This window comes from Dyadobacter sp. CY312 (assembly GCF_021390535.1).
In the GTDB taxonomy this organism is placed as follows: Bacteria; Bacteroidota; Bacteroidia; order Cytophagales; family Spirosomataceae; genus Dyadobacter.
Genome location: NZ_JAJUXG010000021.1, coordinates 1 through 107,940, shown reverse-complemented (window position 1 = coordinate 107,940; position 107,940 = coordinate 1). Strand labels below are relative to the sequence as shown.

At 42.9% G+C, this 107,940-nt stretch carries 79 protein-coding genes; 46 read left to right on the top strand and 33 right to left on the bottom strand.

What is annotated here, in order from left to right; all coding sequences use genetic code 11:
- The 27 genes from LZG71_RS26185 to LZG71_RS26055 all read left to right on the top strand — a co-directional run.
- On the top strand, nt 1–450 hold a 450-nt coding region (locus LZG71_RS26185), incomplete at its 5' end, for an SDR family oxidoreductase (protein ID WP_233825554.1).
- Nucleotides 451–605: 155 nt separating this feature from the next.
- The gene (locus LZG71_RS26180; protein ID WP_233825552.1) at nt 606–1,850 is read left to right on the top strand and encodes an MFS transporter; all 1,245 of its coding nucleotides are present in this window, start codon (nt 606–608) and stop codon (nt 1,848–1,850) included.
- 218 nt (nt 1,851–2,068) lie between these two features.
- Nucleotides 2,069–2,452, top strand: a complete 384-nt coding sequence (locus LZG71_RS26175; protein ID WP_233825550.1) for a hypothetical protein — start codon at nt 2,069–2,071, stop codon at nt 2,450–2,452.
- Between the two features lie 205 nt (nt 2,453–2,657).
- Nucleotides 2,658–3,005: a type II toxin-antitoxin system HigB family toxin gene (locus tag LZG71_RS26170; RefSeq protein WP_233825548.1), complete on the top strand. Its 348-nt coding sequence runs from the start codon at nt 2,658–2,660 to the stop codon at nt 3,003–3,005.
- Nucleotides 2,986–3,567, top strand: coding sequence for a helix-turn-helix transcriptional regulator (locus LZG71_RS26165; RefSeq protein WP_233825546.1), 582 nt, complete (start codon nt 2,986–2,988; stop codon nt 3,565–3,567). Before LZG71_RS26170 ends, LZG71_RS26165 begins: the two co-directional genes overlap by 20 nt.
- Before the next feature lie 217 nt (nt 3,568–3,784).
- Nucleotides 3,785–4,159, top strand: coding sequence for a DUF3244 domain-containing protein (locus LZG71_RS26160; RefSeq protein ID WP_233825544.1), 375 nt, complete (start codon nt 3,785–3,787; stop codon nt 4,157–4,159).
- Nucleotides 4,160–4,344: 185 nt separating this feature from the next.
- Nucleotides 4,345–5,448 (top strand): Gfo/Idh/MocA family protein, encoded by a 1,104-nt coding sequence (locus tag LZG71_RS26155; RefSeq protein WP_233825542.1) that lies wholly within the window; start codon nt 4,345–4,347, stop codon nt 5,446–5,448.
- Nucleotides 5,449–5,495: 47 nt separating this feature from the next.
- Complete coding sequence (locus tag LZG71_RS26150; RefSeq protein ID WP_233825540.1) at nt 5,496–6,179, top strand: DUF6624 domain-containing protein; 684 nt, start codon at nt 5,496–5,498, stop codon at nt 6,177–6,179.
- Between the two features lie 120 nt (nt 6,180–6,299).
- Nucleotides 6,300–6,983, top strand: a complete 684-nt coding sequence (locus LZG71_RS26145; protein ID WP_233825538.1) for a DUF4369 domain-containing protein — start codon at nt 6,300–6,302, stop codon at nt 6,981–6,983.
- A 346-nt stretch (nt 6,984–7,329) separates the two neighbouring features.
- Nucleotides 7,330–7,728 carry an inner membrane protein YiaA gene (yiaA, locus tag LZG71_RS26140; protein WP_233825536.1) on the top strand — a complete coding sequence of 133 codons (399 nt, stop codon included), beginning with the start codon at nt 7,330–7,332 and terminating at the stop codon, nt 7,726–7,728.
- Nucleotides 7,729–8,072: 344 nt separating this feature from the next.
- Nucleotides 8,073–8,660 (top strand): dihydrofolate reductase family protein, encoded by a 588-nt coding sequence (locus tag LZG71_RS26135; protein ID WP_233825535.1) that lies wholly within the window; start codon nt 8,073–8,075, stop codon nt 8,658–8,660.
- 231 nt (nt 8,661–8,891) lie between these two features.
- A complete protein-coding gene (locus LZG71_RS26130) occupies nt 8,892–9,398 on the top strand; it encodes a DinB family protein (protein ID WP_233825533.1) in 507 nt (168 codons plus the stop codon).
- A gap of 11 nt (nt 9,399–9,409) precedes the next feature.
- Nucleotides 9,410–10,042 (top strand): ankyrin repeat domain-containing protein, encoded by a 633-nt coding sequence (locus LZG71_RS26125; protein WP_233825531.1) that lies wholly within the window; start codon nt 9,410–9,412, stop codon nt 10,040–10,042.
- Between the two features lie 55 nt (nt 10,043–10,097).
- Nucleotides 10,098–10,757 (top strand): NAD(P)-dependent oxidoreductase, encoded by a 660-nt coding sequence (locus LZG71_RS26120; protein WP_233825529.1) that lies wholly within the window; start codon nt 10,098–10,100, stop codon nt 10,755–10,757.
- Nucleotides 10,757–11,119: a DUF4180 domain-containing protein gene (locus LZG71_RS26115; RefSeq protein WP_310587789.1), complete on the top strand. Its 363-nt coding sequence runs from the start codon at nt 10,757–10,759 to the stop codon at nt 11,117–11,119. The genes LZG71_RS26120 and LZG71_RS26115 overlap by 1 nt, the downstream gene beginning before the upstream one ends.
- A 39-nt stretch (nt 11,120–11,158) precedes the next feature.
- Entirely contained in the window at nt 11,159–11,536 is a 378-nt protein-coding gene (locus LZG71_RS26110) for an iron chaperone (protein ID WP_233825527.1), read from the top strand.
- Nucleotides 11,537–11,600: 64 nt separating this feature from the next.
- The gene (locus LZG71_RS26105; RefSeq protein ID WP_233825525.1) at nt 11,601–12,020 is read left to right on the top strand and encodes a DUF1801 domain-containing protein; all 420 of its coding nucleotides are present in this window, start codon (nt 11,601–11,603) and stop codon (nt 12,018–12,020) included.
- A gap of 9 nt (nt 12,021–12,029) precedes the next feature.
- A complete protein-coding gene (locus LZG71_RS26100) occupies nt 12,030–12,608 on the top strand; it encodes a GTP cyclohydrolase (protein WP_233825523.1) in 579 nt (192 codons plus the stop codon).
- 89 nt (nt 12,609–12,697) lie between these two features.
- Nucleotides 12,698–12,904: a hypothetical protein gene (locus tag LZG71_RS26095; protein WP_233825521.1), complete on the top strand. Its 207-nt coding sequence runs from the start codon at nt 12,698–12,700 to the stop codon at nt 12,902–12,904.
- Nucleotides 12,901–13,350: a PIN domain-containing protein gene (locus LZG71_RS26090; RefSeq protein ID WP_233825520.1), complete on the top strand. Its 450-nt coding sequence runs from the start codon at nt 12,901–12,903 to the stop codon at nt 13,348–13,350. Before LZG71_RS26095 ends, LZG71_RS26090 begins: the two co-directional genes overlap by 4 nt.
- Before the next feature lie 150 nt (nt 13,351–13,500).
- Nucleotides 13,501–14,340, top strand: coding sequence for an SMP-30/gluconolactonase/LRE family protein (locus tag LZG71_RS26085; protein WP_233825518.1), 840 nt, complete (start codon nt 13,501–13,503; stop codon nt 14,338–14,340).
- 64 nt (nt 14,341–14,404) lie between these two features.
- The gene (locus tag LZG71_RS26080; protein ID WP_233825516.1) at nt 14,405–16,459 is read left to right on the top strand and encodes a M3 family metallopeptidase; all 2,055 of its coding nucleotides are present in this window, start codon (nt 14,405–14,407) and stop codon (nt 16,457–16,459) included.
- 180 nt (nt 16,460–16,639) lie between these two features.
- The gene (locus tag LZG71_RS26075; protein ID WP_409013677.1) at nt 16,640–19,012 is read left to right on the top strand and encodes a TonB-dependent receptor; all 2,373 of its coding nucleotides are present in this window, start codon (nt 16,640–16,642) and stop codon (nt 19,010–19,012) included.
- A 10-nt stretch (nt 19,013–19,022) separates the two neighbouring features.
- Nucleotides 19,023–19,976, top strand: a complete 954-nt coding sequence (locus LZG71_RS26070; protein ID WP_233825514.1) for a DUF4249 domain-containing protein — start codon at nt 19,023–19,025, stop codon at nt 19,974–19,976.
- 404 nt (nt 19,977–20,380) lie between these two features.
- The gene (locus LZG71_RS26065; RefSeq protein WP_233825512.1) at nt 20,381–20,788 is read left to right on the top strand and encodes a hypothetical protein; all 408 of its coding nucleotides are present in this window, start codon (nt 20,381–20,383) and stop codon (nt 20,786–20,788) included.
- Nucleotides 20,789–20,894: 106 nt separating this feature from the next.
- A complete protein-coding gene (locus LZG71_RS26060; RefSeq protein ID WP_233825510.1) occupies nt 20,895–21,587 on the top strand; it encodes a YetF domain-containing protein in 693 nt (230 codons plus the stop codon).
- 103 nt (nt 21,588–21,690) lie between these two features.
- A complete protein-coding gene (locus LZG71_RS26055; RefSeq protein ID WP_233825508.1) occupies nt 21,691–22,092 on the top strand; it encodes a DUF1398 family protein in 402 nt (133 codons plus the stop codon).
- A 92-nt stretch (nt 22,093–22,184) separates the two neighbouring features.
- Here LZG71_RS26055 and LZG71_RS26050 read toward each other — a convergent pair whose 3' ends face one another.
- Nucleotides 22,185–23,204 carry a low specificity L-threonine aldolase gene (locus LZG71_RS26050; RefSeq protein ID WP_233825506.1) on the bottom strand — a complete coding sequence of 340 codons (1,020 nt, stop codon included), beginning with the start codon at nt 23,202–23,204 and terminating at the stop codon, nt 22,185–22,187.
- Between the two features lie 236 nt (nt 23,205–23,440).
- On the opposite strand from LZG71_RS26050, the gene LZG71_RS26045 reads away from it, so the two are divergent.
- A complete protein-coding gene (locus LZG71_RS26045; protein ID WP_233825504.1) occupies nt 23,441–23,626 on the top strand; it encodes a hypothetical protein in 186 nt (61 codons plus the stop codon).
- A gap of 167 nt (nt 23,627–23,793) precedes the next feature.
- On the opposite strand, the gene LZG71_RS26040 is transcribed toward LZG71_RS26045, so the two are convergent.
- Complete coding sequence (locus LZG71_RS26040; RefSeq protein ID WP_233825502.1) at nt 23,794–26,076, bottom strand: S9 family peptidase; 2,283 nt, start codon at nt 26,074–26,076, stop codon at nt 23,794–23,796.
- Between the two features lie 206 nt (nt 26,077–26,282).
- On the opposite strand from LZG71_RS26040, the gene LZG71_RS26035 reads away from it, so the two are divergent.
- From LZG71_RS26035 to LZG71_RS26025, 3 genes are all read left to right on the top strand, one after another.
- Entirely contained in the window at nt 26,283–27,155 is an 873-nt protein-coding gene (locus LZG71_RS26035) for an esterase family protein (RefSeq protein ID WP_233825500.1), read from the top strand.
- Nucleotides 27,156–27,338: 183 nt separating this feature from the next.
- Nucleotides 27,339–28,694: a M24 family metallopeptidase gene (locus tag LZG71_RS26030; protein ID WP_233825498.1), complete on the top strand. Its 1,356-nt coding sequence runs from the start codon at nt 27,339–27,341 to the stop codon at nt 28,692–28,694.
- A gap of 67 nt (nt 28,695–28,761) precedes the next feature.
- Entirely contained in the window at nt 28,762–29,709 is a 948-nt protein-coding gene (locus LZG71_RS26025) for a hypothetical protein (protein ID WP_233825496.1), read from the top strand.
- Nucleotides 29,710–29,807: 98 nt separating this feature from the next.
- Here the strand turns inward: LZG71_RS26025 and LZG71_RS26020 are convergent, their stop codons facing one another.
- Both LZG71_RS26020 and LZG71_RS26015 read right to left on the bottom strand, forming a co-directional pair.
- The gene (locus tag LZG71_RS26020) at nt 29,808–31,718 is read right to left on the bottom strand and encodes a S9 family peptidase (protein WP_233825494.1); all 1,911 of its coding nucleotides are present in this window, start codon (nt 31,716–31,718) and stop codon (nt 29,808–29,810) included.
- Between the two features lie 455 nt (nt 31,719–32,173).
- Complete coding sequence (locus LZG71_RS26015; RefSeq protein WP_255713221.1) at nt 32,174–34,495, bottom strand: GH92 family glycosyl hydrolase; 2,322 nt, start codon at nt 34,493–34,495, stop codon at nt 32,174–32,176.
- A 108-nt stretch (nt 34,496–34,603) separates the two neighbouring features.
- Between LZG71_RS26015 and LZG71_RS26010 the strand changes: the two genes are divergently transcribed.
- Nucleotides 34,604–35,446 carry an MBL fold metallo-hydrolase gene (locus tag LZG71_RS26010; protein ID WP_233825490.1) on the top strand — a complete coding sequence of 281 codons (843 nt, stop codon included), beginning with the start codon at nt 34,604–34,606 and terminating at the stop codon, nt 35,444–35,446.
- A gap of 93 nt (nt 35,447–35,539) precedes the next feature.
- Entirely contained in the window at nt 35,540–36,322 is a 783-nt protein-coding gene (locus tag LZG71_RS26005) for a patatin-like phospholipase family protein (protein WP_233825488.1), read from the top strand.
- Nucleotides 36,323–36,380: 58 nt separating this feature from the next.
- Here the strand turns inward: LZG71_RS26005 and LZG71_RS26000 are convergent, their stop codons facing one another.
- From LZG71_RS26000 to LZG71_RS25955, 10 genes are all read right to left on the bottom strand, one after another.
- Complete coding sequence (locus tag LZG71_RS26000; protein ID WP_233825486.1) at nt 36,381–38,168, bottom strand: RagB/SusD family nutrient uptake outer membrane protein; 1,788 nt, start codon at nt 38,166–38,168, stop codon at nt 36,381–36,383.
- A gap of 11 nt (nt 38,169–38,179) precedes the next feature.
- Nucleotides 38,180–41,335 carry a TonB-dependent receptor gene (locus tag LZG71_RS25995; RefSeq protein ID WP_233825484.1) on the bottom strand — a complete coding sequence of 1,052 codons (3,156 nt, stop codon included), beginning with the start codon at nt 41,333–41,335 and terminating at the stop codon, nt 38,180–38,182.
- An 827-nt stretch (nt 41,336–42,162) separates the two neighbouring features.
- Nucleotides 42,163–43,029, bottom strand: coding sequence for a PIG-L family deacetylase (locus LZG71_RS25990; protein WP_233825482.1), 867 nt, complete (start codon nt 43,027–43,029; stop codon nt 42,163–42,165).
- Nucleotides 43,030–43,233: 204 nt separating this feature from the next.
- The gene (nadB, locus tag LZG71_RS25985; protein ID WP_233825480.1) at nt 43,234–44,808 is read right to left on the bottom strand and encodes an L-aspartate oxidase; all 1,575 of its coding nucleotides are present in this window, start codon (nt 44,806–44,808) and stop codon (nt 43,234–43,236) included.
- Nucleotides 44,809–44,990: 182 nt separating this feature from the next.
- On the bottom strand, nt 44,991–45,986 hold the full coding sequence (nadA, locus tag LZG71_RS25980; protein WP_233825478.1) for a quinolinate synthase NadA: 996 nt from the start codon (nt 45,984–45,986) through the stop codon (nt 44,991–44,993).
- 525 nt (nt 45,987–46,511) lie between these two features.
- Nucleotides 46,512–47,933 (bottom strand): inorganic phosphate transporter, encoded by a 1,422-nt coding sequence (locus tag LZG71_RS25975; protein ID WP_233825476.1) that lies wholly within the window; start codon nt 47,931–47,933, stop codon nt 46,512–46,514.
- A gap of 217 nt (nt 47,934–48,150) precedes the next feature.
- Complete coding sequence (gene rlmN / locus LZG71_RS25970; protein WP_233825474.1) at nt 48,151–49,206, bottom strand: 23S rRNA (adenine(2503)-C(2))-methyltransferase RlmN; 1,056 nt, start codon at nt 49,204–49,206, stop codon at nt 48,151–48,153.
- Between the two features lie 79 nt (nt 49,207–49,285).
- Nucleotides 49,286–50,092: a serine aminopeptidase domain-containing protein gene (locus tag LZG71_RS25965; protein WP_233825472.1), complete on the bottom strand. Its 807-nt coding sequence runs from the start codon at nt 50,090–50,092 to the stop codon at nt 49,286–49,288.
- Between the two features lie 48 nt (nt 50,093–50,140).
- Complete coding sequence (locus LZG71_RS25960) at nt 50,141–50,689, bottom strand: CvpA family protein (RefSeq protein WP_233825470.1); 549 nt, start codon at nt 50,687–50,689, stop codon at nt 50,141–50,143.
- Nucleotides 50,686–51,138, bottom strand: coding sequence for a GatB/YqeY domain-containing protein (locus LZG71_RS25955; protein WP_233825468.1), 453 nt, complete (start codon nt 51,136–51,138; stop codon nt 50,686–50,688). The genes LZG71_RS25960 and LZG71_RS25955 overlap by 4 nt, the downstream gene beginning before the upstream one ends.
- Before the next feature lie 162 nt (nt 51,139–51,300).
- Here LZG71_RS25955 and LZG71_RS25950 point away from each other — a divergent pair, with 162 nt between their 5' ends.
- Entirely contained in the window at nt 51,301–52,020 is a 720-nt protein-coding gene (locus LZG71_RS25950; RefSeq protein WP_233825466.1) for a pyridoxine 5'-phosphate synthase, read from the top strand.
- A 67-nt stretch (nt 52,021–52,087) separates the two neighbouring features.
- Here the strand turns inward: LZG71_RS25950 and LZG71_RS25945 are convergent, their stop codons facing one another.
- On the bottom strand, nt 52,088–52,390 hold the full coding sequence (locus tag LZG71_RS25945) for an SCP2 sterol-binding domain-containing protein (RefSeq protein WP_233825464.1): 303 nt from the start codon (nt 52,388–52,390) through the stop codon (nt 52,088–52,090).
- Nucleotides 52,391–52,610: 220 nt separating this feature from the next.
- Between LZG71_RS25945 and LZG71_RS25940 the strand changes: the two genes are divergently transcribed.
- The 4 genes from LZG71_RS25940 to LZG71_RS25925 all read left to right on the top strand — a co-directional run bounded on the left by LZG71_RS25940 (nt 52,611) and on the right by LZG71_RS25925 (nt 64,494).
- Nucleotides 52,611–53,036, top strand: a complete 426-nt coding sequence (locus LZG71_RS25940) for a hypothetical protein (RefSeq protein WP_233825462.1) — start codon at nt 52,611–52,613, stop codon at nt 53,034–53,036.
- A gap of 143 nt (nt 53,037–53,179) precedes the next feature.
- On the top strand, nt 53,180–55,297 hold the full coding sequence (locus LZG71_RS25935; RefSeq protein ID WP_233825460.1) for a SurA N-terminal domain-containing protein: 2,118 nt from the start codon (nt 53,180–53,182) through the stop codon (nt 55,295–55,297).
- A 399-nt stretch (nt 55,298–55,696) separates the two neighbouring features.
- Nucleotides 55,697–57,025: a xylose isomerase gene (gene xylA, locus LZG71_RS25930; protein WP_233825458.1), complete on the top strand. Its 1,329-nt coding sequence runs from the start codon at nt 55,697–55,699 to the stop codon at nt 57,023–57,025.
- An 821-nt stretch (nt 57,026–57,846) separates the two neighbouring features.
- Nucleotides 57,847–64,494, top strand: a complete 6,648-nt coding sequence (locus tag LZG71_RS25925) for a right-handed parallel beta-helix repeat-containing protein (protein WP_233825456.1) — start codon at nt 57,847–57,849, stop codon at nt 64,492–64,494.
- Nucleotides 64,495–64,573: 79 nt separating this feature from the next.
- Here the strand turns inward: LZG71_RS25925 and LZG71_RS25920 are convergent, their stop codons facing one another.
- From LZG71_RS25920 to LZG71_RS25850, 15 genes are all read right to left on the bottom strand, one after another.
- Nucleotides 64,574–65,071, bottom strand: a complete 498-nt coding sequence (locus tag LZG71_RS25920; protein WP_233825454.1) for a hypothetical protein — start codon at nt 65,069–65,071, stop codon at nt 64,574–64,576.
- A gap of 179 nt (nt 65,072–65,250) precedes the next feature.
- Nucleotides 65,251–66,756 (bottom strand): RagB/SusD family nutrient uptake outer membrane protein, encoded by a 1,506-nt coding sequence (locus tag LZG71_RS25915; protein WP_233825452.1) that lies wholly within the window; start codon nt 66,754–66,756, stop codon nt 65,251–65,253.
- A 21-nt stretch (nt 66,757–66,777) separates the two neighbouring features.
- Nucleotides 66,778–70,227: a SusC/RagA family TonB-linked outer membrane protein gene (locus LZG71_RS25910; protein ID WP_233825450.1), complete on the bottom strand. Its 3,450-nt coding sequence runs from the start codon at nt 70,225–70,227 to the stop codon at nt 66,778–66,780.
- Between the two features lie 21 nt (nt 70,228–70,248).
- A complete protein-coding gene (locus LZG71_RS25905) occupies nt 70,249–71,358 on the bottom strand; it encodes a FecR domain-containing protein (RefSeq protein ID WP_233825448.1) in 1,110 nt (369 codons plus the stop codon).
- A complete protein-coding gene (locus LZG71_RS25900) occupies nt 71,304–71,975 on the bottom strand; it encodes an RNA polymerase sigma-70 factor (protein ID WP_233825446.1) in 672 nt (223 codons plus the stop codon). Before LZG71_RS25900 ends, LZG71_RS25905 begins: the two co-directional genes overlap by 55 nt.
- A gap of 168 nt (nt 71,976–72,143) precedes the next feature.
- Nucleotides 72,144–73,862: a GMC oxidoreductase gene (locus tag LZG71_RS25895; RefSeq protein ID WP_233825444.1), complete on the bottom strand. Its 1,719-nt coding sequence runs from the start codon at nt 73,860–73,862 to the stop codon at nt 72,144–72,146.
- A 318-nt stretch (nt 73,863–74,180) separates the two neighbouring features.
- Nucleotides 74,181–74,699, bottom strand: coding sequence for a gluconate 2-dehydrogenase subunit 3 family protein (locus LZG71_RS25890; protein ID WP_233825442.1), 519 nt, complete (start codon nt 74,697–74,699; stop codon nt 74,181–74,183).
- Nucleotides 74,700–74,787: 88 nt separating this feature from the next.
- A complete protein-coding gene (locus LZG71_RS25885) occupies nt 74,788–76,029 on the bottom strand; it encodes an MFS transporter (protein WP_233825440.1) in 1,242 nt (413 codons plus the stop codon).
- Nucleotides 76,030–76,173: 144 nt separating this feature from the next.
- Entirely contained in the window at nt 76,174–76,656 is a 483-nt protein-coding gene (locus LZG71_RS25880; protein WP_233825438.1) for a lipocalin family protein, read from the bottom strand.
- Between the two features lie 121 nt (nt 76,657–76,777).
- On the bottom strand, nt 76,778–78,445 hold the full coding sequence (locus LZG71_RS25875) for an FAD-dependent oxidoreductase (protein WP_233825436.1): 1,668 nt from the start codon (nt 78,443–78,445) through the stop codon (nt 76,778–76,780).
- 23 nt (nt 78,446–78,468) lie between these two features.
- Nucleotides 78,469–80,505, bottom strand: a complete 2,037-nt coding sequence (locus tag LZG71_RS25870; protein ID WP_409013675.1) for an FAD-dependent oxidoreductase — start codon at nt 80,503–80,505, stop codon at nt 78,469–78,471.
- Between the two features lie 198 nt (nt 80,506–80,703).
- Nucleotides 80,704–82,374 carry a RagB/SusD family nutrient uptake outer membrane protein gene (locus LZG71_RS25865; protein WP_233825434.1) on the bottom strand — a complete coding sequence of 557 codons (1,671 nt, stop codon included), beginning with the start codon at nt 82,372–82,374 and terminating at the stop codon, nt 80,704–80,706.
- 22 nt (nt 82,375–82,396) lie between these two features.
- Nucleotides 82,397–85,753, bottom strand: a complete 3,357-nt coding sequence (locus LZG71_RS25860; RefSeq protein WP_233825433.1) for a TonB-dependent receptor — start codon at nt 85,751–85,753, stop codon at nt 82,397–82,399.
- A 330-nt stretch (nt 85,754–86,083) separates the two neighbouring features.
- Nucleotides 86,084–87,217: a FecR family protein gene (locus LZG71_RS25855; RefSeq protein ID WP_233825431.1), complete on the bottom strand. Its 1,134-nt coding sequence runs from the start codon at nt 87,215–87,217 to the stop codon at nt 86,084–86,086.
- Between the two features lie 117 nt (nt 87,218–87,334).
- Nucleotides 87,335–87,943: an RNA polymerase sigma factor gene (locus LZG71_RS25850; RefSeq protein WP_233825429.1), complete on the bottom strand. Its 609-nt coding sequence runs from the start codon at nt 87,941–87,943 to the stop codon at nt 87,335–87,337.
- Between the two features lie 172 nt (nt 87,944–88,115).
- Here LZG71_RS25850 and LZG71_RS25845 point away from each other — a divergent pair, with 172 nt between their 5' ends.
- From LZG71_RS25845 to LZG71_RS25830, 4 genes are all read left to right on the top strand, one after another.
- Nucleotides 88,116–88,583, top strand: coding sequence for a YciI family protein (locus tag LZG71_RS25845; RefSeq protein ID WP_233825412.1), 468 nt, complete (start codon nt 88,116–88,118; stop codon nt 88,581–88,583).
- A gap of 150 nt (nt 88,584–88,733) precedes the next feature.
- On the top strand, nt 88,734–91,337 hold the full coding sequence (gene clpB, locus LZG71_RS25840; RefSeq protein WP_233825410.1) for an ATP-dependent chaperone ClpB: 2,604 nt from the start codon (nt 88,734–88,736) through the stop codon (nt 91,335–91,337).
- 214 nt (nt 91,338–91,551) lie between these two features.
- The gene (locus tag LZG71_RS25835) at nt 91,552–92,118 is read left to right on the top strand and encodes a type 1 glutamine amidotransferase domain-containing protein (RefSeq protein ID WP_233825408.1); all 567 of its coding nucleotides are present in this window, start codon (nt 91,552–91,554) and stop codon (nt 92,116–92,118) included.
- A gap of 221 nt (nt 92,119–92,339) precedes the next feature.
- Complete coding sequence (locus LZG71_RS25830; RefSeq protein ID WP_233825406.1) at nt 92,340–93,842, top strand: ATP-binding cassette domain-containing protein; 1,503 nt, start codon at nt 92,340–92,342, stop codon at nt 93,840–93,842.
- Between the two features lie 208 nt (nt 93,843–94,050).
- On the opposite strand, the gene tsaD is transcribed toward LZG71_RS25830, so the two are convergent.
- On the bottom strand, nt 94,051–95,049 hold the full coding sequence (gene tsaD / locus LZG71_RS25825; RefSeq protein ID WP_233825404.1) for a tRNA (adenosine(37)-N6)-threonylcarbamoyltransferase complex transferase subunit TsaD: 999 nt from the start codon (nt 95,047–95,049) through the stop codon (nt 94,051–94,053).
- Between the two features lie 153 nt (nt 95,050–95,202).
- Between tsaD and LZG71_RS25820 the strand changes: the two genes are divergently transcribed.
- A complete protein-coding gene (locus tag LZG71_RS25820; protein WP_233825402.1) occupies nt 95,203–99,777 on the top strand; it encodes a translocation/assembly module TamB in 4,575 nt (1,524 codons plus the stop codon).
- 274 nt (nt 99,778–100,051) lie between these two features.
- Here LZG71_RS25820 and LZG71_RS25815 read toward each other — a convergent pair whose 3' ends face one another.
- Nucleotides 100,052–100,585, bottom strand: coding sequence for a thioesterase family protein (locus LZG71_RS25815; protein ID WP_233825400.1), 534 nt, complete (start codon nt 100,583–100,585; stop codon nt 100,052–100,054).
- Nucleotides 100,586–100,669: 84 nt separating this feature from the next.
- Entirely contained in the window at nt 100,670–101,062 is a 393-nt protein-coding gene (locus tag LZG71_RS25810; protein WP_233825398.1) for a hypothetical protein, read from the bottom strand.
- Nucleotides 101,063–101,322: 260 nt separating this feature from the next.
- Here LZG71_RS25810 and LZG71_RS25805 point away from each other — a divergent pair, with 260 nt between their 5' ends.
- The 3 genes from LZG71_RS25805 (at nt 101,323) to pafA (LZG71_RS25795) (ending at nt 107,687) form a co-directional block, all read left to right on the top strand.
- A complete protein-coding gene (locus LZG71_RS25805; protein WP_233825396.1) occupies nt 101,323–104,133 on the top strand; it encodes a pitrilysin family protein in 2,811 nt (936 codons plus the stop codon).
- A 187-nt stretch (nt 104,134–104,320) separates the two neighbouring features.
- Nucleotides 104,321–105,988: an alkaline phosphatase PafA gene (pafA, locus tag LZG71_RS25800; protein WP_233825394.1), complete on the top strand. Its 1,668-nt coding sequence runs from the start codon at nt 104,321–104,323 to the stop codon at nt 105,986–105,988.
- Nucleotides 105,989–106,031: 43 nt separating this feature from the next.
- Nucleotides 106,032–107,687, top strand: coding sequence for an alkaline phosphatase PafA (gene pafA / locus LZG71_RS25795; RefSeq protein WP_409013674.1), 1,656 nt, complete (start codon nt 106,032–106,034; stop codon nt 107,685–107,687).
- Nucleotides 107,688–107,940 lie beyond the last annotated feature (253 nt).

Here is a 107,940-nt window from a genome sequence, read left to right as displayed (position 1 = left end):
GAAGTAATGAAGACCAATCTGGAAGGGCCATTTTTCCTGACGCAGGCAATCGCGAAAAAAATGGCGCACACCAAACAAAACAATCACGCCTTCGAGGCATCAATCGTTTTCGTGACGTCCATTTCTGCCACCGTGGCGTCTATCAATCGTGGAGAATATTGTTTATCGAAAGCAGGATTGGCTATGACAAACCTGCTTTTTGCTGTTAGAATGGCGGAATATGCTATCCCGGTGTATGAGGTAAGACCAGGCATTATTTCTACCGACATGACTTCCAAAGTACAGGAAAAATACGACAACCTGTTTCAGGGAGGAATCGCATTGCAACCAAGATGGGGAACGCCGGAAGATGTAGGCAAAGCGGTGGCTTCTCTCACGAGGGGAGATTTCCCTTACTCAACCGGTCAGGTGATTGGTGTAGACGGAGGTATGCTGATCGACAGACTATAAATTCGCAATACGCTGTTTTCAGCGCGTATGCAACATTGTGATTGAAAATAGAGCTTGTCTCACCTAACATGGAAGCTAGCTGTATTTCTTGCTTAAAATGTAACTCACAAATAAAAGAGCCTAAAAGCTGCGGCTGATAGCTCATTCCTAAACCCATGTCCATTCATTCCGAATCTCGTCCGTCTTTGCTTTCGCAACTTTTACAGGTGCCGGTTATTGTGGCAGCACTTGGTTATCTGGTCGATATGTATGACCTTTTTCTTTTTAGCGTGGTACGTGTACCCAGTTTAAAAGCATTGAATGTGCCCGACGACCAATTACTGACAGAAGGAATTACTCTTCTCAATTACCAGATGGCCGGAATGCTTATCGGTGGAGTTCTGTGGGGCGTTATTGCCGATAAAAAAGGCAGGTTATCCGTACTCTTTGGATCAATCATAATGTACTCCCTTGCCAACATCGGAAACGGTTTTGTAACTTCTCTGGATCAATACGCTATTCTTCGTTTCATTGCCGGGGTTGGCCTTGCTGGTGAGCTCGGGGCCGGCATCACACTGGTTACCGAAGTGCTTCCGAAAGAAATAAGAGGTTATGGAACTACACTCGTTGCAACACTAGGCGTGTTGGGTGCCATTCTTGCCTATTTTGTAGCCGACCTCTTTGCCTGGCGGATCTCCTATTTCGTAGGTGGAGGTATGGGACTTCTGCTACTCGTATTACGTTTCAACGTATTCGAATCTGGCATTTTTGATAAAGTAAAGGAAAAGGCGGTTGACAAAGGCAATGTATTGATGATACTTACCAATTGGAAACGTCTTTCCAAATACCTGATGGCGATTCTCATTGGGCTTCCAATCTGGTTCGTTGTGGGTATTCTAATCACCTTCTCCCCAGAGTTTGGAATAGCAAAAGGAGTAGACGGCATTAATGCAGGAAAAGCGGTTATGCTTGCTTTTTCAGGACAAGTGTTTGGCGACATAGTGAGCGGACTGCTGAGTCAATACCTGAAAAGCAGAAAGAAAGTGATCGGTCTTTTTATTATCCTTTCGCTTGCCATGGTTGTCGGCTATTTGTTGATTCCGATCACTGATCCATTCTCTTTCTACACACTTTGCGCCTTGCTCGGTTTCTGTAATGGGTATTGGACTTTGTTCATCACCATTGCAGCAGAACTGTTCGGAACCAACCTGCGGGCAACCGTTGCCACCACCGTACCAAATTTCGTAAGAGGAGCAACCATCCCGCTTGCCGCCTTATTTGTGCAGTTCAAACCAGATATCGGTGTTATTCAGAGCGGACTTTTATTGGGAGTAGGTACGAGCGCTGTTGCCCTGCTTGCACTTTATTTTATAGAAGAGACATTCACCAAGGATATGGATTTTATTGAAAAAGAAGAATAGTGACTATCTTTTGAGTTCATAAGTGAAAGGCTTCCGCGAAATCGGGGGCCTTTTTCATTCGCCTAGTCACGTAATTTCCTGCCAATTTTCCATTCGTCACCGAAGTATTACCGTTCGCGTACTTTGCTATACATAGTACCTGTTATAGCCCTTATATTTGTCATGTTCTTTTAGATGAACAACCGCAACAGCGGATCAAATTTAAAACTTATATAGCCATGAAAAACTCAATCAAAACCTTCGCCTACGCATTAGTACTTCTTGCAACTGTTTCTTTCACTGCCAATGCAGAAGATAAAGAAACCAAAAAATCTGCCGGATTCGGAACGGGAATTTACACCACCAAAAGCGGTAAAATAAATGTACTAGTAGACAAAGTGAACAACGACGCTTCCACTACACTCTTGATTAAAGATGCAAATGGATCTGTATACTATCGTGAAACAATCGGAAAAAACAATCAAAAATTCGGACGTGCTCTGAATGTGGACGAACTGCCTCTGGGCAAATACGAGATCGAAGTGGTGAGTAAAGGAGAAAGACAGACCAAAACGTTCGAGCTGACTAATCAGAAAGCAGAAAGAACTTTGGCTATCAAGTAAAAACTTCCGCAAACTCTGAAACCATGGCTCCTGGAAACGGGAGCCATTTTTTGTGTGGAAATGATTATTCAAAAACCTAGGATGAGTGACTTTCCCTCGATGATGAAACCAAATCAGGAAATATCGTCTAATCTCCGAGACAACTCACATACTTATTTAAAAGTTTCATTTATAGTGGAACTTTTAATCCTAACCGACAGTTGCAATGAGAGTTACAGGAAAGAAAATTTTGGCTAAGCTTAAACTCAAACAGAGAGGTAATTCAAGACTCCTGAATGAAATAGACTTACTCATTTCTGATCTGGAAAGTAACGACTTTACATCTTTCGAAGACTTAAAAAAGGTAAGAATCGATGTTGATAAAGTGCACAACGAGGGATTTTACTTTTTCAACATTCATGTTCACAGAACGCTAATACTTCTGGAAATGAATGAAACTGGTGAAGCGACCATTATTTGGGCAGGAAGTCATCAGGAATACGAAGAATTGTTCAGGAACAATAAGAGCACGATTTCTAAATGGCTTAAACAAAATGGCTGGATTACCTCATAACATGAAAGAAGCTGACATCAGATCCATCGTCAAAAAAGGAGAATTACTTTCCGAGCTTGATTTTGAAAGAGCATCAATGGCAGATCGTACCTTACGCGTGCTTTCAAAAATCGACCCCTCTCTTTCAGAGCTCAGAAATGAACTCCGGGCCCTTCTCGTAGCATACGAATCGTTACATTGGACTGATGCTGACAAAATTTCGGAAAAGCAACTAGCCGAGAGCGGGATGGCCGAGCAAGTAGTATTCGCAGAACAACGATTCTTAAAACACCGAAAAGAAATCATTCTCGCTCGCCTTACAGAATTAGGCCTTATACAAAAGGATCTTGGAACGCTATTAAACCACAGTAAATCTTACACCTCGGAACTCCTCAATGGAATCAGAGCATTCTCGTCGAACGATTTGATTTTGATTCATAAACTTCTAAAAATAGACCTGAGTGATCTATTTCCAACACATATATCTGCACAAACTCAAAAGAGGATTCAGGATTCTATCAGCAAAATTTCCTCTAAAAATATCCGACTTAAAGCTCCGGAACTTGAACTTACAAATTCATAATTTTTGCCTTTGCTTTATTTTGAAGACCCGAAGCAATCCTTCGAGGTCTTTTTATTTATACCCCGAATTCTCTCCAAACTACCATCTCGCCACTCGTCCTATCACTTGCGCCACTCGTGTACTTTGCATTACATAGTACTGGTTCGCAGGCTACATTTGTATTGTTCAATTAGCCATAACTGCTACGGCAGATCACATAAATAAAATATAAAAAGCCATGAAAACTACATTCAAAACCTTCGCTGTTGCCTTTGCTCTTATCGCTGCTTCTTTCACTGCCAATGCAGAAGAAACTAAAAAAGCTTCCGGATTCGGAACAGGTATTTACACAACTAAAAGTGGTAAAATCAATGTACTGGTTGATAAACCCAATGCTGACGCAAACACCACGCTCTTATTGAAAAATGAAAAAGGTGACGTCGTTTATCAGGAAACAGTAAGTAAGAAAACTCAGAAATTCGGTCGTACGCTTAATGTAGACGAGCTTCGCTCAGGAAAATATGAGATTCAGGTTACCAGCCAGGGTGAAACACAAAGTAAGTCTTTCGAGCTTTCCAATCAGGAAACGGCAAGAACACTTCAAATAAAATAATGCACTCATCAGCACAGCAAAAACGGCCCCAACATTACGTTAGGGGCCGTTTTTGCTTTTAAGCGTAATTCCTGAGCCATTACGCCGTTAATAGAAATCGTAACGTTTTAAAAGGAGATTAGCCATTTGGCATTCTTCTAGGTAAAAAGAAATCTATTTCAACTCATCTAACCATTTCCTGATACATGAGCTCACGTCGTGATTTTCTTCAAAAAGTTTCACTCGGTATAGGTGCTGCTGCCTTTTCGGATTTGCCAGCCGTTGCTGCCCATATTAACAGAGGCCAGGACAAACAACTACGAGTGGCAATTATGGGTTTGGGAGGTTATGCCAATATTGTAGCCAAAGGAATGCAGGAATGCAAAATCGCCAAAATAACCGGCGTAATTTCCGGCACACCGTCCAAAATTGAAACCTGGAAACAGAAGTACAACATACCGGATAAGAACACGTATAACTACGAAACCGTTGCACAGATCAAAGACAACCCGGATATTGACCTGGTGTATGTGATCACACCAAACTCGTTGCATCACAAACACGTATTGCAGATTGCCGCCGCCGGAAAACATGTTATTTGTGAAAAACCAGTGGCCGATAACGCGAAACAGGCACGCGAGATGATTGCTGCCTGTGAAAAAGCGGGTGTAAAGTTTTACATCGGATACCGGCTTCATTTCGAACCACATACCAAAGAACTGATTCGCATGCGTGAAGCCGGTGAGTTTGGCAAAATCATGCATGTAAACAACTACGCGGGTTTTAAAATTGGCGATCCTACACAATGGCGACTAAAAAAATCCCTAGCCGGAGGTGGTGCCATGATGGACGTCGGGGTATATTCTCTGAACGGAGCGCGGTACTGTACAGGTGAAGAGCCGGTTTGGGTGACAGCCCAAGAGGGTAAAACAGATCCGGTCAAATTTAAGGAAGTAGACGAAACGATCACTTTCCAGCTTGGTTTCCCCAGCGGCATCATTGCCAATTGCGGCTGTACTTACAATTTCAACCATGTGGAAGGTCTGAAACTGATGGGCGAAAAGGGATGGGCAGAAATGAATCCTGCCTTTGGATACGGACCCATTCGGTTGAATACTCATAAAGGAAATCTTGAAGCGCCGGATGTAAATCACCAGGCTTATCAGATGGACGGTATTGCAGACTGCATTCTGAACAACAAACCTGATCCGAATGTATCTGGAAAGGAAGGCCTTAAAGACATGATCGTGATCGATGCGGTTTATGAATCCTTGAAGAAGAACGGTGCCAAGATTTTTATCAACAAATAACAAGTGTTATCTTGATCCACCTACATAGTTGAAATTATAACCAACACATGAAATTAACCGGTATCGTTGCCCTATTTTTGATAATCAGCTCTAATTCCTTTGGCCAGAATATCAATACCCAATTAAAAAAAGAGCTCGACAGCATGTATGTGCTCGACCAAAAGTACCGGGAATTGATGCAAATTAAGCAGGATCCAAAGAAGGCTGATTCTCTTGCCAAAGTGTATCGGGTAAACCCGGAAGACCTTTCTGATCACTTGTGGAATCGGCAGAATGCAGTGGATGAAAGCAACATAGAACGTGTAGAGGCAATTATAAAACAATATGGTTATCCGGGCGAAACGCTGGTTGGTTCGCCATCCAACGAAGCCGTTTTTTATGTAATCCAACACTCCGAAAAAATTGACCAGTATTTGCCGCTCGTCGAAAAAGCCGCTCAGGAAAAACAGTTGCCATTCAAATTGTTTGCCATGATGAAGGATCGCTCACTAATGCAAAATGAAAAAGAACAGATCTACGGCACTCAGGCGAGTGGATTTAGCGCAATAAATAAAGAAACAAAAAAAGCCGAATGGACCTGGATCATTTGGCCAATAGCCGATCCGGAAAATGTGAATAAAAGACGAAAAGAGGCCGGCTTCGATCAAACGGTTGAAGAGAATGCCAAAAGACTCAATGTGGATTACAAAGTGCTTACGATTGAAGAAGTGAACAAGATGAAAGTACGGTAAGAGTAGCCTGTAATGTTTAATTGGCGTTTGTGGCAGGTGAAAAGTGAGATGTAAAATGGTATTTTTGTGCTTTCACATTCCAGCAAATTACGCAGTAGGGTATGTGCGATTCAATTTAATATGGAAAAGAAGTTTCGTCTGGCAACAAGGAATTTTGCACTCATTCTGTTATTCTGGCAGGCATTCACATCTGCATTTTCTCAAACCGTTAGCATCAAAATAGAAGGTCCTGCTTCTTTAAAGGGGCGGAAGGCGATATTACTTACCCGTGAAAAAGGATTTGCCGCCACCGTCCACTCTGTAAAATTAACTACCGGTAACATCGACCTCCAACTTTCCGGCGATTTGGTACCTGACCTGTATCAACTCAACGTTTCACAGATGAAAGGCGCTTTATTTTTTTTCCTCGAACCAGGCACGCACATTTATCTGGACACCCTCGATGTTTCCCGCTCCGTGGTTACACGATCTAAAAGCAATCCTGACTGGCAACTTTTTCAGGAAACGGTGCAGAAAACTTACGACCAGAAATTTACTGCTTATACCTCCGCAGAAAGCAGAGCCAGAAAAAAAGGAACGACCGACAGCCTCAATTACTGGATTGAGCAAAAAACGTTGGAATACGATCTTTTACTGGAAAGAACAAAGACATTCATAATCTCCCATCCCGATTCTTTTGTTAGCCTTTACCTGCTAAAAAACAACTGGTACGCCTTCAAAAATGCAGGTCTTCTTGAAAAACTGAATCCTGCGCTGGCTGGTCACCGGTCGTATCGGTTTTTGAAGGGGAAGAGAAAGGGATAATGGATCAACCAGCATGAGAAACAACTGGAAAATCTATCCTTTTCAGCTCCAAACTGATAAACTTTTCCGTATTTAAAACGAGATATAGCGGCAACCTGTTTCAAATTAAACCTTCTCTTTCATTTTGTATTTAAAAATAGTGATATTGCTTTTCATTGTAGATTACACGCCGAATACGTGCAATCAGTTTCAGTAAACTATACTTTATTTTTACCACCGCAAAGATGCTCCGATCACACCTGCCAGGTTCTCAACAGTTCTAAATCATGCGATCAAAAGAATACTTGCACGACACCCTTTACAATGAAATATTTACGAATTATTAATAAATAAAACCTCCAAAATAATGGCACAAAAAACATCAACAGCATTCGTTGCAGCATCATGGGTTGCGTTAGGTACGGGACTTGCCGGATACCTAGTAGGCTTATTTCGATCTGAAATGCTTCTAAACGAAAAGGGCTACTACTTTACAGTTTTAATGTTCGGTCTTTTCGCTGTGGTATCGCTTCAAAAAAGTGTACGTGACAGACTTGACGGTTATCCTGTGACAGATATTTACTACAATATTTGCTGGTTTGCGACAATTTTATCTATTGCATTACTTGTTGTAGGCCTTTGGAATGCAACCTTACTGCCAAGTGAGAAGGGCTTTTATGCATTTGCATTTCTTTTAGGAATGTTTGGAGCGATTGCAGTCCAGAAAAACACAAGAGACAATTTGCCTACAAACAAAGCGGAGTAAAAGAACCAACCAACTGCCGGTAGCTTGTGTTATATCTGTTAAATAGTACTTTGTGATTCAAAATACATAGTATCGTTGGCACAAAAGTTTTCATTCCATCCGCAACAGCGGCTTCGTTTACATTTAAAAAACGGATAGCATCGATCGGACGTTGCAGTCCGTTTTTTTGGTTTCCTTACCTAATTCCATTTGTCTAAAACCGTTGTGTATGCGATAAATGCCGTAGTGTATGTGCAGAGAATAAACATGAGACGGTACAGATCGCAATGAATCAATATCTTAAATAAGTAACAACTGACTTCTGATGCGGGACGCAACACATTCGTAACATAAATCTAAGAGATATGAACAAGCTTATTTTGCAGGAATTTGTATCGGTAGACGGATTCTTGGCAGACAGAGACAAGACAACCGGATTTTTTGACGGTACTTATAATGGATTAGCTCAGGATGTAGATGAGCATCAGGGAGAATTCTGCAAGTCCATAAACCTGATTTTATTAGGAACCAATACCTACAAAATGTTTGTGGAATACTGGCCCAACGCAACTAGCGAAGATAGCTCTGTAACCGAAGCCATAAACAGCATCCCGAAAATTGTATTTTCGAAATCGTTACATGAAGTGCAATGGGGAAATTACGCGAACATTTCACTGGAATCGGAAGATGCCGTGGAACAAATCAAATTATTGAAAGAAACTGGCAATGGCAACATCGTGATGTGGGGCAGCATTTCTCTTGCGCAGTCGCTTTTACAGGCAAATTTATTTGATGAAATACAATTAATGGTGGTGCCGGTCGCGATAGGAAAAGGATACAAACTGTTTCCGGAAGAATCTAAACTTTTACCTTTAAAACTTACTAAGCAGCAAACATTTTCCGATGGCACAATATTGAACGTTTACAAACCTGACTATACAACAGTACCGTGATTAGGATTTTAGAAGGTAGTGAAAGAAGGCTGAAAATGATTTAGGAATTTACACTGTTCAGCATGTTCAGGTACAAATTCATTAAATTGTTTAGATAGCTATGACCGACGATGCTGAGATCTCCAGAATAAACAAATTACTTGGCAACTATGTGACCAGTTAGTCTATTCAGAGACATTATAATTTGTATTTTCCAACCGACTAAAACAGCAACAATCATAAACACTGAAAGTGAGCAATAGCTTGATCAATACCATCCGGGAAAGCCTTTGGAACCAGTTTGGTGCCAGTGTAGATATGCTCGAAAACGCAATTCTTTTGTGCCCGGCAGAGCATTGGAATACAGACAAGAAATTCTGGTACAATGCATTTCACGCTTTGTTTTTTCTTGATTATTACCTCACTACAGATCCCAAAACCTTCGCTCCACCGGAGCCATTCACAGAATCTGAGTTTGAGGACAAATTGCCGGATCGTGTGTATGACAAAGATGAATTGCTAACTTACCTGGCGTTTTGCCGCAAAAAATGCCAGGATTTAATTGATGGTCTTACTGAAGAATCGGCCACCGAAAATTGGATCAACATGTCGCAGACGATGGTGTATCCAACAATTGAAATTTTGATATACAACATGCGGCATGTGCAGCATCATACCGCTCAGCTGAATTTATTGCTGCGTCAGGAAATCAACGATGCGCCGGACTGGGTGTACCGCGCCGGAGAAACCAACCATTAATCAAACTAAACATGAAAGAGCTAATAGATAACAAAGATTATGACGGCATAGCCAATGCACTTTCGGCAAATCCGGAACTTGCCAATGCCGGAATTCCCTACGATGCAGCAAACAAAACTCTGGCACACCCGCTACACCGCATTTGTGATGGGGTTCATAATGAGCAATACACCGATGAGGAAGCTGTCAAAATGGCTACCATTTTCCTGCAACATGGTGCAAAAATTAATGGGAACGAATTGATCGTTAAAAAAGATTCACCACTCGTAGCAGCAGCCAGCTTGCATGCCGATGAAGTGGCAATGCTTTATATAGAAAATGGTGCTGACATAAATCACCCGGGTTGTCACGGAGGCTCCGCGCTACATTGGGCTGCCTGGTGTGGAAGGCCAAAACTGGTGCAAAAGTTGGTGGATGCCGGGGCAGAAATTAATAAATTATGCATCGATTTTAAATCGACACCCTTATTCTGGGCTATACACGGATTAAAAAGTAGTGGTAAAAAAGATGAGGGGCAGTATGCCGAATGCGTGCGCATACTTCTGAAAGCCGGAGCGGTTAAGAGCATCCCTAATCTGGATGGAACAACGGCATTGGAGATACTGGATGAAGGTGATACGGAGCTGAAAGAGTTACTTCAGTAATGGAATACATAATAACCTTAAATTCAAAAACTCAATCTGCAATGAGGTAATCATCATGAGAATACTATTGCTTGGTGCGACAGGAAGACTGGGGAACCTAATTTTAGATATTCTTTTAGAAACAGAATTTGAAATCTGTGTATTGGTACGTGATAAATTAAAAATTAATAAAAGGTCTGGCAAATTATCCATACTAGAAGGAGACACAACCAGCGAAGAAACTCTAAAAACGGCAATGATGGGTTGTCAGGCAGTTGTTAGTGCACTAAATATTTCAAGAACTTCTGATTTCCCATGGGCAAGACTAAGAACTCCTTCTACGTTTTTATCAGAAACCATGGGCTGTGTTATTAAAACAGCCACCCATTTCTCCGTTAAAAAAATAGTGATTTGCTCAGCTTGGGGTGTTAGAGAAACGAAGCAAGACATACCTGGTTGGTTTAAATGGCTCATCAATAATAGCAATATTGGCGTTGCCTATAAGGATCACGAACGACAGGAGAATTTGCTCCGGAATTCAGGCATCAACTTTACAATTGTCAGGCCCGTCGGTCTAATTAATTCGAAAAAAGAACAGAAAATTTTGGTGGGTATGGATAATTCGACAAAACCAAATTTAATCATCAATAGAATTTCAGTGGCTAGGTTTATGGTAGATCAATTAACAAGTAATGAATTCTCGGGTAGGGCTGTTACAATCTCAAAAGTTAACTAATGATGGAAATTATAATACATCACGCGAACGAAATTAAAATAGCAGAAGTAACCTTCGACGGCATTTTAATTGCCAATGCGGAAGACGGGTTGGATTTGTTGGGAAACCTGTATTATCAGGATGTTGACAGGATCATCATACACGAGAAAAACATATCGTCTGATTTTTTCGACCTCAAAACCGGAATAGCCGGCGAGATATTGCAAAAGTTCTCTAACTATCGCGTTCGTCTTGCAATTGTAGGTGATTTTTCTGCCTACCAAAGTAAGAGTATCAGAGACTTTATTTTTGAAAGTAACAAATTCAGGCAGATCAATTTTGTAGCTTCCGTACCCAATGCAATAAGTAAATTATCCTCCTGACGCCGTTATGAATATTATTTAGTTTAAAAAATCACCGATATGGACAAAAGCATTGACGTTGATCACTACATAGCCGGTTTTCCCGCTGACGTACAGCAGATCCTGCAAAAACTGAGGGAAACGATTCAGACAACAGCGCCTCATGCCCGGGAAACAATCAACTATGGTATCCCGACTTTCACTTTGGAAGGAAATCTGGTTCATTACGCCGCCTTCAAAAATCACATTGGCTTCTACCCTGCTCCTTCGGGGCTGGAAGCCTTTAAAGATGCATTGGCTGGTTATAAAGGTGCCAAAGGTTCGGTGCAATTTCCACTGGATCAACCTTTGCCCTGGGACACAATCATTGACATTGTAAAGTTCCGAGTTGAAGAAAACCTGGCCAAGGCAGTTGAAAAGGCGAAAAGTAAAAAATAGTGTTTAGTTAACAGTTCGAAGTTTTTAGAAAATTGCTTGGAGCAAGCATCAAATAACACAGAAAGTGGCAAAGACGGTAAAACTTTCGGACGAAGATCAGGTGACTGCACACATTCAGAAATTGGATGCAGAACTAGCCCTTGTGGTTCAGACAATACGGGAAATTATTCTGAGTACTGATCCCGAAATTGGTCAGCAGATCAAATGGAACAACCCAAGTTTTTATTACACCGGCGCAATGAAACCTTTTGATCCCAAAGAATACAAACGGGATATTGTCGTTCTAAATCTGCACAAAGGCAGAATTATGCTGGTATTTCCAACCGGTACACGGGTAAAAAATCATCAGGGATTGCTGGAAGGAGCCTATGCAGACGGCAGAAGGACAGTAGTTTTTAAAGATATTGATGATGTAAGATCAAAAGAAAAGTTGCTGCAAAATGTGATTAAGGAATGGTTGGATGCGGTGGAAAAGGTAGATTAAAATATAACTATGATTATTAAATTAGCTGAGGGAAACCTCAAAACGAAATTCGGTGAGTTTAAAGAAATTATGTACTACGACGGTCAAACGGAGTCTTTTGCGCTGGTGATGGGTGATGTAAAAGACGAAGAAGATGTTCTTTGCCGGGTACATTCGTCCTGCATTTTTGCACATCATTTCAATAGTATTGAATGCGATTGCCGTGAGCAAATGGAAATTTCGCAACAACTCATTCAGGAGCAGGGCAAAGGAATTGTGATATGGCTTGATCAGGAAGGAAAAGCGAATGGCCATTTCGCTTTACTTAAAAGCAAGGAATTTAAAAAAGCCGGCATGACCCAGGACGAAGCCTATGAAGCAGTTGGTTTTCAAAAAGATGCACGGGATTTCACCAAAGCAGCTGACATAATCAAAGATTTGGGTGTGGGTTCCATCAGAATGCTTACCAACAACATCAAAAAAACAGCTACATTAACGCAATACGGTATTAAGGTAACAGGCGTGAAAGCGATCACAATTGAGCCGGGCGACAACGAAGAATTAAGAAAATCGCTTGAAGAGAAAAAGGGAAACGGGTATGGGGTGTAGTTGAGAAAAATTATTGACAAGTAACAGATCTATTTTTCCGCGCGGGATTAGCTGTAAAATTTGTATCTTGATAAATAAAAATTCTAAAAATGGTCATCGAACGGACAAATAATGAGATTATAATTCGTCTTCCCGCCCATGTTGACACAGACGGATTACAGAAACTTATTGACTACCTGACATACAAAGAGGCTACCTCTCAGTCAAAAGCCACGCAATCCGACGTGGACAAGCTCGCAACGGACGTAAAAGAAGGTTGGTGGTCAAGGAACCGTAACAAGTTTATTAAAGAATGAAAATAGTCGTTGACACCAACATTATTTTCAGCGCTCTGCTCAATACAAATGGCTCAATAGGTGATTTGATTTTTAATTCAGGAAGTCAATTCGAGTTCTACAGTTGCAGCTATATGCGCTTTGAGATTCAGAAACACTGGTCTCGTATTCAAAAAATTTCAAAATTACCAGACGAGCAACTCCAGATTTCTTACACCCTCCTACTATCCAGATTAAAGTTTATCAATGAAGAAATAATTCCGCTCACAATCTGGTTGGAATCCGAGCAACTTACCAAAGAAATTGATATTGACGATACCGACTTTGTGGCTCTTACAAAGTTTTTGAGAGCTACTTTATGGACCGGCGATAAGATTTTGTACAATGGTTTGAAAGATCTCCACTTCAAAAAATTAGTCAATACATCCGAGTTATTACTTTTGAGAGCAAAGAAAAGTAGGAAGTGACCTCTGCTACTAAAATTAACAAAGTATTCTTCCGTCCTGGCAAGCTTTTTACGACAAACACAATCATTATCTCAGATGAAAAAAAATACAAAAACTTTTTTTTTACTAACAGCAATACTGCTTTTACCTGTTTTACTGTCAGCGCAAATTATGGATTCAAAATCAATTGTAGCACCGGGAGCCGAAGTTGAAAAACTTGGTGATGGATATAAATTCACAGAGGGACCTGTTGCGGATAAAAATGGAAATGTATTTTTCACCGACCAACCTAATAACAAGATTATCCGCTGGGACGCCAAAACAGGCGAATTCAGTACTTTTTCTGATAAGGCTGGCCGTTCCAATGGAATGTATTTTGATAAAAAAGGAAATTTGGTAACCTGCGCCGATGAGGACAATCAGGTTTGGTCATTTGATAAAAAGGGAAAAACCACCGTTTTGGTTAAAAATTATGGCAACAAACTTCTGAATGGCCCCAACGACCTTTGGATAGACGCCAAAGGCGGAATGTATCTCACTGATCCGCTTTATAAAAGAGATTATTGGAAACGTGATCCTGCAATGCAACAAGACGGTGAACACGTTTATTACCTGCTTCCTGACAAAAAAACGCTGATTCGCGTTGATGACACCTTCAAAAAACCAAACGGCATTATCGGAACCAAGGACGGCAAAAAACTTTATGTAGCAGATATTGGAGCCGACAAAACCTATGTTTTCGACATAGAAGCCGACGGGACTTTAAAAAACAAGAAACTGTTTGTTTCCAAAGGCTCGGACGGGATGATATTGGATGAAGAGGGCAACCTGTACCTTACTGGAGACGGCGTCACTGTTTTTGATAAAAACGGTGAAAAAATAGCGCATTTCCCTATTCACAAAGGCTGGACAGCCAATTTATGTTTTGGAGGAAAAGACAATGATCTTTTATTCATCACCGCAGAAAAAGCGGTCTACGGATTGAAAATGAAGGTTAAAGGGGTAAAATAATCTTTGCTGTTGCAGGAGAAGTGCGAAATGGTAAATTGCAACCCAATTAGCATCTTTCATTTGTATGACAGCTTTGACAAAAGACAACCCGTTTCTTAAATCATATTCAGGAATTCCGTTTGAATTTCCACCATTTGACAAAATAAACACAGAACATTTCGTCCCTGCTTTTGAACAGGGAATGAAAGAACAAACCGAGCGGATCGCAGCGATATACATGCAGCGGTCCGCTCCTTTTTTTGAAAATACCATTGCTACGCTGGAAAAAAGCGGAGAGTTGCTCAAAAAAGTCAGCACCGTTTTCTTCAACCTCAACTCTGCAAACACCTCTCCCGAAATCGAAAAGATCGCTCAGGAAATTGCACCCAGACTTTCAAAACATGGCGATGACATTTACTTGAATGCCGATCTTTTTCAACGTGTAAAGGCAGTTTACGACCAACAGGATCAGTTTGAGCTTGATCATGAACAGAAACGTTTGCTTATTGACACATACAAAGGTTTTGTACATAGCGGAGCAAATCTGACCGAGGAACAACAGCTTCGGATGCGGGAAATTAACCAGCAACTATCCATTCTAACTGTAAAATTTGGGCAAAATCTGCTGGCAGAAACCAACAAGTTCGAATTGATTATTGACAACAAAGCAGATCTTTTCGGGCTACCCGATTCCTTAGTTGCTTCGGCAGCCCAGTCGGCTAGCGACAATGGTCATGATGGGAAATGGAGATTTACGCTTCACAATCCAAGTGTGATGCCATTTCTGGAATTTGCTGAGAATCGTGAGCTACGCAAACAAATTTATCTTGCCTACATCAACAGAGCAAATCACAACGATGAAACAGACAACAAGGATATTGTAAGTCAGATTGTTTCTTTAAGATCAGAAAGAGCCGCTCTGATTGGATACAAATCTCATGCAGATTATGTGTTGGAAGACAACATGGCGCATGTTCCCGGCAATGTATATGAGTTATTGAACAAACTCTGGAAGGCTGCTCTGCCTATTGCAGAACACGAAGCTTCGGAAATGCAAAAGCTGCTAACACGGCAATTCCCTGACAATGAGCTGGAAGCCTGGGATTGGTTTTACTACGCCGACAAGGTCCGCAAAGAAAAATACAACTACGACTCAGAATCACTTAAACCTTACTTCAAACTTGAAAATGTGAGGGATGGAGTCTTTCAGGTCGTTCAGAAATTATACGGTCTTACATTTTCTCAAATCAACGATGTCCCGAAATACCATGAGGATGTGACGGCTTATGAAGTAAAAGAAGCCGACGGACTACATGTTGGCGTCTTATATCTGGATTTTTTCACAAGACAATCTAAGCGCGGCGGCGCCTGGATGACCTCCTACCGCCGTCAGTCCCGTCGGGATGGTGAACGTATTGCACCGGTTATTTCCATTGTCTGCAATTATTCCAAACCTGTGGCAAACCAACCCGTATTGCTGAACCCCGATGAAGTGGAGACATTTTTTCATGAATTTGGGCATGCCTTACACGGTTTGTTATCCAATGTTACTTTCGAATCTCAGGCAGGAACATCCGTACCGCGCGACTTTGTGGAGCTACCATCTCAGATTATGGAACATTGGGCATTTGAGCCGGAAGTCCTTCATTTTTACGCAAAACATTACGAAACCGGAGAGGTAATCCCGGACGAACTGGTGGCTAAAATGAAAGAGGCCTCAAAGTTCAATCAGGGATTTGGTACCGTTGAATACCTGGCAGCTTCTTTTCTGGATATGAGTTATCACACAATTGCGTCGGGACAAACTGTTGAAGTTGAATCTTTTGAAAAGGAAAAAATGAATGCTTTGGGATTGATCAGCCAAATTTCACCTCGATACCGGAGCACCTATTTTCAGCACATTTTCTCCGGCGGCTATTCGGCAGGTTATTACAGCTACATTTGGTCAGAGGTATTGGACAGCGATGCCTATGCCGCATTTAAGGAAGCAGGTGACATTTTCGATCCGGGGATTGCAGGATCATTCAGAAAAAATATTCTTAAAAAAGGCGGTACCGAAGAGCCCATGGACTTGTACAAAGCCTTCAGGGGCAGAGAACCGGAAGTGAAATATTTACTCCGGAACCGGGGTTTGGAATAAGTCTGAGTCAAATAGCAGAGCGGAGATTAATCCGCTCTGTCAATTTCTTTTCGCGTCCATTAATCACAATGGCCATTTCCTGCGTAAGTAGGTATAACCACCTGAAAAGCATACGTAAAATTTCACATCATCGTTAGTGAATGAATAAGTAACATGCTCACTATGCACCTGCGTTATACCATGCTTCTGCTTTTATTGTCACTTTGTGTATCCGCTCAGGATCGCATCACGATAAGTGGATATGTGAAAGAAGCAGGAAGCCAGGAGCAGTTGCCGGGGGTGAATGTATACGTTACCAACACCCCGTACGGAGCAGTTACCAACACTTATGGTTTTTATTCGCTCACAATACCAAAAAGCGATTCGGTTACTATTTCCTATTCTTTTGTCGGGTATGAGAAAGCAGAGCGCAGAGCACTCCTTAACAGGGACTTGCAAATTAATGTATTGCTATCCACAATTACACAGCTTGAAGAAGTAACGGTTTCCGCGCGCCGGCAAGAGGATTACGAAAGCCGTTCCGCACAAATGAGCCAGATTGAAATACCGATTTCTCAGATCAAAAAAATCCCGGCATTTTTTGGAGAAAAGGATGTGTTGAAAGTTTTACAGCTTATGCCCGGGGTGCAAAAAGGAACAGAAGGGCAAACAGGACTGTATGTTCGCGGAGGTGGGCCCGATCAAAATCTGATCATTCTTGACGACGCTGTTGTTTACAACGCCAATCATTTATTCGGATTCTTTTCAATATTCAATAGTGACGCGCTCAGAAGTGTTGAGCTCACCAAAGGCGGTTTCCCTGCCCGTTTTGGTGGCCGGCTTTCTTCGGTACTGGAAATGAACATGAAAGAAGGAGCAAAAGACAAGCTGCACAGCGAAGGCGGTATAGGCCTCATTTCATCCAGACTTACACTCGAAGGACCAATCTCCAAAAAATCCTCGTTTCTGGTATCCGGACGAAGGACATACATTGATTTTTTCGCAAAACCACTCATTGCCCAACAACAAAAAGGAGATGACAGCCAGGTAAAACCCGGATACTATTTTTATGATCTGAATGCCAAAATGAACTACGACTTTGGGCAGAAAGACAAACTGTATGTAAGCGGGTATTTTGGCAGGGATAAATTTTATGCGAATGAAAAAAGCTCCACTTCCGAAACAAGGGCCGGCCTCGACTGGGGAAACGCTACTGCCACTCTGCGATGGAACCATCTGTTGAACCAGAAACTGTTTGTAAATACCTCCTTCATTTTCAGCAATTTCAATTTCGGAGTTTCCAGCTACTCTAAAGACGATCTGGATGCCGATGAATTTAGCCTTCGGTACGATTCCAGGATCCGGGATCTTGGCATAAAAACCGACTTTGACTTTTTTCCCTCAACGAAACATACCATAAAATTTGGCGCCCAGGCAACTTTCCATAAGTTTGTTCCCTCCGCATTAGCGATCGCAGGCTCTTTTATTGACACGCCGATAGAGCGGGCGGTCAAAGCTGTAAATACACTGGAAAGCGGATTATACATTGAGGATACATGGCAGGCTCTGGACGGACTAAAAATGAATGCCGGTTTCAGACTGAGTTCGTTCCAGACTGAAACCAAAAACTACGTCAGACCTGAGCCGCGGTTTTCGGCTGCCTTACGACTGGCACGTGACTTTTCGTTCAAAGCATCTTATGCGCAGATGAACCAATATGTTCACCTGCTTTCCAACACAGGATTAGGTCTGCCCACCGATCTCTGGGTGCCCACAACAGACAGAATTGCCCCTCAGCAATCGAAACAGGTTGCGCTCGGATTAGCCAAAGACCTTGAAAAACCAGGCATTACACTTACGTTGGAAGGCTATTACAAGGTGATGGACAATATCCTGAATTACAGGGAAGGTTCTTCATTTTTAAGCATAACAGGAGAAAATGCCAATGAATTGACCTGGGAAGACAATGTAACGTCCGGCAAAGGCTGGTCATATGGCACCGAATTTCTGATTCAGAAGAAAACAGGAAAGTTTTCCGGTTGGATCGGCTACACCTTGTCATGGACGAAGTGGCAATTTCCGGAGCTTAATTTTGGTAAAACATTTTTCCCGAGATATGACCGCCGCCACGATCTTTCGGTAGTAGGCATTTACGAATTAAACAAACGGATCACATTATCGGCGACCTGGGTATACGGTACCGGCAATGCACTTACGCTGCCGGTATCCCGTTTTACAGGTGTAACAGACAATTTCTACACCAATTCAAGCAACGGCAAAACCTACACCTCCTGGTTTGGCCCCAGGGTGAATGAATATGGAGAAAAAAACAGCTTCCGTGCAGAAGCTTTTCATCGCATGGATGTCGCCATCCAGTTTCACAAAAAGAAAAAGAGGCATGAGCGGACCTGGGAATTCGGCATCTACAATTTGTATAACAGAAGGAATCCGTTTTTCTATGACATATCGGAAGACACCACGACGAGTGCAGGCGTAAGTACCACTAAAAGCACTTTGAAAAGGTATTCTCTGTTTCCCTTTCTGCCGTCGTTCAGTTACAATTTCAAATTTTGAAATACACCATATGAAACTGTACCCGTTTTTTATACTGATCGCTCTGCTCTCTTTTTCCGCTTGCGAATCCCTGGTAACAGAAGTAGGGCCAGAAAGCTTGCCTGATACAGAATCCAAACTGGTAGTCCAGTCTTTCATATCGCCGCAGGCTGCACGAATCACAGTGGTGGTAACAGAGTCGGTTCCGCTATTTGGGGAGTCGACCGGCGCTCTTAACATCATAAGAAACGCAACTGTCAGGATTTCGGACGGCTCCCAGGAAGCAACCATGCGATACGACTCCGCGGGGTCTTCATACAGTATTGACCGGACAAGATTCAATATTGTAGCGGGTAAAACATATCAGCTCGCTGTTTCTGACGGCAAGAGAAGTGTACAGGCAACTTGCACGGTTCCAGGTAAAACGGCGAGTATTAAAAGTTATGTTATAGACACAGTATATTCCGAGAACGCCTTTAATCCGGATACAACCATTACAGTTAAAATGACTTGGGATGACATTCCGGGAGAAGCCAATTTTTACAGGCTACGCTCTTTCCTCGAATTGGAATACACGATTGTAGAAAGTAGTGGACCCGAAAATTACAAAGAACGGAGGGTCAGAAACAGATTTAATGTAGACTGGGACAGAAGCGTTGGCAGGAATGATTACCGTAGCGATGTCAATCTTGATGGAACTGTGTTTTCTTCCCCGACAGGTCGGTTTACGCTCCCCACTCCTACTTCATACCAGGATGAAGACGGGAAAGTGCATATTGTATATCCAAAAAGCAAAGTCATTTCGCTCACATTTGAGGTTGATAATACGGATGAAACTTACTTTAAATACCATCGGTCATTACAATTGAGAAACACCGATAACCCATTCTCAGAACCTGCCCTCATTTATTCAAACGTCACAGGCGGCCTCGGATGTTTTGCTGCTTACAATTCCGGTTTTGTCACGTACAAGCCAGCTCAATAACCTTCCATTTCCATTTTGTTGCTCTACATGTTATGACACTATGAGGTTAAAGCACCTCACTGTACATACCACACAATTTTATATTTAAAGATAATTTTACAGGATTTAAACAGGATAAATGCGTTTTTAAAATACGAATAATTTAAATAACTTATTGAAATACAACTATTTGATGTTTTGTATTCACCACAACGACAAGCTATATTCATAACTGATGAGCTGCATTTCTATCCATGTCTGTTAATACTTTTGGTAAGTGTATGTCCGGCATAGTTTTTTCCAACAATATGCAAAACGTTGATGGATTACTGCCTTTGAGAGCCTCGGATACAAACACTCCGGTTTCATATACGATTTAGGACAAACAGTGACCTCAGTGAATAAACCTTTAAACTATTCAGGCTATGGACTTGCAAGAACCAGATATGTCACAGGAAAAAAATATGAATCCTGAGCATCAGGATATCAACGAACCGGATACATTAATTGAAAAACTGGAAGAGTTAAAGGAAAGAGGTTTTACCTATGACTTTAACCTTACAGCACATTCGCTCGAACTTCATAAGGATGACGGTATTCGCCTTAACCTTTCACCCGAAGATTTCAATATTGTTGAATTCTATCGATTTGAAGGAATGAGTAATCCATCAGATACTTCCATTTTATACGTCATCGAATCTTGTGACGGACTTAAAGGAACTCTGGTGAGCAGTTACGGCGTTTACGCCGATGCAATGTCCAATGAGATGATAAAGAAACTTGACACCAGAAGTTCACTCATTGTTCATTCTGACGATGACATGGCACATTAGAAACAGACACTTCAAGCAGAAACTAAATACCACAAATGTTACCCCACTTTCATAAGATGGGTAACATTTTTTTTATAGTAATCATTTTTTTCAATACACAACGACAATGGAAGCTATTTTTGAATGGGAACGATTACTCCTTAATGAGTTACCAAAAATGTTTCTGTTCGAGGTGATCTTCCGTTCGGCTGTGATGTTTACGATTGTGCTGGTCGCATTGAGGGCGACTGGCAAAAGAGGCGTAAGGCAACTTTCGATATTTGAAACGGTGATCATCATTTCGTTAGGCTCTGCTGCCGGCGATCCCATGTTTTATGAAGACGTAGGTCTGGTACCGGCGCTGGTGGTATTCGCAACGGTGATTGTGCTGTACAGATTTGTAACCTGGCTCACGGGAAAAAGTAAATGGTTTGAAAAACTGATTGAAGGTGAAACAGTCTGCCTGATTAAGGAGGGTAAATTTTCACTTAGCGGATTTAAAAAGGAAAGTCTGGCTCAGGACGAATTTTTCTCAGAGCTGAGATTAAAGAGTGTAGAGCATCTGGGTCAGGTAAAAAATGCATATCTTGAACCAAACGGTGCGCTCAGCGTATTTTTTTATGAAGATTCCGAAGTGACGCCGGGGCTACCTATTTTGCCGCAGCTTTACAATGCAAAAAGTAAAGTTATTTTAAAAGAAGGCTGTTATGCATGCTCGTTTTGCGGGCATACCGAAAATTTGAAAGAGGGAGAGGCTACATGTCCGAAATGCGGTCACAACACCTGGCTCATCGCATTAAAAACGCTAAGAAAGGCGTGAAAATCACAATTATGGGTGACGTGGGTCAGCTACCACACGAACATCCGTTTGTTATATTTGAACAAAAGGTCAGAGTTTCCGACACTTTAAAACATACTACCACATGGAAAATATCACATTGTCAGAAGAACTGATTGAAATAGCGAAAAAAAGGGCTGATGGTCAACCATATCCTTACCTGTTCAAAAGCCTGAAAGCGATTGGTGTGGACAATTACTTTGTAAAAGTCAGCAATCACAAGAGGACATATACCTCTACAAGCGGAGAAAAGCTAATAATGGCGCCGGACATGCCAGAATTTGAACCTGCTGAAACCTTTGAGCTGGAAGCGGTAAAAGCTGCAATCTCAAAATTACAGGAGGGCACTATTGACTACCACACGTTTCTGCACGAGATCGGTGATGCAGGAATTCATACTTACGTGGCAGACATTACGGGCATGAAGGTAATTTACCAGGGGCCCAATTCGGAATATGAATACGAGGAGATTATTCCGGAAGTGTAGATTTCTAAAAGAGATAATAAAGTGCCGTAAATACCTAACCATTAGTGTTTACGGCACTATTTAATTTGTCTGGATCCTTCTAAAAATCATGGTTATAAACCTGAAACCTTACTTTTCATGGCTTCGAGATGATCATCCGTAAAATCCAGATGCGTTACGAACCGCACCAGATTTTTACCAAAAGAAACGGCCAGAATTCCCTTGTCCGCTAATTTCTGAACATATTCTTTTTCTGAAATATTTCCCTGCAATCGCACGATAACAATATTGGTATCCACCGGAAATACTTCTTCAATCTCCGGTCTTTTGCCAAATATCTCCCCTATTGCACGCGCTCTGAGATGATCTTCGCTAAGACGGTTGATGTGATTATCAAGCGCATAAATGCCAGCTGCTGCCAAAAAACCAGCCTGACGCCAGCCACCTCCCATTACTTTTCTGAATCGGCGGGCGTTGGCAATGGTTTGTTTTGAACCGAGCAGCAATGACCCTACCGGACAGCCAAGTCCTTTGGATAAACAAATACTTATGCTATCAAACAGCTGTCCATATTGCTCCGGCGTTTCGCCGGTTTCTACCAAAGCATTAAAAAGCCTTGCCCCATCCAGATGCAGTGGAATCTTCCTGTCCCAACACAATTGTCTGATCGCCTTTATTTCGTTGATATCATAATAAGCGCCACCGCCTTTGTTCATAGTATTTTCCAAAGACACCAAACGGGTACATGTTGAATGAATGTCGTTTTCAGGACTGATCGATTCTTCCACCTGAGCTGCTGTTACACGCCCCCGATTTCCATCGAGCAACTTTACGGAAGATAAAGAGTTGAGCATAATACCACCACCTTCGTAAAGATAGATATGCGAATATTTATCGCAGATTACATCACTTCCCGGCTGCGTATGAACCCGAATCGCGAGTTGGTTGGTCATCGTTCCGGAGGGGCAAAAAAGAGCATCTTCCATGCCGAACATGCGGGCAGCTTTTTCCTGCAAAGCATTCACGGTTGGGTCGTCTCCAAAAACATCGTCTCCCACATTTGCCTCCCACATCGCCTCCATCATGGCTTTTGTAGGTTTGGTAATGGTATCGCTGCGTAGGTCAATTGTCATTATTGTCTATAGCTATTGGCAATTAGCATTTGGCTGATAGCTCAACTACTAATTGACTATGAATGAATTATCAAGATTTATACTCCGAACTGACTTTCATTTATAAATAGAAACAAGAAAAAGTCACTTGTAAAAACGGAGTGCGGAGGTGAAGTTAAACAGGAAAACGGTAAAGCAGATGGTATTTGTGGACTTGTTTTGGCTAAAACCGATATATTGCAAAAAAATAACACCGCATGGAATTCGACGAATATCTGAAGTCAAAAAAAATAGACACACAAACTTTCCAAAAGCACGACAGGCCGCGTTTCGAAGAATGGCGTGAACTTTTTAAAACCATGCATCCGGATAGTTTCACCGCCCAGAAAAAATTTCTGATTAATGAAACCAGGAGGAGGTATTTACTTACAGAAGTGAAGTGAGACCCCGGTCTGCACGCTGCAAGCGGGCTGAACGGCAAAACCAAATTAATTTATCCGGTTTTGGCTCATCCAGCCCTGTGCTTCTTCGTTCAGACCGACTATGTCGTTCAGACCGTTGCTAATTCATTCCTTCTTCGTTCAGACCGACTATGTCGTTCAGACCGGTGTTAATTCATTCCTTCCCAGGCCGGCGGTTCTACACCCAGCAGGTGTTTCACGAAGAAATCACGTCTCTTGTGCTCACCGTAATCGCCGCCCATGGAATGACCCATACCAGGTACCATCAGAAAATCGAAAGGTTTGTTGGCCTTAATCAGCGCATCCATAAACTGCATTGTCGAAGCAGGATCAACGTTATCATCCATTTCTCCCAAAATAAGTAACAGCTTTCCTTTCAGTTTGGCTGCGTGTGTGGAGTTGGAAGATTCGGCATAATGCGGTCCGATCGGATAACCCATCCACTGTTCGTTCCACCAGATTTTGTCCATGCGGTTATCATGGCAACCCGACGATGAAACGGCCACTGTGTAAAAATCGGGATGAAGCAAAAGCGCCGCTGCCGAGTTTTGTCCACCAGCTGAATTCCCGAAAATACCGACACGGGTTGCATCCATGTATGGATATTTTGCAGCTGCTGCTTTTATCCATTTAATGCGATCAGGGAAACCGGCATCTTTTATATTTTGCCAGCATACATCATGAAAAGCTTTTGAACGGTTTGAAGTTCCCATCCCATCGAGCTGTACGACAATGAAACCAAGTTCGGCCAATTCGTGCAAAAACCGATAACGGAAATCAGAATTGAAAACTTTTGGTGCGTGGGAACTGTGCGGACCAGCATATATCAACTCTATTACCGGATATTTCTTCTTTGGATTGTAGTTGATTGGCCTCACAATAATTCCATATATATCGGTTTCATTATCCCGCGCTTTTGCTACAAAAACTTCCGGTGCCTTCCACCCCATTTTCTGCAATTCGCTGATGTCTGCCTTCTCAATTTCCTGGACAATTTTACCATCCACAGCACTTTTCAGACTCGTAACTGGTGGCAAATCCACCCTCGAATACGTGTCTACAAAATATTGGTAGTCTGGCGAAAATGTAGCTGTATGCGTTCCGTTTTCGGAAGTAAGCGCCGTCAGGCCGTTTCCGTCAAATCCTATTCTGTAATACTGGATCAGGTACGGATCCTGACCTTTTTCTCTTCCACTGCCTTCAAAAATAATCGTTCTTGTTTTTTCATCAACCTTCACCACTTTTCTTACCACCCACTCGCCTTTGGTAATCTGATTTTTCACTTTACCTGTCAGGCCGTCGTACAAATACAGGTGATTCCAGCCGTCCCGCTCCGATGCCCAGATGATCTCCTTTCCGTCATTTACATCATATCTGTATTTCTTGCCACTGTAATCGATAAAGGTTTTGCTGCTCTCTGCGATCACATCTGTTGCGAGCCCGCTTTCTGCATCTACATTGATAACCTTGTAAGCCTGGTGTCCTCTTTCATTGTATTCAAAACTGAATCCGCGACTGTCGTTCCACCATTTCGGGTTGGTTGTGGCATATTGATGCCCCATTGTCGTTTTAACTTCAACATGCTTTTTAGAAGCCACAACAAACAAATGAGGCTGCTTTTGCGGAAGCGCATCGCCGGGTTTCAGGTAATTTCTGGTATGCAATTTTGGCTGAAACTGATCAGCAGGAGTTGACTCAATGAAGTAGATCAAATGCGGTTTATTGGGACGGATCTTAAATGTAGCCAGCTTTTTCGAATCCGGGGACCAAACCAATGCTGCTGAATAATTTTCTCCTTCCGAACCGTCGAAGCTCAGCGGCGTTTCGGTTTCTGACTTATCAGCCGGCTGCACATACACATTGTAACTTTTTATAAAAGCAATCCATTTGCCATCTGGTGAGGTAACGGGCGGGCGGTTATTCTCCTCGCTGCCATCACCCCAGTATCTGCCTCTTCTTGCGTCCGGTCTTTTGGTTGTTTTCTCTATTTTATATGAAGCCAAATCGCATTTCCAGGTTGTGTCATTGAATTGAAATTCAAGAGATTTTCCATTATCAACAAAGCTGATTTCTGAAAAAGGAATGCTGTCAGCAAGCACCTTTTTACCTGACGTAGCCGATAATGCGCTGGCAAGTTTGGCATGGTCAAATGCGGGTTGTTTACTTTTGCTTTTCACATCTACCAGTATAAACCTCTTGCCATTTGCAGTCGGGTTTGCATACCAGAACTTATGTTCGTTGTCGAGCCAATTAAAACCCGATGGTGCATTGTAAACTTTGTTGTCCATCGCCTGCTTCACAAGCTCTGCCCGCTGGTAATCTTCCTTTTTGCCCTGAGCTAAAACCAGAGTTGAAAAACAGAACAGGAAAATGATAAAACTATTTTGGACAGAGCGCAATAAACTGGCGCTACGGACGGAGTGAAATAACATAAATATTTAAGGTTTGGAACAGGTAATTAAGGATATGACGCATGCTTTAAACAGATAGGATATGCACACGGCTGTCAAGTCGATTCTTAACACAATGATAACAAAACAGCTATCGGCTTAATCATTGAAAATTAACGCTTAATCGTACAATTTTAACCCTGAAATCTTTTCAGGGCATCATTAAATTTCAAAATCCCGATAATCAAATGAAAAAAATTACTACCATCCTATTTTTACTTATTTCGCTGGTTTCCTACGCACAAAACGGCCTGATCAAAGAAAGCCTGAAAGTGAAGAGTAAGGCCATGGGAAAAGACATTGAATATAACATTTACCTTCCTGCGGATTACGACAAAACCAACCGCAGTTATCCTGTGCTTTATCTGTTGCATGGCTATACCGACGACGAAACGGGCTGGACTCAGTTTGGCGAGGCTCAGCGTATCGCAGATGAAACGATCAACAGCGGAGTAGCGCCAGCCATGATTATTGTGATGCCTGATGCAGGTGTAACCTTTTACATCAACAATGCAGATGGAAAAGAAAAGTACGAGGACTTTTTCGTGAATGAATTTATCCCGCATATTGAGGCAACGTATCGTGCCCGTCCTAAAAAGGAATTCAGAGCCGTTGCAGGACTTTCAATGGGAGGCTATGGAACCATGATCATGGCTACAAAACATACAGATTTGTTCGCAGCAGCGGCACCTCTGAGCGGCGCTTTCTGGACCGACGACGATATAGCAGCCATGCCAGCTGAACGTTGGGATGGTTTGTTTGCAGGTTTGTTTGGCAAATCGGCTCCTGGAAAAGGACGATTGACGGAAAACTGGTATAAAAATTCCATTCTGAAAATCATCGAAACGACGCCTTTGGAAAAACTAAAATCAGTAAAATATTACATCGACTGCGGTGACGATGATTTCTTAATCAAAGGCAACATGGCACTGCATTCGGCACTGATCGACAAAGCGGTTCCGCATGAATTCCGCATTCGTGATGGCGGCCATACCTGGACATACTGGCGCACTGCTCTGCCGGAAGTAATGAAGTTTGTCGGACAAAGTTTTACGAGATAAGCTAATCTGCTTTCAAGTATAAAAAAACGACCGCGCTGGTTTTCAGTGCGGTCGTTTTTTGTTTGGTTTCAAATTCATTTAAATTATTTGATTCGATACCAATATTGCTCAATTCCAATTTCTCCGCTGGCATAAAATGATATTTTCCTTATCTTGAAGAAGTTAAAGATAACTACTCCTGTTATGTGCAAAAGCCTATTTTACCTGCTATTTCTTACATTAACAACCACACTTTCCGTCTCTGCCCAAACCTTTCCGGTGATTCTGCCGGAAAGAGAACGTGCCGCAGTGATAGACAATATTCTGGAAGACCGCTTCGAGAACCTCCTGCCAAAACTGATGCGCCGTGAAGGAATTGATATGTGGGTGATTATTTCCAGAGAATACAACGAAGATCCGGTGATGAAAACAATGCTTCCGAGTGTTTGGCTGTCGGCAAGAAGACGAACCATTATGGTATTTTTTGATCCGGGAGATGGAAAGCCACTTGACAAACTTGCCATTGCGCGGTACGATGTGGGAACGTTGCTTACCGGAGAGTGGGACATCAGTTCCAATCCGGATCAATGGGATGCATTGATGAAGGTAATCAAAGCGAAAAACCCGAAGAAAATCGGGCTGAACTTCTCTCCCACTTTTGCACACGCAGACGGGCTGACCTACACCGAACACGAGGAATTTATCGCAAAACTACCCAAGGAATTTAAGTCCAAAGTTGTGTCAGCGGAGCGCCTTTCTATTGGGTGGCTGGAAACCCGCACCGAAAAGGAAATGGTTCTTTATCCGATGATATGCCGTATTTCTCATGAAATTATTCAGGAAGCATTTTCAGAAAAAGTGATCCAGCCGGGTATAACCACTACTGACGATGTGGTATGGTATCTGCGCCAGCGTGTAACTGACCTCGGGTTGAATACCTGGTTTCATCCAACAGTAGATATACAACGAGCCGATGACAAAAATTTTGATCATTTGAGAACTTTTGCCAAAAGACCCGGATCACAACCGATCATGCCGGGAGATCTTATTCATGTGGATTTTGGCATAACCTATCTCCGACTAAATACAGACCAGCAGCAACATGCTTACATTCTGAAACCCGGGGAAAAGGATGTTCCTGAAAGTTTAAAAAAAGCCCTCAAACAAGGCAATCGTTTACAGGATATTTTGGTAGAACGTTTCAAATCTGGCAAAACAGGAAACGAAATGCTAACGGAAGCTCTGAAACAAGCCGACAGCGAAGGCATAACAGGTTCCATTTATTCTCACCCGATTGGTTCTCATGGACACGCCGCCGGACCGGCAATTGGTATGTGGGACAATCAGAAAGCGGTGAAAGGAACAGGAGATTATCCGTTGTATGAAAATACGGCCTATTCCATTGAGCTCAATGTGTCTGTTAAAATAGAAGAATGGAACAAAACTATCCGGATTATGCTGGAAGAAGATGGTTATTATGACAAAGCCGGATTCCGGTTTATAGACGGACGCCAGAAGGAAATTTTTGCCATTCCAAGAGTGCTACCACACGTTGATTAGGCTCTAAGAAGTCATCAGATTAGTGAATAATTGTTACCTTCATTACACATTCTGATCAACAACACACATGAAATTTTCATTTTACCATCTAGTCAAACACAGTCGAAAGCTCCCGTATCTGCTTTTTCTTGTTTGGTTTGCATCTTGTAGCCCGGCCAGGAAAATATCTAATTCCAAGCTGATTGGACTAAAAAACAGCTATTGTACACCCAATGTTCCTTACCAACTTTCACTGGATTTTTGGAAAGATGACAAGTCGGTTGATTTATCAAATACAAAAATAAATCCACATGACCAGCTGCTATGCAAAATCCTGGGTATCAGTGAGCAGGTGCGTAAATTGTCAAAAAATAATACCGATTCACTTTCACTTGAAAGACTGCGTTTGTTACAAAAAATAAACGGGCGAATACGGATCGCACAGATAGAATTGCAGGCCATCGCAGCAGAACTCGACTGCGAAGGAGAACGTGCAGATATGGCAGGAGCTTATCTGGACAATCTGGATGATAAACGAAACCGGAATTACACCGTTGCTTCGGTTATCGTTGCCGCGCTAACCACTGTGGCTACCGTGGTGGTCTCCGGCGAAGGTGCGCAAACGGCGATCGGTGTAAGTGGTGGTTTGATTAGTGCAGGCTTGGGAGCTGTTACAATCAATCCCAAAGGCCATAAACTGGAATTCAATCATGAACGAAATCTGCTGAGATCAATATGGACTGAAACAGAAATCAATACGGACTATCCGGGTTTTGTGTGGAAGATGCTTCATGAAAAACAATTCAGCAACAAAGGCGACAAAACGTTATCTCAAAGTATCAAAAACAGATGGGTTGAGTTTGAATTTGATGGTGAAGCAGAAGGAGATAAACAAAGTTTGATCTTTGGAAACGGAGGCATTTATCATGCAGATGATTTTCATACACGTTCATCCATGATCAACCAACTCCAATCCACGATCAGGTCCATCAATCAGGATCTGACCAGCCTTGTGGTTTATGTTGAAGGTTTGTAAAGCCGATCAGGAAAAAGGTTGAAATAGAAAAAAAAGGGTGGACCGCGAACTAACACTGACCACCCAATTTCATTTTCGAAAAACGCTAAACCAATCGTTTACAAAGTTTCTTTCAACCAGCTAAAAAACTCACGCTGCCACACAATGGCATTCTGAGCACTAAGCACCCAGTGATTTTCTTCCGGTAGGTATAGCAATTTGCTCTTAATTCCCTTCAACTGAGCAGCCTGAAATGCCTGTAATCCCTGTTCAATCGGAACGCGGTAATCTTTTCCTCCCTGAATGATAAAAATTGGCGTTTTCCACTGATCCACAAAATTGCTTGGCGACTGGCTGAAAGAACGCTGTGCAACCGCATTTTTCTTATCCCAGTAGTTTCCGCCTTTTTCCCAGTTTTCAAAAAACATTTCGTCCGTGGTGCCGTACATGCTACGGAAGTCGAAGACGCCATCATGCGAGATAAACGTTTTGAAACGACCATTGTGCTGCGCTTGTAATGCAAATACCGAGAATCCGCCAAAACTTGCGCCTACACAACCCAGTCGGGATTTGTCTACATAAGGCTGTTTCGCCTCAGCATCAATTGCACTCAGATAATCTTTTATAACCTGTCCACCCCAATCTTTACTCACCTGCTCGTTCCACTTGGTACCATGCCCCGGCATACCGCGACGATTTGGCGCAACCACAATGTATCCCTGAGAAGCCATTAGCTGGAAATTCCAGCGATACGAATAAAACTGTGTCAGAGCCGACTGAGGTCCTCCCTGGCAATACAATAAAGTAGGGTATTTTTTAGCAGGATCGAAGCCGGGAGGATAAATTACCCAAACCAACATTTTCTTTCCATCCGTAGTAGTCACCCATTTTCTTTCCGTTTTACACTTGCCCAATCCACTGAAAACTTCATCGTTTACATGAGTCAGCTGTTTCATGTCACCCGATTCTATGTCAACAGTATAAAGCTCGCTTGCGCGGTTCATGTCGCTGCGGGAAACAACAAGTTGGTTGCCAACCTGACCATGCACGCCATTGATGTCAAAATCTCCTTTGGTGATCTGCGTGATGACAGCAGCCATTCTCGTCAGTCCCGGATAATTTACTTTAAACAACTGAACAGTACCGTCCGTAGCAGCCCAGAAAAAGATTGTACGGCCATCTTCGCCCCATACAAAACCGTCCACATGAACATCGTCACGCTGCTGCGTCAGGTTCATTTTCACCTTTCCGTCACTCACGATAATATCCTGCTTGTCGGCCTCATATCCGTCTCTTTTCATTTGTAGCCAGGCAAGTTGCCCTTTCTCATTATACGCAGGCGCTACATCGTATCCCTTGTTTTCCTTAGTCAGGTTTACAGTGGTGCCTTTTTCTATATCGTATTCAAACAGATCCGTATTGGTGCTCACTGCATAATCGGTTCCGAATTTTTTCTTGGTTACGTATAAAACTCGCTTGCCATCAGGATTCCAGATGTAATCTTCATCGCCGCCAAATGGCTTTTGTGGACAATCGAATTTCTCTCCCGCCATAATGTCCTTTGCCGTTCCCGCCTTTCCATTGGCATACGGCGCAACAAATACGTGGTCAAACTTGCCGTCCTCCCAGGTATCCCAATGCCGGTAGTTGAGTGAAGTAAACACATAAGCGTCCGACTTAGGAAGATCCTTGTATTTATCGGCACCGGTTATATCCATTTCTCTCACCGCCTCGCTGCTGATGATGTGTTTACCGTCAGGAGAAATTTTTGAGTTTACGAGATATTCACCTGCATCCTTAATTTCTTCCGGAGTACCCCCCGTCACCGGTATACGATAGGTTTTCCTGTTGGTTTTGTTTGTTTCAAGATCCGGCGTACCTACGGAATAGATCACATATTTTTTGTCTTTGGAAATACCTGATGCCGAAACACGTCCAAGTTTCCAAAGCTGCTCAGGAGAAAGGTTTGTTTGTGCCTCGGCAACCAGCGAAAACAAAGCCAGCCCGGCCCAATACCACATTTTTTTCATACAATTATTGATGATAGTTAATTCCGGCGAACCGGAAACATTATAATATGTGAAATTATGCGATCGGGGGGAGTATTCAAAAAAATTAAATTCCAGGGGGATTTCTAATTGGAGTTGTGCTGAAATTGTTTGTGTCAAATTACACAGAGATTCACAGAGACTAAAAGAGAGCCACAGAGATCATTTTGGTTTTTTAACACTGAAAAAGAAAGCTTCACTGCATTTTTAAATATTCTCTGTGAACCTCTGTTTAACTCCGTGGCTCTCTGTGTAACAATGAACTATTGGGATTCTAAGCGTTGAGTTTTTCTATGATAAATTACACAAAGGCTAAAAGAGAGCCACAGAGATTATTTAATATTAACTGTTGTTCTTCCGAACTAAGAATATTCACAGAGTTTTAATATTCTCTGTGAACCTCTTCTTAACTCAGTGGCTCTCTGTGTAACAACATACTATCGAGACATCGAAAACGGCGCGTTCTTTACATCGGCACCCCATTTCGTATTTGGCTCACTTCCCATTTGCAAAACAAGACGTCCTCCATTTACAAGCTCATCATGGGTTAAATAGGTTCTGGCAAAAGGTTTTCCATTCAGCGTAGCCGACTGGATATAAAGCACCTGTTCCGAAACATTTTTTGCCTCAATTACAAACTTTTTACCCTTGCCTGTATTCAACACAACCTCAGGAAAAACAGGGCTTCCCAATACATATTCAGGCGTACCGGGAGCGACAGGATACATCCCAATCATACTGAATGCCAGCCAGGCCGACATTTGTCCCCCATCTTCATTACCACTCAGTCCACCCATTCCGATATCATATTCTTCACTGATGATTTTGCGAACCCATTTCTGTGTTTTCCACGGTTGGCCTGCATACGCATACAAATAGGCGATCTGGTGATTTGGTTCGTTGCCATGCCAGTAGTGTCCTTGTTCAAAAAGCGTATCCAGCTTGTTGGTAAATGGTTGGTATCCACCCATTATCTTGGACAGTCCGGCAATGTCCTGAGGCACAAACCAGGTGTACTGAGCCGGCGAACCTTCCGTAATAAACGGCGAACGTTTTACGAATGGATCAAAAGATTTTATCCAGCTGCCATCCGCATATCTGCCACGCGCATAACCAGTTGCTGGATCTATTACATTTTTATAATTCAAAGCATGTTTTTGCAGGATTTCCGCATCTTCCTTATGACCTAAACCCTTGGCCAACACCGACAAAGCGAAGTCGTCATAGGCATATTCGAGTGTGCGACTAACCTGTTCTCTTTTGTGAAAAGCCTGCCATACACTGTCTTCCAAAGGAATGTATCCGTATTTAAGATATGATTCCATGCCCCGTCTGCCTTTTCCTTCCCGGTAACTTTTGGGATTGGTATTGGCTTCAAAAGCGTTTTTTCGCAAATAGGTGTAAGCCGAATTCAGATCAAAATTCCGGATATTTTTAGCATAAGCGTCTGCTATTACCGAAGCCGAATGATCACCGACCATGGCAGCTGTGTATTGGTTCCAACAAGGAAAAATAGGCATCCAACCACCTTGTTCTGCCTTTTTTACCAGCGATTGCATCATATCACCCGACTGGCGTGGTTCCAGCAAATGATGCAACGGCATAGCCGCCCGGAACGTATCCCACATGCTGTAATCGCAATAGTAGTCAAACCCATCTGCTTTCTCCAGTGGTGTTCCTCCTGCGAAAGAGGGATATTTCCCGTCCGAATCGGAGAACAGGCGTGGCGAAAGCTTGGTACGATATAAGGCGCTGTAAAACAAAATCTTGTCTTTTTCATCACCCTTTACCTGTACTTTACCCAAAGCCTCATTCCAAAGTTTTTTTGTGTTTTTTTGAATACTCTCAAAAGTTTTACCTGTCAGTTCCTTTTCCAGATTCAGCCTTGCTCCTTCCAGACTGGTGAATGAGGTTCCAATACTTACATTTATAATTTGACCAGCCACACCAAAACCAACGTACGCTCCTAGTTTCTCACGTTGCCCTTTGCCAGTCAGATCCCGGCCACCAGGTAGTATTGTATCGCCTTTCCAGACCCCGAACTGCGTAATTTTTTTATCAAATTTTAAGACAAAATATCCGCTAAACCCTGCATGCTCACCTGATCCCTGATAAATACGATGCACGGGATTGTAACCAACAACCTCGCCTCTTTCAGGAAAAACCTCCACAAAACCTTCCCCTTCGTCGCTGTTGGGTTCAATGACTATAAAATTTTCGTCACCGCCTTCAAACCGGAAACGCATCATGGCTGCCCGTGGCGTAGCTGTTACCTCCGCATTGATCTTATAATCTTCCAGAAATACTCCATAATAATCGGGTGACGTTTTTTCTTTTTCATGCAAAAAAGCAGAAGCCCGAAGTTCCGGATTCACTTTAAGCTCTCCCGACATGGGCATTACAGTGAGTGTTCCGTAATCCTGCACACAAGAGCCATTGAGCCAGTGTGTCCCTCTGAAACCCTGGAATTTGGTATCATTAAAGTAATAGGGTGCAATGCATTTTGTTTCGGTAGCACGAGTTTGTGGTGTCCATTGCGTCATCCCATGTGGTGTTCCCACGGCAGGCATCGTCTGTCCTTTCAGTTCACTTCCCGCCTCACTGTGCAACCGCGCACTTTCTGTGGTGGATGGTGCCGTTCCTATCCTTGTTTCAACGTAGTCAGCAGGCGTTTTTTGTGCAAAACTGTATGGAGGAGTGGCCAGAGCTGTACACACTAAAAAGCAAAAGAGTAACTTGGATGAACCGGAAATATGCATAAAAGGAACAGGTGCTACCTGCAAAAAAAGACGGAAACTGAAAAATTAATGATATGTTTAAGCTTGTAAACGCATAAAAGTAAGACGATTTTATTTGATATTTCCCTTATGAACATACATATCATCGACACCGGCTTTTTCAAACTTGACGGTGGCGCCATGTTCGGCGTGGTACCCAAAACCTTGTGGAACAAACACAACCCGGCGGATGAAAAAAACCTGTGCAGCTGGGCCATGCGCTGCCTGCTTATTGAAGACGGCGATAAACTAATACTCATCGATACAGGACTTGGCGACAAACAGGATGAGAAATTCTTTGGTTTTTACGACCTGCATGGGGATGCAACGTTGCTGTCATCTATCCGCAAAAAAGGCTTCGAACCCGAAGATATAACTGATGTTATCCTGACCCACTTGCATTTCGATCATGTGGGTGGAGCTGTGAAGTATAATCAGAACAGATCGGGGTTGGTTCCTGTTTTTCCAAATGCCAATTACTGGTCCAATAACAGCCACTGGCAATGGGCTGTGAATCCCAATCCACGCGAGAAAGCTTCGTTTTTGAAGGAAAATATTTTGCCAATACAAGAATCCGGACAGCTGAAATATATCGAAAAAGGCAATTCTCCTTTCTCCAATATAGATTTCATTCATGTTGACGGACATACCGAGCAAATGATGCTGCCTGTAATTCGTTATCAGGATCAGAAAATATTATACGTTGCCGATCTTCTGCCTTCGTCTTTTCACATTCCGCTTCCGTGGATTATGAGTTACGACGTGCGCCCGCTGCTTACCATGCAGGAAAAGGAGCAGGTTTTACAAATGGCGGTTGACGAAAAATGTATACTACTATTCGAACATGACCCGTTGTACGAGGCAGCCGTGGTGGAACAAACGGAAAAGGGAATCAAAATCAGAGAGCGAGGTGATTTGCTTAATTTCTTGTAAAATTACATACCACGGAGGTGCACGGAGTAAAAAACGGAGGTTCACGGAGATAGAGCAAAAACTCAGCGTATCTCCGTGTTTAAACAGAGACTTATGAAAACAGGACTTGTACTTTCAGGAGGCGGAGCACGTGGGGCCTCACATATTGGTACTGTTAAAGCATTGATTGAGGCCGGTTACAAATTTGACGTGATCAGTGGAACGAGTGCAGGTGCATTTATTGGTGCTTTGCTTGCGTATGGTTATTCTCCCGACGAGATTCTTGACATTTTTATTGAAACAAAATTTTACCGTTTCCTTCGGTTTGGGTTTAGTACCGGTGGGATGCTGAATATCGAAAATGCCGAAAAAATCCTGATCAAATACATTCCCGAAAATACTTTTGAAGCATTAAAAACGCCCCTCACTGTAACTACAACGGATATTCATGCAGGCGAAGAAGTATGTTTCCGAAGTGGCGAACTGGCAAGACCAGTTTTGGCTTCTTGCTGTTTGCCGGGAATTTTCAAACCCATTCGATTTCAGGGAAGAGAACTTGTAGATGGAGCCATTTTTAATAACCTCCCTGTTGCTGCGATAGAAAAAGAGGTTGACTATTTAATTGGCATTCACTGCAACCCGATCAACTTCACAAAACCGGTTTCCCACATCCACAACATCACTTACAGGAGTTTCAGACTTGCCATGCGCGGCAAAGCAAAAGCCAGCCTCGACCGTTGCGATATGCTTATCGAAGCCCCGGAGCTTGGCACATATAATACTTTTGATTTTAGAAAAACTAAGGTACTGTTTGATATTGGGTATAGGTATACGAAGGAATTTCTTGCAGAAAAATACGAAAAATCAACTTTTAATAAGATTCAAAAAAGTATTTAACAATAAAATGGGGTATGCCAATCACAACGATCAGCATACCCCAATTTCATATTAATTGTTAATATCCCGGATTTTGAATCAGTTTGTTATTCTTATTCATTTCATCCAACTTAATAGGAAGGAAATAGTTCCTGTTAACCCAGGCGCGTTGCTGAACCTCTATTATTTTGTAAGTTGGTTTGGCAGCCGTCGTTTTGTCTGCGTTTAGCTTGTAAGTTGCTTCCACACCACGTGCATTGCTATACACCTGCGGGGCAATCATCCAGCGGCGCACATCAAAATAACGTTGCTCTTCATAAGCCATCTCCACACGGCGTTCATTCTGATATCTCTTCACCAAGGCAGCACCTGTTTCCGTAATGTCAGGCATAGCTGCACGCTTGCGAATCATGTTCAGATATTTTTTCGCTTCCGCTTCTTCGCCCAGATTGATACATGCTTCTGCATAGTTCAACAGAATTTCGGTGTATCTGATAAATCTCCACGGCACCTCAGATCTAAAAAACTGTGCATCTACTGCCGGATCCATAAACTTCTTCAGATAATAACCAGAGTACGTTCCGTTCCAGTCTTCAATTGGGCCTTTGCGCGTATCAAGTCCGGCAACAACATCCACCTTAGAAGTAGCAGCATTCCATTTTTCCCAATATCCAACCTGTATAATTCCCTTCGGATCTTTATCGATCACATCAGCAGGGCGTTGTCTCCATTGAGCCCCTTCAAACAAAATATCCGAATACAAACGTGAATCACGGCCAGCGTAAGGATCAGCTGCATGAGCCGGATTGCTCCAAGAAAACTTGGTACCGTCTTTCATTTCGTAATCGTCAACCAGTTGCCCCAAAGGTGTATTTCCACCCCAGTTGTGGTAGCCATTCGGACCATTGGAACGGCCAGGCCATGCACCATCATTATCCAATTTGGCGAGGAAGAAACGAACGTGAATGTCTTCTGGCGACTGCTTGGATACAAACATATCCTCACGGTTTTTAGAAGCTTCCGCAATTGAAGCCGGGTTTGGCGCATTCAGGCTGTAAACACCCAGATCCATTACTGCTTTGGCAGCGTCTTTGGCAGCTTTCCATCTGGCTGCACGGTCACCACCTTTGTAACCAATCAGCTCTGTGTTTGCATAACCACTTGACCAGGTTGGATTGGCGTAAAGATCACTGGCGGCGTAAAGCAATGTACGTGCTTTCAGTGCCAGTGCAGCACCCTTGGTTGCACGCCCGGTATTAGCAGAAGATTGGGTTACAGGAAGCAAAGCCGCAGCTTTATCACACTCATCAGCAATGAATTTGATACACTCTTCGTAAGTATTACGTGGTGCAGCATAATCTTCATTAAGCCCATAAGCTTCTGTGATGATAGGTACACCACCATAAACAGAAACCAGATTATGATACAGATAGGCACGAACAAAGTGCTCTTCACCCATGTACATTTTCTTGGTAGCGTCATCCAGCGTGGTGGCAGTTTCTATTTTACTAAAAAACAAGTTGGTCGCCCGTATGTTTTTGTAAACATTATCCCACACGAAATAACCTGCTCTATCATTTGCCCAGTCGTTGATATCACTGGCGTTGATAAGCCCTTTTGTAACGTTAACAACGGGTCCCCAAACTGCCATTGATTCGTCACTAAAGGTGGAGAACATCACATTGTTGAACCCATGACCTAACCCACGGTAGGTGTTATTAATAAAAGTTTGGATCAATGCTGCGTCATTCCATACGGCATCCTCAGAAAACTGATCCTGTGGCTCTTTGTTCAGAAAATCCTGCTGGCAGGAAGTCGTATTGAACAAAGTCAGTAAAACTGTTAAACAAAATATTATCTTTTTCATATCGATATTTATTAAAATGTCAGTGATAAACCGCCGTTTATAACTCTTGCCAACGGATAATTGATACCACCCGTGTTATTGTCCTCAGGATCAAATCCTTTAATACCAGGACTGTAAGTTGCAAGGTTGTTTCCGTTCACATACACACGCAGGTTTTGCAAACCAAGACGATTTGTCAATCCAAGAGGTAGTGTGTAACCAAACTCAAGGTTTTTCAAACGTACATAATTGGTGTTGTACAAAAGCTGCGTATTTCTTTGTGAACGCCAGTATTCATCACTTCTGTTACTTGCACGCGGTTTGCTTGCATTGATGTTATCAGGAGTCCAGCGACCATCGAAGTCTTCTTTCCAATAATTCCCAAAGTCACCACTTTCAAGAGACAGATAACGAAGCGCTCCGGTAGCAGCCTGGAACAAGATCGAAAGATCGAAACCTTTGTAGCTCAGGTTAGCACCAATACCTCCCTGAAAACGGGGAACGTCTGTTTTATAATTACGAACACGGTCATTCGCATCAATTTTTTTATCATCATTTACGTCCTTGAATATTACATCGCCCGGACGCGCTCCACCCCAGTGTGGATATGCATCAACGGCAGCCTGATCTTTGAAAATACCAATCGCCTGATAATATAAATCTCTGTCAGGATCGAATGGTGTATTGGCATCAGCTGGCTTTGTAGGCAGTGGATGGCCTGTGATTTGCTGATAGTCAGGGCGACCAGGAGCTTCATCAATAAAGTTAACCTTGTTGATTGCATAACCTCCGTTTACAAAAAATGTATACTTAAGATCTCTCACATCACCACGATACGATACATTGAAGTCAAATCCTTTGTTAGAAGTTTTTCCAATGTTTTCACTTGGTAAAGTAAGACCTGTTGACGAAGGAACAGATGCATTTCTTTTCCATAACAACCCTGAACGGCGGTAGTCGAACACATCAAATGTTACGTTGATACGATCATTCATTAAACTAGCGTCAAAACCAATATCTGCCTGGTTGGCAATTTCCCATGTTACGTTTGGATTTGGAATGCGACTTTCTCCAAGTGTTTTGCTTTCTGTTGTTGTTCCAAAAACCATGTTTTGTGTTTGGAATCCGTAAGTACCCAGATATTGCCATTCTTCTATACGGTCGTTACCAGTTTGTCCCCATGAAGCACGTAATTTGAACTGATTGATAAAGCTGATATTGTTTTTCCAGAAATTCTCTTCCGATAGTCTCCAACCAGCAGATACACCAGGGAAAAATCCGAAACGTTTGGCCTCAGGGAAGATATAAGAACCATCAACCCGCCATACAAACTCCATCAGGTACTTTTCTTTGAAAGCGTAATTAACACGTCCAAAATAATTAAGTCGTGCATTCTGATAGGCTGTTCCGGTGTTGTCCTTTTCTGCATCTCCACCTGCATTGAGCTGATCCAGCGAAGTGGACACGAAGTAGCGACGATAGGCGTCAAACTTGTCGCCATTTCCCGTTCTCTTTTCCGTTCCAATCAGAAATTTAACCAGATGATTGGTACCAATCGATTTCTCATAATTGATATAACCGTTAAGCAAGATATCCTGTTTATCTTCCATATATTCTCTTAAGTTAGGATCCCCAACCCCCTTTTTTCCCCTTACCAGGATCGGCTCTCCATTTGCATCACGACTGGTTCCGTCCCATGAATTCAGGTACCACGGTGTTTGAAAACGCTTCCGGAAATTAAAGCCTTTGTCAATACCTGCATTTCCAGTTACTGAAAGACCCTCCACCCATGGAATTTTGACATTTAGCTGTAACGTACTATTCAATACGTACCATTTATCACGATCGTATCCGGTTTGACTTGTACTCACCACCACAGGATTATTTCCGTACTCAATATCCGGACCTGTTGCTCCGTTTGGCCAATATGCAGGCATGTTTGGCTTACCGCGCATTACCATCCACAAAATATCTCCAGCGGTGCGCGTTGGATAATTTTTGTCCTCCATACGTCCCGATACGTCGAAACGAAGGTTAATGTTCTTGGTAATTGTTGCGTCAAGATTGGTTCTGAAATCGTGTTGTTTGTACTTCGTAGCACTGTTTTTATAATATCCGTCCTGGGTTTTTGTTCCTAACGAAACGAAATACCTCACAGCTTCGCTTCCACCAGATACAGTAGCATTATAAAAATGCTGACCCGACCAGTCTTTGTAAATTGATTTAAACCAGTCCGTATTCGGATATTTCCATAAATCAGATCCATCGGCATATTTTGCTATATCCTCCGCAGAATATCTTGGTGCCCGGTTCCGATACAGATCCACCTCATTTAATGCCTGTGCATACTCAGCAGCATTGGTCATTTTAGGCAAAATCGTTGGCTGGCTAAAACCCTGGTTGGCGTTAAATGTAATCGTAGGCTTACCAGTTTTTCCTCTTTTGGTAGTGATCAAAATAACCCCGTTTGCAGCTTGTGCTCCATAAATCGCGGCAGAAGCATCTTTCAAAACCGAGATTGTCTCAATACTGTTCGGGTCAATTCTGTCCAGAGAACGACCTGGAATACCATCCACTACTACAAGTGCATCGTTATTTCCCAAGGTATTCATCCCCCTGATCCGGATGGTGGAACCATCCTGGCCAGGCTCACCACTACGAGCCACCAATGTAACCCCAGGCAAGCGACCAGCCAAACTGTTACTTACGTTAACAGCCGGAGATTTTACAATATCTGTACCCTTAACCGTCGTTACTGCGCCAGTTAAGGTTTCTTTTTTTTGCTCACCGTAACCAACTACAATGATTTCGCTTAGCGCCTGAGCATCGGTAGCCAGCTTTACATCAATTGTATTTCGGGAACCTACTGTTATTTCCTGCTTGATGAAACCTACATAACTGAATACCAAAACAGCGTCTCCATTGGGAACTGTGATGTTAAATTGCCCATCGGCATCAGTGGTCGTTCCTGAATTACTCCCTTTTACCAAAATACTCACGCCAGGAAGCGGCGTTCCGTTTTCCTCGGAAACTTTCCCTTTCACAGTAATGTCTGCCTGTGACCGGATTGTTGCGACCGGCACAGCTGTGGCATGGCTAAGCACAGGTTCCCCGACGGCCAGGGTTAATAAGGCTATGCACGCGCTTGCAGGATGGCATAACTTCCTTAGGTAAATGATTCTTTTCATAAGTGTAAGGTTAAAATTGTTTGAAATGCCGCAATCATTTTGGATTGGGCACAAGAAGACTCATTGACCAAAAATCGTTGTCGTTGTGTCATTTAGAAATTGAAAGAAGAATCTTAAATGTTCGTTTTTATTTATTCATAGGCACTGGTTATTGTTTTAGAAATAATCTTGTTGCGTCATTTGACACAAGAGCAATTAAACTGCAAATGAATTTCTGACAAAAGAGGAACTTGATTGATTCAAAACCTGGCTGGCATTCTTATGCACCAGGCATTTAGTTAGATGGGTTAAATACGATATAAAAGGATCAAACCATGGATTCCGATTCCTGAAAACGTATAAAGGGGAGGCAGGCATTAAACAGAATAATCTGTTGAGGAGTTGTAAATTTCATTTTGAGTGTAGAAGTAAATTTCATACGATATGTTAGGTTAAAAATAGTACTATTGGCAAAATTGAAAGCGAGAATAAATGCCTTCTTGCGCTCCTGTTCTACTTTATCATTACTGATAACAATACAGAGTTAAGAAGAAAATTTAAAAATATACCCATAGTATAATACAAATTTTTATAGAAATTCAACAAAAGTGTCTTTATGACATCATAGCCGCATTTTGTGCACGTAAATCAACATGAGGTTACATGTTCAATTGGTACAACTTTTCTCGTTTTAAAAATTTACAACGCCATTCCAGCATTCCTCGTCAACTAAAAACCAGCTGATCGTAAATAGGAAAATACCGTGAAAACAGCTATTGCAGAGTGTGTGGTAAGAATTGATAATAATATGTGAAGTACAATTAACCCAGATAAGCTTCTACTCCGGTTTAATAACCAGTTATTCTAAGATCATCAAAAAGCTTCTTAACCTCCCTAATTCTCTCATTACCATTAATTTCAAAATACCAGAACGTCTCCATTTCTCCGCGGTGCATAGCCTGATTCATATCTCCGCTTTGAGATTTGTGGGCAGCTTTTACCCAATCCGCCACAATCATGTAGCTGTGTTTATTATCCTCTCCAAAATGCCGGGATCTGTCAAACTGAAATACCGGATCGGCGGCATTGACTTTCGTTTCCGGATAGCCATTAAGTCCGCTATATTTAAATTCAGAATTTTTATCCTGAGCTTGCGCGCCCAGCACCACAGGTCGTTTTCCTTTCATACGCTGCACGGCTCGGATCGCACTTATTGACGCAGTTTTATGGTGCGCATGTTGACCTTCATGTGGAAGCAAACAAAATACAAAGTCGTAATTACCTTTCGCCAGAAGAGTATCCAGACGACGATTTACGTAGTCAATGTCCCAATTTTTCCCTGTCAGATAAGGCTTTTCATTCCTGTTGTAGTAATCGTCGGGCTGATCCAGAAAGAAAAAATTATCTATTCCCAAAACTTCACCGGATGCCAACATTTCCTTTTTTCTGATTAATGGGAGTTGTTTTCTGCCGACAACAGAATCAACCAGATTCATACCGTAATAACTGGAAGCAACAAGGCCGTTATATCCACCGGAAGCGTCGGTGATCAGCGCAAGATCTGCGGAGCCTTTCAGCTCATGCGTAATTTTGAAGATAGTTACCGGAAACATAGTTTCATCGTCGGGGTGAGCCGTTACGATTAACACACGGGGACTTTGAGCAAAGGCCAAAAGTTCTGCAAATAATAAACCGAGCAGTAGCATGTACCTCATAGAAAAGTGAAGATGAAGAGTGAGCGATAATCAATATAAATCCAAATGTTGCGCATGGAATTGTTTCAATTCTCAATGGTGCTTACATATAAAAAAGGATCAAAAGTTCAGAAACGCCCTTTTGATCCCTATTGCACCTTTGTGTTAGTTACCTCTTACGAATAACAGCTGTAAAGCTTTTTCCTGTCCAAAATTAAAAGTGCTCTAAACATGATCCGCATTGTAATGCAGACCTATATTTTCCCGTCTCGCCATCGCCATTTTAATAATGAGATAGGATACGGATATCATGTTCCGAAGCTCGCATATTGCCACTGAAACTTTTGATTCTCTATACAATTCTTCATGTTCCTGATGTAGCAATTCAAGTCGGTCGTAAGCCCGTTTCATACGTCGGTCTGTGCGTACAATGCCTACATAGTTGGACATGATACTGTTAAGTTCTCTCGTCATTTCTGTTACGAGTACATTTTCTTCAGGATGTGTAGTCCCCGAATCATCCCACTCGGGAATGTTATCGGGAATGATAGCACTGTCAAAACTGGAAAGGGTACTTTCATATGCCCGGTGCCCAAACACCACTGCTTCAAGTAAAGAATTGGACGCAAGCCGGTTCGAGCCGTGCAAACCTGTACAGGAGCATTCACCCACGGCGTAAAGGAAATTGATATTCGTTTTCCCCCATTCATTTACACGTACACCTCCGCACATATAATGCTGGGCCGGCACCACGGGAATCATGTCTTTTCTTACATCAATGCCTGCATCCAGGCAGTATTGCGTGATGTTAGGAAAATGTTCGAGAAACTTTTCGTAATCGAGGTGTCTCACATCCAGATAAACATGATCTACCCCGTTTTTCTTCATTTCTGAGTCTATTGCCCTGGCTACAATGTCCCTTGGAGCAAGCGAAAGACGCGTATCGTAAAGTTCCATGAAGGTACTTCCATCGGCACGTTTCAATATTCCTCCGAATCCACGCACAGCCTCGGATATAAGAAAGGAAGGTTTTTTCCCCGGTTGGTAAAAACTCGTGGGATGAAACTGGATAAACTCCATGTTATCACAAATCCCTTTGGCGCGATAGGCCATGGCAATACCGTCTCCGGTAGCAATGGTTGGGTTTGTAGTGCTTTGGTATATATTCCCAATTCCACCTGTTGCAAGCATGGTAGTTTTGGCCAGAAACTTTTCCACTTCACCCGTTTGGCGATTCAAAACATAGGCACCGAAACATTTGATGTCCTCCTGATAACGATATACCGTCTCACCCAGATGATGCTGCGTAATGAGCTCAACAGCATAGTAATGAGTGAATATCTGTATGCTTTTGTGACGGTTTACTTCCTCCAAAAGTGCACGCTCAATTTCCGCTCCGGTTATATCTTTAAAATGCAGAATCCGGTTGTCGGAGTGACCGCCTTCTTTGGCAAGATCGTATTCGCCACCTGTTTCTTTGTCGAAGCGGGTGCCATAGTCAATCAGCTCCTGAATTCTTTCAGGAGCTTCTTTAACCACAATCTCAACGATGTTCCTTTTGTTAACCTCATCACCGGCATCCATGGTATCCTGGATGTGTTTCTCAAACGAATCCGACTCAGCCCAAACTACTGCAATACCACCCTGCGCGTATTTTGTATTTGTTTCATCTGCCTGCACCTTCGTGATCACGGCGATGGAAATCTCCTGCTTTGATGCTTCAAAATGTCTTGCCAGCTTGGCTGCGTAGCTCAGTCCGGCAATCCCTGATCCAATAATGAGAAAATCGAACTGCGGCATTGGTTATAATTGGTGTTTATAATCTGATCTATTAACTTGTCCCCATCTATTTAATTCCCTCAGGGCGATGCCCTGGGCTGAGGGATAAAAGCCTTTCAGGCTAATTCTTAATTGTCGTCCGCGACCCCGGTAATTCTTAACTTCTATAACTCCTTAACTACATTCCCTTCTTTCTTCTTCAATCAAATCCCTTTGCTCAGTTCCAGCATTCTGGCTACCGACTCGTAGGCTTTTACACGAATTTCTTCCGGGACCAAAATCTCTGGTTGTTCGTACAAAAGTGCGTTGTAGACCTTTTCTAATGTGTTCATTTTCATATACGGACATTCCGAGCAGGCACAGGTATTGTTGTCCGAACCAGGTGCAGGAATTAATTTCTTATGTGGAACCGACTGCTTCATTTTGTGAAGAATCCCAGCTTCGGTAGCTACAATAAATTTGTCGTGATCTGATTCCTTCACGAATTTTAGCAATCCGGTTGTTGAGCTTACAAAATCAGATTGCATCAGAATATCTTCCTTACATTCCGGATGGGCAATCAATAATGCATCCGGATGTTCCTCCCGTAATGCCTTTAATTTTTCTCTAGAAATATCGATGTGGACAATACAGGCGCCATCCCATAGCACCATTTCACGTCCTGTTTTATGAGATACATAACGGCCCAGGTTTGCGTCAGGAGCAAAAATGATTTTCTGATCTTTTGGCAGGCTTTCAACGATCTGTAATGCATTGGAAGATGTACATACAATATCAGTCAATGCCTTAATTTCCGCCGAACAGTTAATGTAACTAATGACGATATGATCAGGATATTGTGCTTTGAAAGCAGCGAACTTATCAGCAGGTGCTGAATCCGCAAGTGAACATCCGGCGTTCAGATCAGGAATAACTACCTTTTTATTAGGACTTAAAACTTTGGCAGTTTCGCCCATAAAGTGAACTCCGCAAAAAACGATCATGTCCGCTTCCGTGGCTGCGGCCTGCTGCGACAAACCAAGGCTATCACCGATGTAGTCGGCCAAATCCTGAATTTCCTCATTCACATAGTAATGAGCGAGAATCACGGCGTTCTTTTCCTTTTTTAAGCGATTGATTTCTGCAATCAGGTCAATATCATCTGCAACGGCTTCCGTTACATAACCGTAACGATTAACCTGCTCTTCAATTTTTGTCATTCTGGTGAATAATTGGCTTCGGTTGGTGGTTAAAATCCATGCCTAAGTACGATAATTAGTGTTGTAAAAGCAAAGGAAGGGAGAAGTTAAGAAGAGAGAGTAGTTAAGGAGGTATAGTAGTTAAGGAGGTAGAGAAGGTGGGAATGTAGAGAAGTTACAGTAGTTAAACACCCCATTGGACTAAATACCCGCATGTCATGAATCAGTATAAAGAGCCATGTCCGTGTCAATATCCTGTAACAAGCAAAAAGAGTTAAGGTACAGCAGCCTACACTGCTCATTCCTTAACTCCTTAATCTCTTAATAATTTAGCCTCTTGCTTTTCCCATTCAGACCGCTAAAAAGCGCTCATACCAGAATATCTTTCGGAGCTAACTTCTCTTAACTTCTTAACTCCCTTAACGTCTTAATAATTCAGCTTCCCACTTTCTCCGTTCAGACCGCAAAAAAAGCGTTCAGACCGGAATGCTCGTTCTTACTCGCGGAGCTAACTTCTTAACTTCTGTAACTCCCTTAACTTCTTCCTTAAAATATCCAGCGGAAGAATGCATATAATGTACCCGACAACAACATGGTAACAGGCAAAGTAAGTATCCATGCAATTACGATGTTGCGGATTGTTCCTGCCTGAAGGTTTTTAACACCCTTGCTTGCCACCATGGAACCAGCAATACCGGAAGATAAAACGTGGGTTGTACTCACCGGAAGTCCCAAGTAAGAAGAAACTCCGATTGTACTGGCTGCAACCAATTCGGCCGAAGCTCCCTGTGCATATGTAAGGTGTTGTTTTCCGATTTTTTCACCAATCGTAACCACAATCCGCTTCCAGCCCACCATTGTTCCAAGTCCAAGTGAAAGAGAAATCATGAGGATAACCCAGTCAGGGGCATAGTCGGTGTAACGTCTGATCCCTGAATGGCTGCCCGACTGCATTTTCAGGTATGCTTTATCTTCTGTATTCAGCGTTGCATCGCCATTATCCAATATCGTTTTTGTGTTACGGCTGATCAACAAAAGTGAACGACGGGCATCCATGCGTACTTCCAGGGGCAATTTATGATCTACCAAAGGTTTGTCGATGTGCCCATTCAACGCAACAATCTCTTTATGAATCGAAGTCAGTTTTAAACGGTCGGAGGCTGACAATTGCATGGAATCAATTCTGCTTACAGTTTGCTCAATACGCGCAAGTTCTGTTTTCATTTCAACAGGATCGACGCTGTTGTCCAGTGCAAAGTGTGCAGGAACAATACCGATCAAAATAAGCATCACCAAACCAACGCCTTTTTGTCCATCATTAGAGCCATGGAAAAAACTCACCAATGTACAGGTAGTAACCAATATTGCTCTAATCCAGATCGGAGGAGGCTGATTTTTCTTAGGCTCACTAAAAACAACTTCACGCAATGGCTTTGAAAGCAGGCGGCGAAGCAGAAACATGATGATAATTGCCAAAGCAAAACCGAAGATCGGTGAAGTAAGCAACGACATGAATAATTCTTCCGCTTTGGTCCAGTTAACACCGGCTCCGGTAGAATTCTCAGGCATAAAAGTGAATGCAAGACCAACTCCCAGAATAGAACCGATCAGTGTGTGTGAACTGGAACTCGGCAAACCAAAGTACCACGTACCCAGGTTCCATATAATAGCGCTGAAGAGCAAAGCGAAAACCATTGCCACGCTATGATACACGTCCTGGTCGATTAACATTTCAACAGGCAAGAGATTTACAATACCCATTGCAACGGCGATTCCACCAAAAAATACACCGAGAAAATTGCAGAAACCCGACCACATAACTGCGATGTTGGGTTTTAATGAATTGGTGTAGATAACAGTTGCCACAGCGTTGGCTGTATCGTGAAAACCGTTAACAAACTCAAATGCACAAGCCGCTAAGATACTGAAAGCGAGGAGAAGGAAAATGTCGGTTTCAAGACCAAACATAAAGAGTGTATAAGTTATATTAAATAAATATCAGGTTTGAAAGTGTGTAAATCAATGTTTGCCTGACAGACCTTTAATTTGTTAAGAACAAATTTTACGGGCAAAACTACTGATTGTTTACGGATGCAATGTTACCAAATTGTTAATTAAAATATAGAACTCCTTTTCCGTGAAGTATGAATAGATTCTCCGATACTTTCAGAGAATCTATTAAGCTTTAGGCTGCTTTTTCTTTGTTGGCAAGTTGCCCGCAAGCCGCATCAATATCTTTTCCGCGGCTTCTTCTTACGTGTACCGAAACACCTCTGTCTTCAAGGAAAGCAGCAAATTTATCCAGTTTGTCTGCACCTGTATTGGTAAAGTCCGCTTCGGCAATTGGGTTATACTCAATAATATTTACACGTGCCGGAACCCGTTTGGTAAATTCCCATAATTCCTTCGCATCCTGTAAAGTATCATTGAAATTATTGAAAACAATGTATTCAAAAGTGATACGGTTGCCCGTTTTCTGATAAAAATAATTAAGTGCTTCTGCCAGATTATCCAATGAATTGGACTCATTGATCGGCATAATCTGATTGCGCTTTTCATCGTTAGCGGCATGTAAAGAAAGCGCCAGTCTGAAACGAACTTCATCATCACCCAGCTTCTTGATCATTTTGGCAATGCCCGCCGTAGATACCGTGATCCGGCGTGGCGACATATTCAGTCCTTCGGGCGAAGTAATGTGTTCTATTGATTTGAGAACGTTGGTATAATTAAGCAACGGCTCCCCCATTCCCATGTATACAATGTTGGTAAGAGGTGCTTTAAAGCTATCCTCAGCCTGCTTTGCAATTGCTACAACCTGGTCATAAATTTCACCTGCTTCCAGATTCCTCTTACGATCCATATAACCGGTAGCACAAAACTTACAGGTTAGTGAACATCCGACCTGGCTACTCACACAGGCAGTCATCCGATCGGTTGCGGGGATAAGCACTCCTTCCACCAGATTCCCATCAAATAGTTTGAACGCCGACTTGATTGTACCGTCGTTGCTTTGCTGTTGTTTGGCAACATCCATGGAATGGATTACAAAGTGTTCGTCGATGAGTTGCCTTGTAGCAAGCGAAAGGTTGGTCATCTCAGCAAATGAGTTGGCAGATTTTTTCCAAATCCACTCATATATCTGTTTTGCACGAAAAGCCTTCTCGCCATGTTCAGCCATCCAGCCTTTCAGCTGGTCGACGGTCATCTTTCTTATATCCTGTTTTTCCTGTAATCCGGTCATTATTATAATACTTATACCTGCAAAGGTACTGAAAATCAACTATTGAGGTGTTAACCTTTTCAAATTATAAGACTCAAATCTATTTTTCCAAGAATTTAATGATATACTCATTTATCTCTTTTCTCTGGATTTCAGTTGCATCATTATCCATTTCCGAATGTTTGGTATTCGAAAGCCTATAAACTTTCATCCCAAATTCACGTCGTTCTACCTCCGTTGGCAAAACACCTTCATCGGCAGGCATGTCGCTTGACCGAAGTGACAATACTTTTACCTTTTTAGTTCTGGGCAAAGGCATTCTCCGATTATCCAAAGTCACCATGCGATCCACTTCATCAGGGTATTTTGTAGCGAATAACGCAGTCATATCCCCGCCGTTGGAATGCCCCATCAAGATAATGTGCCGAAAATCCAGATCTGGTTTCGTATCCTTCAATGTTTTTATTACATACCTAATATTCTCAGCTCCCCTCTCCCAATTCGACAATCGGGTAGCTCTTAGAATACCTGTCATCGCAAGGAGACTATCCGTTGTCAGTTCATGTTGAATAGATACAACGAAATAACCTTTTGACGCCAGGTTTTCCGTTAAATAGGAATAAATAAGATTGTCTCCCCCTTTGTTCTCACCGTAACCATGGCTGAATATTACAAGCTTCTGCTTTAACGCTCCCTGGCGTGTTTTTGGAGAATAAAAGGCAACAGGGATTTTTCTGTTCCGGGCAACATCAAAAATATTGGTACTATCTAACTGCACATTAAATATCCGCTTTCCTCTTGAAGACTCCGACATCTTTTTCGAAGAGCCGCAACCTGCTAATAATACTAAACTTAGCAAAGCATAAACAAGTCTTTCCCCTTTGCTTTTTTTTACAAACTTTATCATCAAAATTTCCTAGTGGTCGACCATTATTACATTGCGAAAAGTGCACGATCAGGAGGTCATCTTATCATCATCCAGATAATCCCGCTTCCATTCTCTGATTAGCTCAGTGCCTTTTGGCATGATCTGCAGTGCCTTGGTAATGATATTGGGTGCCACTGGTACCACAATCGGATATAGATAAGTTTCTTCTGTGCGGTGTGAAGGAATTTTTATACCGATCATGTTCACCAGCCAAAAAAAGACGCTGATCCCAAACACCCAGGTAAAAACACCCACCATGGCTCCTGCAAAGCTGTCGAACGTACCCAAGATAGAATACCTGAGCGATCTGCGGATGGTGTAACCAAATTGGTTGAGCAGAAAAATAGTAGGAAAAAAAATGGCCGAGAACCCTACATAAGGCAAAATTTTCTTGGCCAGACTATCACTAAAATAGGGGGTCAGGATTTCCATTCCCAACCCCAAAAATTTGAAACCTAATACCATTGCTACCACCATACCCGCAATACCGATAAACTCGATCAGCAATCCTTTCCGGTAGCCATGTAATGCTCCCCAAAGTAAAGGCAACAGGATGAGAACATCCAATAACTTCATGCCAACAAACTCTTAACCAATGTAGAAACAACGCGTCCATCTGCTTGTCCGGCAAGTTCTTTGGTAGCAACACCCATCACTTTTCCCATGTCGGAAGGTGCGCTTGCTCCTACCCTCGCAATGATTTCCTGTAACCTGGCTTTAACCTCGTCTTCTGTTAATTGCTTTGGCAAAAACTCTTCAATAATGGCCAATTCAGCTTCTTCTACCGCAAGCAGATCTTCCCTGCCCTGTGTACGGTAAATATCAGCAGACTCTCTGCGCTGCTTTGCTGCCTTGGTAAGCAATTTTAATTCGTCATCAGCAGACAGCTCTCCGCCAGTACCGCCGGCCTTGGTTTCTTCCAGCAAAATCAGGGATTTGATAGCCCTTAAAGCACGTAATTTATCCGCTTCTTTGGCGCGCATTGCATCCTTGATTCCCGACTCAACCTGACTTTTCAGTGACATATATTTTATAATTAATGGTACAATAAGTAAAATTTGAATAAGCGAATGTTAAATTTGCCTACAAGACCGCAAAGTTACAGGAATCATCATAAAATAGAGATGTATCATTGGACAATAGTCCATAATTCTGTCATCATATCACTCTAACACGACATTTTTCTCATGACCCGTCTCAGCGTCAACATCAACAAAATAGCAACACTTCGCAATTCCCGTGGAGGCGACAACCCCAATGTATTGAAGGTAGCGCTGGACTGTGAACGATTCGGAGCCCAGGGAATTACCGTGCACCCGCGCCCTGACGAACGACATATACGCTACCAGGATGTGTATGACCTGAAAGAGCTCGTTACTACGGAATTCAATATTGAAGGAAACCCATCAGAAAGAAAATTTATAGATCTGGTAATGGCCACGCAGCCCGATCAGGTTACGCTGGTACCCGATGCCTTAAATGCGATTACTTCCAACGCAGGATGGGATACGGTTAAAAACAGAAGTGAGCTTACCGAGCTTATTCAGGAATTCAAAAAAGCTGCGATTCGGGTATCAGTTTTCGTAGATCCGGATGAGGAAATGGTGGAAGGGGCGGCTATTTGCGGAGCCGATCGTGTGGAGCTTTACACTGAGCCTTACGCTGCTCATTATTTTGAGAATCGCCAGAAAGCTGTATTGCCTTTCATTCAGGCAGCTGAAAAAGCAAGAGAAGTTGGTTTGGGATTAAACGCCGGTCATGATTTGAGTCTTGATAACCTTCGTTTTTTGAAGCAGAGCATTCCCTGGATGGACGAAGTGTCGATAGGCCATGCACTCATTGCAGACGCGCTTTACCTCGGTCTCGAAAATACCATACAAATGTATTTGAGAGAATTGCAGCTATAACTTTCATGGCTACGAGTTCACAATGCAGTATGAACTGAAATCGCGAGTTCGTAGCCATAACCATACTTTATTTCCCTCCAAAGGTTTGCGCTATTTTCATGGCAATACCCATGTCTCCGTCAATTTTAAGTTTGCCTGTCATGTAAGCCATCATTGCGTTGAGGTCGCCATCAATCAGTTTCAGTGCATTCTTGGTAGAAACATCAAAAACACAATCCGCTTCCCCATCTTCGTTGGAAACCGTATTCGGCACTACTTTGCTGTTTATAAAAACATTTCCCTCTTCTGTTTTGAATTTCACGGTTGCATCCAATCCGCTGTCAGTTCCCAAAATGGTGGTGATGCGGTCGGTAAGAATTTGCAGGCTCATATGATCTGTCTTTGATTTGTTTATATTATCTTTTTTTGTTGTACCTAAGCAACAAATGTATATTCCTTAATAAGAATATTCAAATGCACTTGGTGTTTCGGTGTAAAACTACAAATTTTGCGCCCTATTTTTCAATGACATACATCCGCCCCGCATGCAACCAATGAGTGAACCCATAAGTCGTCCCACGTTTTTAACTGTACTATGCTTTTTAACCTTCATGAGTGCCGTATCCGGACTTTGGAGCCAGTCGGAAAGGCTCTGGAATCCCGCCATCATGGCCGATAAAACCCGCGAAACTTTCGAGATGGTGAGAGAAAATGTAGAAACACAAGCCAATGGCGCCGACACCAAAGCAATGGATGTCATGTTCACCGCAGTGATCGAGGGCACCACTCCAGATACAATTACCACCGGAGCCATTATCATGCTTATTTTCGAATCGTTATCGCTTTATGCGGCCTACATGATGTGGAATTTGCAAAAAAAAGGGTTTTACTTATACCTGGCGGGAATTGCCGTAGCCTTTTTAGCCCCCATCCTGTTTATAGGTGGATGGCTTGGCTTCATTACTGCAATGGCAAGCATTTTCCTAAGCGTTTTCATGGCCATTTTCTACGCTATTAATTTAAAATACATGCAGTAAAAACGTATCATTATACGGTTTGAACTGAAATATAATTTTGAACAATCGGGAACCTTCGAATCTAAATTTCCTGATTAGATTCGTAAGCCCTTGCATTCCACGCAGAAAAGATTTTATTTTGCGCACTAATTTGAAAAGAGAAAATGGCTTTAATTAACAAAATCAGAGAGAAGTCCGGTATCGCGGTTACGGTAATTGCTATCAGCTTAATCTTCTTCATGGTAGGCGGCGACCTTTTGGGGCCGAATTCTATGCTTGGAGGAAGCAACAATCAGGTTGTAGGTGAAATAGCTGGTAAAGAGATCAACATCAAAGACTTCCAGAGTCGGGTAGATGGTTTTCGTCAGAATTATGAAGCTCAGTCGGGCCGCAGTTTGAGCGAAAATGAACTAGTTGGTCTGCGCGATCAGGCATGGAATCAGTTTATTGTTGATATAGCCTACAAAAAACAATTTGACAAACTTGGTCTGACAGTAACTGACGACGAGCTTGTTGATATGGTGCAAGGAAATCACATCAGTCCTTCCATCATGCAGGCATTTTCAGATCCTACAACAGGACGTTTTGATAAAACAGCTGTTGTTAACTATCTGAAAAATCTTAAAACGCTTCCTATTGAGCAACAAAAATCATGGGAAAACTTTGAGAAAAGCCTTCGCGAAGAACGCATTCGCAGCAAATACGAAAACCTTCTGAAGTTTTCGGCATATACTCCAAAAGCGCAGGCTGAAAAAGAATATGTAGCACAAAACACGAAAGCAACACTTCGTTATCTTTATGTTCCCTACTTCTCTATTGTAGATACTACAATTAAAGTAACGGATTCGGAGCTTGAAAGCTATTTGAGCGCTCACCGTTCGGAATACAAAGGAACTGATACACGTTCCATTGAATATGTCACTTTCCCTGTACAGCCTGCTAAGGATGACAGCGCAGCTCTTTATGCAGAAATTAAGGAACTGGCGCGCGGACTTGCTACTGCTCCAAACGACTCTGCGTTTGCAAGCATGAACTCAGACATTTCATTGCCAGTGAACATGTCTCTTTCTACGATGTCTGATCAATTGAAAGAAGCTGTAAAAACTTTCGTTCCGGGTGGTGTATATGGTCCATACCGTGAAGGAAATACTTATTACATCTACAAATACGGCGGCACGAAACAGGATACTGTTTCTTCTGCAAGAGCAAGCCACATTTTGATCCGTGCCGAAAACCAGTCGGATTCAGCAAAGGCGGCTGCACGTGTGAAAGCAGAAGGACTTCTTGCACAGATTCGTGCGGGAGCTAACTTTGAAGCTTTGGCTGCGACATCAAGCGCTGACCCGGGATCTGCACAACGTGGAGGAGACCTGAACTATTTCCAGAACAATGGAGCCATGGTAAAACCTTTCGAAGAAGCTGTTTTCTCTGCAACTGCTCCTGGTTTGATTAATAAATTGGTTGAAAGCCAGTTCGGGTTCCACATTATTAAAGTAACGGATCCAAAGTCCAATACACTTTATCGCATTGCAGCAATTGGAAAAACAATTGCACCTAGCCAGTCAACGCGTGACGAAGCTTACCGTAAAGCAGATGAGTTTGCCAATTCTGTTAAGACCAAAGAACAGTTCGATGTTGCTGTGAAAAAAGACAAAGGATTGGTAGTAGCAAATGCTAACCGAATTCCTGAAACAGCGTCGAATGTAAATGCTATACAGAATGGCCGTGAAATCGTTCGCTGGGCATTTAAAGATGATACGAAAATCAATTCTGTTTCTTCCGTTTTCGAAACAGAGGAGCAATACATCGTTGCAGTTTTGACAGGAAAGTCGGACCAGGATAATGTAAAAGTGGACGATTTCCGCGACGAGCTGACAACCAAGGTTCGTAATCAGAAAAAATCTGAGCAAATTACTGCCAAGCTAAAAGGAGCAACAGGCGACTTGGAAGCAATTGCTAAAAAATACGGAGCAGGCGCACTTGTTGAATCCGCTACGGATATCTCACTTGCGACAGGTTTCCTAAGCAGTGCAGGTTTTGATCCAATCGCACTTGGAAAAGCATTTGGTTTGAAAGCTGGTCAAAAATCAGGTGTGTTTACAGGAGAAAACGGTGTGTTCATTATGGAACAAATCGGCAAAACTGATGCACCTAAGATTGCTGATTTTACGCAGTACAAAACACAACTTACTCAATCTCTGGAAAGTCGCATGTCGTATCTTGTGAATGAAGCAATTCGTGAGAATGCTAAAATCGAAGATCGTCGCGCTAAATTCTTCTGATATAAAGAATAAAAAAATTAGTAAAAAGAGGAGCAGAATTTATTTCTGCTCCTCTTTTTACTTTAGACTACAAAAATTTAAGAAAAAAGTGATAGTATTGCAGTATGAAATGTCAATGTTACACTTATTAAGTTATAGTAGGTAGAGAAGTTAAGGAGTTAGAGAAGTTAGGTAGTTAAGAGGCGTTGTTATCTACAATCGAGTTTCATCTTAACGAAACACTAAAATACCCTAGCCTGAAAGGCTTTCATCAATATAGCCCGGGGCATCGCCCTGGGAACTGATAATGAGGGGAAATAATTAATATTGAAAAAATTGATATTGAGAGAATTCAGAATTAATATCAAACCATTTTCATGAATACGTATTTTTCGGAACGATAAACAATTAATAAAAACAATGAGCATAGTACTTGGAGATCAGGAGTATTTTAAAGGCATCGGTAAAATTGCATACGAAGGCCCGGAATCAGACAACCCATTAGCATACCGTTGGTATGACGAGAACCGTATTGTTGGCGGTAAAACGATGAAAGATCATCTTCGTTTTGCGATTGCCTACTGGCACACCTTCTGCGGAAACGGAGGAGATCCTTTCGGTGGCCAGACTTTATTTTACCCCTGGGATAAAAAAGCGGATGCAGTTGATCGTGCAAAAGACAAAGCAGATGCTGCTTTTGAATTGATCACAAAATTGGGTGCACCTTACTACTGCTTCCACGATGTGGACGTGGTTGACTACGCGGATGATGTTCGTACAAACGAGAAACGCATTGTAACACTGACCGAATACCTTGCCCAAAAGCAAAGGGAATCGGGTGTTAAATTGCTTTGGGGTACTGCGAATTTGTTCAGCCACCACCGTTACATGAACGGTGCATCTACCAACCCTGATTTTGACGTAGTTTCTCACGCTGGTGCTCAGATTAAAATGGCTTTGGATGCTACCATCGCTTTGGGCGGAGAAAATTATGTATTCTGGGGAGGTCGTGAAGGTTACATGACTTTGCTTAACACAGACATGAAACGCGAGCAGGAGCACTTTGCTCAGATCCTTAAAATGTCTGTTGCGTATGCACGTGCGAATGGTTTCAAAGGTAAATTCTTTATCGAGCCAAAACCTTGCGAACCAACAAAACATCAGTACGACTACGACGCGGCAACGGTAATAGGTTTCCTTCGTCAGCATGATTTGCTTGAAGATTTTGCATTGAACCTTGAAGTGAACCATGCTACTTTGGCCGGTCATACATTTGAGCACGAATTGCAGGTTGCAGCTGACGCTGGTATACTTGGATCTATTGATGCAAACCGTGGCGATTACCAAAACGGATGGGATACGGATCAGTTCCCGAACGACATCGCTGAATGGACAAAAGCACTATTGGTTATTTTGAAAGCAGACGGTCTGAAAGGCGGAGGAATTAACTTCGATGCAAAACGTCGTCGTAACTCTACTGATGCTGCTGACGTTTTCCATGCACACATAGGAGGTATGGACGTTGTAGCCCGCGCTTTGGTTATCGCTGACAAAATCATCCAGAATGGTGAGTATGACAAAATCCGTACGGATCGTTATGCTAGCTTTGATGGTGGAAAAGGAGCAGATTTCGAAAAAGGAGGTTTGAAACTGGAAGACCTTTTCAACCTGGCAGCTACAAACGGCGAACCAGCTACAACTTCGGGAAGACAAGAATACCTTGAAAACCTGATCAACAGATTTATCTAATCTGATCAGTTATAAATTTTGAGTCAAAAGAGGTTTCGGAGCAATCCGGAACCTCTTTTGCTTTAACACTAGAAGTTGATTCTCCGTAATCCCCCCCACTCTACTAATACTGCAATCGGCACAGCTTCGGACTCTACCTACTGTAACGAGCGTGTCACGAATCGATGGGAGATACAATTGTTTCAACAAGACGGCAAGTCCTATTACAAATGGCAGTTGAATTAGTTAGCCTTGTTATTTCATTCAATTTATTAATCAGCCCCTAAGGCACATATGGTAAATACAGATTATTTTTAATCTTCTTTTAATGTTGGCGACGGTTTACTTATTTTAAAATAAGTTTTAACTATCTTTCGAAAAAATTATACCCCTCGTAGACTAATTTATAACGTAAACCAACCTGTATGCTAAAATTCTCCATCTTCCTTACACATTCGCCGGCTATCGTTATATCAGTCGATAAGCGTTAAAATCCAGATTATCCAATTCAACGTTATCCTTCCTAACATTTAACCCTCTGGGTTACAAAATCCGGCTGTGGGATGTTATACTACACCCGCTTTACCTCAACGTACTTCTTCATACCATTTCAAGAGACGATTAGTTAAATCGTGCTCTCCCCAACGTTATCCGTCGTCCATAATTCATAGGTAAATAACACCTTTCAAAACAAAACATAGGTCTTTTGATCTACATTTTGCTGTGATTTCTATGTGCTCTTTCTATTAACAAATAGCACTACCTGTTGAGTTATTGCCGACAAACTTCATAAAAGTTTAGTACCACTTTTCATAGTACAAATTCCACTAAAATTCATCCTTATGAAATCTAGTTTACCTCTTGCTTCATTAGCAAAAGCAGACTTGCAAAACCCGGCAAGGCCTCAGCTAAAAGCAAACTTGTCGCCGTTTGGCTTGACAAAATCTTTGAGGGTGCAACCTTCAATAAAAATTATTTTTGCGACTCTATTCTTCCTACTGCTAAACGTAGAGGTATATGCGCAGGTAGTTTTGGATAACGGAGCCTCAGAAACCAACTACACCACTTTACAGGCAGCGATTAATGCGGCATCTGCTGGCAATACAATCAGTGTTGACGCAAATCTTACGGAAGGACAAATAACTGTCAATAAGAAACTTACAATAAACGGAAATAACCATACTTTAAACAGGGCATCTCCGGGCTTTGGTATTCTTATCGACTCCCCCGATGTTACCATCACAAACCTTACCGTGACCGGTGCAACCGCGCTTGGACTAACAACCTCCTGTGGCGCACATGGCTTAAAGTTAACAAACGTAACAATTCAAAACGGACTTAAAACTGCCTTCAACATCAATGGTGTTGACAATGCGGTACTAACCAACATCACGGCCACAAACAATATTGGTAATGGAATATCCATATCGGATTGTGAAAATCTGGCAATACATGGCGTTACAACCTCCGGAAATGCTTTTGCAGGAGGATTTAGCGCCGGCATCGGGATTTTCTCGGGTGGCGCTTGCGCTCCTACTGTCGGAACAGGAACAACAGGCGTGATTATTGGTGGAACGGTAAACATAGGCGAACCATTTGGAATATACCAGCAAGGTGCTTCAATAACTGGCGTGACATTACCTGCCGACTATACCCATTTTGCTGGTATCGGAGTTAATGACCGCTACTACACCAAGACACTGGCTGCGTCCTATACCATGGCTGCTACATTTATTGCGAACCCGACGGTCGCGACTACTGTATACGTTGAAGAGCTTGCAACCGGCAATCACTATGTCGATGACCAGATAGCAAGTGCCGGTGTACCGGGCAATTATAATATGTCTATACAGGCAGCTATTAATTATTTGGTGGCGGGCAAAACGGTATTTGTTGAAAACGGAACATTTAACGAAGATGTTGTCGTAAACAAGCCTCTCACATTGCAGGGGAATACGCGTAACGGGAGTATAATCAAAGGACTATTGAAAGATAGTTCAACTCCCTCCGTAAGTTCCTACACTTTGGTAATCGATGCCAATGATGTAACGGTTAAAAACCTGACTGTTACACGGGATTATGCAGGTACTCAGCAGGGCTGGTTTGATTCGCAGAAAGGTTACGGGCTAGTTATTGAAAACAAAGATCGCTTAACCGTAGACAATGTCTTAGTTAAGGACAACAGAAATGGAGTTTATCTGCATAACACCAAAGGTACAATAGTCAGGAATTCCGAAATCGTAGCTAACCGTACTGGTTTTCAGGTTTGGGGACCGCTAGACAACACCGAGATAACTAACAATATTATCACCGGCAATTTTACCCATGGAATTGTTTTCAACTTTGACCAGGGCGTAACGAGTGCGCCTGGAATGAAAATCAACAACAACAATATCAGCGGCAACTGGTATACTCAGATTTCCTTTCAACGGGCATCAGCAACCCCTTCGTCTAACGTTGGCGACCTCAGTACCCTGGATTTGACTTGCAACTGGTATGGTGCCACGCCGACCGTTACTTCGGGAGAAGTTAATCTTAGTGCCGCAGGGTACACTACTCAGGCGACATCGCAATTTAGTGGTACAGCCCCGGCTACTACACTTTACATCGCAGGAGAAGAAGCAGCCGGTAAAAATTATGCACCTTTTCTAAATTCAGGAACTGATAGCGATCTGGTATCCGCTGGATTTCAGCCACAACCAAACAGCTGCGTTTACCCGGTAAATAACATTACACATCCGAAGGGCTTTCTCACGATACAAGCAGCAGTTAATGATGCGATCACGGTAAACGGTGATGAGATTTTAATTAATAACGGAACCTACAAAGAAAACGTAACGCTCCCCAAGCAGTTGAAACTCACCGGAGAATCGGAAGCCGGGGTTATACTGGACGGAACAGGACTTCCAACAGGAACTGCCATTTTCATTAATAATGGGGTTACCAATGTAATGATCAACAAGCTGACTATTCAGAATTACACCGGATCTTCCGGAAATACGAATGCCGGGATTTATGCGAACCTGAGCAACAACAATCTGGTGGTTTCCTATGTAACAATTAAAAACAATGTCAATGCTTCCGGCTTTTATGCCAATGGTCCGGTTGAAAACGTCACTATTGATCATGCAACTGTTACAAACAACGGTTCGGGAGCGAGGGGACTTGTTATTTGGAATGGACTTAAAAAGAACATTACAATTACTAATTCGAATTTGTCTAACAATTCCTGTTGTGGTATTGAGTTACAAGACGGCTCCGCAACAGGAGTAACGATCACAGGAAATACAATAGAGGGAAATGATAGCGCAATTTCTGCTGTCGGACTTACTTCCGGATCGGGAACAACCAATGCCAATACCATTTCAAACAACATCATCACTGTAAAAGGTCGATTTGGTATTGAAGTAAAAAATCCGAATGGAACAGGATTTAGTTCCGGCGATGGCGCCGTTCTTATCAACGCCAACACCATCACCTACGTTGGAGGCATTACAGAAGCAAGAGATCTTGCCGGGATTGCTGTACACCGTCGCGGTGTTGGCCCTGGCAATGTAGACGTACCAACGGGCGTACGTGTTAGTACCAATACCGTGAATTCTTTTGTTCAGGCAAGTACTAGCGAGGGATTTGGTATTGTGATCGAAGGTACCAATCATACCGTGACAAACAACATTCTGAATGGAAACGACATTGGTCTTCAACAACAGGCAGGACACTTGCCCTACCCTGGCGACGGGAAACAAGACGATCTTGCTGACAACTATTTTGGCCGTGGAAACTCCCCAATCACATGCGGCAATACGATATCGGGCAATACAGGCACCAATACCATCAACACACGTAATGTAGGAACATCTGTGGGAGGCGGACTGGTAACCAATACCAACACCACAAAAACTTTCTGTTCTATTCAGGCTGCGATTAGTGACGCTACCACGTTAAATGGCCATGTTATTACTTTGGGTGATGGTACTTATCAAGAGAATGTAACGGTGAGCAAATCAGTCACAATAGCAGGGGCAAACAACAATGCCAACAATGTTATCATTACTCCGGCAACTGCTGGCATTGGAACCGGGTTATCAGTAACCGCTCCAAATGTCAAATTGGACTATGTCACCGTAACTAATTTCAACTATGGCGTTGTAATTCAGAACAATGCAAATCATTTGACTATTGATCACTCTAAAATCAATAACAATATTGCGGTAGGTATCCGTGTGCCCACCGGATCTACAAACATTAATAACCTGACTGTTACTAATTCAGAAGTTAAAAATAATAATCAGGGTTTGGTTACGAGCACCAATACGAGCATCACCAACAATATTTTCGATGCAATTACAATTCAAAACTCTGATTTCAGTGACAATAAGCAGAAAGGTATCTACATGGAGCGTGCCAGCAATTTGTTGATTGATGGGATTTTAATGAATGCCAGTGGTACGGACAACAGTTATCAATTCAACAACGGAATTGATCTAAACTTGCAGCACGGAACTTACGCAAATATTACAATTCGAAATTCGACTTTTACCGGATCGGGACTGAGTGGTGGTGTCTCCCCTAACTTATCTCCTGCCGGCGGACCAGCGGCAATCAATATAAAGGCCAGATCAGATAAAAGCCCAACCGCTGCGGTGAATAACGTACTCCTTGAAAACAACACCATTTCCGGTTCTCAAAATAGTATTGTTATTGGCTCTACACTAACGGGATTAACAAGCGTGACAATCAAAAAAAATAACCTCAGTGGTAGCTTCGTAAACAAGGCAATAATTAACTACACCAATGCCGATGTTGCGCTTCTATGTAACTGGCATGGAACTACTCTGAAATCTGCAATAGAGGCGACTCTACAAAAGTATTCGGGTACGTTTAGCCTGACAACCGTTTCGAATTCGCCGACAATTACAACGGATACAGATGAGACTTCATGTATCGCCCCTGTTATTCCTACGGAATTCTGGGTTAACGATAATGCGACAACCGGCGACCATTATACTACTGCGATAGGAAACGATGCAAATACAGGTACACAAGCTGCTCCGTTCCTTACCATCAACAAAGCAATTTCAGTTGCATCCGCCGGTAATACAATTTGGGTGGACGCAGGAAACTATGCTGAAAATGTGGATGTGAATAAATCGGTTAAAATCTATGGAAGCAACAAAGGTCTGAGTCCTAGCGGTACAAGACTTACCGAATCAATTGTGGTTCCCGCTACAAATGATGCCACAGGTGGATCTGTTTTCTTACTTACCGGATTACTAAATGGAGTTGAAATCGAAGGATTTATGATTGATGGAGACAACACGACACTCTCAGGTGGTGCTACAATAACCGGCATTGATGTAAATGCGGCCGAGGCAATTTCTGCTTATGATGGCGTAAGTAATACGTTATTAAAAAACAACATCATTCAGAATCTCAACTACGCTGGAATTGATATTTACAATTACACCAATTCGGGGTCTGCGACTAGCGGAAATATCATTAGCAATAATAAGATTGACAACATTCTTCCTATAGAAGCGGGTATCGGTATTATCATCTATAACAATGCATATACAAGCATCACCGATAATAGCATTACAAATGTTCGGGTAGGTATCCAGACAGGTAATTTCTCTCATGCCGATCCAGGTAATAGCCATGTTATCAGTCAGAACTCAATTACTGCTCTGAAACGTGGAATCTGGCATAATCTTGCGTACAGCAATGCATCAAACTTTGAGATCACAAACAACACAGTTGAGGCCATTTCGGGGACAACAGCATTTGATGGGATTATGATCAGTTCATTGTCTGGTACAGTTGGTGCAACCGTTGAAAACAACAATGTTACTGGTTCGGGCACTGGCACAACTGGTTATCAGCTTTGGAATAACCCAACGTCCAATACCATCACCGTAAAAGGTGGAGCTGTGTCTCAAACAGAAAACGGAATATTCGCCAACAACTATGACGGTTACCCTGCGACAGGCTCAAATGCAGAGTCCAGTGCCTACATAGTAGATAATGTTACCATTAATAACTCCCAAAAAGGTGCTTATGTTAAAGACAATGGATCTAATACCAATAATGCAACCGTAAAAGTGACATTCAAAAATGCCACTACAATTAACGAGCCAACTGGTGCTGCAGCCATATTAGTAGAAGGCAACGACGCCCAAGTCAAAACCGAGCCTACTGCAAGCAGCCTGACTGTCACTTTGAAAGCCGCAGATGCGCAAAGTGCTGTACGGGTTTCCAATGTACTCTCCGGAGCTGGATCAGCGCAGTACATTCTGAATAGCGGACTTTCCGTAAATCTTAACGGAAACACAAGCGGACAGGCTATAACGGCAGACGCGAATTCAATTGTTGATGTACAAAGTAATTATTCAGCTCCTAACAAAGTGGTTGGCGGACTGAATCCTATTCTTACCAATGGGCAGCTTTGGTTTACGGACGGAATTCTTTCATCGGGTGACGGCAGTATCGAATTCGGTCCTGACGCAACAGACATTGTATCAGGAATCCATGCAGAAAACACTGTCAGTCACATTCTTGGCTCAGCCAAAATGGTTCAGCGCCCTGTTGGAACAGGCACTTTGAACATGCTGGGAGCGAACCTACCCGCAGGATCAGATCTGGGCAATACAGCCATCGAAAGAATCACCTCTTCCGGGACAATCCTACCAGCTGTTAGCGCCGGTTCTATTAACGCACGTTGGATAATATCCACAGGTACTGCAAATGGTCGCGACGATGTTACATTTAGTTTCCTAAGCACATTTCTGAATAGCCAAAGTACTACCACACTTTATGCCTATCGGTATGATGGAAGTGCATGGGAAAGCAAAAGTTCAGCACTAACCATAACCGGGCCAACAGCCGGTTTGTATACAACAAGTGCTTTTGACATTGCGGCTTTTTCACCATGGACACTTGGCAGCAGTGCATCCCTGCCGGTTGTTCTTACCTCTTTCAAAGCAGTGAAAGAAAACAACACAACACAATTGATCTGGGCTACTACTTCAGAAAGCAACAGCGACCATTTCGATGTTCAGCATAGTGTGAATGGTAAAAACTGGTTGTCTATCGGAAGACGTGAAGCAATGGGAGATAATGCGGGACTTAAAAATTATTCTTTCAACCACACGACTCCTGCTACTGGCGAAAATCTTTACCGCCTGAAAATGATCGACAGAGACGGAACATTTGCTTACAGCAGCATTGAGAGCGTAAACTTTGGATCAAACCAGATGATTACCCTTTACCCGAACCCTGTTTCCGACCGTTTGCAGATCGGCACGCAACAGTGGAACAATGTGAGTGGAGTGAAGTTGATAGACCTGAACGGCAGAACGGTTTATTCGTCGGCTAAGGGCAAACTGACTAACTCAATTGACGTCAAATCTCTTGCTTCAGGAACCTATCTGGTTGAAATTACCCATCTTAATGGTCAGGTAAGCGCAAGCAAAGTTGTGATTGTGAGATAAGAATATATTGAATTTCAAATCAAAAACGGGCTAACTCGCAAGGAGTACAGCCCGTTTTTTTGCATTAAGAAAGACGCCCTTAACTATCCAGTTCTTTATCAATAATTGCAATCAGTAGGTCTATTTCCTTCTGTACGGTTTCAAGTTGCTGATCGGTCATCGGACTTTGAATTTCAAGAATATTGGCTTGCAGCTGATCTCTCTCCTTTATCAATTTATCCTGCTTTTCAGTTAAACTCTTTTTCGAGCTGGCGTCGGCTTTTCTCAGCTTTTCATTGATGCTTTTCAACTTGTCGTTGATTTTACCTTCTTTCTGTTTCAGCGATGTCAGGTATTTTCCCTGCTTTCCAGACAACTTCTCACTGGCTTTTTCCAGGTCTTTCTTCACTCCTTCTATCTCCTTGGTGTCCGCTTCCTGGGGTACGAGTTTGTTGGCTTCGGCCGCTTTATCAAGTGCCTCTTCTTCGGCTTTGGCGAGTTCTTTTCTATCTTTTTCAGCAGATGAGTTACAGCTTGTCAATAGCAAACCGGAAATGATAAACGCATTCGCAAAAAATAATGTCAGGATCCTTTTCATAACTTGTTCAAGAGTTTGATTTCGAATCCGCATGGCCAAAATACAGTACCATCCATATATTCAATGAATTACGAAGTGGTTTTGAGGAAAACCATGTACGACCTGTGGACTATCCGAAGCAAAAAAATAAGCCACTGAAATGAATCAGCAGCTTATTTATGATCAGGCTAATCTAATGTTTAGTACCCTTTCGTTGGGATCAGATTGGCATTGTTGCGAAGTTCAACAGTTGGAATCGGGAACAACAGCTCCCGCTCTCCTACCACCGGTCCGTAAGAGAATTTATGACCAACGTAGTTATCAAACTTTTTGGTTGTCACATTAAATGCTTTGCGAAGGCGTACCATATCAAACCAGGTAATGTTTTCGAAACACAGCTCATGCCAGCGTTCCTTCCACACTGCCTCACGAAGCTGATCTTTGGATAAACTAGCCAAGGCAGGCAATTGCGCTCTGGTTCTGATTGCGTTCACGGCGCTGTATGCTTTTGCTGTTGGTCCACCCACTTCGTTGCTCGCTTCGGCATATACCAAAAGAACATCAGCATAACGGATCACCGGCCAGTTGAGGTCGCTATTGGCTGAGCTTGTTTGAGCTACGACATCAAAGTGTTTGTATATAAAATAACCGCCCAGATCCACCTGCAGATTCCGATCCTTTTCGTTGGTAAATTTGGTATAGAAAAACTGTTTCTCCTTTGCGCGCAAATCAGCAGCATCATACGACTTTACAAAATCAGCTGTTGAATAAATACCGCCTGTTTCATCCGAGTATGCCGAAATGTTTTTGTTGTATGGCAGAATCGCTACCTGCCAGTTACCCGGTAATATTTGCGTTTTGTACTGAATCATGAAGATGTTCTCTTCTATGTTCTTCTTTGTCGGGTTGTGTAGGTCATCGTAAGTCGTGAACAGCTTGAACTGCTGCGAATCTATCACCTCTTCTGCTTTCTTGGCAGCCAGTTCATAATGTGAGGCTCCTTTTTGCAACGGATAACCCGCCATGGTAAGATACACTTGCGAAAGCAATGATTTCACCGCACCAAGGGTCACTTTCCCTGATTTATCTGTCCAGACGAGCCCGGACTCCTCTGCCATTTTCAGGTCGGCAACGATTTGCGTGTACACCTCTTCTGGAGTAGCCTGTTTTGGTTTCAAATCCTCAGATAACAGATCAACAGGTTTGGTTAGCAAAGGAATGTTTCCAAACATCCGTACAAGATTAAAATAGTAAAACGCTCGAAGGAAATAGGCCTCTCCCATTATTCTTTTGCCTTCTGCTGCATCCAGCCCCGGGATGCCCGGAATTTTTTCAATAGAAAGATTGGCACTCGCTATACCCTTGTAATATTGAGCCCAGTAAGTTTGTCCGTAGCCATTGTCAGAGGTATTTCTCAAATCTTTGACAAAATAACTGTTAACTGCCTGCCCCAAATCCGTAGCAGCCAGCCCGGTCGCAAACTCCGTCATCATCCAGGCTCCTCCACCGAATCCACTATTTAACGGTTCACGAAGAGGTGCATATATTGCATTAACGGAACTTCTTGCATGAGCAGGAAGGGTGAAATAATTCTCCACCGTGAAGTTACTTGGATCCGATTCATCGAGAAAGTCGGAGCAGCCAGTGGCGATAAACACGCTGAACAGGGCGGACATGACGCCGATTTTTTTTGCTATATTCTTCATTTCAATTACGATTCAGTATTGTTATAAACCTATGTTCAAGCCCACCATAAATACTCTTGGTCTCGGATAGTCGTAAAGACCAAGACCCTGATCAAACGCAGAGCCGGAATTGGATACCTCAGGATCATAGCCTTTGTACTTGGTCAAGACAAAGAAATTTTGAACAGAACCGTATAATCTCAGGCGGCTCAATTTAAGTTTCGAAGTCACATCGGTTGGGAAGGAGTATGCCAACAGCAGGTTTCTGCCTCTTATGAAAGATGCATCCGTGATCTTATGCGTGTCGTTGTTGGTATCATAACCGGCATTGATCGGCCGAACCTGCGCTATTGGTGAACTCTGATTGGTTTCAGTCCAGGCATTCAGAACAGTTTTGTAGCTATTCGCAATACCTTGTCTGTCTTCGGCAGAGTGAATACTCCTGTCCAATACATCATTTCCATACATATATTGCAGATCAACGGTAAGTGACCATGCTTTGTATTGGAAGGTGTTCAGGAAGGTACCGAATCCGTCGGGAATACCTTTACCAATGATTGTCCGATCCAAATCGTTGATAATGTCATCCTCATTAATATCCTTGTATTTTACATCACCAGGCAACTTATTGTATTTTTTCGCTTGTTCAACTTCGCTTGTTGACCATACGCCCTCATTCACTCTTCCAAAGAACGAACCCACTGGCTGACCAACTTTAACTACCGTTGCGCCCAAAAAGATGTCGCTTCCACCAGAGAGCGCCAGTACTTTATTTTTATTGATGGAAATGTTGAACGTGGTGCTCCAAGAGAAGTTTTCCGTTTTGATGTTGGTCGAATTCACAGCAAACTCCACCCCTTTGTTTTCCATGCTTCCTACGTTGGTGAAAATGCTTCCGTAGCCACTACTCAAAGGCACTGGTGCATCCAGTAGCATGTCGTTCACTTTTCTACGGTAAAGATCCAGTTCAAAATTCAATCTGTTAGAGAACAAACCTACTTCCAGACCGACGTCAACCTGCTGTGTTTTTTCCCAGCGAAGGTTAGAATTTGACATACGATCCAGACCAATACCGATATTTCTTTCGCCATCAAATATGACATCGTAACTTCTCATACCGGCCAATGCACGATAGGCCGGGATTTCAGAATTCCCGGTAGCACCATAACTAGCCCTTATTTTCAGGTTTGAAACAGAAGGTATGTCTTTCATAAAATCCTCTTCTGTAACTCTCCACGCAAGCGCCGCAGAAGGAAAGAAAGCATATCTGTTTTGGTCTCCAAACTTGGAAGAACCATCCATACGTCCGGTGAATGTTACCAGATATTTGTTTTTCAAACTGTAATTAAGCCTGGCGAAATAAGAATTAAGCCCGTAAGCAGTATTGCTGGAACTTGGGGCAAGTGCAGTAGCTCCGGCACCCAGATTATTGAACTCGAAATAAGTATCGGTGAAATTCTGGCTTCTGGCCTGATTATCGAAACGATCTACATGCTGCCACGACAAACCAACCATTGCATTGATGGAGTGGATATTACCAAAATCTTTGAAATAGGTCAGGTAATTCTCAAACTGCCAGGAGTTGAATCTTCTGTTAGTCACTGAAGCATCGCCATTGTCTGAAATGTATTGTAACCTTCTTGCCGCAAAGTAATCTTCACGCTGGTTAATTACGTTCGTTCCCACAGTTGATTTAAGCTCTAAACCATCGGCAAGCTTTATTGTGGCATACATATTCGCCAGCATGGTCTGTGTTCTCAAGTACGATAATCTCTCCTTACCCACTCTGATAGGAGTATCTCCTCCTTCCATCCCCGGATAATCCCTGTTGCTTGCCCAGCTTCCGTCCGGATACTTTACAGGAATAATCGGCAACGCTTCCAATACCTGGCGCATGGCAGTAATACCACCTCCACCAAGCTGATCGATCTGCTTTTCATTCTGGTCGGTATATCCTAAGGTACCACCCACTTTCAACCAGCTTTTAATCTGGCTGTCGAAAACGAAACGTCCTGAAAACCGTTTTTGCCAAGATTCTTTTACGGTACCGTTTTCATTACGATAGTTCAGGAATGCACCATAACTTCCTTTTTCGTTACCTCCCGTGAAACCCAACTGGTGGTTTTGTGTAAGCGCTTTTTGGAAAGCTTCTTTTTGCCAGTCGGTATCATAAAGAGGATTTCCACTGGAATCAAAAAGTAGCGGATTGGTGCGTTTCGTTTTGGGATCCGTATATTTTGTTCCAGTTGCCCACCCTACCGGGTCATACTTTGCTGCATTGGCATAAGCTAGTTCTTCAACAGCTAAAAATTCTCTTGAATTAAGTACAGGCAATCTCTTAGGAGCTACGCCAATACTGAAATCGGTATCATACGTAACCCTACCCTCACCGGAAACACCACGTTTGGTGGTTACCAGAATGACTCCATTGGCACCACGAGCTCCGTATATGGCCGTAGAAGAAGCATCTTTAAGAACTTCAATAGATGCAATGTCGTTGGGGTTGAGGTAATCAATGGGTGTACTTCCATTGGCCAATTCAACCGCATTCAGGATCACTCCATCAATTACGTATAGCGGATTATTGGAAACACTGATCGAGCTCGCTCCACGGATCCGGATATTGGCACGACCACCCGGGCGACCTGAATTGGAGGAAACATTAACCCCGGTGATCCGCCCCGAAAGTCCCTGATTAAGAGAAGATGCAGGACGTTCTTGTAAAACTTCCGCTTTTACAGTTCCCACTGCACCCGTCAAGTCAGATTTCTTAACCGTGCCATAACCCACCACAACCACCTCTGCCAATGCGTTGTCATCAGGAGCCAGATTTACGCTCAGATTGGTCTGATTGCCAACAGCTACTTCTTTTGATTTGTAACCTACAAAACTAAAAACAAGTGTTGCTGTACTTACCTGGTCATCAGGAATATCCAGTTTAAAATCGCCCTCAATACCCGTTGAAGTTCCTCGCTGCGTGCCTTTCAATAAAACACTCACACCGGGTAAGTCGGCACCTGTTTCGTCGGTAACTTTACCAGTGATGGATTTTTCAACCGCTTCCTGAGCCATCGCCAGAGACTCATCTGCTGAAACCTGCATCAAAGCGGTATCTTTCGCCTTTCCTGCATCCGCCTTTTTCTCTTTATTCTCAGTTATTACAAATGTATTTTTCCTGGTCTTTTTGTATTTCAACCCACTTTGACCCAACACAACATCCAGATTTTTCTCAATTGATTCGGTAAAGTTGAGCGCACTGGCGGATATATTCATGGACCCTACCAGCCTGTCTTCAAACACGATCTCTACACCGTAATGCCTTTGCATGTCCAGAAGCACATTTTTTAGTTTCATTTCCTGCCTTTCCGAAGCCCGCCATTTATTGGGCAGCGAGGTAAAAGCGATAGGCTGGGCGTTTGTTACGGGGGACGCCTGGGCCATCACCACCAGGCTCATTGCCAGCCATTGTTTTGCGGATAACTTTAATCGCATAATTAAGAGGTTTTAGAATAGTTAATTGGCACTTAAAAGGATAGAATCACCGGCAGCGCTCATTTTTAGATCAAGCGCTTCGGATATAGTTTTTAAAAGTTCTTCGGCATTTTTCGTTTTGAAATTTCCTGTGATCGTCCGTAACCGGGTTTCCTCGTCGGCAATGTTGACCCTGATCCCGAAATTTTCCTCTACCATGGAAGCGATATCATGCATGGAAGTACCATCAAATACATAGCGCTGTTCTTTCCATAAAGCGAAGGTTTTCGTGTCTTGATTTTTTTCAAGCTTCACTTCTCCTTTTTTACCCAGCACGGCCAGGTCGCCCGGTTCCATCATTACCTCTTTCCGCGTATCGTTCTCATCGTAATCCAGCCGTACACTTCCGCTGCTGAGCGCCACTTTGGTACCCCTCGGACGTGCAAATACCGAAAACTGAGTACCCAAAACTTCAACCTGGAACTTCTCCGATGTTTTGACTATAAACCGCTTGTGATCGACAGTATGGCTCACCGTAAATTCCCCTTCTCCGGACAAGTACACTTCCCTGGCTTCGCTGCTAAATCCGAATCGTGGGATTTTCAATGATGAGTTGGCGTTGAGTGCCACCTTACTTCCGTCTTCAAGAAATATATCGGTTGTCTGGCCGTAGCCGGTTTGATATGTTTTGTAAAGAATCGGATCTCTGAACCACCAGCCGGCACTTACAATAAACAAAACAGAAGCGGCGATGAACAACATCCTCCGGATCGAATCCGTAGTCCGATGCAGGTATAGCATACCAGCCGTTTCTATATAATCACCATTGTGTTCCGCGTTTGCGTTTACTTTTTCCAAAACCGTAGCAATGGCTTTTTCCTGGTCGGGGACAAACTGTGGGAATCTCATTTCGTATTCGAGCAGCCATTCGTAAAATGTTTCGCTGTTTTCCTGTTTTGCAATCCAGTCCATCACGAGCTGTTTCTCCAGCGGGTTGGACCTACCGGACAAATACTCAAAGAGCATGTATTTTGATATAGATGTTTTCATTTCGATATCGTCTGTTTCGTAAGCGGCGGCAGTGTTCTGCGGCTCGTTCAGGATATAATGTGGAGGGAACTCAGTAAGGTAAGCAAGCACGATATCATCCACTCTCCATTTAGTGCAGAGCGAAGGTGTTTGAGTGCTTTTGAAATATGTACTTCAACCGTTTTTGGTGAGATCTGAAGTTCCTGAGCTATCTCGTTGTACTTTTTATTTTCAAAGCGGCTCATCAGAAATACCCGCTGACATTGTGCAGGAAGCTTTCCGATCACATCATTCACTTTCAAAAAAAGATTGTTGTAATGTATCTCGGCATCGGGCTGTGGCTGTGTGGCGCGAAAAGTAGTTTCTACCGAAGATTCAATGCTGTCCATTCTACCAAACTCCCGGCGCATGTAGGTATAGCACTCGTTCCGCACTGACCTGAAAAGATAACTGGTGTAGGAAGACGTTATGTTTTCGTATGCTTTTGCTCTGTAAAACTGGAAAAAGACTTCGCTTACAAGATCTTCCGCCACTTGTTTTGAGTATACAAAACGTACAGCGTGGCTACACAGAGGCTTGTAAAACCTGCGGAAGAGTAATTCCAGTCCTTTGCTTGGATTTTCTTCAAATGCTGCTTTCAAAAAAAGCGCGGCGTCTACCTCTTTGGGTTGAGGCGGATCGGAATGGACCTGAAATGGATTTTCCCGCTGGCGTTCTTCGTTGAATAAAGGATTTTGCATCGCGTCTTTTCTTTTGTAATAATGAAAAGACTTTTTTGTACTTAAATGCCCTTAGTATTAATAAGAAAAAATAAAAACTATTTTTTATCCTAAAAAAATACGAGCCGTAGAATTGCTTCCATGGCTCGTAAAGAACGAAAAATACGATTTTCTCTTAAATTAACTAACCTACAAATTCTTCGCTTTCATTTCCTTCACAGCATGATCCACTGCACGCGCGGATAAGGCCATATAGGTTAGTGATGGATTTTGGGTTGCGGTGGAAGTCATACAGGCTCCGTCAGTAACAAATACATTCTTCGCTGCATGAAGCTGATTCCATTTATTGAGAATGGACGTTTTAGGATCTTTCCCCATACGTACACCTCCCATTTCATGAATATCGTTCCCAGGATTACGACCGTTGTCATTGGTGCGGATGTTCTTGAAACCTGCTTTCTCAAACATTTCACTCACTTCCGTCATATAATCCTTGATCATCTTCTCATCGTTGTCGTCATAGGCAACAGAGATTTTAAGCTGAGGTATACCAAACGGATCTTTCAGGTTTTTATCAAGAGCAACGAAATTGCTTTCCTTCGGAATGGTCTCGCCCATCATGTGAGAACCAACACTCCAGTTACCGTATCTGGTTTGAAGAAGATTCTCTTTCAGCGATTCGCCCATTCCACTTCGGCCGGTATGAGTCATTCTGTTTGCACCAAAACCGGCTGCATAACCTCTCAGGAAGTCCGTTTCCTGCTTGTAGACATTCCGGAAACGAGGAATATACCCACTGTTTGGTCTTTTCCCGTCTGTGGTAGAATCCAAAAATCCTTCATATTCACCCGACACCGTAGCCCGGTAATTGTGGAAAGCGATGTACTTACCCAATAATCCGTCGTCATTTCCCATTCCATTCGGGAAGCGGGAAGAAATCGAATTTAACAGGATCAGGTTGGTGTTCAGTGCAGCGGCATTTACAAAAATAATGTTGGCATAAAATTCCATCATTTCTTTCGTAGTCGCATCGATGACACGTACGCCCGTCACTTTTTGTTTTTTGTCATCGTATATCAATGAATGAACCACCGAATGCGGACGCAGTGTCATGTTTCCGGTTTTCATTGCCCAGGGCATTGTGGATGCGTTGCTGCTGAAATATCCCCCGAACGGACAGCCTCTTTCGCACATCACCCGATGCTGACACTTAGCCCGTCCCTGATCCAGGTGAATTTGTTTTGGTTCAGTAATATGCGCAGCACGACCAATAATGATGTGACGGTCTTTATAGTCTTTGGAGACTTTCTCCTTGAAATATTTTTCAACACAGTTCAGGTCATGGGGAGGCAAAAATTCACCGTCGGGCAGTGCATCTAATCCATCCTTATTCCCGGTAATACCTGCAAATTTTTCTACGTGGCTATACCAGGGAGCAATGTCATCATAACCAATAGGCCATTCCACGGCAAATTTATCTCTCGCCGGGCCTTCAAAATCGTATTTACTCCAACGCTGGGTTTGCCTTGCCCAAAGCAAAGATTTTCCACCAACCTGATAACCGCGTATCCAGTCGAACGGGCGTCCGTCATCCTGTACATAAGGATGTTCGTTGTCCTTCACAAAAAAGTGCTGAGACGATTCCTTGAAATTGTAACAACGGCTCACGATCGGGTTCGCATCCGTTACAGCCTTTGGCAGACGTTCACGATGCTCAAATTCCCATGGCATCATATTGGTGGTAGGGTAATCGGTGATATGTTGTACATCACGCCCACGTTCCAGTACCAAAGTTTTAAGTCCTTTTTCGGTCAGTTCCTTGGCCGACCAGCCACCGCTGATCCCCGAGCCAATCACAATGGCATCGTAGGTTCTCGCTTTTTTACTATCAATATTAAAATTCGCCATTTATAAAGGGAGAAGTTAGAGGAGCTAAGGAGTTAGAGAAGTTGGGAGTACTACATGTAATTCTGACTTTTCTGAACTAAATTAACTTCCTTGATATTTATTTTTTAAGTAGTTAGAGGAGTTATAGAAGTTAAGGAGTTAGCTGAGCTTAACTTCTAATTTTCAGGAGTTAGAGAATTTAAGGAGTTAGCCGAGATTTAACTTCTCTAACTACATAACTTCTTAACTTCCAATTGTAAGCAATTGAGCTTGATAACCCAAAGCTTACTACTTTAACTACATAACTTCTTAACTACTTTTTAGACCTACTTTCTACACTTACTTTTTCACCGGCACACACCCATGATACCTTGCCGGAATCATTTCGTAATGCGTCAGGTTGGTCATTACATATTCTGAGCTCATATAGCCTTGAATAGTCAGGTTTTTGACCAGTCCAAAAAACGCCTTCTGATCGGCATCACTACTTTTTTCTATACTTTCTAAAACCTGCAACTTTTGCTCTTTCGAAGCATCTGTAAAGCTTTTTCCAAATGATTTTGAACTTTGAGCTTCAATGGCGGCTACACCTTTCACCAGATTTTCCTGCGCTTTCTGGTCATAACAGTCTTTCACCATTTTCTGTACAAAATCTCCTACACCCAGCTCACCCGCTCCCGGCGTATCTGTTTTAGGAATGATACTTTCTACGACCGCAGCCAAGGTTTTCGACTGATCGGCCGACAACATCCTTGCCGTAGAAAGTGTCTTATTGTTCCAACCCGATGCCCACGACGGCAACACAACCATGGCGCCCATGGCTGCTGCCATACTTTTAAGCGCTACACGTCTCTCCATTTCTATTTCGTTTTGTTCATCTCCTTACCCGGAGATATTGTGAATATAATATTTATAAAACTTCCGCCACTGATACCGGCTTCTGCATTTATTCTTCCAGAAAATCCAGATCTCTGCCGTGCGTTTCAGGGATGGTTTGTATACAATACAAACCGATAATGAAACAGATCACCCCAACCATTGCTCCTGAATTGATCACTGAAAATGAATCTTTAAACAAAGCAAAAAGGGTAGTCATTCCTACTACGGTTCCACGTACCATATTGGGAACCGTGGTTGCTGCCGTTGCCCGCAGGTTTGTACCAAATTGCTCGGCACCGATGGTTACAAACATTGCCCAATATCCGATCCCAAATCCAAGCAATACAATTACCGCATACAGCGTCTGCGCTTTGTTAATTCCGGCATAAAAATAAACAATGCTGAACACTAACGTAAAAAGCATAAGATAAAATACAGCACGTTTCCGGGATTCGAGCCAGTGACTCAGAAAACCGCTGCAAAAATCCCCGACAGAGAGACCAATGTAACACCACATGATGGTTAGGCCTGGTTTGATGGGTTCATCTATTCCCAGAGCTTTTCCAAATTCATTACTAAAGGTGGCCATAATACCGATCACAAACCAGGTTGGCAAACCGATCCCGATACATTTCAGATAACGGATAAACCTTTCCCTGTTTGTAAAAAGAGAGAAGAAATTCCCTTTCTGAATGTGTTTCTGATCTTTCAGATCCTTAAAGATACCCGATTCAAAAACACCGATACGGAGTAATAACAACGAGATTCCAAGTCCTCCGCCAATAAAATAAGCATAACGCCAGTCGAAAAACTCGACGGTGAAATAGGCTACAACAGCACCGAGCAAACCTACTCCGGCAACGAGTGACGTTCCTATTGCCCTGAGGTGTTTTGGCAAAATCTCAGAGACAAGCGTAATACCTGCACCAAGCTCACCGGCAAGACCAATGCCTGCGATAAAACGAAGTAATTTGTAAGTAGTTGGATCCTGCACAAAACCGCAGGCAATATTGGCCAGGGAATAGGTAATTATTGATCCAAACAAAACGGAAAGCCTTCCCTTTTTATCTCCCAGAACACCCCAGAGAATTCCGCCCAGCAACAGGCCTGTCATTTGCCAGTTAAGAATACTGGCTCCGGTGAGGGAAATTTCGGTATCCGAAAGGCCTAATGACGCCAAACTTGGTAACCGCACAATCCCAAAAAGAAGCAAATCATAAATATCCACGAAGTAACCCAAGGCGGCAACAATTACCGGAGCACTGAAAAGATGTGAAAAGTTTGAACGGGGTTCAGGAGCAATGGTCATTTTTAATTATTAAGGGATTTAATAGGAATACAATATTATGCAAATAGCCGGACAAATGCCTGGCTATTTGCAATTCAAAGCTTAAAAGACACTAAAAATCCCCCAGATCCCGGAAGTACCAAATTTTCTACTCCTGCGCTGATATCATGCTTTATTGAAAACAATGGTGTATTTGTACTTTACACCATCTTCCGTTTCGTCGTATGACCACTTCATTTGGGTTTTATTCACTTCCAGATCATACTCCGCTATATCCGAACCTTCTTTGATCTGTATTTTGGTCCCAACCACTTTCCAGGTCGACTTGTCTTCCACAATATCATTATCTGTAACAACAGTGGTGCATGCAGCTGGGGCGCTACCGGAAATGCTACCATCTCCTTTAAAATCCATTTTTATCTGCGAAAGGCAATCATTCCCCAACACAGCATTCAGTATTGGTAACATATCAGATACGCCCTCGTAAGCAGGTGATACAGTCATAGCGGCAATTTTCCAGGATCCTACTACATCGCTCGGTGTTTCAGGTGTTGGATCGTCGGAATCCTTGCTACACGATAAAATTCCAGCGAAAATGAATAACAAAAGTGCATAACGCAGTACAGAACTTGATGTTAAATGTCTCATAGTAAATAAGGTTTATTGGTTTGTGTTGGCAAACCTATTAAACTCCTACTACTACGAAAAATCATTCTTACTCAACGGTATTACCACTTAGTTTCCGGTTCTTTTTAATGTCAACATTCAATTATTGAAACACCAGTTTCTGCTTGTCTTTCAACAATTGCTCTTTCAGTTTTTCATAATCAACTTCCTGTACAGACACCTTGCGATCAATGGCCTGAATGGCCGCTGATGCCGCACTTTGCCCCAGGATCATGAACACAGGTTCCATACGAATGGAGCCAAACGCAATGTGTGAACTGGATACACAAACAGGCACGAGCAGGTTTTCACAATCCTCCTTTTTCGGAATAATGGAACCATAAGAGATACTGTATGGCGTTTTCGGATGCACACCAATATCACCTTCGTTCTGCACATAGCCCTCTTCCGTTACATAACGTTGTGCATTATGAGAATCAAGCGAATAAGAACCCATTCCGATTGACTGAGACACTGCCTTTTTACCAAGCGTTTCATTTTCTGTCATCACTTCCTGGCCGATCATCCTGCGTGCTTCACGGATATACAGCTGGTGCGGCCAGCCTCCATTGTCTTTAAACTCATCCTTTGGAAGTCCCCATTTGTTCATTTCTGTACGCACATCCGCAGGCACCGCTTCGTCATTGGACAGGTAATACATCAACCCTTTTTGATACAATTCATGCTCCTTAATGATCTCTTTCCTGCGTTCGTAAGTCGCATCCGGGTAATCGTAGTTCGCACCTATGAAGTCGGTACTAAACGGTCCGTGGTTATTGGTATCCGTTTTTTTGTTGGGAATCGGATCATACTTCTGGAAAGTTTCCGTCCAGCCCGCCTTGTAAACTCTTGCAAGCAGTTCATACTTAGAGCGGTCATAGCCTTCTGGTTTCGGGAAAGGAATGCGGTTGTCTGGATTCGAGGACAAACACATCCGGAAGCAATATGCCTGGATTTTGTCATCACCCTCCCCGTTTTTGCCAATTTTTTCATCGGTCACATATGGAAGTAAGCCACTTTTCGGGTCACCTTCAATTTTATACGGACTTATATTCTTTTGAAAATAATGCTTGTGCTGAAACACACCAGCCTGAATACCGTTCCACTGTTCATTGTAAACGCTATTTGCTTCACGTCCCACATGGTACTTCACACCTGCCGAAGCCAGTAGATCGCCTTCATAAGTGGCATCAATAAACATTTTGCCTTTGAAAGTTTTTCCACTCAGGGTTTTGATGGATACGATACGTCCGTCTTTTTTCTCAACCCCCTTTTCACGATCCAGCCACTCGTCGCGGTATATTTTCAGGTTATTCTCTTTTACAAAATCCTCAAATACCTGTTCAGCTACCTTTGGTTCAAAAATCCACATGGTGCGATCGGCGCCGTCCATGGCAGGAGTTCCCTGACCTTTGTTACCATATTCTTCCTTTTTTTGCCATTCCCATGCTTCCGGTTTGTCATATTGCATGAAAACGCGGTGATAAAATTCCCTGGCCAGTCCACCGATTACGGATTTGTTCCCCGTATCTGTAAAGCCCAGTCCACCGGAAGAAAGCCCGCCGAGGTGTTTATCAGGAGAAACCACCAATACCGTTTTACCTTGTTTCACTACCTGCACAGCCGCAGTTACAGCAGCCGAAGTTCCGCCGTAAACGATAACGTCTGCTTCGAAAGAATCTTTATTTTGCTCGTTATTTTGCTCATTCGCTCCGCATGAAACCAGACTTAAAAAGGCTGCCAGTATTAAACATGTTAGATTATACTTCATTTCTATAAAAGGTTTAGTAAAAACTATTTAAAATCAGGAACCATCATCACCGCATCGGCAAAGACCAGTCCGTCCGCATTTTTGTTAGAAATCTCAACAAAAGCTTTTTCACCTTTGGCCAAATCATAAGTTCCCAGTAGTACCCATTCTCCCGACGTTTGTCCTATCACCTGGATATCTGCCGTTTTGATCAGAATATCTTTTTCTGATTTACCATCCGAAATTTTAAGGGGAATAATAGAAGACAATCCGGCCAATTTAGGTAAGTACATATAAGCCTTGTACTTGCCATCTTTTGTGATTTCAGGAATAAAACGCACCGATTGTATTTCTTTACTTGTCGTGTCAGAAGACAAAACCGTCGGTCCGTAACTTCCTCGTTTGGTCGTATTCCAGTTTCCGGAGATTTTTGTGCGGGCTTTGTCCTCGTTGTCCACCAAAATGTGTTGAACAGAGCCATTTGCCAGAGGATTTACTTTAAGATTTCCCTGTAACTTCTTCACGTTCACCTGTTGTACAGGCACCTTTGAATCAATTGCCATGGATGCAGCAACCGCTGCCGATTGGGCAAGAACCATAAATACCGGTTCCATGCGAATTGAGCCGTACGCAATGTGGGTTGCAGAGAGACAAACGGGAACAAATAAATTGGTACACTCTTTCTGTTTTGGTACAATAGATCCGTACGAAATAGGATAGGGTCCAAAGCCATGGACTTCTACATTGCCCTCATTTTTTACCATACCGTTCACCACAATACGCTGACAGTTGTGCGAGTCCATTCCATAAGCTGCCATTCCGACTCCGTCTGTGACCACTTCTTTTCCCTGACAATTAGCCTGCGTCATTACATAATTACCAACCATTCTCCTTGCCTCCCTGATGTAGAGTTGCGGAGACCAGTTGCCGTTTTCGGTGTATTCATCCTTCGGATACCCCCATTTCTGCATCTCCTTGCGTAGCTCCTCAGGCACCCTCGGATCGTGACCGACAAAGTAGAGAAGACCTTTTGTGTATACTTCATGATCTTTAATGATCGCTGCACGCTTTGCATAATCCGCATCAGGGTAATCGTAATTCATTCCGATCATATCCGTAGAAAAGCCGTTGCGGTTATTGATGTCCGTTTTTTTATTAGGCATTCCACTCCAGATAAAATAATCATTGAGTGTCTTTCTTTCCGGCTGTTTGTTCATTAGGCGAACCAGAAGTTCGTAGCGGGTTGAGTCATAACCATCCGGACGAGTAATTGACACCTGATTTTTAGGGTCAGAGGTCAGGCAAATACGATAATTGTAGGCCTGCGCTTTTTTATCACCCGTACCGTCTGGCAATAATTTCTCACTTGAAATTCCCCAAAGCAAACCGCTTTCCGGTTTGCCAGGGATTTTGTAAGGATCTATTCCATTAGGAAACTGGTGACCGGTCATAAACTGCACGCCATTGATGGTTTCATTGTATTCAGAATTGGCTTCTCTGCCAACCGAATAAGAAACCCCGGCCTTGGCCATCAGATCACCTTCGTAGGAACAATCAATAAACATTGCAGCTTCCACAATGGTATTGGTTGCTTTTGCTGGAGACTGACTGTTTTCCAGTTCAATGCTCGTGATACTTGCTCCGCTTTTCGATGCATTCACAATCCTGCGGTTGTAAGTCACTTTAATACCAGCCTCATCCAGGTACTGCTGAAGATACTTTTTCGCTACGTGAGGTTCAAAAATCCATTGTTCAAATTTCCCGTAGTGTTTTCCAATCCGCCTGTAAAAATCGAGCGACAGCCCTGAAATGGCATATTTGTTCCCAATGTCCGTTTGACCCAACCCACCGGAGGTCATTCCACCCAAGTGTGTTCCGGGCTCTATCAACAAAACCGATTTGCCCATCTTTTTGGCAGTGTGGGCAGCAATGACGCCCGCGGCAGTACCGCCGTAGATAACAATGTCAACTTTGGTCTTTTTATCACTGTTAATTTCAACAGGTCTATGAGCCGGTAAAGCCATCAAAATCAGCAATGCCAGATTGACTGCAAATACCTTTCTGATTATATCCTTTCGCATTTTATTAGGTTTAGTTGTAAAATTTAATTGACCAGCAGCGGTGATCCGTTACAGGTCATTCCGATTATTTCTGGTATTTATATATTCCGAAAAACAATGTATTAAGGGTTAGGAATATTAATTCTTAGAGAGTAGTGGCAAAGGGTAAGGACACTGCACAGACAATTTGACAAGCAAAATCCCTGTGCAGTATCAGACTTAATAATTCGGATTTTGAGTCAATGTTGGATTAACCTCTCTTTCCAGACGTGGGATTGGCCAGTAGTTATCGCGGTCATTGCTGTAATTACGAATTTCAATGACACGCATCTGAGATTGATTGGAAACATTTTCGTAGTGAGGGGTTCCGTTTTCGTCAATCCTTGGAGCGGTCGCAAGAAATGCATTTCTGATCCTACCTCTCAGTGGACCATTCATTACATCTTCGCCAATATTCCATCGATGTATGTCGAAAAACCTTAATCCTTCGCCTGCAAACTCATATTTCCGTTCTTTCCTTATAATGGATCTCAGTTGAGCCTGCGTTTTGCCTGTCGTAATTGGCGGCATTTTAACCGTTGCCCTACCTCTGACCGCATTGATTGCATCGTATACGGAAGCATCAAGCTGATTGAGTTCAATTTTTGCTTCAGCATAGTTTAACAATACCTCAGCATACCTGAACATAATGATATTCAAGTCACTGTTATCAATATCTGGAAAATCAGCCACGTCGGTATACTTACGCCACAGATATCCCGAGAATGTCGCATAAGCGTGCGTTGCTTCCACGTTCTGCACCCTGCGTGCGGGGGTGCTTCTGTAATCCCAGGTCATCAAACTGTCAGGATGTGTTTCAAACAGGTAATTGATGAAACGCGTCTGAGGCAGGACAACCGTATGAGTAAGACGGGGGTCTCTGTTTTCAAAAGGTTTTTTAGGATCGAAAAGAGGCGACTTATCAATCGCAAGCCCATCCGTACACTCATAAGAATCCACCAGTGCCTGTACCGGAATTTTATTTGAGTGACCAAGTGCTATGCGTGAGAAAAAATATCTTGGCAATGACTGTGGTTTTATTCCTTTCAGATACTGTACAGAAAAAATAATTTCTCTTGAATTCTGACCGGCATACTGGAACAGTTCCGGGAAACTTGGATGCAATGAATAATTAGCAAGTTTGATCAAATCGTCCGATGCCTTCACAGCCGCCTCGTATTTCCCATTAAAAAGGGCAGTTCTTGATTTTAAAGCCAACGCAGCACCCTTGCTTGCACGCCCTTTGTTGGTACTATTGGTTTCTGCTAATAGTGCAGGAGCTATGGCATCCATTTCAGATATTATAAAATCTGCCACTTCTGCCTTTGTATTTCTTGGAATTTGTGCTTCTGCAAGAGTTAACGGTTTGGTAAGCAACGGCACGCCACCATATAGCTCGTTCAAAAAGAAAAAATAGTGGGAACGCAGAAAACGAACTTCCGCCATCAACCTGTTGTATTTGGCTTCCGGTACTATGGCAGCAAGTGCCTCCGATTTGGAAAGTATAAAATTGCAACGCCCAATACCCCGATAAAAGGATGACCAGTAGTTAGACACCAGACCATTGTCAGCATTGGCAATTCCAAGACCCATATTTTGCAAAGCACTCGTGTTTCTGTCCCAGCCAATATCCGAAGCAGCATCGAACATAGGAAAAAAGGGCTGCACATCAGCAGTACCAACATTCCACATGGTATTGTAGGCACCTGTCACTGCAAGATCCAGTTCGGCTTCTGTTCTCAAAAAGGTTTCATCCGAAGGATTGTCCAGAGGGAATCGTTCGAGGTATTCCTCGCAGGATAGGTTTGCAAGGCTAAATATCGCAAACAGTATGTATTTGGTAAATCTCATATCAACAAAAATTTAAGGTCAGTTAAAATCTTACGTCCAGGCCAACTGTGAACACTTTCATCTGAGGATACCAGCCGGCATTACCTACAGGCGCTTCCACATCAAAGCCAGGATAGAACTTGTCGAATGTGAACATGTTCTGCCCGCTCGCATAAATACGCAGGCGCTGAATTTTGTTTTTCAGCAGGCTTTGAGGAACGGTATAGCTGAGTTGAACATTCTTAACCCTGAGATAAGATGCTTTTCTCAACCAGAAAGAAGAAGTCTGTATGTTGTTGCTTTCGTTAAAGGCTAACCTTGGAAATTCCGCATCCGTGTTATCTGGTCTCCAGCTATCACGCTGGTTTTCCTGAATCGTACTTCCTTCAAAGAATGGCATAATACCGTGTCCCGACAAATACCCATCGACTTTACCAACTCCCTGTAGGAAAACAGAAAAATCGAATCCTTTGTAGCCCAGGTCAATTGTCGAACTATATGTATATCGTGGAATGGATGTACCGATCACCTGCTGATCAAAATTATTGATCAGTCCATCATCATTAAGGTCTTTGTACCTGATATCTCCCGGAGCTACGGTCCCAAACTGCTTCGCATGATTGTTAACCTCTTCCTGTGTTTGAAAAAAACCGTCTGCTACATAGCCATAAAATGAACTGATTGGATATCCCTCATTGCTAACCTGTGTTCCGGTACGCTGTACGCCACGCATATCCACCACCTTATTCTTCACGTCAGACAAATTAACTGCAACACCATAATTGAAGGATCCAATTCTGTCTCTATAGGACATGTTCAGATCCCATCCATTGTTATCTACAACACCTGCGTTTTGGAAAGGAGCAGTAAGACCAATCATTGTCGGAATATCCAATCTCAACAGAATGTCGCTGGTTCTTCTCCGATAATATTCTGCCGTTACATTGAATTTAGACCATAAAGTCAGGTCAAGTCCAATGTTAGATACTGTTGTAGTTTCCCATTTGATATTAGGATTAGCCATTTCATTTAGTGAAGCACCCGTGTTGTTGAGATTATCAAAAACGTAATTACTATTTCCAATACCCACAAAGGCTGCAAATGGATACAGGGCAGGTTGATTATTGCCATCCACTAAATTCTGGTTTCCCAACTTACCCCACGAAGCACGCAATTTCAGATCTGTAATTTTATCGCTAAGTCCACTCATAAAGGGCTCCTGGATAATACGCCATCCGGCAGAAAATGAAGGGAACACAGAATACTTATTTCCTACGGCAAAACGGGATGAACCGTCGTAACGGGCATTGGCCTCAAACAAGTATTTTTCTTTGAAATTGTAATTAACCCGTCCAAAAAACGATTGCAAAGCCCAATGTTCCGCAGATCCACCAGTTCTTTCATTTAGCCTGTTCCCTGAACTAATTTCCTGATAATCAGGCAAAACAAAAACCTCCCGATAAGCAGTGATCCAGTTATTACGCTGATCCTCTCGCTGAAACCCTCCTAGTATTGTTAACTGATGGGCGGAGTTGAAATTTTTATCAAACGTGACCAAGGCCCTTACATTGTTATACCATTCCTTTCTGAATGACTGATCCAGTGAATTTCGTGCGGGAATAGCATAGCTCGGTGACCCGTCCCAACGATAAGTTTGGATGGTATTTGAAAACTTCTTAGACTCAGGCAAATTAAACTTCGGAGAATAAATCAGATTGGCCGTTAGCCATGACACAGGTTTGTACGTCAGGTTAAGGTTGATAATTGAACTTAGAGAGGATTCCTGTGTAAGTCCACCATCTTTGGCACGTGCAAGCGGATGATCACCATTCCAGCCTTCTCCATACTGTCCGGTGGATAAAACCCCTGCCTGATTTGCCGGAATACGTCTCATCCAGTGAAAAATATAATCGGTTCCGGATGAAGGTTCAATAAGATCCGTTCTCCTCAAAAATATATCCATCGATGTACTCACCTTACTGCTCAGTTTCGCATCCGTATTGATCCGCAGATTATATCGTTTGAATCCTGTGTTCGGAATAATACCATCCTGATCCAGATAACTGAATGAACCCAAAACCTTTACTTTATCAGTTCCGCCGTTCATTGCGATATAATGGCTCTGCATAAACCCACTTTTTTTCAGCGTAAGTTTTTGCCAGTCAGTGTCCGGAAACTGATCTCTATTAGTTGGTCCTTTGGTTATATAGTCCTGGATTTGTTGCTCTGTGTACAGCGGGCTACGCCCTGTATTTGTGTAGGCTTCATTGATCAGGTTCATGTGATCAAGCCCATTCACCACATTTGGAATATCAGTAGGAGTTTGCCAGCCTGCATACATATTGTAGTTGACACTGATGCCTTTCTCACTACCCCTTTTTGTTGTAATCAGAATGACACCATTTGCAGCTCTGGATCCATAAATGGCTGCCGAAGATGCATCTTTTAAAACCGATATACTTTCGATTTCATTGGGATCAATGTTATTGATATTTGATTCCACTCCATCTACAATAACCAGGGGATTTGGATCTCCAATGGTCCCAACTCCCCTGATACGCATATTTCCCACATCCTTACCCGGTTGTCCCGAACGCTGCGTAATGGTCAGCCCAGGTACCATTCCTTGTAATGCGGAAGAAGTTTGTCCGGCAGGACGTTTTACCAGTTCATCGGCCTTTACCACTGAAACGGATCCTGTAAGATTCACTTTCTTCTGAGTTCCGTATCCTACCACAACAACCTCATTAAGTGTTTTATCCTCAGGAATCAGGTCAACAGTAAATGCATTTTGAGATCCAATGGGCAGTTCCTGCGTTTCAAAACCAACAAAACTGAATACAAGTATGGCGTCTCCACCAGTACCGGCGGGCAACTCAAGCTGGAAAAAACCTTCCCCGTCTGTGGTGCTTCCAATCTGTGTACCTTTCAATACCACGCTCACTCCGGGCAGACCTATTTTCTTTTCATCCAGTACTTTACCTGAAACGTTTTTTTTAGGATTGGCTCTGTCAGCAGGCGCCACCTCCGGCAAACTATCCGCTCTCCTCAAAATAATGATCTTACCAGATACCTCGTATTGCAAACCTAGCGGTGTAAGAACCTGATCCAGTACTTCATACAAAGGTTTATCTTCCGCCGAAACGGATACTTTTCTTGCAGATTTTATGAGTTTTGAGCTGAAAACAAAGTGTACATCTACCTGCTTTTCCAGTTGATTCAAAACTTTTTTCACTTCGCTTCCACTAGCAGTAATGGATATCTTCTGGCTCAGCAGAGACTGTGCACGGCCCTCTCGCGCATAACCGGTGCCTAAGAACAATAGGGCAAACATGAGTTGGGTAGCTGTTATTCGCATCGTCCAAAGTAGTACCTGGCGGTACTTTAAAGGTTTTTTCATAGATTTGATTGTTTTGTTAAGATTGAAAAGTTGGCAAAACAATCCCCGCCTCCACATGGAGGAAATGACGTCAATCATACAGGGATAAATTTGGAGTCGGTAATGCGGGAACATTGCCGGCTCTTTTTTGTGGGATTTAGTTAACGTTCCTGTTTCGTATAATTTTTAGGGTTTAGGTTATTGTATTTATGTCTCAGCAGTTACACCTCACCTCAGTACTTATCCTCAGGGCGTTGCCCTGGGTTGAGGGATGGAAGCCTTTCAGGCTATTCTTAATTCTTAATTCCTCATTCTAACTCCATAACTTCTTAACTCCTTACTTCTTAAACACTAATTCCTACATCCACGACTATGGATAATAATCTGTCCATCAAGCACTTCGTACGTCGCTTCCATGGCCTTGCATATAATGGAAAGTTTTTCGTGCAGCGGCTGGTTGTCCAATGATGCGGTAAGCGGACATCCTTTCAAAAGCTCTTCGTCGTAAATGATTTCAATTCCGTAGGCATTGCCAATTGAGGCAAAAACCTCACTGGCAGGCGTATCTTCAAATTGAAAATGGGGAATCTTTGATTTTGGGAGCACAATCTCTGGACGTTCAACCAGTGTTTTTTCCATTCTTACAACATCCCGTTCAAAAATGATCTTTTGGTTAGGCGACAGTATAATGCCCTGCAATTCACGTCGTGTAAGTTTTGCTTGCAATTCCGGATCTGACTTGGCAAAAACAGAAACCCGGCCGGTTTTAACTTCAACCGTCACTTCTTTCGAAGATGGATATGCTTTAATTGTAAAACTCGTCCCCAAAACCTTGGTCACCAACTCATTGGCGTACACCATAAAAGGACGATCAGGATCTTTGGCAATATCAAAAAATGCCTCTCCGAGCAAATATACTTCTCTCGTAGGACCCGTGAACGGTTCGGCATAACGTATGCTGCTACCGGGTTTGAGTGTGATTTCACTGTGGTCCTCCAACTGCACCAATATAGACTTGTTGCCAGAATTAACCTTTTCTATCATGCGTACTGCTAATGCTGGCGGTGATACAGGTGCTTCCACTTGTATGGTATCAGAAGCCAATTGCATTTGGGAGCGATAGCTTTTCCAGGACAAACCGGCGATAATGAAAATGGCTACGGACGCAGCAATTTGAAACCATGTTGCCCGATAGAATGGTATTGGCCGGTCAAAAGTTGAGAAGTCTTCCTCCAACGGTTCGTGAATACGTGCGATCGTTTTGTTTACGGCATCGCGAATCTCCCTATCAGAAAGTTCTGCTTCTTTCGTACCCAACGACAAAACGACCTGTCTTGCCTCATTAACTACACGGACAGAACCGGGGTTTTCGGCCAGCCATACATTCCATAACAAATCATTTTCTCTGTTAGGCGCCAGGATCCATTGCCGGAAAAACTGATCCCAGACAAAATCCTCAACTCCAAAATTCTTGTATTGATCCATATCAAATTGTGCGACTATACTACGATAGACCAAAACACATTTGAGATACCAACAATTTTTAAACTATTTCTAAAAAAAATATAAATAGTGCATTTACAATGGCATTATGACCCATTTTTATATAAATAAATGAATCAAAAAGAAGGTAATGAATTCGGTACGCCAGTGTTTTTTGAGGTGCTTAATTGCAATCTGAAGAAGATTGGAGACTGTCTGTGGGGAAACTTCCATGATTTCGGAAATCTGATTTCTGTCCAGCTCCTGATAAAATTTGAGGTAAACGACTTCTTTCTGACGCAGCGGCAGTTCGTCAAGAAGCTTTTTTAATTTTTGGGTTAAAACAAGTGTAGATTCCTGTTCGATGTAATCCTGCTCTACCGAAAACTCGATTTCAAAATTACCTTCCTGCCCATCAAGCTCGTCTTCTGCCAGTCGTGCTTTCACCTCGTACTTCCGATGCATAAGCCGGCGAAGCGATGCCATGAGATAGGGTTTCACAGCAATGTCTACACTGAGATTGTCACGTCTTTCCCATAACGCCAGAAACAAATCCTGGATACAATCTTTGACAAATTCTTTATCTTTTGAAAATTTGCTTCCGTAATAAAACAGAACCCTGAACTGAGAGGACATGAGGTAATCGAATGCATCCACATCGCCAGCGATGAAGCGCTGCCACATTAATTTATCATCAGAAGCGTCGGAGCGATTTACAGATAAGTTCATGGAGCATTCAAATTGAGTGTTCAAAATAAATACATCACCCTGCAAATCACAATACTTTTTATAAAATTGTTTCAATAACAGCTAAAATACTTTCTATTGAATAAATTTCCATTGCTATAACACAGGTCGTAATTCTTTCGTCAATCGCTATTCACTTGAAAAATTCTAACATATGAACATTCTATATCGTACTCTTTTCTGTATCAGTACCATTGTCGCCATTTCTTCATTTGCAAATGCACAATCAGTCAGCCCCGGGTACGACTCTACTTTGGCCAAACGACTGAATGCTGATGATTACGGAATGAAAAAATATGTGCTGGTTCTATTAAAAACCGGTAGTGCGACCAATCTGAATAAGGCCACAACGGACAGCCTCTTCACAGGCCATATGACCAACATCAACACGCTTGCGGAAAATGGTAAACTGGTTGTAGCCGGGCCATTTTTTAAAAACGATAAATATCGTGGAATTTTTATTCTGAATGCCTCCACAATTGAGGAAGGCAAGCAACTTGTGGCAACGGATCCTGCTATCAAAGCAAACCTGTTGGAGGCCGAAATGTTGCTGTGGTATGGGTCTGCTGCGCTATCAGAAACACTGGAAATTCATAAACGGATTGAGAAGAAGTCACACTAGACGACGAATGAATTAGAATAGTTCAATTTTCGGACATTATGGCATTTAAAAGACTTAAAACAAGAAATCCGCGACAAAATTTCCGATTTTACGTTGTGGTACGTAGTTTTTGCTGATGAGTCAAAGATCATTAATCAACGAATCGTCGCCATGAACTTTAACCAATATACCATTAAAGGACAGGAAATTATTCAACATGCTGCGCAAATGGTTCAAGGCAACCAGCAGCAGGCCATTGAAACAGGCCACGTACTGAAATCCATCCTTGAAGAAGATCCGAATACGTCGCTGTTTTTATTAAATCAGCTGAATATCAGTCCTGAAATGCTGAATGCCAGACTTCAAAAAATCGTGGACGGTTACCCGCGTGTAAGTGGCGGACAGCCTTACCTGGGCAACGATATGGCCGCAGCAAGCGGAAAAGCACAGAATTACCTCAAAGAATTTGGTGATGAATTCATCAGCATCGAACTGCTTTTACTGGGAATTTTGGCCGGGAAGGATTCTACCGCCGTCATGATGAAGGAGGTAGGTTTCAAAGAGAAAGAGCTAATCAACGCCATTAAAGAATTAAGAGGTAAAAATAATCCCGTGAAAGATCAAAATGCAGAAGCTAAGTACCGTTCACTGGAACGATACAGCAAAAATTTGAATGAACTGGCCAAAGCAGGGAAAATAGACCCGGTGATTGGTCGTGACGAAGAAATTCGTCGTGTTTTACAGATACTGAGCCGCCGTACCAAAAACAATCCGATTCTTTTGGGAGAACCAGGTGTTGGTAAAACAGCCATCGTGGAAGGTCTGGCTCAGCGTATTGTGCAGGGAGATGTACCGGAAAATCTGAAATCGAAAACGATTGTATCGCTGGATATGGGTCTGCTCATTGCCGGTGCAAAATACAAAGGTGAATTTGAGGAAAGACTGAAAGCGGTTATCAAAGAAGTTACTGACTCCGAAGGTGAGATCGTGCTCTTCATTGACGAAATCCATACGCTGATTGGCGCGGGTGGCGGTGGTGAAAGTGCCATGGATGCGGCCAACCTGCTGAAACCAGCCTTGGCACGCGGCGAGTTGCATGCGATTGGCGCTACCACGCTGAAAGAATATCAGAAATACATGGAAAAGGATAAGGCTTTGGAGCGTAGGTTCCAGGCTGTAATGGTGGACGAGCCCAATATTCCGGATGCCATCAGTATTCTTCGTGGTATTAAAGAAAAATACGAATTGCATCACGGTGTGAGGATTCAGGATGACGCGGTAATTGCTGCTGTGGAGCTTTCAAACCGTTACATCAGCGACCGCTTTTTACCGGACAAAGCCATTGACTTAATGGACGAAGCGGCTTCAAAACTGCGCCTGGAAATGGATAGCGTACCGGAAGAACTCGACGAGCTGAACCGGAAAATCATGCAGCTCGAAATTGAACGCGAAGCGATTCGTCGTGAAAATAACAAGGACAAAGAATCGACATTAAATAAGGAAATTGCCGACCTGAGCGAAAGCCGTAATACACTGAAAGCGCAGTGGGAAAATGAAAAAGGCAAAGTAAATGAAGTTCGTTCTTTGAAAGAGCAACTGGAACAGTTGCGATTGGAAGCAGATCAGGCAGAACGTGCCGGTGATTTTGGTAAGGTAGCAGAAATCAGATACGGTCGTATCCCGGAAGCACAGACAAAACTGGAAGAGCTTCAAAAAGCAGGTGCGACAGAAAGCTTGATGCAGGAAGAAATTGGTCCGGAAGAAATTGCCGAAGTGGTAGCTAAATGGACTGGCATTCCGGTAAGCAAAATGCTGCAAAGCGACCGCGAAAAACTCTTGCAGCTGGAAGAGCATTTGCACCAAAGAGTCGCAGGACAAAATGAAGCCATAGGAGTAGTATCCGACGCGGTTCGCCGGAGCCGTGCAGGTTTACAGGATGCAAAACGGCCGATCGGAAGTTTCTTGTTCCTTGGACCTACCGGTGTGGGTAAAACGGAATTGGGCAAAACCCTCGCCGAGTATCTGTTCAATGATGAAAATGCGATGGTGCGTATTGACATGAGTGAATATCAGGAGCGTCACGCTGTAAGCCGTCTGGTGGGAGCACCTCCGGGATACGTGGGCTATGAAGAAGGCGGTCAGTTGACAGAAGCCGTCAGAAGAAAGCCATACAGCGTTATTTTACTGGATGAAATTGAAAAAGCGCATCCTGACGTTTGGAACATTCTGTTGCAGGTGCTTGATGAAGGCCGCTTAACGGATAACAAAGGACGTGTTGCCAATTTCAAAAACACGATCATTATCATGACGTCCAACATAGGCAGTCACATCATTCAGGAGAAATTTGCGGAAGACGAGGGCTGGAACCATACCTTGATCGTAGAAGAAGCAAAACAAGCCGTGCTTGATCTTTTGAAAGCATCGGTTCGCCCTGAATTCCTGAACCGTATTGATGAGATTGTTCTGTTTGAACCGTTGTCGATGAAAAACATTCGTAAGATCGTAGACATCCAGTTTAAAGGGATTCAGAAAATATTGCTCGAACAAGGCATCACACTGGACGCTTCCGATGAAGCCCTTACCAAGTTGGGTGAAGACGGATTTGATCCAGCCTTTGGTGCCCGCCCGCTCAAAAGGGTGTTACAGCGTAAAATCCTGAACGAACTTTCCAAAGGGATTCTGAGCGGACAAGTTGCCAAGGATTCAGTGATTATGATGGAGCTCAATTCTCAGGGTGATCTTATCTTTGAAAATGTTGGGAACATAGAAATGTAATCTCAAAATAATTCTAAAAAAACGGAGCAGCTCTCAGGAGTGCTCCGTTTTTTTATGTGTAGAAAGGTCATACTGACGCTTAAAACACAGTTGTGTACGCACTTCTACAAACTTTTCCATAATCGAAGTCATAAAGCTATATTTTCTAATTGGCATGATTATTGTACAATTTATTGTACAAATAATTATGCCTTACTAATTCAATCGCGATCCTATGGAACACTCATCGAATTCATTTAAAGTCGCCATTCTGGTTGCGGATGGATTTGAGCAGGTGGAAATGACCTGCCCCAGAAAAATACTAAATCAACACGGAGCCTGCGTTCACGTGATCTCTCCAAATAAAGATTTGGTGAAAGGCTGGAATCGGGTCGATTGGGGCCACGATCACCATGTGGATGTGCCTCTGAATATGGCACGGGCTGAATATTACGATGCATTGGTGTTGCCGGGCGGGGTAATGAGCGTGGATGCTTTAAGAGCCGAACCAAATGCCATCGCATTTGTCAGATCTTTTTTTAACGCTGGAAAAGCGGTGGCAGCGATTTGCCACGGACCTCAATTACTTATTGACGCCGACGTGGTAATAGGCCGCAAGCTTACCTCGTTCGCTACGATCAGAACAGACCTGGAAAATGCCGGTGCAATATGGCTCAATAAACAGGTGGTTGTGGACAACAGCCTTATTACAAGCAGAAATGCCGACGATCTGCCTTCATTTACAAGCCAGCTCATCAAGGAATTTAATTTGGTTGATAGACAAGTAAGCCAGTTGAGCTAAGTGTTCAGCTATAAGATATTTTCATTCAGGAGCCCATCAGATCCGGAATGAAAAAAAACCGGTCATAAAACACTACTCACGCAACAAAAATTGACCGGTATTCAAAAAGCACCTCCTAAAAGAGGTGCTTTTTTCTTTTCCGTACGGTTCAATCTTTCAATCTTTGCAATTATGAATTCGAAAACCAGTTCAGCTGGTTCATTACAATATTTACTTCCTGCATGAATTACGCCATATCACTCCAAAATGTATCCGTCCGCAAATATGACTCTGTTGTTTTATCAGACATTTCGCTAAACATTCAGGCAGGTGAAAACTGGGCAATAATTGGTCCTAATGGTTCCGGAAAAACAATTTTGCTGGATATTATTGCAGGGAAATGGCCGGTTTGGAAAGGCAGCGTACATTACAGCTGGGATGAGCCATTGCGTGAAACCGTCGAACTGGTGTCAAACGATTATTCTTTTAACAGAATTGTAAACGCCGGAGCAGAGTATTACCAGCAACGGTTCCATGCCTACGAAGCCGAGCGCGCTCCAACATTACGGGCAATTCTGACCAATCAGCTAAAACCCGTCGGCACTATTGATGACAAGTCGGTGAGCCTTGCGCCTTCCAAAGTAAGCGGGGAAAGTCTGGAACGAGTTACAGCGCTGCTTTCTCTAACTCATTTGCTCGATCACCCGTTTGTTACACTTTCCAATGGTGAAACGCGCAGAATGCTTCTGGCGAAATCATTGCTTAAAAATCCTCGTGTGCTTTTGCTCGACAATGCTTTTAGCGGATTGGATGTACATTCACGGGAAGTATTGCGGAATGCACTGAGCGAACTTTCTGCTTCCGGTGTCATCATCATTATGGCTACTCCGGCAACAGAAATCCCTTCATGCATCACACATGTAGCCGAATTGAGCGAAGGTCACCTGGTACGCACCTCTAAGTTAGATGCCTATAAAAATCAGGAAACGGCAACACAACAATTGCCTCAGCCTGATGATGCCAAACTGCTGCATTTTGGACAGCCTTCCTTTACAGATTTTGAGTTTGCACTAAATCTCAGAAACATCAATGTAAAATATGGTAATGAGCAAATCCTGAACAATGTAAACTGGAAGATCCGAAAAGGTGAAAAATGGGCACTGTCTGGCGCAAACGGTTCCGGTAAATCAACCTTATTAAGCATTCTTACCGCCGACAATCCACAACGTTTCGCCAATGACTTTGATTTATTCGATAAAAAACGAGGCGGAATTGGAGCTTCCATTTGGGATATCAAACAAAAAATCGGTCACGTTTCGCCGGAATTGCATTTGTACTTCCCACGAAACACAACGGTTTTCAAAACCATAGCATCCGGTTTTTTTGACGCAACGGGTGTGTTCTTCAAAAAACTTACAGACGTTCAGATTGAACGGGTACATGAAGTTGCAGAGCTCCTTCATGTGCATGAATTACTGGAAAAGGATTTCTCTCAGCTCTCAAAAGGGCAGCAAAGAATGGTCTTGTTGTCGCGGGCGCTGGTTAAAAACCCTCCGCTACTCATTCTGGACGAACCTTGCCAGGGACTGGACGCAGATGCCATTGAATATTTCAAATCCGTAGTGAATGCAATTTGTAAATCTGACGAACGAACGCTGATTTACGTATCGCATTACCCCCACGAAATTCCTTCCTGTGTGACACATTACCTGAAACTGGAAAAGGGGAATGTAGTTGCAGATTAATTCTGCTCTGTGGTAAAAAGTGTGATCAGTAGATACGTTATCAGGAAACGTAATTGACACAAAATCCCGGAGGCATGAAACATCGGTAGATAAAAAATTACCCGATAAATCGAAGTGCCGTAGGGAAGCAACATTGCTTCCCTACGGCACTAAAAACAATTCTGATACTTCTCTTTTATATCTCTTGCCTGAACGGTTTCAACTGAATCTAAAATTCCATTCTCGCTTCTGGACTAACAGTCTGATCACAAAAATCACTGTTCAGATATTTGTAGTGAGCGGCCATCGCAATCATTGCCGCATTGTCGGTGCAGTATTCAAATTCAGGAATATATACTTTCCAGCCCAATTTTTCGCCCAATTCCATAATCGAAGTACGCAATCCGGAATTGGCAGAAACACCACCGGCAATTGCAATCTCCTTTATCCCCGTTTCTTTGGCTGCTTTTTTTAGTTTTTTCAAAAGGATGTTCACGAGTGTGAACTGTATGCTTGCGCAAATATCTTTGAGATTTTCAGTGATAAAATTCGGATTCTCACGCACCTGTTTTTGCAGGAAATACATGAATGAAGTTTTAATCCCACTGAAAGAGAAATCCAGTCCGGGCATTTCAGGTAAAGGAAATGCATAAGCCATCGGGTTTCCTTCACGGGCATATTTGTCGATGAGCGGACCGCCGGGATAGGGCAAATCCAGAAGTTTTGCCGTTTTGTCAAAAGCCTCCCCTACTGCATCGTCCTTGGTTTCTCCAATAATTTGCATTTCAAGCGGTCCTGAAACCTTTACAATTTGCGTGTGTCCGCCACTAACCGTGAGGCAGAGAAATGGAAATTTAGGCCTTGGTTCTTCAATAAAATGCGCCAAAACATGCGCCTGCATGTGATTTACGTCGATCAATGGAATATTGAGCCCCATTGCCATGGACTTGGCAAACGAAGTTCCAACAAGCAACGCACCTAACAAACCAGGTCCTTTGGTAAAAGCAATGGCATCAAGGTCTTTTTTTGTTACTTTTGCATCAGTCAATGCCTTATCCACCACAGGCAGAATGTGTTGCTGGTGAGCACGCGAAGCAAGCTCAGGAACAACGCCTCCATACTGTGTGTGAATGAGCTGTGTGGCAACAACATTAGAGCAAATTTTTCCGTTAGTTATCACGGCTGCTGAGGTTTCGTCGCAAGACGATTCGATGGCAAGAATGTTCATACGTTTTAAAAATATTTGCAAAAATAGTCAATTACGCGTGATTAATTCCTGACAGGCATTTGGGCAACCTTTACATTCCGTGTTACAGAATTACTATAATGTTGAATGTCAATTAATAGATAGAAATACCCCGGCATGGTCCGGTAAAGATATATGTTACGATTCCTGAAGGTAGTCATCAACAGTTTTGTTGTAATCCTGATCTTTGCGCTTTTAGCGCTGGGGATTGCTACGATTGCTCTTCAGCTTCCTTCCGTACAGACCTTCGCCGTACAAACTGCCACAGAAAGAGTATCAAAAGCGCTTGGCTATCCCATTACCATTGAGCGTGTTAATATCAAATGGTTTGACGTCGTTTCGCTTGAAGGCATTTCGGTAAAGGACACCAGCCAGCTCCGGATGATCGACGTCGGTCGCATTGATGTCAATCTCAATGTGGGCAATATCATTGAAAATTCTTCCCGCGAAATCCATCTTGACGAAGTAAATGTCTATCAACCGGACGTTCATCTGCGCGTTATCCCTGAATCGGGCTACTTAAACATTGACGGATTTATTGAAAAAATAAATGAACTGACAGCTCCCAAAGTACGCCGTCCTCCCAACGCGCCGGAAAACAACACCCCATTTACAATAGGAAAATCACGTATCACGGACGGGAAATTCAGCTACGACGATCCCCGACAGGTAAAACGAAAGGGAGCGCGTGTATTCGACTACTCTCATTTCCAACTTACAAAGCTGAACGGTGAGCTAAAAGATTTTCTGGTACAGGGCGACACCATTTCCTTTCTGGGTAAAGACCTGAAAATGATAGACAAGCAAACAGGTCTGAATGTGAAAGGTCTGGACACACGTTTTCTATTCTGTCAGAAAAAAATGGAGTTGCATGAGCTGGACGCTCACATTGGAGATTCTCATTTGAAAGACCAGATATCCTTTCATTACAACCGTTCCGGCGAACTTGGGGATTTCAACCATAAGGTATATCTCAAAGGCCATTTGATAGGAAGCACAATCAGCTCCCGCGATCTCGGTTTGTTTTCTGAGTATGTAGACGCGCTTAACGAAACCTGGCAAGTTTCCGGGGATTTTAATGGTAAAGTCGATGATTTCATGTTGTCGAACTCAGATATTCACTTTGGTAAAAGCAGTCGCTTACTTGGTGATATTGGCTTCAAAGGGCTACCCCAAATCGAAGGCTGCGTAATGGACATCCGTTTGTCGCTCTCCAAAGTGATGCCGGAAGATATTGTTCAGTATTATCCGGAATGGGACAAACATGAAGCTCTTGAAAAATTTGGACTTACGCTGTTAGACGGGACTTTTAAAGGAACACTTGAAGATTTTGCGGTTGATGCAGATGTTTCCTCAGCGCTCGGGAAATTATCCGGCGATCTTGTTTTTCACATTGATGATGCGAAATCGACCACTTATTCAGGCAAAGTTACGGCCTCGGACTTTGAACTTGGTACTTTAATAAATGATTCTGACAACTGGCAAAAACTCGATTTTGACGGAAAAATATTCGGTAAGGGATTGGAACTTCAGTTCGCTTCCGGGAATATGGATGCGCTGGTAAGTCGTATTGGATTCAGAAATTACGACTACCGGAATATCAAGCTAAAAGGCAATATTCAAAATCAGTATTTTAATGGCCATGTAAGCACTCGGGACTCTAATCTGGTGGTGAACCTGGATGGTGAGTTTGATCTTTCCAAACCCAAAAATCATTTTGACGTTCAGGGAATCATAGAAAAAGCGAATTTGCAGGCGCTGGGCTTCATTAAGGATTCAATTACCGTGAGAACCGAACTGGACGTAAAGCTTGCCGGAAACACCATTGATGAGCTCATTGGAGATGCAAAACTGCTAAACACGTATTTGGTAACGACAAAAAACGAACGAAATCTGGTGATAGATACACTGGTTCTTTCTTCTACCCAATTGCAGGATCAGCGCACAATTCAACTGGAAAGTGAATTTTTAACTGCAAAACTAAAAGGTGACTTTCTGCCCACCGTTGCCTGGAAAGATCTCAGTAAGGTTTTGCAGGAATACAAGCTCTATTTCCTTGACAATGAAGCAAACAGGAAGGCTTATTATGCCAACAAGCCTATTCAGCTTGTAAGAAACAATTATGAAATAGATTACGAATTGGAAACGAGGAATCTGTCCCGTTTTCTGGCATTCATCAGTCCTGATATTTATGTATCCAGAGGTGCAAAAGCGGAAGGTTTTTTCAAAATGGACAATACCTCTTTTTTAACGCTGACGGCTTCTGCTGATACACTTAAATATGGTAATAATCAGTTTGTGAATTCGGTAGTGGATGTCACCACCTCCAAATTCGTGAACAGCGCGGAAGTACTCGCATCCGCACTAGTAACCTCTGCCCAACAAAAAATGAGTGCCCTCGTCCCGACCGAAAAACTGGAACTGGAAGGCACCTGGGATGTTGACCACATCGATTTCAATGGAGATATCAGGCAGGTAAGCAGTACCAACCGTGCCAATATGGGAGGCGAAATTCGGTTTTTGCCAGCTGGTCTGGATATCAGTTTTAAAAAGTCTCAGCTTAATCTGCTCGACGAACAATGGAACGTACCGTCGGAAAGTCTGATCTCCATTGTTGGTACGGATGTCAATTTTAGCAATCTGGGCCTTGTCAGCGGCAAGCAACGGCTTACTGTCAATGGAACGGTTTCTCAGGATCCGTCGAAGAGCCTTGTTCTGGATATCCGAAATTTCAAACTCAATACGCTTAACACCGTCTTGAATACCAAAATCGCAGGTATTATGGATGGTACCGCAAAAATTAAAAATGCATATAACAACATTGCACTGGATGCCAGCTTCAATGTCGAGAGTCTTGGATACGCTCAGTACGAGTTTGGGAATTTTGCAGGAACGGGAGACTGGGATACAGAAAGAAGTCAGCTTGAAATCGACGCGGAGCTCAGTAAAAACGCCACAAAAGTTTTCAGTCTGACAGGCTTATACCGGCCAAAGCTGGCTGCGAACACATTGGACCTGAAAGCCATTTTCAGCCAGGTTGATTTCAAGGCCATTGAACCATTTGCCGAAGGACTTATTTCCGACGTGAGCGGAAAAGCGCAGGGATCAGTTATGATTAAAGGTACTGTAAATGCACCGGTACTGGAAGGCTCGTTGGCGGTTGATAAAGGCCGCATGAAGTTTGACTATCTGCAATCGGTATTCACTTTCAGCGATATAATAACGTTTAGTGAAAGTGAAATCAGCGGAAATAATATACTGCTTACTGATCAGGATGGCAATACGGCGACGCTGAGAGGCGGTGTTTTTCATGAAGGATTTAAGTATTTCACCATGGGTTTCAATGCTGATCTCCGTAACTTTAAAATCCTGAATACAGTAGCCAAGGACAACGATACCTTTTACGGAACAGCGTATGTTACCGGCCCGGTGGCTGTGTATGGTCCTATTGATAACATGAATATTGAGGCCAACGTGACCAGTAACAAAGGCACCAAAATATACATCCCGCTTGATGGCGCCACCGAAGTTGCAACCCAGGACTACATTCAGTTTGTAAGCCAGCAGCCCAAGTTTGACAGCACTTTGCAATCTACACAAATTGCCAGAAAACAGGTTTCAGGAGGTATAAAGATGGATTTTAACTTTAACCTGACACCTGACGCAGCCTGCGAAATTATTTTCGACCGACAAACGGGTGATATCATCAGAGCCAACGGAAGCGGCAGGCTGAATCTTAATATTGATACGCAGGGTGACTTCACAATGACGGGTACCTACGAAATTGACAAGGGAGATTACAACTTCACGCTTCAAAACGTAATTAACAAGAAGTTTAACATCAAACCGGGAAGTCGCATTGTGTGGTCGGGTGATCCTTATGGCGCTATGCTGGATGTGAAAGCGGGTTATACACAACTGGTTTCCTTGCTTGGGGTACTTCCGAATACAACCAGCGACAACAAACAATTCGAGAACCTGAATCGCCGTTATCCGGTAGAAGTTACGATTGGCTTGTCGGACAGACTGATGTCCCCACAGATCAGATATGATCTTAAAATCTTGGAAAATCCGTCACTCAACAATGTAAGAGGACAGCTTGAAGCCTTTGAAAATAAACTCCGTTCCGACGAACAGGAACTAAGCCGGCAAGTAAGTAGCTTACTTGTGATCAATCAGTTGCAGCCGGAAAGTAGCCTTGCTTCTGCCAACAATAATATTCTTGGAAATAGCATCAGCGAACTCGTATCGAACCAGATCAGCCGGTGGGCATCTGGTATCAACGAGAATCTGGAAGTGGGTGTTTCCGGTCTTTCCCTTGACCAGAATGCACTGACCAATCTTCAATTACGGTTTTCCTATCGTTTCCTGAATGATCGCTTCCGCGTAACCCGCGATGGCCGGATCAGTAATGGCACAGCCGGCACAGCAGCCCAATACGATGCTGCAAGTTTGTTGGGCGAGTGGACGTTGGAATATTGGCTCAATCCGAAAGGTTCGGTTAGGATGAAGGCTTATAACCGTAACATTCAAAATCCGTTCACTCTAAGCAATACCGTGACAACAGGTGGATTCAGTATGCAGTTTACGCATAGCTTCAACCGATTTATACCCATGCCCAAACCGGCATTAAAAATCCCTTACGTCCCTATTGACTCTACCATGAGGGATTCTCTGGATAAGAAATTTCTGTCGAAAAAGGGGGGATGATTGATCTGTTTTCATGAGCAATGATGTAGTCAATCAGGAGGTTCCATACGGAGCCAAGGGGACTAGTGATGGACTACTTTTCTATAAACAGGAAGCCCGTATCGGGCCTTAATCGAACCATCCATCGGCAAAGCCACAGAGTGGCTACCTTTTTATAGAAATGTGGAAATTTCATTCAAAAGAAAGCTCCGTAGGTGTTTCCCCGACTAAATCTCAATTGTCCAATTCGGCAACAACAAACCCACAAAGACACAACAGCAAACAGCTGAAATACCTAATTCCCTGCCTGATTCGCCGCCAACAACTCCTGTTTGATCGTATGAATCCGGCTACTGAATTCCAGACTTGGGAAATCAAGGTTGGGTACGCAAGTGGCGCCAAGGTAATCCATCACTTCTTTCGGATGCGGGGTTCTTTTTCCGTTGGTGATACTGATGTGTTTCGAAGTTGTCCAAAGCAGTGTTTTCAGCTCCGTACGCAGGTCGTTGGTCATGAAATATTCGGTCACCATGGTGTCCTCATTGTAATAAATGACACGTGAAGTTATGCGCACCCATTCGCTGATTAAGGCCGGTCGCACATATCCGATCTGGTGCTGATATACCACCCAACTGGTACGCAATTCCCTGAACATGGCTTCGAAACTGAACCCGTAAAGTTTAGAAACCTGATCCTCCCGGGCATTGAAGAAGTATTCAAAATATTTTGAGTTGTTCAGGTGCATCAAAGGATCGCAATCCTGAAACCTTATGATCACCCTGGACTCCGCCTCAACGGGCATATCAGACAAATCAGCAGTAAAAAGCATATTGAAAAAGTGTTTTGCTATCGAATTTCAGTTATGTATTGTCTACTAAACCGGATGACAGCTGTTTAAAATCGCAGCAAACCCCTACTCTCCCCGGTACCTGACGGCAATCCCATTCAGCAAATACCCTTCCTTATCTACCGAAGTGTAGTATTTATACTTTACGTTGATGATGGCATCTGCTCCGATTTTTTGAGCTTTAAGGACCAGTCGTGCAGTAAGAAGCTCCTTGGTTTTAGCATCATTCCCTCTGAACATCATACGATTGTCTTTGGTCTGATTTGCTGTAAGCGTATCCTCATCCGTGATCTCGATCAGCCCGATTTCGGTATAAGGTCTTTCCAGAATTTCGCCCTCACGAAGCACTTCGATAGGATATTTTGTATTGGTTGAAATAGGAATTCCGCCAGAGCAGCCGATCAGGATACTGAATGATAGGAAAAGCAGGCCCTGGACAATTTTTTGATTTTTGATCATGATGTTTTTCAAAATGAATTCACTGGTTACCAAACGGAAAACTTACGGTTTCAATTCCTCGTCCGGAGAACAAAGATAATACGGTTCGTATCCATTATACCACAAGAGTGATCATGCCTGTTGCAAACATTGTTGAATAAGCCTGTATTCCTTCGTTTTAAGTACCTTTCTTTGCCGTTTATCATGAAATCATTGTTTCATGAAATGCACTTATTTACTTTCAAGTCCTATTTTGAGTATCTAAACTAAATTCATTTGGAATGATCATCAAATCTAAAAAAGTAAAATCAAGTGGAATAAAGGCTATTGCCGGTTTCATTATCACAGCTTTTCTGACGGTTCCCGTTACTGCGCAGGAACTTCCGAAAGGGATGAAAAAAGTTACGTCTGTGGAAGGAATCACAGAGTACACCATGGAAAACGGACTTAAAGTCCTGATGTTCCCGGACCCTTCCAAGCCAACCATCACCGTCAACATTACTTATCTTGTAGGTTCACGCCACGAAGGATATGGCGAAACCGGGATGGCACATTTGCTGGAACACATGGTGTTTAAAGGCACGCCAAAACATCCGAACATACCTCAGGAACTGACCGCTCACGGAGCACGCCCGAACGGCACAACCTGGTACGACCGTACTAACTACTACGAAACATTTTCTGCATCGGAAGACAACCTGAAATGGGCGCTTGACATGGAGGCCGACAGGATGATCAATTCATTTATCGCTAAAAAGGATCTTGACAGCGAGTTCAGCGTGGTACGTAATGAATTTGAATCAGGGGAAAACAGTCCTTTCCGTGTATTGATGGAGCGTGTGTTGTCAGGATCATTTTTGTGGCACAACTACGGAAAATCAACTATTGGAAACCGGTCAGACATTGAACGCGTTCCGATTGAAAACTTACAGGCATTTTACAAAAAATATTATCAGCCGGATAATGCAGTATTAACTGTTGCAGGTAAAATTGATGAACCAAAAACGCTGGCATTGATCAATGAATATTTTGGCAAGATTGAAAAACCTGCACGTGTTCTTCCAAAATCATACACGGTAGAACCTACGCAGGACGGCGAAAGATTTGTGGAGCTAAAAAGAACTGGCGATATACAAATGATCATGGCGGCTTACCACGTCATGCCTGGTTCTCATAAGGATTATCCTGCTCTGGAAGTACTGACAGAAGTTCTTACTTCGGAGCCAAACGGAAAACTTTACAAGAACATGGTCAATACCAAAAAAGCTTCTTCACAATTTGGATTTAGTTTTCAGCTGTTTGACCCAGGAATGGTACTGTTTGGTGCTGAGGTGCTGAAAGAAAAATCATTGGACGAAGCACGCCATGCATTTACTGCAACCCTTGATTCTGCTGCAACAACCAAACCTTCGGCTGAGGAAGTTGAACGTGCAAAAACAACTTTATTGAAAAACTGGGATCTTGAATTCCGTAATTCAGAACGTATTGGTTTGAGTATCAGCGAAGCCATTGCAACCGGCGATTGGAGACTTGCCTTCCTTTCCCGCGACAACATTCGCAAAGTAACTGCTGACGATGTTTTTAAAGTAGCACAACACTATTTCAAACCTTCAAATCGTACTTTGGGAACATTTGTACCAGAGGCAAATCCCGTCCGTGCCGAAATACCGGAAGCACCTAATGTTGAAGAGCTTGTTAAAAACTACAAAGGCGAAGCTGTTGTAGCCGAAGGTGAAGCATTTGATCCGGCTCCGGCTAATATCGAATCAAGAACAGTTCGTACTGAAAAAGCTGGCACGATTGAAACGGCGCTTTTGACCAAGAAAACACGTGGAAACGTGGTTGCGGCTAAAATCACGCTACGTTATGGCGATGAAAAAAGCCTGACAAACAAAGCAACCATTTCTGACCTGACCGGCTCGATGCTTGATAAAGGGACCAAAACCAAAACGCGCCAACAGCTTAAAGACGAGTTCGACAGACTTAAAGCAAGGGTTAGTTTCTTTGGTGCCGGAAACCAGGCAGGCGCTAACATTGAAACGACAAGAGACAATATGCCGGCTGTAATAAAGCTGGTGGCCGAAGTATTAAAAACCCCTTCGTTTGACGAAAATGAATTCGAAAAATTGAAGCAGGAAGAACTGGCCGGCATTGAATCGCAGCGCAGCGAACCACAAGCGATTGCTTTCACCCAATATCGTCGCATTACAAGTCCATATCCAAAAGGAGATGTCCGTTATGTTGGTACATTCGACGAGGATGTTGCAAGCCTGAAAGAAACTACGCTGGATCAACTGAAACAATTCCACAAAGACTTTTACGGAGCAAATAATGCATCTGCAACTGTGGTTGGGGACTTTGATCAGGCTGCGGTACAGAAAGTGTTGAACACGGAATTTGGAACATGGAAAAGTGCGAAAGCGTTTAGCCGCATCGCTTCCCCATATCAGGCAGTGAAAGCAGAGAACAAAGCTATTGAAACACCAGACAAGGCAAATGCAATGTTTGTAGCTGGTATGAACATGCCGTTGCAGGATAGCGACCCGGATTATCCGGCGTTGGTTCTTGGCAACTATATGCTTGGCGGAGGCTTTCTGAATTCACGCCTTGCTACGCGTATCCGTCAGAAAGAAGGATTGAGCTATGGTGTCGGTTCACAGGTTTCAGCAAGTTCACTGGATAAAAACGGATCTTTCATGTCGTATGCCATTTACGCTCCGCAAAATGCAGAGAAACTGGAAGCGGCATTTAAAGAAGAAATAGACAAAGTGCTGAAAGAAGGCTTCACTGCCGAAGAAATTGCAGCTGCTAAGTCGGGGTATTTACAGTCACGTCAGGTTGCACGTGCACAGGATGCTTCTCTGGCCAATACACTCACGAACAATCTGTACCTGAACAGAACGATGCAGTGGGATGCTGATTTCGAAAAAAATCTCGAAGCATTGACTCCGGAAAAAATTAAAGCTGCAATGCAAAAGCACATCGATTACTCGAAGCTGAGTATCATAAAAGCGGGAGATTTTGCAAAAGGCAAAGCAGGTGCTGCAACTGAAAAAGCACCTGGTGCTTTGGGCGGAACAGAGAAAAAATAAGTTTTCAAGAAAATCAAAAAACCGGACTGCGAAATGGCAGTCCGGTTTTTTGCATTCAGAATGGTATATAATGAGATATTTACCGTATTCAATCCGGGAGAATATTAAAATAAAATTAAAAACCTGCCTCTGCTCAATACACTGGCAGGCTTCCCTTATATTTAACGTTTATTACTTTTCACAAAATATGAAACGAATATCCGGATTTCTACTTCATCTCCTAATCGCATTCGCAGCAGTTACTACCTCCGCAACGGGTCAAACTGTGGTTAAAGCTAAAAATACCACACTGGCCCGACCGAAACTGGTTGTGGGTATAGTGGTGGACCAAATGCGCTATGACTACCTGTACCGATACTACGACAAATACAAGGAAGGTGGGTTAAAAAGACTCATGAATGAAGGCTTTAACTGCCGGAACAATCACTATCACTACGCACTGACAGTAACTGCGGCGGGTCATTCCGCGGTTTACACAGGAGCTTTACCAGCAGTGAACGGTATTGTAGGAAACGACTGGTACGACAAATCAAAAGCATCAAACGTATACTGCACCGAAGATAAGACGGTTGCAACAGTTGGTAGTTCTAACGTAACAGTTGGCAAGATGTCTCCGCGTAACCTCCTTACAACCACTGTGACAGATCAGCTTCGGATTGCTACCAATTTCAGATCTAAAACCATCGGTGTTGCCATTAAAGACAGGGCGTCTATTCTGCCCGCAGGACATGCAGCAAATGGAGCCTATTGGTTCGACTCCAAAACCGGAAACTTTGTTACCAGTACCTATTATGGCAACGAACTTCCTCAGTGGGTACAGGATTACAATAATAAAAAAATGCCTTCCGAATACCTTCGCCGTGGTTGGAACACCTTGTTACCGATTGAACAATATACCCAAAGCTCGCCGGATGATGTGCCTTGGGAAGGAACTCTGTCAGGAGCTGCAAAACCGATTTTCCCTCATGAACTTATCGGAACAGCAGGAGATGCTTTTGGCGTAATTACCACATCTCCATGGGGAAATACAATGACTAAAGAAATGGCCATTGCAGCCATTAAAGGAGAAAACATGGGCAAAGGTAAGGATACTGATTTTCTTGCCGTAAGCTTTTCAACTCCGGACCGGATCGGTCATGCTTTTGGTCCAAATTCTGTGGAACAGGAAGACAACTACCTCAAATTGGACATGGAATTTGCTGACCTGTTTAACTTTCTTGACTCCTGGACTGGCAAGGGAAATTATACCGTATTTCTCACTGCTGATCATGGCGCAATGGATGTGCCGGCTTTTTGGCAGGAACACAAGCTTCCGGCAGGATTGATGAACCCCACTACCCTCACCCGGACCATCGTAAAGTCACTTAATGACGCTTTTGGAGAAGGAGAGTACGTTCAGGCTTTTGAAAATTATCAGTTGTACCTGAACAACGCCCTGCTGAAAGAGAAAAAAGTTTCGATTGAGGATGTCTACAAAGTTTTAAGAGAGACCTTAATTCCTGTTCAGGGTATAGCCGATGTGATCAACTTAACAGACATTGGCAGAGCGCCGCTCAACACCTATCAGCTGGAACTTTACAAAAATAATATCAACGCGAAACGGAGCGGTGACATACAGGTAATTGTTCAGCCAGGCTGGTTTGCATCGTCATACGGAACCGGAACTGACCACGGAACGCCTTATAATTATGATACCCACGTACCATTTCTTCTTTATGGCTGGGGCGTGAATAAAGGTGAGACTTTACGCAGAACTACCATTGCCGACATAGCTCCGACTATTTCAGCGCTGCTTCATATTTTACCTCCAAGTGGAAATGTGGGTAACCCGGTTGAAGAAGCTTTAAAAAAGTAAATCCTTCGCCAAGATTTTTTATGTTAAACCAAATTCCTGAACTGTGAAAAAACTAACCCTTTTCGTTGCATCCATGTTTTTAATTTGTAGTGGATATGCACAAACAACAAAAAAAGCCATTACCAAACCAACTACCCTCGCACGCCCCAAGCTGGTGGTTGGTATAGTAGTGGATCAAATGCGTTACGATTACCTCTACCGATATTATGACCAATATGTGGAAGGTGGCTTTAAGCGCATGATGAACGAAGGTTTCAATTGCAGAAATAATCATTACAGCTATGCCATCACAGTTACAGCAGCCGGCCATGCCTCGGTTTACACCGGTTCCATACCTGCTATTAATGGTATAGTAGGTAATGAGTGGCACGATAAAGTTGCAGACAGAGGCGTATATTGTGTTGAAGACAGCACCGTTGCAACCGTAGGAAGTAACAATAAAAGTGTCGGGAAAATGTCGCCCCGCAACCTGCTTGTGAGCACCGTTACCGATCAGTTACGAATTGCTACTAATTTCCGTAACAAGACGATTGGTATATCAATAAAGGACAGAGGCTCTATTTTACCTGCTGGTCACACTGCAAACGGAGCGTACTGGTTCGATTCCAAAACAGGGAACTGGGTATCGAGCACGTATTATATGAACGACCTACCGCAATGGGCAAAAGATTATAATGCAAAAAAAATGCCGTCGGAATATTTGAAAAAAGGATGGCAATTACTGCTACCGGCCGATCAGTACATCCAAAGCTCTCCTGACGACTCTCCATGGGAAGGCAAACTACCGGGAGCTCAAAAGCCCGTATTCCCATATGAACTTGCAGGCCTGGCCGGAGATGCCTTTGGCGTAGTAACCAACACGCCCTGGGGAAACACCATTACCAAAGAAATGGCGATAGAAGCTGTAAAAGGAGAGAATCTGGGCAAAGGAAAAGATACTGATTTCCTGGCCATCAGTTTTTCTACGCCTGATAAGATCGGACACAGTGTAGGGCCAAATTCTGTTGAACAGCAAGATGATTTCCTTCGTCTGGACCGTGAATTTGCAGACCTTTTCAACTTCCTTGACGGATGGGTGGGGAAAGGAGAATATACCGTTTTCCTCACGGCTGACCATGGTGTGGTAGATGTGCCCGGCTTTGCTCAGGAACACAAGCTGCCTGCCGGTTTAATTCAGAGAAAGCTGGTAACCGCTGCTGTAAAAAATTCTTTGACAGAGGCTTTTGGTGAGGGAGAATATGTTATTGCTACTGATAACAATCAGCTTTACTTTGATCACGTGTTGTTGAGAAAAAAGAAAATCACAATAGCCGATGTTGCATCTGTATTGAAACAAGAGCTGATCAAGGTTCCAGGTATTGCCGATATACTTGACCTTACCGATATGGGTAAAGCACCACTGAATACCTACCAGCTCGAATTGTTTAAGAACAACATACATGCTAAACGAAGCGGTGAAATTCAGATCATTTCACAACCGGGCTGGTTTTATGGAAGTACCACCGGCACATCCCATGGCACTCCTTACAACTACGATACCCAGGTTCCTTTCGTAATGTTTGGATGGGGTATTAATAAAGGCGAAACACTGAAAAGGACTTCGGTGTCCGACATTGCACCAACCATTGCTTCACTACTGCATATTTTACCTACAAGCGGTAACATCGGCACGCCGGTTCAGGAGGCTTTGAAAAAGTAATTGGTTTTGAGTTGACAGTAATTAGCTCAAAGTTTACAATTCGACCGTTACTTGTTTAGAAATAAGTCAGACGCTCCTGGAAGCAGTGGCGCAGATGAAAAAGGGAGTTGGGAATTTAAAATCCCAACTCCCTTTTTTCTTAGACATGTCCCGTCCTGAAATAGCGATACACAAATTGTACAGCTATGCAAGAGAATCCTGAAACCAAGTATGTTAAACGAACGCAGAAGGACTATTCGATGTCTTTTAAATT

Excerpts from the sequence above, each read along its gene's own strand:
- LZG71_RS26145 (WP_233825538.1), top strand. The coding sequence starts at position 6,300 with ATGGAAAAGAAGTTTCGTCTGGCAACAAGGAATTTTGCACTCATTCTG.
- LZG71_RS26085 (WP_233825518.1), top strand. The coding sequence starts at position 13,501 with ATGGATTCAAAATCAATTGTAGCACCGGGAGCCGAAGTTGAAAAACTT.
- LZG71_RS25915 (WP_233825452.1), bottom strand. The coding sequence starts at position 66,756 with ATGAAGAATATAGCAAAAAAAATCGGCGTCATGTCCGCCCTGTTCAGC.
- LZG71_RS26070 (WP_233825514.1), top strand. The coding sequence starts at position 19,023 with ATGAAACTGTACCCGTTTTTTATACTGATCGCTCTGCTCTCTTTTTCC.
- LZG71_RS26160 (WP_233825544.1), top strand. The coding sequence starts at position 3,785 with ATGAAAACTACATTCAAAACCTTCGCTGTTGCCTTTGCTCTTATCGCT.
- LZG71_RS26155 (WP_233825542.1), top strand. The coding sequence starts at position 4,345 with ATGAGCTCACGTCGTGATTTTCTTCAAAAAGTTTCACTCGGTATAGGT.
- LZG71_RS25935 (WP_233825460.1), top strand. The coding sequence starts at position 53,180 with ATGGCTTTAATTAACAAAATCAGAGAGAAGTCCGGTATCGCGGTTACG.
- LZG71_RS25835 (WP_233825408.1), top strand. The coding sequence starts at position 91,552 with ATGGAACACTCATCGAATTCATTTAAAGTCGCCATTCTGGTTGCGGAT.
- pafA (WP_233825394.1), top strand. The coding sequence starts at position 104,321 with ATGAAACGAATATCCGGATTTCTACTTCATCTCCTAATCGCATTCGCA.
- LZG71_RS25805 (WP_233825396.1), top strand. The coding sequence starts at position 101,323 with ATGATCATCAAATCTAAAAAAGTAAAATCAAGTGGAATAAAGGCTATT.
- LZG71_RS25965 (WP_233825472.1), bottom strand. The coding sequence starts at position 50,092 with ATGATAAAGTTTGTAAAAAAAAGCAAAGGGGAAAGACTTGTTTATGCT.
- LZG71_RS25925 (WP_233825456.1), top strand. The coding sequence starts at position 57,847 with ATGAAATCTAGTTTACCTCTTGCTTCATTAGCAAAAGCAGACTTGCAA.
- LZG71_RS25815 (WP_233825400.1), bottom strand. The coding sequence starts at position 100,585 with ATGCTTTTTACTGCTGATTTGTCTGATATGCCCGTTGAGGCGGAGTCC.
- LZG71_RS26135 (WP_233825535.1), top strand. The coding sequence starts at position 8,073 with ATGAACAAGCTTATTTTGCAGGAATTTGTATCGGTAGACGGATTCTTG.
- LZG71_RS26100 (WP_233825523.1), top strand. The coding sequence starts at position 12,030 with ATGATTATTAAATTAGCTGAGGGAAACCTCAAAACGAAATTCGGTGAG.
- LZG71_RS26095 (WP_233825521.1), top strand. The coding sequence starts at position 12,698 with ATGGTCATCGAACGGACAAATAATGAGATTATAATTCGTCTTCCCGCC.
- LZG71_RS26045 (WP_233825504.1), top strand. The coding sequence starts at position 23,441 with ATGGAATTCGACGAATATCTGAAGTCAAAAAAAATAGACACACAAACT.
- LZG71_RS25920 (WP_233825454.1), bottom strand. The coding sequence starts at position 65,071 with ATGAAAAGGATCCTGACATTATTTTTTGCGAATGCGTTTATCATTTCC.
- rlmN (WP_233825474.1), bottom strand. The coding sequence starts at position 49,206 with ATGACCGGATTACAGGAAAAACAGGATATAAGAAAGATGACCGTCGAC.
- LZG71_RS26175 (WP_233825550.1), top strand. The coding sequence starts at position 2,069 with ATGAAAAACTCAATCAAAACCTTCGCCTACGCATTAGTACTTCTTGCA.
- LZG71_RS25990 (WP_233825482.1), bottom strand. The coding sequence starts at position 43,029 with ATGAGGTACATGCTACTGCTCGGTTTATTATTTGCAGAACTTTTGGCC.
- LZG71_RS26035 (WP_233825500.1), top strand. The coding sequence starts at position 26,283 with ATGAAAAAAATTACTACCATCCTATTTTTACTTATTTCGCTGGTTTCC.
- LZG71_RS25830 (WP_233825406.1), top strand. The coding sequence starts at position 92,340 with ATGAATTACGCCATATCACTCCAAAATGTATCCGTCCGCAAATATGAC.
- xylA (WP_233825458.1), top strand. The coding sequence starts at position 55,697 with ATGAGCATAGTACTTGGAGATCAGGAGTATTTTAAAGGCATCGGTAAA.
- LZG71_RS26050 (WP_233825506.1), bottom strand. The coding sequence starts at position 23,204 with ATGACAATTGACCTACGCAGCGATACCATTACCAAACCTACAAAAGCC.
- LZG71_RS26025 (WP_233825496.1), top strand. The coding sequence starts at position 28,762 with ATGAAATTTTCATTTTACCATCTAGTCAAACACAGTCGAAAGCTCCCG.
- LZG71_RS26170 (WP_233825548.1), top strand. The coding sequence starts at position 2,658 with ATGAGAGTTACAGGAAAGAAAATTTTGGCTAAGCTTAAACTCAAACAG.
- LZG71_RS25870 (WP_409013675.1), bottom strand. The coding sequence starts at position 80,505 with ATGCGAAAGGATATAATCAGAAAGGTATTTGCAGTCAATCTGGCATTG.
- LZG71_RS26055 (WP_233825508.1), top strand. The coding sequence starts at position 21,691 with ATGGAAAATATCACATTGTCAGAAGAACTGATTGAAATAGCGAAAAAA.
- LZG71_RS26005 (WP_233825488.1), top strand. The coding sequence starts at position 35,540 with ATGAAAACAGGACTTGTACTTTCAGGAGGCGGAGCACGTGGGGCCTCA.
- LZG71_RS26080 (WP_233825516.1), top strand. The coding sequence starts at position 14,405 with ATGACAGCTTTGACAAAAGACAACCCGTTTCTTAAATCATATTCAGGA.
- LZG71_RS25880 (WP_233825438.1), bottom strand. The coding sequence starts at position 76,656 with ATGAGACATTTAACATCAAGTTCTGTACTGCGTTATGCACTTTTGTTA.
- LZG71_RS25865 (WP_233825434.1), bottom strand. The coding sequence starts at position 82,374 with ATGAGATTTACCAAATACATACTGTTTGCGATATTTAGCCTTGCAAAC.
- LZG71_RS26150 (WP_233825540.1), top strand. The coding sequence starts at position 5,496 with ATGAAATTAACCGGTATCGTTGCCCTATTTTTGATAATCAGCTCTAAT.
- LZG71_RS26090 (WP_233825520.1), top strand. The coding sequence starts at position 12,901 with ATGAAAATAGTCGTTGACACCAACATTATTTTCAGCGCTCTGCTCAAT.
- LZG71_RS25950 (WP_233825466.1), top strand. The coding sequence starts at position 51,301 with ATGACCCGTCTCAGCGTCAACATCAACAAAATAGCAACACTTCGCAAT.
- LZG71_RS26040 (WP_233825502.1), bottom strand. The coding sequence starts at position 26,076 with ATGTTATTTCACTCCGTCCGTAGCGCCAGTTTATTGCGCTCTGTCCAA.
- LZG71_RS25975 (WP_233825476.1), bottom strand. The coding sequence starts at position 47,933 with ATGTTTGGTCTTGAAACCGACATTTTCCTTCTCCTCGCTTTCAGTATC.
- LZG71_RS26020 (WP_233825494.1), bottom strand. The coding sequence starts at position 31,718 with ATGAAAAAAATGTGGTATTGGGCCGGGCTGGCTTTGTTTTCGCTGGTT.
- LZG71_RS25810 (WP_233825398.1), bottom strand. The coding sequence starts at position 101,062 with ATGATCAAAAATCAAAAAATTGTCCAGGGCCTGCTTTTCCTATCATTC.
- LZG71_RS26120 (WP_233825529.1), top strand. The coding sequence starts at position 10,098 with ATGAGAATACTATTGCTTGGTGCGACAGGAAGACTGGGGAACCTAATT.
- LZG71_RS25900 (WP_233825446.1), bottom strand. The coding sequence starts at position 71,975 with ATGCAAAATCCTTTATTCAACGAAGAACGCCAGCGGGAAAATCCATTT.
- LZG71_RS25890 (WP_233825442.1), bottom strand. The coding sequence starts at position 74,699 with ATGGAGAGACGTGTAGCGCTTAAAAGTATGGCAGCAGCCATGGGCGCC.
- LZG71_RS26165 (WP_233825546.1), top strand. The coding sequence starts at position 2,986 with ATGGCTGGATTACCTCATAACATGAAAGAAGCTGACATCAGATCCATC.
- LZG71_RS26065 (WP_233825512.1), top strand. The coding sequence starts at position 20,381 with ATGGACTTGCAAGAACCAGATATGTCACAGGAAAAAAATATGAATCCT.
- nadB (WP_233825480.1), bottom strand. The coding sequence starts at position 44,808 with ATGCCGCAGTTCGATTTTCTCATTATTGGATCAGGGATTGCCGGACTG.
- LZG71_RS25940 (WP_233825462.1), top strand. The coding sequence starts at position 52,611 with ATGAGTGCCGTATCCGGACTTTGGAGCCAGTCGGAAAGGCTCTGGAAT.
- LZG71_RS26000 (WP_233825486.1), bottom strand. The coding sequence starts at position 38,168 with ATGAAAAAGATAATATTTTGTTTAACAGTTTTACTGACTTTGTTCAAT.
- LZG71_RS25960 (WP_233825470.1), bottom strand. The coding sequence starts at position 50,689 with ATGAAGTTATTGGATGTTCTCATCCTGTTGCCTTTACTTTGGGGAGCA.
- LZG71_RS26015 (WP_255713221.1), bottom strand. The coding sequence starts at position 34,495 with ATGCATATTTCCGGTTCATCCAAGTTACTCTTTTGCTTTTTAGTGTGT.
- LZG71_RS25855 (WP_233825431.1), bottom strand. The coding sequence starts at position 87,217 with ATGGATCAATACAAGAATTTTGGAGTTGAGGATTTTGTCTGGGATCAG.
- LZG71_RS25955 (WP_233825468.1), bottom strand. The coding sequence starts at position 51,138 with ATGTCACTGAAAAGTCAGGTTGAGTCGGGAATCAAGGATGCAATGCGC.
- LZG71_RS25995 (WP_233825484.1), bottom strand. The coding sequence starts at position 41,335 with ATGAAAAGAATCATTTACCTAAGGAAGTTATGCCATCCTGCAAGCGCG.
- LZG71_RS25875 (WP_233825436.1), bottom strand. The coding sequence starts at position 78,445 with ATGAAGTATAATCTAACATGTTTAATACTGGCAGCCTTTTTAAGTCTG.
- yiaA (WP_233825536.1), top strand. The coding sequence starts at position 7,330 with ATGGCACAAAAAACATCAACAGCATTCGTTGCAGCATCATGGGTTGCG.
- LZG71_RS25885 (WP_233825440.1), bottom strand. The coding sequence starts at position 76,029 with ATGACCATTGCTCCTGAACCCCGTTCAAACTTTTCACATCTTTTCAGT.
- LZG71_RS25945 (WP_233825464.1), bottom strand. The coding sequence starts at position 52,390 with ATGAGCCTGCAAATTCTTACCGACCGCATCACCACCATTTTGGGAACT.
- LZG71_RS26125 (WP_233825531.1), top strand. The coding sequence starts at position 9,410 with ATGAAAGAGCTAATAGATAACAAAGATTATGACGGCATAGCCAATGCA.
- tsaD (WP_233825404.1), bottom strand. The coding sequence starts at position 95,049 with ATGAACATTCTTGCCATCGAATCGTCTTGCGACGAAACCTCAGCAGCC.
- LZG71_RS26060 (WP_233825510.1), top strand. The coding sequence starts at position 20,895 with ATGGAAGCTATTTTTGAATGGGAACGATTACTCCTTAATGAGTTACCA.
- LZG71_RS26115 (WP_310587789.1), top strand. The coding sequence starts at position 10,757 with ATGATGGAAATTATAATACATCACGCGAACGAAATTAAAATAGCAGAA.
- LZG71_RS26180 (WP_233825552.1), top strand. The coding sequence starts at position 606 with ATGTCCATTCATTCCGAATCTCGTCCGTCTTTGCTTTCGCAACTTTTA.
- LZG71_RS26110 (WP_233825527.1), top strand. The coding sequence starts at position 11,159 with ATGGACAAAAGCATTGACGTTGATCACTACATAGCCGGTTTTCCCGCT.
- LZG71_RS26030 (WP_233825498.1), top strand. The coding sequence starts at position 27,339 with ATGTGCAAAAGCCTATTTTACCTGCTATTTCTTACATTAACAACCACA.
- nadA (WP_233825478.1), bottom strand. The coding sequence starts at position 45,986 with ATGACAAAAATTGAAGAGCAGGTTAATCGTTACGGTTATGTAACGGAA.
- LZG71_RS26010 (WP_233825490.1), top strand. The coding sequence starts at position 34,604 with ATGAACATACATATCATCGACACCGGCTTTTTCAAACTTGACGGTGGC.
- LZG71_RS25845 (WP_233825412.1), top strand. The coding sequence starts at position 88,116 with ATGAACATTCTATATCGTACTCTTTTCTGTATCAGTACCATTGTCGCC.
- LZG71_RS26075 (WP_409013677.1), top strand. The coding sequence starts at position 16,640 with ATGCTTCTGCTTTTATTGTCACTTTGTGTATCCGCTCAGGATCGCATC.
- LZG71_RS25860 (WP_233825433.1), bottom strand. The coding sequence starts at position 85,753 with ATGAAAAAACCTTTAAAGTACCGCCAGGTACTACTTTGGACGATGCGA.
- LZG71_RS25850 (WP_233825429.1), bottom strand. The coding sequence starts at position 87,943 with ATGAACTTATCTGTAAATCGCTCCGACGCTTCTGATGATAAATTAATG.
- LZG71_RS25895 (WP_233825444.1), bottom strand. The coding sequence starts at position 73,862 with ATGGCGAATTTTAATATTGATAGTAAAAAAGCGAGAACCTACGATGCC.
- clpB (WP_233825410.1), top strand. The coding sequence starts at position 88,734 with ATGAACTTTAACCAATATACCATTAAAGGACAGGAAATTATTCAACAT.
- LZG71_RS25910 (WP_233825450.1), bottom strand. The coding sequence starts at position 70,227 with ATGCGATTAAAGTTATCCGCAAAACAATGGCTGGCAATGAGCCTGGTG.
- LZG71_RS25820 (WP_233825402.1), top strand. The coding sequence starts at position 95,203 with ATGTTACGATTCCTGAAGGTAGTCATCAACAGTTTTGTTGTAATCCTG.